118 protein-coding genes (1 of these 118 cut by a window edge) are annotated in these 110767 nt (G+C 58.7%); 66 read left to right on the top strand and 52 right to left on the bottom strand.

What is annotated here, in order from left to right:
* The 10 genes from ACR0EL_RS12810 to smpB all read left to right on the top strand — a co-directional run.
* On the top strand, positions 1-1242 hold the 3' portion of the coding sequence (locus tag ACR0EL_RS12810) for an MFS transporter (protein ID WP_480500280.1). 126 nt of this gene lie to the left of the window's left edge; only the last 1242 of its 1368 coding nucleotides appear in the window; the start codon falls outside the window, past its left edge; it ends in the stop codon at positions 1240-1242.
* The gene (gene mepA / locus ACR0EL_RS12805; protein ID WP_480500278.1) at positions 1239-2102 is read left to right on the top strand and encodes a penicillin-insensitive murein endopeptidase; all 864 of its coding nucleotides are present in this window, start codon (positions 1239-1241) and stop codon (positions 2100-2102) included. Before ACR0EL_RS12810 ends, mepA begins: the two co-directional genes overlap by 4 nt.
* Complete coding sequence (locus ACR0EL_RS12800) at positions 2075-2959, top strand: esterase-like activity of phytase family protein (RefSeq protein WP_480500277.1); 885 nt, start codon at positions 2075-2077, stop codon at positions 2957-2959. Before mepA ends, ACR0EL_RS12800 begins: the two co-directional genes overlap by 28 nt.
* A gap of 91 nt (positions 2960-3050) precedes the next feature.
* Positions 3051-3698 carry a queuosine precursor transporter gene (locus tag ACR0EL_RS12795; RefSeq protein ID WP_480500276.1) on the top strand — a complete coding sequence of 216 codons (648 nt, stop codon included), beginning with the start codon at positions 3051-3053 and terminating at the stop codon, positions 3696-3698.
* Between the two features lie 263 nt (positions 3699-3961).
* Complete coding sequence (arfB, locus tag ACR0EL_RS12790) at positions 3962-4381, top strand: alternative ribosome rescue aminoacyl-tRNA hydrolase ArfB (RefSeq protein WP_480500274.1); 420 nt, start codon at positions 3962-3964, stop codon at positions 4379-4381.
* 60 nt (positions 4382-4441) lie between these two features.
* Entirely contained in the window at positions 4442-5188 is a 747-nt protein-coding gene (locus ACR0EL_RS12785) for an SDR family oxidoreductase (protein ID WP_480500273.1), read from the top strand.
* A gap of 81 nt (positions 5189-5269) precedes the next feature.
* Positions 5270-6283, top strand: a complete 1014-nt coding sequence (locus tag ACR0EL_RS12780) for a P1 family peptidase (protein WP_480500271.1) — start codon at positions 5270-5272, stop codon at positions 6281-6283.
* Positions 6284-6394: 111 nt separating this feature from the next.
* Positions 6395-6808 (top strand): c-type cytochrome, encoded by a 414-nt coding sequence (locus tag ACR0EL_RS12775; RefSeq protein WP_480500269.1) that lies wholly within the window; start codon positions 6395-6397, stop codon positions 6806-6808.
* Between the two features lie 198 nt (positions 6809-7006).
* Positions 7007-7549, top strand: coding sequence for an isopentenyl-diphosphate Delta-isomerase (gene idi / locus ACR0EL_RS12770; RefSeq protein WP_353008698.1), 543 nt, complete (start codon positions 7007-7009; stop codon positions 7547-7549).
* Positions 7550-7606: 57 nt separating this feature from the next.
* Positions 7607-8083, top strand: coding sequence for an SsrA-binding protein SmpB (gene smpB / locus ACR0EL_RS12765; RefSeq protein WP_170379480.1), 477 nt, complete (start codon positions 7607-7609; stop codon positions 8081-8083).
* Between the two features lie 9 nt (positions 8084-8092).
* Here smpB and ACR0EL_RS12760 read toward each other — a convergent pair whose 3' ends face one another.
* The 4 genes from ACR0EL_RS12760 to panB form a co-directional block, all read right to left on the bottom strand.
* Positions 8093-8509, bottom strand: coding sequence for a VOC family protein (locus ACR0EL_RS12760; RefSeq protein WP_480500267.1), 417 nt, complete (start codon positions 8507-8509; stop codon positions 8093-8095).
* A gap of 39 nt (positions 8510-8548) precedes the next feature.
* The gene (gene glpK, locus ACR0EL_RS12755) at positions 8549-10027 is read right to left on the bottom strand and encodes a glycerol kinase GlpK (protein WP_480500266.1); all 1479 of its coding nucleotides are present in this window, start codon (positions 10025-10027) and stop codon (positions 8549-8551) included.
* A 72-nt stretch (positions 10028-10099) separates the two neighbouring features.
* Positions 10100-10951, bottom strand: a complete 852-nt coding sequence (panC, locus tag ACR0EL_RS12750; protein ID WP_480500265.1) for a pantoate--beta-alanine ligase — start codon at positions 10949-10951, stop codon at positions 10100-10102.
* Complete coding sequence (gene panB / locus ACR0EL_RS12745) at positions 10948-11787, bottom strand: 3-methyl-2-oxobutanoate hydroxymethyltransferase (RefSeq protein ID WP_480500264.1); 840 nt, start codon at positions 11785-11787, stop codon at positions 10948-10950. Before panB ends, panC begins: the two co-directional genes overlap by 4 nt.
* A 170-nt stretch (positions 11788-11957) precedes the next feature.
* On the opposite strand from panB, the gene ACR0EL_RS12740 reads away from it, so the two are divergent.
* Genes ACR0EL_RS12740 through ACR0EL_RS12715 form a run of 6 tightly spaced genes read left to right on the top strand, consistent with a single transcriptional unit; the run spans position 11958 to position 19369 of the window.
* The gene (locus tag ACR0EL_RS12740; RefSeq protein ID WP_480500263.1) at positions 11958-13445 is read left to right on the top strand and encodes an ABC transporter substrate-binding protein; all 1488 of its coding nucleotides are present in this window, start codon (positions 11958-11960) and stop codon (positions 13443-13445) included.
* Between the two features lie 22 nt (positions 13446-13467).
* Positions 13468-14487, top strand: a complete 1020-nt coding sequence (locus ACR0EL_RS12735; protein ID WP_480500262.1) for a hypothetical protein — start codon at positions 13468-13470, stop codon at positions 14485-14487.
* Between the two features lie 40 nt (positions 14488-14527).
* Positions 14528-15475, top strand: a complete 948-nt coding sequence (locus ACR0EL_RS12730) for an ABC transporter permease (protein ID WP_480500261.1) — start codon at positions 14528-14530, stop codon at positions 15473-15475.
* Entirely contained in the window at positions 15472-16287 is an 816-nt protein-coding gene (locus tag ACR0EL_RS12725; RefSeq protein ID WP_480500260.1) for an ABC transporter permease, read from the top strand. Before ACR0EL_RS12730 ends, ACR0EL_RS12725 begins: the two co-directional genes overlap by 4 nt.
* Positions 16284-17882 (top strand): ABC transporter ATP-binding protein, encoded by a 1599-nt coding sequence (locus tag ACR0EL_RS12720; protein ID WP_480500259.1) that lies wholly within the window; start codon positions 16284-16286, stop codon positions 17880-17882. Before ACR0EL_RS12725 ends, ACR0EL_RS12720 begins: the two co-directional genes overlap by 4 nt.
* 35 nt (positions 17883-17917) lie before the next feature.
* Complete coding sequence (locus ACR0EL_RS12715; protein ID WP_480500258.1) at positions 17918-19369, top strand: aldehyde dehydrogenase family protein; 1452 nt, start codon at positions 17918-17920, stop codon at positions 19367-19369.
* On the opposite strand, the gene pncB is transcribed toward ACR0EL_RS12715, so the two are convergent.
* Positions 19366-20658 (bottom strand): nicotinate phosphoribosyltransferase, encoded by a 1293-nt coding sequence (gene pncB, locus ACR0EL_RS12710; protein ID WP_480500257.1) that lies wholly within the window; start codon positions 20656-20658, stop codon positions 19366-19368. The genes ACR0EL_RS12715 and pncB overlap by 4 nt on opposite strands.
* Before the next feature lie 192 nt (positions 20659-20850).
* Between pncB and ACR0EL_RS12705 the strand changes: the two genes are divergently transcribed.
* Positions 20851-21354 (top strand): hypothetical protein, encoded by a 504-nt coding sequence (locus ACR0EL_RS12705; RefSeq protein WP_480500256.1) that lies wholly within the window; start codon positions 20851-20853, stop codon positions 21352-21354.
* Here ACR0EL_RS12705 and pncA read toward each other — a convergent pair.
* Positions 21351-21944: a bifunctional nicotinamidase/pyrazinamidase gene (gene pncA / locus ACR0EL_RS12700; RefSeq protein WP_480500255.1), complete on the bottom strand. Its 594-nt coding sequence runs from the start codon at positions 21942-21944 to the stop codon at positions 21351-21353. The two genes, ACR0EL_RS12705 and pncA, sit on opposite strands and share 4 nt — an antisense overlap.
* Before the next feature lie 96 nt (positions 21945-22040).
* Between pncA and trhO the strand changes: the two genes are divergently transcribed.
* Both trhO and ACR0EL_RS12690 read left to right on the top strand, forming a co-directional pair.
* Positions 22041-22946 carry an oxygen-dependent tRNA uridine(34) hydroxylase TrhO gene (gene trhO / locus ACR0EL_RS12695; protein WP_480500254.1) on the top strand — a complete coding sequence of 302 codons (906 nt, stop codon included), beginning with the start codon at positions 22041-22043 and terminating at the stop codon, positions 22944-22946.
* Positions 22947-23011: 65 nt separating this feature from the next.
* Entirely contained in the window at positions 23012-23524 is a 513-nt protein-coding gene (locus tag ACR0EL_RS12690) for a potassium channel family protein (protein ID WP_480500253.1), read from the top strand.
* Between the two features lie 3 nt (positions 23525-23527).
* Here the strand turns inward: ACR0EL_RS12690 and ACR0EL_RS12685 are convergent, their stop codons facing one another.
* Complete coding sequence (locus tag ACR0EL_RS12685; protein ID WP_480500252.1) at positions 23528-23857, bottom strand: hypothetical protein; 330 nt, start codon at positions 23855-23857, stop codon at positions 23528-23530.
* A gap of 332 nt (positions 23858-24189) precedes the next feature.
* On the opposite strand from ACR0EL_RS12685, the gene ACR0EL_RS12680 reads away from it, so the two are divergent.
* Together ACR0EL_RS12680 and ACR0EL_RS12675 are read left to right on the top strand one after the other, a co-directional pair.
* Entirely contained in the window at positions 24190-26631 is a 2442-nt protein-coding gene (locus ACR0EL_RS12680; RefSeq protein WP_480500251.1) for a GcvT family protein, read from the top strand.
* Complete coding sequence (locus ACR0EL_RS12675) at positions 26628-27980, top strand: MmgE/PrpD family protein (protein ID WP_480500250.1); 1353 nt, start codon at positions 26628-26630, stop codon at positions 27978-27980. Before ACR0EL_RS12680 ends, ACR0EL_RS12675 begins: the two co-directional genes overlap by 4 nt.
* A gap of 53 nt (positions 27981-28033) precedes the next feature.
* Here ACR0EL_RS12675 and ACR0EL_RS12670 read toward each other — a convergent pair whose 3' ends face one another.
* From ACR0EL_RS12670 to ACR0EL_RS12650, 5 genes are read right to left on the bottom strand one after another with little or no spacing between them, the layout of a single operon-like run.
* Positions 28034-30169 carry a hypothetical protein gene (locus ACR0EL_RS12670; RefSeq protein ID WP_480500249.1) on the bottom strand — a complete coding sequence of 712 codons (2136 nt, stop codon included), beginning with the start codon at positions 30167-30169 and terminating at the stop codon, positions 28034-28036.
* On the bottom strand, positions 30166-31035 hold the full coding sequence (gene motA / locus ACR0EL_RS12665; RefSeq protein WP_480500248.1) for a flagellar motor stator protein MotA: 870 nt from the start codon (positions 31033-31035) through the stop codon (positions 30166-30168). The genes ACR0EL_RS12670 and motA overlap by 4 nt, the downstream gene beginning before the upstream one ends.
* Positions 31036-31081: 46 nt before the next feature.
* Entirely contained in the window at positions 31082-31666 is a 585-nt protein-coding gene (locus ACR0EL_RS12660; RefSeq protein ID WP_480500247.1) for a MotE family protein, read from the bottom strand.
* On the bottom strand, positions 31666-32154 hold the full coding sequence (locus ACR0EL_RS12655; protein ID WP_480500246.1) for a hypothetical protein: 489 nt from the start codon (positions 32152-32154) through the stop codon (positions 31666-31668). Before ACR0EL_RS12655 ends, ACR0EL_RS12660 begins: the two co-directional genes overlap by 1 nt.
* Before the next feature lie 9 nt (positions 32155-32163).
* Positions 32164-32661 carry a flagellar basal body-associated FliL family protein gene (locus ACR0EL_RS12650; RefSeq protein ID WP_480500245.1) on the bottom strand — a complete coding sequence of 166 codons (498 nt, stop codon included), beginning with the start codon at positions 32659-32661 and terminating at the stop codon, positions 32164-32166.
* Positions 32662-32780: 119 nt separating this feature from the next.
* Here ACR0EL_RS12650 and fliF point away from each other — a divergent pair, with 119 nt between their 5' ends.
* Genes fliF through fliP form a run of 4 tightly spaced genes read left to right on the top strand, consistent with a single transcriptional unit; the run spans position 32781 to position 35974 of the window.
* Positions 32781-34367, top strand: a complete 1587-nt coding sequence (fliF, locus tag ACR0EL_RS12645) for a flagellar basal-body MS-ring/collar protein FliF (RefSeq protein WP_480500244.1) — start codon at positions 32781-32783, stop codon at positions 34365-34367.
* Positions 34367-34963 carry a FliH/SctL family protein gene (locus tag ACR0EL_RS12640; RefSeq protein WP_480500243.1) on the top strand — a complete coding sequence of 199 codons (597 nt, stop codon included), beginning with the start codon at positions 34367-34369 and terminating at the stop codon, positions 34961-34963. Before fliF ends, ACR0EL_RS12640 begins: the two co-directional genes overlap by 1 nt.
* Complete coding sequence (locus tag ACR0EL_RS12635; RefSeq protein ID WP_353008733.1) at positions 34956-35243, top strand: FliM/FliN family flagellar motor C-terminal domain-containing protein; 288 nt, start codon at positions 34956-34958, stop codon at positions 35241-35243. The genes ACR0EL_RS12640 and ACR0EL_RS12635 overlap by 8 nt, the downstream gene beginning before the upstream one ends.
* On the top strand, positions 35243-35974 hold the full coding sequence (fliP, locus tag ACR0EL_RS12630) for a flagellar type III secretion system pore protein FliP (RefSeq protein WP_480500242.1): 732 nt from the start codon (positions 35243-35245) through the stop codon (positions 35972-35974). The genes ACR0EL_RS12635 and fliP overlap by 1 nt, the downstream gene beginning before the upstream one ends.
* A 93-nt stretch (positions 35975-36067) precedes the next feature.
* Here fliP and ACR0EL_RS12625 read toward each other — a convergent pair whose 3' ends face one another.
* Both ACR0EL_RS12625 and ACR0EL_RS12620 read right to left on the bottom strand, forming a co-directional pair.
* Positions 36068-36676, bottom strand: coding sequence for an MlaC/ttg2D family ABC transporter substrate-binding protein (locus ACR0EL_RS12625; protein WP_480500241.1), 609 nt, complete (start codon positions 36674-36676; stop codon positions 36068-36070).
* A complete protein-coding gene (locus tag ACR0EL_RS12620; protein ID WP_480500240.1) occupies positions 36666-37481 on the bottom strand; it encodes an MlaA family lipoprotein in 816 nt (271 codons plus the stop codon). Before ACR0EL_RS12620 ends, ACR0EL_RS12625 begins: the two co-directional genes overlap by 11 nt.
* A 290-nt stretch (positions 37482-37771) precedes the next feature.
* On the opposite strand from ACR0EL_RS12620, the gene ACR0EL_RS12615 reads away from it, so the two are divergent.
* The 4 genes from ACR0EL_RS12615 to ACR0EL_RS12600 are packed head-to-tail and all read left to right on the top strand — an operon-like array spanning position 37772 to position 40514.
* On the top strand, positions 37772-38227 hold the full coding sequence (locus ACR0EL_RS12615; protein ID WP_170533863.1) for a RidA family protein: 456 nt from the start codon (positions 37772-37774) through the stop codon (positions 38225-38227).
* Positions 38224-38991 (top strand): glycerophosphodiester phosphodiesterase family protein, encoded by a 768-nt coding sequence (locus ACR0EL_RS12610; RefSeq protein WP_353008739.1) that lies wholly within the window; start codon positions 38224-38226, stop codon positions 38989-38991. The genes ACR0EL_RS12615 and ACR0EL_RS12610 overlap by 4 nt, the downstream gene beginning before the upstream one ends.
* A 45-nt stretch (positions 38992-39036) precedes the next feature.
* Positions 39037-40224, top strand: coding sequence for a GNAT family N-acetyltransferase (locus tag ACR0EL_RS12605; RefSeq protein ID WP_480500238.1), 1188 nt, complete (start codon positions 39037-39039; stop codon positions 40222-40224).
* Positions 40221-40514, top strand: a complete 294-nt coding sequence (locus tag ACR0EL_RS12600) for a 4a-hydroxytetrahydrobiopterin dehydratase (RefSeq protein ID WP_480500237.1) — start codon at positions 40221-40223, stop codon at positions 40512-40514. The genes ACR0EL_RS12605 and ACR0EL_RS12600 overlap by 4 nt, the downstream gene beginning before the upstream one ends.
* On the opposite strand, the gene ACR0EL_RS12595 is transcribed toward ACR0EL_RS12600, so the two are convergent.
* The 4 genes from ACR0EL_RS12595 to ACR0EL_RS12580 form a co-directional block, all read right to left on the bottom strand.
* Complete coding sequence (locus ACR0EL_RS12595) at positions 40511-40822, bottom strand: hypothetical protein (RefSeq protein ID WP_480500235.1); 312 nt, start codon at positions 40820-40822, stop codon at positions 40511-40513. The two genes, ACR0EL_RS12600 and ACR0EL_RS12595, sit on opposite strands and share 4 nt — an antisense overlap.
* A gap of 24 nt (positions 40823-40846) precedes the next feature.
* A complete protein-coding gene (locus tag ACR0EL_RS12590; protein WP_480500234.1) occupies positions 40847-41209 on the bottom strand; it encodes an EF-hand domain-containing protein in 363 nt (120 codons plus the stop codon).
* A complete protein-coding gene (locus tag ACR0EL_RS12585) occupies positions 41203-41448 on the bottom strand; it encodes a glycine zipper 2TM domain-containing protein (RefSeq protein ID WP_480500233.1) in 246 nt (81 codons plus the stop codon). Before ACR0EL_RS12585 ends, ACR0EL_RS12590 begins: the two co-directional genes overlap by 7 nt.
* A 103-nt stretch (positions 41449-41551) precedes the next feature.
* Positions 41552-42037 carry a redoxin family protein gene (locus ACR0EL_RS12580; RefSeq protein WP_480500232.1) on the bottom strand — a complete coding sequence of 162 codons (486 nt, stop codon included), beginning with the start codon at positions 42035-42037 and terminating at the stop codon, positions 41552-41554.
* 99 nt (positions 42038-42136) lie between these two features.
* Between ACR0EL_RS12580 and ACR0EL_RS12575 the strand changes: the two genes are divergently transcribed.
* From ACR0EL_RS12575 to ACR0EL_RS12560, 4 genes are all read left to right on the top strand, one after another.
* Positions 42137-43348, top strand: coding sequence for an NAD(P)/FAD-dependent oxidoreductase (locus ACR0EL_RS12575; protein ID WP_480500231.1), 1212 nt, complete (start codon positions 42137-42139; stop codon positions 43346-43348).
* Complete coding sequence (gene rsmD, locus ACR0EL_RS12570; RefSeq protein ID WP_480500230.1) at positions 43345-43905, top strand: 16S rRNA (guanine(966)-N(2))-methyltransferase RsmD; 561 nt, start codon at positions 43345-43347, stop codon at positions 43903-43905. The genes ACR0EL_RS12575 and rsmD overlap by 4 nt, the downstream gene beginning before the upstream one ends.
* Before the next feature lie 87 nt (positions 43906-43992).
* Positions 43993-44628, top strand: coding sequence for an HAD family hydrolase (locus ACR0EL_RS12565; RefSeq protein ID WP_480500229.1), 636 nt, complete (start codon positions 43993-43995; stop codon positions 44626-44628).
* Between the two features lie 24 nt (positions 44629-44652).
* Positions 44653-44832, top strand: coding sequence for a hypothetical protein (locus ACR0EL_RS12560; RefSeq protein WP_480500228.1), 180 nt, complete (start codon positions 44653-44655; stop codon positions 44830-44832).
* On the opposite strand, the gene map is transcribed toward ACR0EL_RS12560, so the two are convergent.
* From map to sfsA, 3 genes are all read right to left on the bottom strand, one after another.
* Positions 44820-45632 (bottom strand): type I methionyl aminopeptidase, encoded by an 813-nt coding sequence (map, locus tag ACR0EL_RS12555; protein WP_480500227.1) that lies wholly within the window; start codon positions 45630-45632, stop codon positions 44820-44822. The two genes, ACR0EL_RS12560 and map, sit on opposite strands and share 13 nt — an antisense overlap.
* A gap of 139 nt (positions 45633-45771) precedes the next feature.
* On the bottom strand, positions 45772-46299 hold the full coding sequence (locus tag ACR0EL_RS12550) for a GNAT family N-acetyltransferase (RefSeq protein WP_480500225.1): 528 nt from the start codon (positions 46297-46299) through the stop codon (positions 45772-45774).
* Between the two features lie 63 nt (positions 46300-46362).
* Positions 46363-47079, bottom strand: coding sequence for a DNA/RNA nuclease SfsA (sfsA, locus tag ACR0EL_RS12545; RefSeq protein ID WP_480500224.1), 717 nt, complete (start codon positions 47077-47079; stop codon positions 46363-46365).
* Positions 47080-47128: 49 nt separating this feature from the next.
* Between sfsA and ACR0EL_RS12540 the strand changes: the two genes are divergently transcribed.
* Genes ACR0EL_RS12540 through ACR0EL_RS12525 form a run of 4 tightly spaced genes read left to right on the top strand, consistent with a single transcriptional unit; the run spans position 47129 to position 50046 of the window.
* Positions 47129-47851, top strand: a complete 723-nt coding sequence (locus ACR0EL_RS12540) for a competence/damage-inducible protein A (protein ID WP_480500222.1) — start codon at positions 47129-47131, stop codon at positions 47849-47851.
* Complete coding sequence (locus tag ACR0EL_RS12535; protein ID WP_480500221.1) at positions 47848-48558, top strand: GNAT family N-acetyltransferase; 711 nt, start codon at positions 47848-47850, stop codon at positions 48556-48558. Before ACR0EL_RS12540 ends, ACR0EL_RS12535 begins: the two co-directional genes overlap by 4 nt.
* Positions 48559-48589: 31 nt before the next feature.
* A complete protein-coding gene (locus ACR0EL_RS12530) occupies positions 48590-49147 on the top strand; it encodes a peroxidase-related enzyme (protein ID WP_480500330.1) in 558 nt (185 codons plus the stop codon).
* Positions 49144-50046: an OmpA family protein gene (locus ACR0EL_RS12525; protein ID WP_480500220.1), complete on the top strand. Its 903-nt coding sequence runs from the start codon at positions 49144-49146 to the stop codon at positions 50044-50046. The genes ACR0EL_RS12530 and ACR0EL_RS12525 overlap by 4 nt, the downstream gene beginning before the upstream one ends.
* Here ACR0EL_RS12525 and ACR0EL_RS12520 read toward each other — a convergent pair.
* Positions 50039-51001, bottom strand: a complete 963-nt coding sequence (locus tag ACR0EL_RS12520; RefSeq protein WP_353008764.1) for a sodium-dependent bicarbonate transport family permease — start codon at positions 50999-51001, stop codon at positions 50039-50041. The genes ACR0EL_RS12525 and ACR0EL_RS12520 overlap by 8 nt on opposite strands.
* A gap of 99 nt (positions 51002-51100) precedes the next feature.
* Between ACR0EL_RS12520 and ACR0EL_RS12515 the strand changes: the two genes are divergently transcribed.
* Positions 51101-52018, top strand: coding sequence for a LysR substrate-binding domain-containing protein (locus ACR0EL_RS12515; protein ID WP_353008765.1), 918 nt, complete (start codon positions 51101-51103; stop codon positions 52016-52018).
* Positions 52019-52070: 52 nt separating this feature from the next.
* Here the strand turns inward: ACR0EL_RS12515 and ACR0EL_RS12510 are convergent, their stop codons facing one another.
* A complete protein-coding gene (locus tag ACR0EL_RS12510; protein WP_170533810.1) occupies positions 52071-52976 on the bottom strand; it encodes a LysR family transcriptional regulator in 906 nt (301 codons plus the stop codon).
* Positions 52977-53202: 226 nt separating this feature from the next.
* Between ACR0EL_RS12510 and ACR0EL_RS12505 the strand changes: the two genes are divergently transcribed.
* The gene (locus ACR0EL_RS12505) at positions 53203-53643 is read left to right on the top strand and encodes a DUF4399 domain-containing protein (protein WP_480500219.1); all 441 of its coding nucleotides are present in this window, start codon (positions 53203-53205) and stop codon (positions 53641-53643) included.
* A gap of 22 nt (positions 53644-53665) precedes the next feature.
* Here ACR0EL_RS12505 and ACR0EL_RS12500 read toward each other — a convergent pair whose 3' ends face one another.
* Entirely contained in the window at positions 53666-54382 is a 717-nt protein-coding gene (locus ACR0EL_RS12500) for a phosphotransferase (RefSeq protein ID WP_480500217.1), read from the bottom strand.
* 80 nt (positions 54383-54462) lie between these two features.
* Positions 54463-56490 carry a 2,4-dienoyl-CoA reductase FMN-binding domain-containing protein gene (locus ACR0EL_RS12495; RefSeq protein ID WP_480500216.1) on the bottom strand — a complete coding sequence of 676 codons (2028 nt, stop codon included), beginning with the start codon at positions 56488-56490 and terminating at the stop codon, positions 54463-54465.
* Positions 56491-56626: 136 nt separating this feature from the next.
* Here ACR0EL_RS12495 and ACR0EL_RS12490 point away from each other — a divergent pair, with 136 nt between their 5' ends.
* Both ACR0EL_RS12490 and trhA read left to right on the top strand, forming a co-directional pair.
* Complete coding sequence (locus ACR0EL_RS12490; protein ID WP_480500215.1) at positions 56627-57112, top strand: RNA pyrophosphohydrolase; 486 nt, start codon at positions 56627-56629, stop codon at positions 57110-57112.
* Positions 57113-57202: 90 nt separating this feature from the next.
* Entirely contained in the window at positions 57203-57850 is a 648-nt protein-coding gene (gene trhA, locus ACR0EL_RS12485; RefSeq protein ID WP_480500214.1) for a PAQR family membrane homeostasis protein TrhA, read from the top strand.
* 51 nt (positions 57851-57901) lie between these two features.
* Here the strand turns inward: trhA and ACR0EL_RS12480 are convergent, their stop codons facing one another.
* Together ACR0EL_RS12480 and nth are read right to left on the bottom strand one after the other, a co-directional pair.
* The gene (locus tag ACR0EL_RS12480) at positions 57902-58891 is read right to left on the bottom strand and encodes an adenosine kinase (protein WP_480500212.1); all 990 of its coding nucleotides are present in this window, start codon (positions 58889-58891) and stop codon (positions 57902-57904) included.
* Complete coding sequence (nth, locus tag ACR0EL_RS12475; RefSeq protein ID WP_353008773.1) at positions 58888-59532, bottom strand: endonuclease III; 645 nt, start codon at positions 59530-59532, stop codon at positions 58888-58890. The genes ACR0EL_RS12480 and nth overlap by 4 nt, the downstream gene beginning before the upstream one ends.
* Before the next feature lie 118 nt (positions 59533-59650).
* On the opposite strand from nth, the gene ACR0EL_RS12470 reads away from it, so the two are divergent.
* Together ACR0EL_RS12470 and ACR0EL_RS12465 are read left to right on the top strand one after the other, a co-directional pair.
* Positions 59651-60502, top strand: a complete 852-nt coding sequence (locus ACR0EL_RS12470) for a methylated-DNA--[protein]-cysteine S-methyltransferase (protein WP_480500211.1) — start codon at positions 59651-59653, stop codon at positions 60500-60502.
* 177 nt (positions 60503-60679) lie between these two features.
* Positions 60680-61114, top strand: coding sequence for a glyoxalase superfamily protein (locus ACR0EL_RS12465; RefSeq protein ID WP_353008776.1), 435 nt, complete (start codon positions 60680-60682; stop codon positions 61112-61114).
* Positions 61115-61170: 56 nt separating this feature from the next.
* On the opposite strand, the gene ACR0EL_RS12460 is transcribed toward ACR0EL_RS12465, so the two are convergent.
* A complete protein-coding gene (locus ACR0EL_RS12460) occupies positions 61171-62610 on the bottom strand; it encodes an aldehyde dehydrogenase family protein (protein ID WP_480500210.1) in 1440 nt (479 codons plus the stop codon).
* Between the two features lie 213 nt (positions 62611-62823).
* Here ACR0EL_RS12460 and ACR0EL_RS12455 point away from each other — a divergent pair, with 213 nt between their 5' ends.
* Positions 62824-63474: a peroxiredoxin gene (locus tag ACR0EL_RS12455; RefSeq protein ID WP_170533776.1), complete on the top strand. Its 651-nt coding sequence runs from the start codon at positions 62824-62826 to the stop codon at positions 63472-63474.
* A 137-nt stretch (positions 63475-63611) separates the two neighbouring features.
* Here ACR0EL_RS12455 and ACR0EL_RS12450 read toward each other — a convergent pair whose 3' ends face one another.
* The 4 genes from ACR0EL_RS12450 to pnp all read right to left on the bottom strand — a co-directional run bounded on the left by ACR0EL_RS12450 (position 63612) and on the right by pnp (position 68413).
* The gene (locus ACR0EL_RS12450; RefSeq protein ID WP_480500209.1) at positions 63612-64301 is read right to left on the bottom strand and encodes an outer membrane protein; all 690 of its coding nucleotides are present in this window, start codon (positions 64299-64301) and stop codon (positions 63612-63614) included.
* A gap of 198 nt (positions 64302-64499) precedes the next feature.
* The gene (locus ACR0EL_RS12445) at positions 64500-65504 is read right to left on the bottom strand and encodes a Hint domain-containing protein (RefSeq protein ID WP_480500208.1); all 1005 of its coding nucleotides are present in this window, start codon (positions 65502-65504) and stop codon (positions 64500-64502) included.
* 238 nt (positions 65505-65742) lie between these two features.
* Entirely contained in the window at positions 65743-66123 is a 381-nt protein-coding gene (locus tag ACR0EL_RS12440; RefSeq protein WP_480500207.1) for a hypothetical protein, read from the bottom strand.
* 142 nt (positions 66124-66265) lie between these two features.
* Complete coding sequence (gene pnp, locus ACR0EL_RS12435) at positions 66266-68413, bottom strand: polyribonucleotide nucleotidyltransferase (protein ID WP_480500206.1); 2148 nt, start codon at positions 68411-68413, stop codon at positions 66266-66268.
* A 282-nt stretch (positions 68414-68695) separates the two neighbouring features.
* Here pnp and ACR0EL_RS12430 point away from each other — a divergent pair, with 282 nt between their 5' ends.
* Positions 68696-69460: a DUF3299 domain-containing protein gene (locus ACR0EL_RS12430; RefSeq protein WP_480500205.1), complete on the top strand. Its 765-nt coding sequence runs from the start codon at positions 68696-68698 to the stop codon at positions 69458-69460.
* 190 nt (positions 69461-69650) lie between these two features.
* Positions 69651-71252: a BCCT family transporter gene (locus ACR0EL_RS12425; RefSeq protein ID WP_480500203.1), complete on the top strand. Its 1602-nt coding sequence runs from the start codon at positions 69651-69653 to the stop codon at positions 71250-71252.
* 188 nt (positions 71253-71440) lie between these two features.
* Here ACR0EL_RS12425 and ACR0EL_RS12420 read toward each other — a convergent pair whose 3' ends face one another.
* On the bottom strand, positions 71441-71986 hold the full coding sequence (locus tag ACR0EL_RS12420; RefSeq protein WP_480500202.1) for a hypothetical protein: 546 nt from the start codon (positions 71984-71986) through the stop codon (positions 71441-71443).
* Between the two features lie 213 nt (positions 71987-72199).
* Between ACR0EL_RS12420 and ACR0EL_RS12415 the strand changes: the two genes are divergently transcribed.
* Positions 72200-72385: a hypothetical protein gene (locus ACR0EL_RS12415; RefSeq protein WP_480500201.1), complete on the top strand. Its 186-nt coding sequence runs from the start codon at positions 72200-72202 to the stop codon at positions 72383-72385.
* Here the strand turns inward: ACR0EL_RS12415 and rpsO are convergent.
* The 6 genes from rpsO to rbfA form a co-directional block, all read right to left on the bottom strand.
* Complete coding sequence (gene rpsO / locus ACR0EL_RS12410) at positions 72382-72651, bottom strand: 30S ribosomal protein S15 (RefSeq protein ID WP_170613058.1); 270 nt, start codon at positions 72649-72651, stop codon at positions 72382-72384. The genes ACR0EL_RS12415 and rpsO overlap by 4 nt on opposite strands.
* Positions 72652-72794: 143 nt before the next feature.
* Complete coding sequence (locus tag ACR0EL_RS12405; protein WP_480500200.1) at positions 72795-73814, bottom strand: calcium-binding protein; 1020 nt, start codon at positions 73812-73814, stop codon at positions 72795-72797.
* Between the two features lie 95 nt (positions 73815-73909).
* Entirely contained in the window at positions 73910-74413 is a 504-nt protein-coding gene (locus tag ACR0EL_RS12400) for a DUF1643 domain-containing protein (RefSeq protein ID WP_480500198.1), read from the bottom strand.
* A gap of 20 nt (positions 74414-74433) precedes the next feature.
* A complete protein-coding gene (gene truB / locus ACR0EL_RS12395) occupies positions 74434-75339 on the bottom strand; it encodes a tRNA pseudouridine(55) synthase TruB (protein WP_480500197.1) in 906 nt (301 codons plus the stop codon).
* Between the two features lie 54 nt (positions 75340-75393).
* A complete protein-coding gene (locus ACR0EL_RS12390; RefSeq protein ID WP_480500195.1) occupies positions 75394-76134 on the bottom strand; it encodes a phosphodiester glycosidase family protein in 741 nt (246 codons plus the stop codon).
* Positions 76131-76526 (bottom strand): 30S ribosome-binding factor RbfA, encoded by a 396-nt coding sequence (gene rbfA / locus ACR0EL_RS12385; RefSeq protein ID WP_170453633.1) that lies wholly within the window; start codon positions 76524-76526, stop codon positions 76131-76133. The genes ACR0EL_RS12390 and rbfA overlap by 4 nt, the downstream gene beginning before the upstream one ends.
* Before the next feature lie 91 nt (positions 76527-76617).
* On the opposite strand from rbfA, the gene dapB reads away from it, so the two are divergent.
* Positions 76618-77427: a 4-hydroxy-tetrahydrodipicolinate reductase gene (gene dapB / locus ACR0EL_RS12380; RefSeq protein ID WP_480500194.1), complete on the top strand. Its 810-nt coding sequence runs from the start codon at positions 76618-76620 to the stop codon at positions 77425-77427.
* A 60-nt stretch (positions 77428-77487) separates the two neighbouring features.
* On the opposite strand, the gene tmpB is transcribed toward dapB, so the two are convergent.
* Positions 77488-78078 carry a (R)-1-hydroxy-2-trimethylaminoethylphosphonate oxygenase gene (tmpB, locus tag ACR0EL_RS12375; RefSeq protein ID WP_480500193.1) on the bottom strand — a complete coding sequence of 197 codons (591 nt, stop codon included), beginning with the start codon at positions 78076-78078 and terminating at the stop codon, positions 77488-77490.
* Positions 78075-79211 carry a 2-trimethylaminoethylphosphonate dioxygenase gene (tmpA, locus tag ACR0EL_RS12370; RefSeq protein WP_480500191.1) on the bottom strand — a complete coding sequence of 379 codons (1137 nt, stop codon included), beginning with the start codon at positions 79209-79211 and terminating at the stop codon, positions 78075-78077. The genes tmpB and tmpA overlap by 4 nt, the downstream gene beginning before the upstream one ends.
* Before the next feature lie 98 nt (positions 79212-79309).
* On the opposite strand from tmpA, the gene ACR0EL_RS12365 reads away from it, so the two are divergent.
* The gene (locus tag ACR0EL_RS12365; protein WP_480500189.1) at positions 79310-80164 is read left to right on the top strand and encodes a LysR family transcriptional regulator; all 855 of its coding nucleotides are present in this window, start codon (positions 79310-79312) and stop codon (positions 80162-80164) included.
* A gap of 4 nt (positions 80165-80168) precedes the next feature.
* On the opposite strand, the gene ACR0EL_RS12360 is transcribed toward ACR0EL_RS12365, so the two are convergent.
* The gene (locus tag ACR0EL_RS12360) at positions 80169-80351 is read right to left on the bottom strand and encodes a DUF1674 domain-containing protein (protein ID WP_353008810.1); all 183 of its coding nucleotides are present in this window, start codon (positions 80349-80351) and stop codon (positions 80169-80171) included.
* An 88-nt stretch (positions 80352-80439) separates the two neighbouring features.
* Here ACR0EL_RS12360 and ACR0EL_RS12355 point away from each other — a divergent pair, with 88 nt between their 5' ends.
* The 7 genes from ACR0EL_RS12355 to ACR0EL_RS12325 all read left to right on the top strand — a co-directional run bounded on the left by ACR0EL_RS12355 (position 80440) and on the right by ACR0EL_RS12325 (position 88903).
* Positions 80440-81699 carry an RsmB/NOP family class I SAM-dependent RNA methyltransferase gene (locus tag ACR0EL_RS12355; protein ID WP_480500188.1) on the top strand — a complete coding sequence of 420 codons (1260 nt, stop codon included), beginning with the start codon at positions 80440-80442 and terminating at the stop codon, positions 81697-81699.
* A gap of 90 nt (positions 81700-81789) precedes the next feature.
* Complete coding sequence (locus tag ACR0EL_RS12350; RefSeq protein ID WP_480500187.1) at positions 81790-83529, top strand: heparinase II/III family protein; 1740 nt, start codon at positions 81790-81792, stop codon at positions 83527-83529.
* A gap of 22 nt (positions 83530-83551) precedes the next feature.
* Positions 83552-85141: a bifunctional phosphoribosylaminoimidazolecarboxamide formyltransferase/IMP cyclohydrolase gene (gene purH, locus ACR0EL_RS12345; protein WP_480500185.1), complete on the top strand. Its 1590-nt coding sequence runs from the start codon at positions 83552-83554 to the stop codon at positions 85139-85141.
* Positions 85141-85617 carry a signal peptidase II gene (lspA, locus tag ACR0EL_RS12340; RefSeq protein ID WP_480500184.1) on the top strand — a complete coding sequence of 159 codons (477 nt, stop codon included), beginning with the start codon at positions 85141-85143 and terminating at the stop codon, positions 85615-85617. Before purH ends, lspA begins: the two co-directional genes overlap by 1 nt.
* Positions 85618-85666: 49 nt before the next feature.
* Positions 85667-86182, top strand: a complete 516-nt coding sequence (locus ACR0EL_RS12335; RefSeq protein WP_170533713.1) for a DUF3035 domain-containing protein — start codon at positions 85667-85669, stop codon at positions 86180-86182.
* 79 nt (positions 86183-86261) lie between these two features.
* Complete coding sequence (locus ACR0EL_RS12330; RefSeq protein WP_353008824.1) at positions 86262-87602, top strand: M16 family metallopeptidase; 1341 nt, start codon at positions 86262-86264, stop codon at positions 87600-87602.
* On the top strand, positions 87599-88903 hold the full coding sequence (locus tag ACR0EL_RS12325; RefSeq protein ID WP_480500182.1) for a M16 family metallopeptidase: 1305 nt from the start codon (positions 87599-87601) through the stop codon (positions 88901-88903). Before ACR0EL_RS12330 ends, ACR0EL_RS12325 begins: the two co-directional genes overlap by 4 nt.
* Positions 88904-88906: 3 nt before the next feature.
* Here ACR0EL_RS12325 and ACR0EL_RS12320 read toward each other — a convergent pair whose 3' ends face one another.
* From ACR0EL_RS12320 to deoC, 4 genes are all read right to left on the bottom strand, one after another.
* A complete protein-coding gene (locus ACR0EL_RS12320) occupies positions 88907-89641 on the bottom strand; it encodes a Crp/Fnr family transcriptional regulator (protein ID WP_480500181.1) in 735 nt (244 codons plus the stop codon).
* A gap of 88 nt (positions 89642-89729) precedes the next feature.
* Positions 89730-90545 (bottom strand): SDR family oxidoreductase, encoded by an 816-nt coding sequence (locus ACR0EL_RS12315; RefSeq protein ID WP_480500179.1) that lies wholly within the window; start codon positions 90543-90545, stop codon positions 89730-89732.
* A 24-nt stretch (positions 90546-90569) separates the two neighbouring features.
* A complete protein-coding gene (locus ACR0EL_RS12310; RefSeq protein WP_480500178.1) occupies positions 90570-92903 on the bottom strand; it encodes an aldehyde dehydrogenase family protein in 2334 nt (777 codons plus the stop codon).
* A 10-nt stretch (positions 92904-92913) separates the two neighbouring features.
* Positions 92914-93912 (bottom strand): deoxyribose-phosphate aldolase, encoded by a 999-nt coding sequence (deoC, locus tag ACR0EL_RS12305; protein WP_480500177.1) that lies wholly within the window; start codon positions 93910-93912, stop codon positions 92914-92916.
* Positions 93913-94114: 202 nt separating this feature from the next.
* Between deoC and ACR0EL_RS12300 the strand changes: the two genes are divergently transcribed.
* The 7 genes from ACR0EL_RS12300 (at position 94115) to ACR0EL_RS12270 (ending at position 102800) form a co-directional block, all read left to right on the top strand.
* A complete protein-coding gene (locus tag ACR0EL_RS12300) occupies positions 94115-95068 on the top strand; it encodes a metal ABC transporter solute-binding protein, Zn/Mn family (RefSeq protein WP_480500175.1) in 954 nt (317 codons plus the stop codon).
* Between the two features lie 3 nt (positions 95069-95071).
* Positions 95072-95875: a metal ABC transporter ATP-binding protein gene (locus tag ACR0EL_RS12295; RefSeq protein WP_480500173.1), complete on the top strand. Its 804-nt coding sequence runs from the start codon at positions 95072-95074 to the stop codon at positions 95873-95875.
* A 3-nt stretch (positions 95876-95878) separates the two neighbouring features.
* Complete coding sequence (locus ACR0EL_RS12290; protein ID WP_480500171.1) at positions 95879-97084, top strand: metal ABC transporter permease; 1206 nt, start codon at positions 95879-95881, stop codon at positions 97082-97084.
* Positions 97081-98010 carry a metal ABC transporter permease gene (locus ACR0EL_RS12285; protein ID WP_480500169.1) on the top strand — a complete coding sequence of 310 codons (930 nt, stop codon included), beginning with the start codon at positions 97081-97083 and terminating at the stop codon, positions 98008-98010. Before ACR0EL_RS12290 ends, ACR0EL_RS12285 begins: the two co-directional genes overlap by 4 nt.
* 291 nt (positions 98011-98301) lie before the next feature.
* A complete protein-coding gene (gene mutL / locus ACR0EL_RS12280; protein WP_480500168.1) occupies positions 98302-100158 on the top strand; it encodes a DNA mismatch repair endonuclease MutL in 1857 nt (618 codons plus the stop codon).
* Positions 100159-100215: 57 nt separating this feature from the next.
* A complete protein-coding gene (locus ACR0EL_RS12275) occupies positions 100216-101445 on the top strand; it encodes a DNA recombination protein RmuC (RefSeq protein ID WP_480500167.1) in 1230 nt (409 codons plus the stop codon).
* Between the two features lie 50 nt (positions 101446-101495).
* Positions 101496-102800: an adenylate/guanylate cyclase domain-containing protein gene (locus ACR0EL_RS12270; protein ID WP_480500166.1), complete on the top strand. Its 1305-nt coding sequence runs from the start codon at positions 101496-101498 to the stop codon at positions 102798-102800.
* A 7-nt stretch (positions 102801-102807) separates the two neighbouring features.
* On the opposite strand, the gene ACR0EL_RS12265 is transcribed toward ACR0EL_RS12270, so the two are convergent.
* Together ACR0EL_RS12265 and ACR0EL_RS12260 are read right to left on the bottom strand one after the other, a co-directional pair.
* Positions 102808-103458: a ChrR family anti-sigma-E factor gene (locus ACR0EL_RS12265; RefSeq protein ID WP_480500329.1), complete on the bottom strand. Its 651-nt coding sequence runs from the start codon at positions 103456-103458 to the stop codon at positions 102808-102810.
* Positions 103459-103468: 10 nt separating this feature from the next.
* Positions 103469-104125 carry a sigma-70 family RNA polymerase sigma factor gene (locus ACR0EL_RS12260; protein ID WP_353009261.1) on the bottom strand — a complete coding sequence of 219 codons (657 nt, stop codon included), beginning with the start codon at positions 104123-104125 and terminating at the stop codon, positions 103469-103471.
* 149 nt (positions 104126-104274) lie between these two features.
* On the opposite strand from ACR0EL_RS12260, the gene ACR0EL_RS12255 reads away from it, so the two are divergent.
* Together ACR0EL_RS12255 and ACR0EL_RS12250 are read left to right on the top strand one after the other, a co-directional pair.
* A complete protein-coding gene (locus ACR0EL_RS12255) occupies positions 104275-105045 on the top strand; it encodes a DUF1365 domain-containing protein (protein ID WP_480500164.1) in 771 nt (256 codons plus the stop codon).
* Between the two features lie 87 nt (positions 105046-105132).
* Complete coding sequence (locus ACR0EL_RS12250) at positions 105133-105450, top strand: DUF3775 domain-containing protein (RefSeq protein ID WP_480500163.1); 318 nt, start codon at positions 105133-105135, stop codon at positions 105448-105450.
* Between the two features lie 98 nt (positions 105451-105548).
* Here the strand turns inward: ACR0EL_RS12250 and ACR0EL_RS12245 are convergent, their stop codons facing one another.
* From ACR0EL_RS12245 to ACR0EL_RS12230, 4 genes are read right to left on the bottom strand one after another with little or no spacing between them, the layout of a single operon-like run.
* Positions 105549-106691, bottom strand: coding sequence for a saccharopine dehydrogenase family protein (locus ACR0EL_RS12245; protein ID WP_480500162.1), 1143 nt, complete (start codon positions 106689-106691; stop codon positions 105549-105551).
* Between the two features lie 3 nt (positions 106692-106694).
* A complete protein-coding gene (locus ACR0EL_RS12240; RefSeq protein WP_480500160.1) occupies positions 106695-107750 on the bottom strand; it encodes a saccharopine dehydrogenase in 1056 nt (351 codons plus the stop codon).
* Positions 107751-107764: 14 nt separating this feature from the next.
* Positions 107765-108379 (bottom strand): glutathione S-transferase family protein, encoded by a 615-nt coding sequence (locus ACR0EL_RS12235; protein ID WP_480500159.1) that lies wholly within the window; start codon positions 108377-108379, stop codon positions 107765-107767.
* Between the two features lie 10 nt (positions 108380-108389).
* A complete protein-coding gene (locus ACR0EL_RS12230; RefSeq protein WP_480500158.1) occupies positions 108390-109040 on the bottom strand; it encodes a histidine phosphatase family protein in 651 nt (216 codons plus the stop codon).
* Positions 109041-109175: 135 nt separating this feature from the next.
* Here ACR0EL_RS12230 and ACR0EL_RS12225 point away from each other — a divergent pair, with 135 nt between their 5' ends.
* Positions 109176-110372, top strand: a complete 1197-nt coding sequence (locus ACR0EL_RS12225; protein WP_480500156.1) for a Zn-dependent hydrolase — start codon at positions 109176-109178, stop codon at positions 110370-110372.
* Positions 110373-110767: the final 395 nt, after the last annotated feature.

Raw genomic sequence — 110767 nt, 5'->3', positions numbered from 1 at the left:
TATTATTCGGGCACGGGCTTGGATGCCGAGGCCGCCGCTGCGCAGGCACAAACCGTCTGGGCGAATTGCCTGACCATTACCGGATTGATCATCGCCTTTGGTGCCCCGTTGCTGGGGGCTATGGCCGATGTGTCGGGGCGGCGTATCCCGTGGATTTTCGGCTTTTCGGTGATGTACGCGGTGGGCTCGGCAGCGCTGTGGTACACGATGCCGGACGGATCGAACATGTGGCTGATGTTGTCGGCTTTTGGGTTGGGATTTGTCGGCGCGGAATATGCTTTGATCTTCATCAACTCTCAGTTGCCTGACTTGGGCGACGACAGTGAAGTGGGTGAGATTTCGGGCTCGGGTTTTGCCTTTGGCTATTTCGGCGGTCTGATCTCGCTGGCGATCATGCTGGCGCTGTTCGTGGAACAGCCCAACGGCAAGACGCTGATCGGGATGGACCCGTTGTTTGGGCTGGATGCGGCGCAACAGCAGGGCACCCGCTTTGTTGGGCCTTTCACGGCTGGTTGGTTCGTCCTGTTCATGGTGCCGTATTTCCTCTGGGTCCGCGATGATGCGCCTGCGGATAAAAAGGGCAGTATGGGTGAGGCGCTGAGCCTGCTTGCCAAATCCATTTCGAACCTGCGCCATCGCCTGAGCCTGGCCAGCTATCTGGGCTCGTCCATGTTTTATCGTGACGCGTTGAACGGGCTTTACAGCTTTGGCGGTGTCTATGCCCGGTTGGTGCTGGAATGGGACCTGATCAAGATCGGCGTGTTTGGGATTGTCAGCGTCCTGGCCTCGGCGATCTTTGCGTGGATCGGCGGCAAGATGGATAAAAAGTATGGCCCAAAGCCGGTTATCCTTGTGGCGATCTGGGTTCTGATCTTTGTGTGTGTGACCGTTGTGTCGATGGACCGAACGCAGGTTTACGGCATTTCGTTGCCCGAAGGGTCGGGCCTGCCCGATATGGTCTTCTTTGGTTGTGGAATCCTGATTGGCGGCATGGGTGGTATCCTGCAGTCGGCCAGCCGGTCGATGATGGTACGCCATACCGATCCTAAAACCCCGGTCGAAAGCTTTGGGCTGTATGGTCTGTCGGGCCGCGCCACGGCCTTTGCCGCACCCCTTCTGATCGGGATTGCAACAACTATGACCGGCAGTGCACGTCTGGGGGTGTCACCCATCATTCTGTTGTTTATTCTGGGTCTCATACTGATGCGCTGGGTGAAACCGGAAGGGGATCAGAGCAGATGATTTTAAGACGTTTTTTAGTCGCTTTGGCCGCACTTGTACTGGCAAGCACTGCGACGGCTGAACCTTTGGCGAAACAGCTGTTTGGGGCGAAACGGGTCAGCTCACAGCAAAAACCAGCCGCCTTCGGCAGTTATTCGCGCGGATGCGCCGCCGGATCGGTGCAATTGCCCGAAACCGGGCCGACATGGCAGGCCATGCGCCTGTCGCGCAACCGCAACTGGGGGCATCCTGTTGCGATTGACTATGTGCAGGACCTCAGCCGGTTTGCCGCAAAGCAACCGGGGTGGAACGGCCTTTATGTCGGGGATATCAGCCAGCCAAGGGGCGGGCCGATGACATCGGGTCATCGATCTCATCAACTGGGTCTGGATATCGATATCTGGATGCTGCCAGGCGGCGATATGCGCCTGAGCCGCAAAGCACGCGAGAACCTTTCGTCGATTTCCCTGCGTCGCTCGAACGGGGCCTTTGTGAACAACAACTGGACGAAACAGCACCACGAGATCTTGCGCGCGGCAGCGAAAGACAAGCGCGTGGCGCGGATTTTTGTCTTTCCAGGGGCCAAGGTTCAGATGTGCAAGGACGAGAAAGGCAATCGCGCCTACTTGCGCAAGATCAGGCCCTGGTGGGGGCATCACTATCATTTCCACGTGCGCCTGAACTGTCCCAGGGGTTCAAAAGGCTGCGTTAATCAGGATCCGATCCCCAAGGGTGATGGCTGCGCCCAGGCGCAGGAATGGGTGAACAACATTCTCAACCCTCCGCCGCCCAACCCGAATGCGCCTGCCCCCAAGAAACGCCGGGAATATGTTCTGGCCGATTTGCCCAAACAATGCGCCGCCGTTTTATCGTCAAACTGATTGCTGCATGTCTGTGTGCCGGGTCGGTTGGGGCGGTTGAGGTCAAAACCGCCGCCCAGCTTGGCAGTTATGTCTGGAGGGACAACGCCGAGTGGTTCGGCGGTTTCTCGGCGATTCATGTTTCGGATAAGGGGCGTCATCTTACTGTTTTAAGCGACCGCGCGACTCTGATGACGGCGCGTGTGGATCGTGATAGGGATCAGGTATCCGACATTCGCATTTTGGGCCATTGGCCGGTCTTATCCAGTACCGGCCGCATCATGCTGGGCTATGCTGGTGATTCCGAAGGGATCGCCATGGCCCCGGATGGTGGTTTTTACATCTCTTTCGAAGGTGTTCACCGCGTCGCCTATTATCCGGCGCCGGGTACAAACGCCCGCGTCCTGCCGCGGCCCAACGCTTTTGATGATTTGGAGCGGAATGGATCGTTCGAGGGTCTGGCGATCGACGACACGGGCCGCCTGTATACGCTCACTGAAAAAAGCCGCACAATAGCCGGTGATATCCCGGTCTATCGCTGGGATGGTCAGGCCTGGTCGACGCCTTTCGTGCTGCCGCAACGTGGTCAGTTCCAACCTGTTGCAGCCGATTTCGGCCCCGATGGCCGGTTCTATGTGCTGGAACGGACGGCATCCATTACCGGGTTTCGGTCGCGTCTGCGGCGGTGGGATGTCTCTGACGATACCCCAGAAGCAGAGGAAATCCTGATCGAGACCAGCAAAGGCACGCATGACAATCTGGAAGGCCTATCCGTCTGGCGCGACGATCAGGGGCGACTGCGCGCCACGATGATCTCGGACGATAACTTTCTGGCGCTGCAGCAGACCGAATTGGTCGAATATCTACTGCCCGATTGACAGGTGCAGGGCAAAGGTCTAAACGCACGGCTTGCCTTGGGATGAACCCTTGGCCAAGTCGCCGCTACCTTGTCAAAACGGGCATCTGAAAATGCAACGCTCTTATATTCCCGGCATCCTTGCCATGGCCGCCATTGTCGTGGCCTCGAACATTCTGGTCCAGTTCCTGATCCTTGATGGATTGCTGACCTGGGGTGCTTTCACCTATCCGCTGGCCTTCCTGGTCACCGACATCATGAACCGCGTCTATGGCGTGGGTCCGGCCCGCAAGGTCGTTTTCGCCGGGTTTGTCACCGGTATCATCTGCTCACTGATCGGTAGCCAGATCATGCTGCAGGGCGATGGTTTCACCTATGCTGCAGTGCCGTTGCGGATTGCGGTCGCGTCCGGCACCGCCTTCCTGATCGCGCAGCTGACCGATGTGACTATCTTCAATTCGCTGCGCGGTGGCCGCTGGTGGCGTGCTCCGCTGGTCTCGACCCTTGTCGGATCGGCGCTGGACACGGCGATCTTCTTTACGCTGGCCTTCTCGGCCTCGGTCACCTTCTTCGGCGCAAACGCCGATGCCGCGATCAACTGGGCATGGGAGCCTGTGCCGTTCATGCTGTCCGGACCGGTGGCTCCGCTCTGGGTTACGCTGGCTTTCGCGGATTGGTTGGTAAAGCTGTCACTGGCCCTGATTGCCTTGATCCCGTTCAAGGTGATCGTCGGCCGTCTGACCGCCGCACAGCCTGCCTAAAAAAGTGCTTTGAGAATGGCGCATCTTGTGTCAGGCTCAAAGTTAACCGCAACAGATAGAAAAGGAGGTGATCCAGTGTCAAGAAAGAGATTGGAGAGAGGTGTCGGAACAACCGGGGGGATCGCCTGCTAGGGCAGCCCTTGGCGGAGCGCTCGCTCCGGCTGGTCGATTGATCTAACCGACCCAACCTCCTGAACTTTCGAAGGGCCGTCCCACCGGGGCGGCCCTTTCTGTTTCTGTGCGGCCCTTGTAAGGTCCGCCTCATGTTGCGCATCACCGACGATATTATCCTGCAAGACTGGGAAATGACTGAAAGCTTTGTACGCTCCTCCGGTCCCGGTGGGCAGAACGTCAACAAGGTCTCGACCGCTGTCGAACTGCGGTTCGAAGCCGCGCGTTCACCATCGCTGCCCGAGCCGGTGAAGAACCGCCTGAAACGGCTGGCCGGGCGACGCTGGACCAAAGATGGGGCGATCATCATTCAATGTGAGGAAACCCGCAGTCAGGCCCGCAACCGCGAGATCGCGCGCACCCGATTGGCTGAGCTGATCGCCCGAGCACTGGTCAAACCCAAGCGGCGGATTGCCACCAAGCCTACCTACGGTTCGGTCAAACGCCGTCTGTCCGCGAAAAAGGCCCGTGGCGACGTCAAGGCGCTGCGGGGGAAAGTATCTGAAGATTGATCTGGTATCTCGCCGACCCGTTGATACTCTGACCCGCAAAAGCGGCAGGAGGGTAACGCCATGAGGCTGGAGGGGAAAACGGCAATCGTAACCGGCGGCGCGTCCGGGTTTGGGGCCGGGATCGTACAGACGTTTCTGGCTGAGGGCGCGCGCGTGATGATCGCTGACATCAACGGCGACGCGGCGCAAGATCTGGCCGCGCAACTGGGTTCTGACGCCATGGCGCAGCAAGTGGATGTTAGCGACGGCGCGTCGGTTCAGGCGATGGCCGGCGCGGTCGAGGCCGCATATGGGCAGCTCGATATTCTGGTTAACAACGCTGGCGTCACCCATCTGCCCACCCCGCTGGAAGACATCAGCGAAGAAGACTTCGACCGTGTCTTCAACGTGAACATGAAGTCCGTTTACCTGACTGCCCGCACCTTTGTCCCGGCGATGAAGGCGCAGGGCGCGGGGGCGATCCTAAACGTCGCCTCAACCGCCGGGCTGTCGCCGCGCCCCAATCTGAACTGGTACAATGCCTCCAAGGGCTGGATGATCACCGCGACGAAAACCATGGCTGTCGAACTGGCCCCTTCGGGTGTGCGCGTCAACGCCATCTGCCCGGTTGCGGGGGAAACGCCACTGCTGAAATCCTTCATGGGTGAAGACACGCCCGAGATTCGCGCCAAGTTCCTCTCAACCATTCCGCTCGGTCGTTTTTCAACCCCTCAGGACATGGCCAATGCCGCCCTGTTCCTCTGCTCGGACGAGGCCAGCATGATCACCGGCACAGCGCTAGAGGTCGACGGTGGCCGCTGCATCTGATCCGCTCTTCTTCTGTTCAAAAATACCTCCGCCGGAGGCAGCGCGCGCGAGCGTGCTTTCGGCCCAATACCAAAGGCAAAAATGACCCCAGGACCCCGAAACCTGATCACCGATGTCCCTGGCCTGAAGGTCGGTAACGCACAGGATGCCGATCTTAAATCTGGGACAACCATCCTCACGGCGGACGCGCCATTCACCGCCTCGGTTCATGTGATGGGCGGCGCGCCCGGAACACGCGAGACCGATCTGCTGGCCCCCGATAAATCGGTCGCCCATGTCGACGCGATCGCCCTGTCTGGCGGATCAGCCTTTGGGCTGGACGCCTGCTCCGGCGCGTCAGATGCGCTAAGGGCCCAAGGCCGGGGATATCCGGTCGGCAACGCTGCGGTCCCTATCGTCCCCGGCGCGATCCTGTTCGATCTATTGAATGGCGGCAACAAAGACTGGCCCGAAAACCCCTACCGCGCATTGGGGCAGCGCGCTTTTGAGACGGCCAGCGAAGACTTTGTACTAGGCACAGCTGGCGCAGGAACCGGTGCCTTGGCTGCGATGCAGAAGGGCGGGTTGGGCTCGGCTTCAGCAGTGCTGGACACGGGCATCACGGTGGGTGCACTTGTTGCGGCCAATCCGATGGGGAGCGTTACCACCCCCGGCGACCGGCATTTCTGGGCGACACCATTCGAACAAGGTGAGGAATTTGGCGGTTTAGGTCCTGATCCGCGCGCCGGATTGGGCCAGCCGGATGCGAGCCGCAAGGCCAGCGCAATGCGGGCCGATCCCGAGAGATCGAATACCACAATCGCCATTGTTGCCACCGATGCGGCCTTGTCAAAATCTCAATGCTACAGGCTGGCCGTCGCCGCGCATGATGGCATCGCGCGCGCGGTTTTGCCTGCCCACACACCGGGGGATGGTGATTTGGTTTTTGGCGTCAGCACAGGCAAGGCGCAGTTAGCCAATGATACCGAACTTGGAATGATCGGCCATGCGACTTCGCTCTGTCTGGCGCGGGCCATCGCGCGCGCGGTCTACCTCGCCTCACCCGCGCCTGGCGACCTGCTACCGTGCTGGTCACAGCTCAACCAAACCGGCTAGGTCCGGCGTTTTGCCACAGCGACACAGACCCGCGCGCGGCAATCTGCGCGTTGACTCACTGGCGCTCCAAAGCTCCTTCTAGGCCAGCCACGTAAATCTGGAGCAAAGACAATGAATCGTTTCCTCGCCACCACAATCGTCGGCCTGCTTGCCTTACCTGTTTATGCAGAAGGGGATGCAGAGGCGGGCAAGAAAGCCTTCAACAGATGCAAATCCTGCCACATGATCGCCGACCCTGCGGGTGATGTGATTGTAAAAGGCGGCAAAACCGGACCAAACCTTTACGGGGTCGCAGGCCGTACCGCAGGGACCTTGGAAGGGTTCAAATACGGTGACAGCATCGTCGAAGCCGGTGAAAACGGGCTTGTCTGGGACGAAGAAACCTTTGTCGCCTATTCTCAAGATCCCAGAGCCTTCCTCAAAGAATACTTGGATGACACTGCGGCCAAGTCAAAGATGAGTTTCAAACTGAAATCCGGTGGCGAGGATGTCTATGCCTATATCCTCAGCGTATCAGGCGAATAAGATTTCAGATGACCCGATGACATATCGAAAAGCCGCCGCACCTGCGGCTTTTCGTAAGGTTGATAATTCGACCGATCATTGCCATTTTGTCCCAACGCGGCCCGATCCGGGGCCGACGGGCCCCGATGCCAAGCCGATCCGGCCATAGCACCACATCAAAGTTCGCCAGTCCGATGGATCGGCATCAGGAGACGACATATGGGAATCATGATCCCGGCTTGGGTTGATGGCGAGTTGACCCCCGTGGACAAACTAGAGGCGCATGAAAAAGGCCTCAGGCACAAGGCTGTCTCTGTCTTTGTGGTGCGCGGTACTGAGATCCTGATGCAGCGCCGGGCGTTGGGCAAGTATCACACCCCGGGCTTGTGGGCGAACACCTGTTGCACCCATCCTGACTGGGACGAAGGGGCCTCAGCCTGCGCAGTGCGCCGTTTGCGCGAAGAACTCGGGATCACCGGACTGTATCCCGAGTACCGCCATCGTCTGGAGTATCATGCCGATGTGGGCAACAACCTGATCGAGCATGAGGTGGTGGACGTTTTTCTGGCGCACGTACGCGGCCCGCTGAAGATCGAGCCGAACCCGGACGAAGTGATGGATATTCGCTGGATCGATTATCACGATCTTCTGGCTGAGGTGCAGCGCCACCCGGAACGCTTTACACCCTGGCTCAAGATCTATCTGCACAACCATTCAGATACAATTTTCGGCCCGGACCTGATCATTTCCGCACAATCCTGATACCAAAGCCTGCGCTGGCCTTGCATGGCGGGTTCAAGCCGCCTAAATCAACGCGTCATGGCTAAGCAGAAGACCGATCCAAACTACAAAGTGATCGCCGAAAACAGGCGTGCCCGCTTCGACTACGCGATCGAAGAGGATATAGAGTGTGGCATTATGCTAGAAGGGTCCGAGGTCAAATCCCTGCGGGCCGGTGGATCGAATATCGCCGAAAGCTATGCCTCGGTCGATGATGGCGAGTTGTGGCTGATCAACAGCTACATCGCGCCGTATGAGCAGGCCAAGGTGTTCAAGCACGAAGAGCGCCGCCGCCGTAAGCTGCTGGTCTCGCGCAAGGAATTGTCGAACCTGTGGAATGCAACGCAACGCAAGGGCATGACACTGGTGCCGTTGGTTCTGTATTTCAATCACAAGGGTCGGGCGAAGCTGAAGATCGGGATCGCCAAGGGTAAAAAGCTGCACGACAAGCGCGAAACGCAGGCCAAGCGCGACTGGTCACGCCAGAAGCAGCGCTTGATGAAGGATCACAGCTAGCTCGCGACGTTAGTCATCCCGCCCGGGTTCATTTGGATTGCTGGAGAACAGAGCAATCTTGTTGCCCTGCGGATCACGCAGGTATCCGACATAGAATCTGGGTCCATAAGCGGCACGAAAGCCTGGCGCGCCTTCGTCGGATCCGCCAGCAGCCAGCGCGGCGGTATGCAGATCACGTACCTGCTGCTGATTTTGCGCCTCGAATGCGGTCATTGACCCGTTGCCTGCCGAGGCGGGTGCTCCGTCAAAGGTGGGTTTGACATAGAACTCGGGCAACACCGGTGATTGGTCCGGTTCCACTGGCAGGGCATAGCTTAGACCTTCCGGCCCTTCCTCAAGCTCATAGCCCAGCGCAGGCATGAAGGCTGAATAGAACCGCTTGGCCCGTGCGACGTCATCGGTGCCGACAGTGACATAGCTGATCATTGTATCCCTCCTCGTCGTGGAAGCCCAAGACAATAGACTTTAGAATGACATGGCCGCCTGTACAGCACGTTGCCAGCGGGCATAGGCGGCATCGCGGGCATCCTGCGCCATCTGGGGCTCAAAGCGTTTATCAAGCTGCCAGGTCTGGGCGAACCCGGCCTGATCAGGATAGACGCCCGCTTTCATTCCGGCCAGCCATGCAGCGCCCAATGCGGTTGTTTCCTGCATCACCGGGCGATCCACCGGAGCCCCCAGACAGTTCGACAGGCCCTGCATGGTCCAGTCTGACGCGCTCATCCCGCCATCGACACGCAGTATCACATTGGCCTCGGCGCCCCAATCGCCTTGCATCGCGTGCCACAGGTCACGGGTCTGGTAGGCGATGCTGTCCAGCGTGGCGCGGGCAATCTCGGCCCGGCCTGAATTGCGGGTCAGCCCGAACATCGCGCCCCGGCAATCAGGCTTCCAATAGGGCGCACCAAGGCCGGTGAAGGCGGGGACCAGAACCACATGCTGAGTCGGGTCGGCCTGCGCCGCTAGATCGCCGCTTTGCGGGGCGGCATCGATTATTTTCAGCGCATCCCGCAGCCATTGCACCGCAGCCCCCGCGATAAAGATCGAACCTTCCAGCGCATAGGTCTTTTGCCCGTCTAACTGATAGCCAATGGTGGTCAGTAGACGGTTTTTTGAGGCGACGGGCTGCGCGCCCGTGTTCAGCAGCGCAAAACACCCAGTGCCATAGGTTGATTTCATCATGCCGGGTTGGAAGCAGGCCTGACCGATCGTGGCGGCCTGCTGATCCCCTGCGACACCCAGAATTGGGATGTTGCCACCCAGCAGAGACGTGCTGCCAAAATCAGCCGCGCAATCCAGCACCTCTGGCAGCATCGTCAAGGGCACGTCCAGTAGATCACAAATCTCAGTGCTCCATTCACCCTTGTGAATGTCGAACAGAAGGGTGCGTGCGGCGTTGGTTGCATCGGTGACGTGGCTACGCCCTTCGGTTAGACGCCAGATCAGAAAGCTGTCGATGGTGCCAAACAGCAGCTCTTGGGCTGCGGCCCGGTCGCGGGCTCCGTCGACGGTATCCAGAAGCCATTTGACCTTGGTGCCCGAGAAATAGGGGTCCAGCAGCAACCCGGTTTGGGCCGTCACGTCATCCTCGCACCCGGCCTGTTTGTAGCGGGCACAAATCTCGGCGGTGCGACGGTCCTGCCAGACGATGGCGTTGTGGATGGCTTTGCCAGTGGTCTTGTCCCAGACCACGGTGGTTTCGCGCTGATTGGTGATGCCGATCCCGGCGATCTGGTCGGCCGAGACGCCGCTGGTCTCCATCACCTCACGGCAGACGGTCAGAACGCTGTCCCAGATATCCTCAACATCATGTTCAACCCAGCCTTCCTGCGGAAAATGCTGGGGAAATTCGCGCTGGGCGGTGCCGACGGCCTGCATTTGTGCGTCGAACAAGATCGCGCGCGAGGACGTGGTGCCCTGATCGATTGCCAGAATATAGGTCATTGCCTGCGCTCCTCCCCCGCATGGTTTTGCGGGACTTTAGCGCAAACACTCGCGCAGGGGCCAGAGCAGAAATCAGGCCACCGGAACAGCGATATTGTCGATCAGGCGCACGCCATCGGCCCATGCGGTGATGAACAGCCGGGCCGGGCGTGATGCGTTGGGCAGGGGCTCAAGCGTTTCGGCACAACGCAGGTCGATATATTCCACCTCGGTGAACCCAGCGGCCAGCAGGTCATCGCTAGCTTGCTCTGCAAGTGGTTCGAAGGGTGCGCCGGCGGCGAGTTCTTTGGCCATCGCTTGCATAAGCGTGTTCTTTCGCGCTGCGATCTCAAGCCCTTTGGCCGACAGCCGCAGGTTGCGCGATGACATGGCCAAACCCGAGGGCTCGCGGACCGTGGGGCAGCCCACAACTTCAACGGGGATGTCCAGATCACGGGCCATACGCCGGACCACCAGCAGTTGCTGATAGTCCTTTTCCCCGAAATAGGCCTTATCCGCCTGCGTTTGCAGGAAAAGTTTGGCAACCACAGTGGCAACGCCATCGAAATGGCCGGGGCGGAAGGACCCTTCCATCACATCAGTGAGGCCGCCGACGGTCACAGTGGTTGAAAAGCCTGCCGGGTAGATTTCATCAGGATCGGGCACATAAATCGCATCAACACCGTACGGGACCAGCTTTTGCGCATCCTCGCTCTCGGTACGCGGATAATTGGCCAGATCTTCGGGGTTGTTGAACTGTTTGGGGTTCACAAAGATCGTGACGATCACGCGGTCGGTGCCTGCCTTGGCGGCCTGAACCAGTGACAGATGCCCCTGATGCAGCGCGCCCATTGTGGGCACAACGCCGATGGATTCGCCCTTGCGGTGCCATTCGGTCGTCAGCGCGCGCAGATCGGCCAGCCGACGCAGGATCGGTGCGGTCATACCTTTGGCCCTTTGGCAGGGGCCTGATCGGCAAAGACATGTTCATCCGCCGGGAAACTGCGCGCGCGCACCTCGGCGGCGTATTCGGCTATCGCGGCTTCGGCCAACGGGCCCAGTTCGGCATAGCGTTTGACGAATTTCGGTTTGAACGCCGTGAAAAAGCCCACCATATCGTCAACCACAAGGATTTGCCCATCGCACCCGGCAGAGGCTCCGATACCGATGGTCGGGATTGCGACATCAGCAGTGATCTGATCGGCCAGATTTTGCGGAACTTTCTCTAGCACGACGGAAAACGCGCCCGCCTCGGCCACCGCATGGGCATCGGCCAGCACGGCATGCGCTTGGTCATCCCGGCCCTGAACTTTGTACCCGCCCAGCGTGTTGATCGACTGTGGAGTCAATCCGATATGGGCCATCACCGGAATGCCGCGCTTAACCAGAAAGCGGATGGTCTCGGCCATCTCGACCCCACCTTCCAGCTTAATAGCCCCCGCACCGGTTTCAGCCATCAGGCGGGCGGCATTGCGGAATGCATCGGCAGGGGAATGTTCATAACTGCCAAATGGCATGTCGATGACCATCATTGCACTGTCCAACCCACGGGCAACGGCCTGCCCGTGCAGGATCATCATCTCCATCGTCACGCCAAGGGTCGATTCCAGCCCGTGCAGCACCATGCCAACGCTGTCACCCACCAGCACAAAATCGCAATGGGTGTCCATCAAACGTGCCATCGGGGTGGTATAGGCGGTCAGACTGACCAGCGGTTCGCCCCCTTTTCGGGCGCGAATATCTTCGGCGTTTGGGGCTTTTTTCCGGGCGGTGACGCTCATGGTCGCTCCTCGCGGGGTTCATGTTGCAGTGCGGCATAACAGATCGAACAGGGCCCACGAAACCCCGGTTGCGCGAACATTTCCTTGAATGACCTTAGGTTTAAAGGAACACTGGGTCCAGAAAAGCCCGCAAACACGCGGCTGCGTTGACTTCAACGGGGAGAGTTTCCATGACTAAGCAGGTGTTTCGAACCTTTGGCTCGGTGCTGGCGTTAAGCGCCGGATTGCTGGCAACACAAGCGATGGCCCAATCGGACATTACAATCGCCATGCAGCTGGAGCCGCCTCATCTGGACCCGACCAGCGCGGCTGCTCAGGCCATCGATTCGGTGGTCTACACCAATATCTTCGAAGGTCTGACCCGGTTCATGGGCGATGGTTCGGTCGTGCCGGGGCTGGCGGAAAGCTGGGAAATCTCGGATGACGGCACCGTCTATACCTTTAAGCTGCGCGAGGGTGTGAGTTTTCACGACGGCAGTGCGATGGATGCTGAGGATGTCAAATTCAGCCTTGATCGCGCAATGGCAGAAGACAGCGCCAACGCGCAGAAGGCTCTGTTTGCCGGGATTCAAAGCGTCGAGGCGGTGGATCCGCTGACCGTCAAGGTGACCCTGTCCGAGCCTAACGGCAATTTCCTGTTCAACATGGCCTGGGGTGACGCGGTGATCGTGGCCTCTGAGAGCATCGATGATATCAAGACAAACCCAGTAGGGACCGGAGCCTTTGCCTTTGGCGAATGGGTGCAGGGCGACGCCATCACATTGAACCGCAATCCTGACTATTGGGGTGATCAGCCTGCACTAGAGAGTGCGACGTTCAAATTCATCTCGGACCCGACCGCTGCTTTTGCCGCCATGATGGCCGAAGATGTGGATGTTTTCGACAATTTCCCCGCGCCCGAGAACCTGCCTCAGTTCGAGGCTGACCCACGGTTCCAGGTTCTTGTTGGCTCGACCGAGGGTGAAACGATCCTGTCGACCAACAACAAGCAAGCGCCGTTTGATGATATTCGCGTCCGGCAGGCTCTGGCTCATGCAATTGACCGTCAGGCGATCATCGACGGGGCGATGTTTGGCTATGGCACGCCCATCGGCACCCATTTCGCACCGCATAACCCGGCCTATGTCGATTTGACCGGGCAGTCTGCCTATGATCCGGAAAAGGCCAAGGCTATGCTGGCTGAGGCCGGGTTTGCCGAAGGCTTTGAGACTACGCTGCACCTGCCGCCGCCCTCCTATGCGCGCCGGGGTGGAGAGATCATCGCAGCTCAATTGGCCGAGGTTGGGATCACCGCCGAGATCATTAATGTAGAATGGGCGCAATGGCTGGAATCGGTTTTCAAGGGCAAGGATTTCGGCCTGACCATCGTCAGCCATACTGAGCCGATGGATATCGGTATCTATGCGCGGCCCGACTATTACTTCCAATATGAAAGCACGGATTTTCAGGCCCTGATGGAGTTGCTGAACACCACCACTGACCCCGAGGAACGGGCACGGTTGATGGGCGAAGCGCAGCGCCTGATTTCCAACGACTACGTCAACGGGTACCTGTTCCAGTTGGCTAAACTGGGTGTGGCCAAGGCAGGCGTACAAGGGCTGTGGCAAAACGCGCCGACGGCGGCCATTGATCTGACAGCGATCAGCTGGGCGGAGTAGCGTTCAGCCTAAGGGAAGGCCTATGATCAAACGCTCTTTCCTCGCCTTGATGGTCCTGGCGCAGCTTTGTGTTGCGCCATCCGCATCTGCAGAGACTTCTTTGGATGCGGCAATAGCCTTGTGGCTGGGCGGTGATGACGCCAAGGCGTTGCCGATGCTGGCGGCGCTGGCGGCGTCTGGCAATTCGGATGCGCGTTTGTTGCTGGGCCGGATCGAAACCACGGATCTTGGGCCATCCCCGTTTCGACAAAGCCTTGAGCCCGCCCAATCTCGCGCCCTGTTCCGGCGCAACGACAATAGCAATTTCGGCACATCTTGGCTGATCATCGAGGCCGCCGAGGGGAATGCACTGGCGCAGGCCTTGCTGCGATCCAGGCAGCCTCAGCCTGATCCCGATCAGGTGAAGCGCCTCAACGATCTTGGTGAACATCAAGCCACAGATTACCCAACGCGGATCGTTGCCTTGTATGGCAGTCAGGCGATGCGGGATGAGTTGCGCGCCTATGACGGGACCATGGACGATCTGCAGCCCTATCTGGCCTATCTTTCGGACAGTCCCGAGCCGCGCGGGGACGGCTTGGCTGCGCTGCGTCATATTCAGCCCGACCCGGTTTCGGCAAACTCGGAACAGGCGCTTGGTATGGCTGGTGTTTTGGCTTTGGGACTGGGTTATGGCGATCTGTCACCGGGCAACCCGTGGCGGCCCGCCGTGGAAAACTGGCTGATGACAGCCGAGGCGACGCGACCCATCGCGCAACTGTGCAACACGCATTGTTCGGCAGAGGCTGCGGCTTGTTCCTTTGCCTTCCTTACGCTGCTGGGTGGGTACTTCGAGGTGATCCGCATGGACAGCCCCCTTGAGACGGTGATCTCACAATTGCAGTTTCTGGACAGCCCGCGCGCCCGGTTGATGGTGTTACGTCGGGCGGCTTTGGCACGTACCGAAACCAATCTGGAAACGCTGGCCGAATCGGCCCCTGCGCAAGAGCTTTCGGCCTGCGCCGTCGATCTGGTTCGGCAAGAGCAGCGTAAGTATAACTAGCCGCTGGACCCGGGCAGGGCGCGCACTTAACCTGCCCCCAATGCTACGTTATGCGCTCAAACGATTGCTCTCACTTGTGATCAGCGTCGCCATTGCCTCGGTCGTCATCTTTGCGGTGATCGAGGTCGCGCCGGGTGATCCGGCCTCGTTCATGTTGGGGGTCAACGCGCAGCCCGACACATTGGCCGCATTGCGGGCCGAGTTGGGCTTGGACGTGTCCAAGACCCAGCGGTATTTCAACTGGGTTGGCGGGATGTTGGTGGGGGATTTCGGAACCTCGTACACGTATCGCACACCTGTTTCGCAGATGATCGCGGATCGGCTGTGGGTGTCTTTGCCACTGGCGCTTTATGCACTGACCTTGTCGACCCTGATCGCCTTTCCCGCAGGCATCTATGCCGCTGCGCGCCGTGGTAAACCGGGTGATCTGACGGTGATGGGAGCAACACAGCTAGGCATCGCGGTGCCGAATTTCTGGTTTGCTATGATGCTGGTCCTGATCTTTGCCATTGACCTGCGCTGGTTCAATGCCGGAGGGTTTGCTGGCTGGGACAACGGATTCTGGACCGGGCTGCATTCCCTGACCCTGCCCGCGATTGCCCTGGCCTTGCCACAAGCGGCCATTCTGGCGCGGGTGATGCGATCCTCGCTTTTGGACATACTGGGCGAAGATTTCATGCGCACCGCCCGTGCCAAAGGGCTGTCCCGTCGTCAGGCGCTGTGGCGACACGGGGTGCGAAACGCGCTGATCCCGGTGCTGACGATCATCGGGCTGCAGTTTTCGTTCCTTTTGGCCGGATCAATCATTATCGAGCAGGTGTTCTACCTGCCCGGCCTCGGGCGGCTGGTATTTCAGGCGATCTCGGCCCGCGATCTGATCGTGGTGGAATCGGTGGTCATGCTGCTGGTCTTCGCCGTCATCACCGTGAATTTTCTGGTCGATCTGGCTTATGCCGCCGTTGATCCAAGGTTAAGGAGCCGGACATGAGCCGCAACCTGATCCTAGGCGCGGTTCTGTCGTCTCTGGTTCTGCTGGCGGCGTTGGTATCTTTTGTCTGGACGCCGTATGATTTTGCGGCGCTCAACATCCCTGAAAAACTACAATCGCCCAGCGCTCAGCATTGGTTCGGTACCGACCACTTCGGGCGCGACATGTTTTCGATGATCATGGTCGGTGCGCGGACATCCATTGCCGTGGCGCTGGTCGCCGTGGGGATTGGCATGGCGCTGGGCGTGCCGCTGGGTCTGACAGCGGCCGCACGCAAGGGATCGTGGCTGGACGAAGTCATCATGCGCGGCAATGACCTGGTCTTTGCCTTCCCCTCTCTGGTCATCGCCATCCTGATCACAGCCGTGTTCGGTGCCGGCGCGATCAACGCGATCATCGCCATCGGTATCTTCAACATTCCCGTCTTCGCCCGCATCACCCGCGGCGCGGCCCTGTCCCTGTGGGAGCGAGAGTTCATCCTAGCCGCCCGCGTGTCGGGCAAGGGAGCTGCGCGGATCTCAGCTGAACATATCCTGCCCAATGTCGCCAACCTGCTGATCGTGCAGGGCACCATTCAGTTCAGCCTGGGCATTCTGGCCGAGGCTGGGCTGTCCTATGTGGGTCTGGGGGCTCAACCGCCCACGCCCAGTTGGGGTCGGATGCTGGCCGACGCGCAGACAATGGTCAGTTTCGCCCCGCATTTGGCTCTGATTCCAGGGCTGGCGATCATCGTGACGGTATTGGGGTTGAACCTGCTGGGCGATGGCCTGCGCGACTGGCTGGACCCGCGTATCAGGGTGGCGCGGGCATGAGTTTGTTGCGGATCGAAAACCTATCGCTTGGTATTCACGGGGTCGAGATTCTGAAACAGGTCAGTTTGTCGATTGCACCGGGGCAGATCGTTTCTGTGACCGGGGAAAGCGGCTCGGGCAAATCGATGACTGCGCTGGCCGTGATGCAGTTGTTGCCAAATGGGGCGGAAAGTGATGGCTCGATCCTGCTGGACGGGCAAGAGATTCTGAACCGGCCCGAGGCAGAGATGTGCACATTGCGCGGTGCTTCGATCGGGATGGTGTTTCAAGAGCCGATGACGGCGCTTAACCCGGTCAAAACCATCGGCGATCAGGTGATGGAGACCATCTTGATCCACAAGGCGATGCCTCCTGGGCAGGCGCGGGAGCGGGCGGAAGAGGTATTGGCCCGAGTTGGGCTGCCATCGGATCGCTTCCCTCTGTCCCGCTATCCGCATGAGTTGTCCGGTGGTCAGCGCCAGCGTGTGGTCATTGCAATGGCGATTGCCTTGCGCCCTAAACTGCTGATCGCGGATGAGCCGACAACGGCGCTGGATGTGACCACACAGGCGCAGATTCTGGACCTTCTCAAAGGGTTGGTGACCGAATATGGCATGGGCCTTTTGATGATTACTCATGATCTGGCTGTTGTCGCCGATATGGCGGATCAGATCGTCGTGATGCGCCATGGCGAAGTCGTCGAAAGTGGCGCGACAGACCACCTGCTACGCAACATGCAGCACCCCTATACGCGGATGCTGTTCGAGGCATCGAACCATCAGGTGACACTGCCCGACGCCCCGCAGCCGGACCCGTTGCTGGAGGTCGCGCAGGTGATCCGCGACTATCGCCTGCCCCGCAAAGGCCTGTTCGACGCGCCGGGCCATACCCGCGCTGTGGATGACGTCAGCTTCACCCTCAACCGGGGGGAGCGTCTGGGTCTGGTCGGGGAGTCAGGATGCGGAAAATCGACCCTAACACGGGCTATTTTGGGGTTGGAAGAGGTTCAATCCGGTGACATCCGGTTGGAAGGTCAGCCGGTGTTCTCGGGCCATAAACCCAACCCCGCCGTGCGGCGCAAGATGCAGGTGGTGTTTCAGGATCCCTATGGCAGTTTCAATCCGCGTCACCGGGTTGCGCGCCTGATTACCGAACCATTTCATTTACTCGAAACACCTCCGACTGGAGGTGAGCGGCAGGACCGCATTGCTGAAATGTTGATCGCCGTGGGGCTGCGCCCAGAGGATGCGGACAAGTACATCCATGAATTCTCGGGCGGTCAAAGGCAGCGCATTGCAATTGCCCGAGCGCTGATCAACCGCCCGGAACTGATCCTGTTTGACGAGGCGGTCTCGGCCCTCGACGTCTCGGTCCGGGCGCAGATTCTGGATCTGCTGGCTGAACTATGTGACGCCTATGATCTGACTTATCTGTTCATCAGCCACGATCTGAGCGTCGTGCGCACGATCACAGACAAGGTGATGGTCATGCAGGCCGGGAAGATCGTTGAACAGGGCGAGACCGAGCAGGTCTTCACAAATCCGCGCCACCCATACACGCAAAAGCTGATTTCAGCTGCGCCGCAGTTGCCGGAGATCGGGGTGGGTGCTGCGTGATTTTCCCTGTGTTAGAGCCGAAATAGGAGTTACATATGACCAATGCGATATGGTTTGATCCCAGCCTCTGTTTGATCGGGGGGGCGTGGCAATCGCCGGTCACCGGTCAATTGTTGCCCTTGGTCAACCCGTCCGATGGATCGGAAATCTGCCAGATCGCGCGCGGTGAAGCATCGGATATCGACGCTGCTGTCACGGCAGCCCGCGTTGCACTAGATGGCGAATGGGGCCGAATGCCTGCATTCGAGCGTGGGCGCATTCTAAGCCGTTTAGGTCGGTTGGTTCTGGACCGTGTCGAGGATCTGGCCGTTTTGGAGGCGAAGGACGTTGGCAAACCGTTGACGCAGGCGCGGGCGGATGCCGTGGCCCTGGCGCGGTATTGTGAGTTCTACGGTGGCGCGGCGGACAAGGTGATGGGTGAGACGATCCCGTATCTCGACGGCTACACTGTCTATACATTGCGCGAGCCACATGGCGTGACGGGCCATATCGTGCCGTGGAACTACCCGATGCAGATCATTGGCCGCTCAGTCGGTGCAGCGCTGGCCATGGGCAATGCCTGCGTGCTGAAACCGGCGGAAGAGGCGTGCCTGACCGCGCTGGCCTTTGCCCATCTGGCGACCGAGGCCGGGTTACCGGCTGGCGCCTTGAATGTTGTGCCCGGTTTGGGTGCCGAGGCCGGGGCCGCGCTATCCGGGCATCCGGAGGTCGATCACATCTCGTTCACCGGGTCCGTCGCGACTGGGGCTTTGGTGCAGCAAGCAGCGGGGCGCAATGTAGTACCTGTGACGTTGGAACTGGGCGGAAAATCACCGCAATTGGTGTTTGATGACGCTGATTTGGATGCGGCTCTGCCGTTTCTGATAAATGCGGGCATTCAGAATGCCGGGCAAACCTGCTCGGCCTCATCCCGCATTCTGGTGCAGCGCGGGGTTTATGATCAGGTCAAGGCGCGGATGGCTGAGGCTTATGGCCAGTTGACTGTTGGGCCAGCAATGGACGACCTGCGGGTGGGTCCGTTGATCTCGGATCGGCAGAAATCCATCGTCTCGGGATTTCTAGCGAAGGGAGAGGATCTGACGATGGCCGCGCGGGGGCAGATCACTCCCGATGCACCTGAGACCGGAGCCTATGTCCAACCGACTCTATTCGCTGACGTGCCCGCTGATCACGTTCTGGCGCAGGATGAGATTTTCGGCCCGGTTCAGGTTTTGATCCCGTTTGAGACCGAAGAACAGGCTCTAACTATAGCAAATAGTACCGATTATGGCCTTGTCGCCAGCATCTGGACCCGCGATGGCGGGCGGCAGATGCGGTTGGCGAAACGCCTGCGCTCGGGCCAGGTGTTCATCAACAACTACGGTGCGGGCGGCGGCGTGGAGCTTCCGTTTGGAGGGGTTGGAAAATCCGGACACGGCCGCGAAAAAGGGTTCGAAGCGCTGTACGGCTTTTCACAACTCAAGACGGTGGCGGCGTTTCACGGCTAGACGATCACTTCGATGGCCTTCTGGGCACCGACGCCGAATACCCGTTTGTATCGGTCGATCTGATCGTCGGGACCCATCGCCTTCTCCGGGTTGTCCGACAGTTTGACTGTTGGCCGCCCATTGGCCGACACCGCCTTGCAGACCAGCGAGAACGGCGCCAGCGCCTCGTCCGGCACGAGCCCGCGGAAATCATTGGTCAACAAGGTGCCCCACCCAAATGAGATGTTGGTGCGCCCGACAAACTGCGCGTGCAGTTCCTTGATTCTGTCGACGTCCAGCCCGTCGGAAAAGATGATCCGTTTCTGCGTCGGGTCTTCTCCACGGGATTTCCACCACTCAATGGCCACTTCGGCCCCTTCAGCAGGGTCGCCACTGTCGATACGAATCCCAGTCCAGCCTGCCAGCCAATCGGGCGCGCGGTCCAGAAAGCCCTTGGTGCCATAGGTGTCGGGCAGAATGATGCGCAGATTGCCGTCATGTTCTTCATGCCAGTCGCTGAGAACATCGTAGGGGGCCTGAGCCAGCGCCTCATCCGTATCGGCCAGAGCGGAATAGACCATGGGCAGTTCGTGGGCGTTGGTGCCGATGGCCTCAACCTCGCGCCGCATGGCGATCAGGCAGTTCGAGGTGCCGGTAAAAGCCGGGCCCAACCCTTCGATCATCGCCTGAACACACCAGTCTTGCCAGAGGAACGAGTGCCGCCGACGGGTTCCGAAATCCGCGATTCCAAGGCCTTGAATGGCGCTGAGCTGTTCAATCTTCTCCCACACCCGGGTCATGGCGCGGGCATAAAGAACCTGCAATTCGAACCGTCGCATGTGGTTCAGGACGGCGCGGGATCGCAGTTCCATCAACACGGCCAGCGCGGGGATTTCCCACAACATGACCTCATGCCATTTACCCTCAAAAGTCAGCTCGTACTGATCGCCTTTGCGCTCCAGATGGTAGGGCGGCAGGCGCATATTCTCGAACCACTCCATGAAGTCCGAACGGAACATCTGCCGTTTGCCGTAGAACATGTTGCCCCGCAGCCAGGTGCTTTCGCCCCGGCTGAGGCTGAGCGAGCGGATGTGATCCAGCTGTTCGCGCAGCTCGCCTTCGTCGATCAGGCGCGCCAATGGCACGTGATTCGAGCGGTTTATCAGCGAAAACTCGACAGTGGTTTGAGGCTTGTTTCGAAACACTGACTGGCACATCAGCAGTTTGTAGAAATCCGTGTCGATCAAAGACCGCACAATCGGATCGATCTTCCATTTGTGATTGTAAACACGGGTCGCAATATCGACCATGGGGAACTCCTGCGATTTCCGTTGTTAGATCAATCGGCACGGCGAATGGCAAGAGTCGCTGATTTGGTGACAATGCCCGCTTGACGCCACAAAGCGGGCTTATTGTGTGATCTGATCACCGATTAGTGAGGGTGCGGGATGGAACGCTAAGGCTGTTTAAGGTGTATGAGTCTTCGATACGATTTTGATATTTTGAGAGAAGCAACAGACGATCAAACACTCGAAACACCGGGCGAGGCCAAGCATGTGGTCCGAACGGTGGCGCTGTTTCGGGATGTCAAAACGTCGGATGCCTTGCGCGGGGCGTCGCCCAAGATTCGCAAGATATTTCAGGATGCGGGCTTTGAGTTGGCCGCGCATGACAGCGGTATTGCGCCCGATGTTTATCCTCCTGCAGATCAGGTCGACCGTGACCAGATATTGCAAGTGTTGTTTGCCAATATCAAAAGCCAGGGCGTTCAGGGTGAATACAGCGGCGAATTTGACCTTTTGGCGTTCATGGCACATGTGAAACGCGCACGGCCGGTACAGGGCATCGTTCAACCTATCCTAACTGCCCCCATGCCCGAGCCGATGCCGGTAGGCCGAACCAAACGGCGAGCGTTGCCGGGCCGTATCGGCTTTGCCCTGGGGCTGGCCGTCATTCTGTTCGTGTTGTTCAAGTTCCTCGAGGCGACCGGGGCAGCAACGCCTTAGGCCAAAACCACGCCTGCGGTCCGCATCGCCTGCTCAGCCGCTGCCATCGACCCGTCCATATCGATCCCGCGACAGGCATCCAGCCGAACGATCACATCCAGGCCCAGCTGCGCGGCATCTACGGCAGAGTAATGAACGCAGAAATCCGTAGCCAATCCGACGAGGGTGACCTTCGACAATCCACGTGTGTCAAGATAGCCTTTCAGCCCGGTTGGCGTCTCACGGTCGTTTTCGAAAAAGGCAGAATAGCTGTCGATTGCGCTGCGAAATCCTTTGCGGATGATCAGATCGGCATCGGTGCGCAAACCGGGGTGAAACGCGGCGCCCTCCGTGCCCTGAACGCAGTGATCAGGCCACAGGACCTGCGGGCCATAGGGCATATCGATCATCTCAAACGGGGCTTTTCCCGGGTGCGAGCTGGCAAAGCTGGAATGACCTGCAGGATGCCAATCTTGCGTCAGGATCACCGCGTCGAAATCATCCATCATGGCATTGATCGGGGCCACGACCTCGTGCCCGCCCGCAACGGCCAGCGCACCCCCGGGGCAGAAATCATTCTGGACGTCGATTACGATCAGGGCATGGGTCATCTGGGGGCTCCTTTGATGCGTTATCGGTAGGCGGGCGGGGGCTGGCCGTCAATGCGGTCTCTTGCGACTCCGCGCCTGCGGGTTTAGACCGCGCGCATGTATACGATCGCTGCTCTCTATCACTTCACCCGCTTTCTGGATCACGCCGCCCTGCGGGATCCGTTGCTGGACCTGTGCCGCGCCCAATCGGTCAAGGGCACACTGCTGCTGGCGCAGGAAGGGATCAACGGCACTATCGCGGGTCCTCGTGCTGGGATTGATGCGGTGCTGGCGCATATCAAGTCGCTGCCCGGATGTGCTGATCTTGAGTGGAAAGAGGCAACCGCAGACCATCCACCATTCGGCAAGATGAAGGTGCGGCTGAAGAAAGAGATTGTTACCATGGGCCAGCCGGATGTGGACCCTCGCGCCCGGGTCGGCAACTATGTTGAGCCGGAGGAATGGAACGATCTCATCCGCTCGGACGATGTGGTGGTGATCGACACGCGCAACGACTATGAGGTGGCGATCGGTACGTTTGAGGGCGCAATAGACCCTGAAACCGCCAGTTTCCGCGATTTCCCGGCCTGGTGGGAGGAAAACAAGGACCGCTTCCACAACAAGCGCGTGGCCATGTTTTGCACCGGCGGCATTCGCTGCGAGAAATCCACTAACTATCTGCTGGGGCAGGGGGTTGAAGATGTCTATCATCTGAAAGGTGGCATCTTGCGCTATCTCGAAGAGATGCCTGCCGAGGACAGCACCTGGCAGGGCGAGTGCTTTGTGTTCGACAACCGTGTTTCTGTCGGTCACGGGCTGGTCGAGGGGCCGCACCGTCTGTGCCATGCCTGCCGCCGCCCGATTCTGCCCGAAGATATGAAACGCCCAGAATACGAGCATGGCGTGGCCTGTCACCGCTGTGTCGGTGAGACCTCCGAGGCGGACAAGGCCCGTTTTCGTGAGAGGCAAAAGCAAATCCTGCTGGCGCGCAAACGCGGGTTCGAGCACCTGGGTTCGAACTAAATTCAGCTTGCGGGTCCGCCCCTTACGACAGATGATCTGGGGCACACCAGCGGGACGGAGCCCTAATGCATCGTGAACCCAAAACTCTGGAAGAGTGGAAATCGACCCTGTTGGCCGCATTGGGTTTGGTGATTGCCAGTTTTTTGGCGTGGTATGGCCTGTCGCGTCTGAGTGATGCGACGGCTGGCGATACAATCGGCTCTTTCGCCTCAGTGGGTCTGTTGATCTGGATCGCCTCGCAATCGTGGTACTATGTGACCCAAGTGAAATCCCCCCGTCGGCTGTTGCTGCTTATGGGCGTGTCCTTCATTCAGGTCGTGCCGTTCCTGTTTGCCGCCGTCTATGGTGCCTTTGGCTACAACGACAACTGCGTGATCGGCGCGCAGGGGCCTGCGGACATCCTGTATTTCTCGTATGTCACCTTCACCACTGTCGGTTATGGCGATATGTCCCCAGTCGGACTGTGCCGCGCACTTGCTGCGGCCGAGGCGGTCACGGGCTACATCCTGCTGAGCATGTTTGTGGCGGCTGCGGTTGCGATCTATGCGCGCAATCATAGCCCAAATAGCCAAGATTAGAGCCTACTTGTTCTGATCGATCCAGCGCGACATCATCCGTTTGTCACGGAAACACTCGGATGGGATCGGACGGCGTTTGCTGCGCGAGATACGCTCGGCAAAGGCGACCTGCTTGCCAGTTGGGTAATTGTCGAATTGCGAGGTCACGCGGGGCTTGTGCGCTGAAATCCAATCCGACAGCATCTTGCGGTCTCGCTGCACATCCACGGGGATTTCCAGCGCAGATTGTTCTGCAATCGCACGGGCATACCGCATCTGACGGTCTGTCACCGGAAGTAGGTGATAATCGTTGCTTGGCTCACCCAGAGCCGAATTTCGGATGTGCTGGGCCATCGGTTTGTCCTCTGACTATGTAGAACATAAATAGAACATTAACCAAATATTTCAAGTATTCTGTGGGGTTTGGTGTGTTGTTCGGCGCTTTTCCTCCAACTCAACCCTGTATGACAGGCCCGCATCCTAGTGGCTCACAGGGTTACTCCACTTAATCTTGAAGCTTTGAAAATATCATAAAGGATTCAATTGGGTTGAGTTAAACTCATGTTAAGAAAGCCCTGTTCCCGACATTTCGCGTCGGGAACAGAACATATGCCTATTCCAACCTATGGCTGACTCTTGTTGAAACCTGCCGTGCAGGCAGCGCCCGATTTTTTAGGAGAGATCTCATGAAAACCCACGCACAGGCCGTCGTTATCGGAGGTGGCCTAGTCGGTTGTTCAATCCTTTATCACCTGGCCAAGCTTGGCTGGACAGATGTTGTTCTGCTGGAGCGGGATGAGCTGACATCCGGCTCGACCTGGCATGCGGCGGCCAATATCCACGGGCTGCATGACAATAACAACGTCACGCGCATCCAGCATTATACGATGAACCTGTATAAAGAGCTGGAGAAGGAAACCGGCCAGGGTTGCGGCGTATTTCAACCCGGTTCGCTGTACCTGGCTCAAACCGAAGACCGGGAACATCAGTTGCGCTTGCAAGAGGCTAAGGCGCGGTTCTACGGTCTGAACTTCTACGAGATCAGCAGGGAACAGGCGAAAGAACTGCATCCGTTGGCGCAGTTCGATGATATCCGCTGCATCATGTACGAACCCGATGGCGGCAACGTCGATCCGTCCGGTGTGACCATGGCTTATGCCGCTGGGGCGCGTGCCATGGGAGCCACGATTGAGCGGTTTTGCCCTGTAATAGGGACGGAACAGCAGCCAGATGGTTCCTGGATCGTGCGGACCGGAAAGGGTGACATCCACGCGCAATGGGTGGTCAATGCCGGGGGTCTCTGGGGGCGTGAGGTTGCGGCGCTGGCCGGGATCGAATTGCCGCTGCAACCGACCGAGCATCAGTATTTCGTGACCGAGGCCATCGACGAAGTGGCCAATATGGGCCGCCGTCTGCCCTCAATCGCCGACCGGGATGGGGAATACTACTTCCGTCAGGAGGGCAATGGCCTGCTGATCGGTGCCTATGAAAAAGACATGCGGTTCTGGGCCGAAAACGGCACGCCGTTGGATTTCGCCCATGATCTGTTCCCCGACGATCTGGACCGGATCATGGAGAACGTGATCCGCGCCACCGAACGCGTGCCGGTCGCCGCCACCGCGGGCGTCAAACGTGTCATCAACGGCCCAATGATCTGGTCGCCGGATTCCAACGCGATCTGGGGGCCGGTCCCCGAGCTACAGAACTACTTCTGCTGCACAGGCATCATCCCCGGTTTCTCGCAGTCCGGTGGGCTGGGCCTGTTGGCGGCGCAGTGGATGATCGAGGGCGAGCCGCAATACGACATGTTCGCCTGGGATCTGGCCCGCTTTGGCGATTGGGCCGACAAGAAATTCACCAAGTCGCGGGTCGAGGATCAGTATTCACACCGTTTCGCCATACACTTCCCAAACGAGGAACGCAGCGCTGGCCGTCCCGTCCGCGTGCGCCCGGCTTATGAGATGCAAAAGGCGATGGGGTGTGTTTTTGGCCTGAACTGCGGCTGGGAACACCCGCTTTGGTTTGCCGATCAGCCTGGAACGGTTGAAACCAACGGATTTTCCCGCCAGAACTGGTGGGAACCGGTCGGGCGCGAGGTACAGATGCTGCGGGACGCGGTCGGCGTGATCGATATCTCGAACTTCGCCAACTACGTGGTCAAGGGCCCCGGTGCCTATGACTGGCTTGATCGGCTGGTCGCAAACCGCATCCCGACCGAGATTGGGCGATCTTGCTTGACGCCTCTGATCTCGGTCCGCGGCGGCGTGGCTGGGGATTTCACGATCACCAAGGTTGCCGACGACGAATACATGATGATCGGCTCGGGCATGGCCGAGCGCTATCACCAGCGTTTCTTCAACATGGTCGATCTGCCCGAAGGGACCAAGCTGGAAGTCGCGACCGACCGGATCGCCGGATTCAACGTGGCTGGTCCGAAATCTCGCGATGTCCTGCAACGCCTGACCAACGCGGACCTGTCGAACGAGGCGTTCCGCTTCATGCGCTCGCAGACCATCGAAGTTGCAGGCGTTACCTGTTTGGCCATTCGCGTCAGCTTTACCGGCGATCTGGGTTGGGAGCTGCATTGCGCCGAATCTGACCAGATCAGGCTCTATACAGCGCTTTTAGAGGCCGCCAAGGACCATGGCGGTGGTCCGGTCGGCGGACGCGCGCTGGGGTCGCTGCGGATCGAAAAGGGTTATGGTTCCTGGGGGCGCGAGTATTCTCAGGAATACTGGCCGCAAGAGGTTGGTCTTGCGGGTCTGATCAAGCTGGACAAAGACTTCCTGCACAAAGACGCCTATCTGTCCATCAAGGACAATGCCGCGCGCGAGGTTCTGTCGATCTTCGAGGTTGACGCTGCAGATGCCGATGCCAGCGGGGGTGAGCCGATCTTTGCCCCGGATGGTACGCCGGTGGGCCGTGTGACCTCGGGCGCGTATGGTTATTCGGTCGGGAAATCGTTGGCCATCGGCTATGCGGACCCGAAAGTGGCCAAGCCCGGCGATACGGTTGAGGTTTTCATCCTCGGCAAACCGCACAAAGCGAAGATCCTATCAGAGCCCCCGTTTGACCCGGCAGGCCACCGACTGCGCGATGTACAACCGGTGATGGAGGGCGCGGCGTGACCAATAGCTTCGCCTTTGTTGCCGATTTTGCGCTGACCCGGGCGGCTGCAGACATGCCGACCAGCGCGCAGGAGGCTGCGGCGCTGATGATGCTGGACACGATGGGCATTCTGATCGCGGCGGGACCGATGGAGGCGGGCGTGATCGCGCGCGACACTGCAGCACTGCTGTATGCCAGCTCTGATCCAGCGTTCAGCGCCCGCATGATGTTTGATGGCCGCGCGGTCAGTCTGGCAGGTGCGGCTTATGCGGCCGCGACGCAGACCGATAATCTGGACGGCCATGACGGCTATAACCCGACCAAGGGCCATATTGGCGTGGTCGTTTTGCCCACACTGGCGGCTTTGGCCGAACATCGACCCGATCTGTCAGGGCCCGAGGCTTTGGCAGCGGTGATCACCGGCTATGAAATTGCCGGTCGGGCCGGGATATCGCTGCATGACAGCGTCACGGACTATCACACGTCGGGCGCGTGGAATGCATTGGGCGTTGCGGCCATGGCTGCGCGCCTGCGGGGGCAAAGTGCCGAACAACTGCGGCAGGCCATGGGCATCGCCGAATACCACGGGCCCCGCAGTCAGATGATGCGCGAGATCGCAAACCCAACCATGCTGCATGACGGGTCAGGCTGGGGGGCATTGGTTGGTCTGTCCGCCGCCGTGCTGGCCGAGCGTGGGTTTACCGGAGCCCCGGCCATCACGATTGAATCCGACGAAGCAGCATCACATTGGTCGGATCTGGGGACCTTCTGGCAGGTCGAGCATCAATATGTGAAACCCTATCCCATCTGCCGATGGGCCCATGCGGCCATCGATGCAACGCGGGCGGTGATGATCGAACACGATTTGGGCGCCAACCAAATTGCGACCCTAAAGGTGAACAGCTTTCATCAGGCGGCCTGTCTGTATTCGGGTATCCCTCAGACGACATCTCAAGCGCAGTATTCTTTGCCCTTTGCGGTGGCCGTTTATGCACTTCATGGTCGGATCGGGGTTGAGCATATCTCGGGGCCCGGCCTTTGTGATCCAGAGGTAGCAGCGTTCATGTCCCGTATTCAGGTTGCAGAAGTTGAGCGGCACACCGCGCGTTTCCCTAAGGGGCGTTGGGCCGATGTTGAGATTGCCACGATGGATGGGCGCCTTCTTCATTCGGGTGATATCCATGCCCGAGGCGGCCCCGAAGCGCCGTTTTCGCGATCAGACGTAATTGCGAAATACATGGAATTCGCTAAGCCTGTGGTAGGCGCGGATCGCGCCGAGGCCATCCGCAACGCGATATTGGGCTGGACCGATCCGCATTCGCGCTATTTGGATTTGGCTGCGCTTCTGTATAAACCACCGGCGCCATAGTCTATTTCCAAAGCTCATAGAATTAAGACCGCAAATGACGTCGCTGGGTTGGTCTATTCCGTTTCAACGATCTCAAGCAAAGCAGCGATTCTTGCGCGTGCCTGAGCACTTTCATCCAGCAGGTTCACAGCATCTGCCAAGGGTTTGTCCTCGATGCGGTCAGGTGGGTCCGCCAATGCCTGGGTCGTCGCATTTAACTCAGCGAACTTTCCGTTCGAATCCACATCGGCCCGGTCCGACAAATTTGCCAACCAGTAGTATCTGTTTGCGGCCTGCACATCTCCGGCCTCCTGCAACAAAGCTGCGGCGTTGGCAAAATCGCGGCTCGCGATCATCGCTTTGATCCGCAGAGCATTGGCGGCATCTGATGGATCATCGGCCAACTCCAGCACCGCCTGATAGGGGCGACCAACCTGCAACGCTGCCTGCGCCCGTAGCAGCGCCCGTTGCGCGCGCCTCGCGCGATCTTGGCCGCGGTTGGCCAGTGCCGCCGCCTGAGTGCCGAACCCCAGCTTTGTCAATCGCGTGGACAGGGCGATGGCTGTGTCGGTCGACACCGCATCCTTCTGTGGCTGTGACAGAGTCAGGCTCTGCCGCAAAAATGTTAAGTCATCGGCGCGTTCTGCAAGCAATTGCAGATGTCGGTCCAGCACGGCGGGTTCCTCTGCGCTATCCGGCAATGTTTCGATCAGCTCAAAGGCCTGTTCGAATTCCTGCATAAGACCTAGTGCAACCACATGTGTTCGGGCCATCATTGGCGCCATTTCGGTTTGGCGATATTCGATCGCATAGGCGGCGGCGAGATCCAGTTCCTGTAGAGAAACAGCCCCTCGATCGTTCCATCGTTTTTCAACCAACCGCGCCAAGGCCAGCGGCGCCTCGGTCGAGGCTTCGGGTGCCTTGATCACTTCGGACAAGTGGCTTTCTTCTGATGGGCCATCCCCTTCGGCATAAGCCACCTCGGCCTTGGCGTTGGAGAGTGAAGGAGTTGTCTCCGGTTCAACACGCTCTACCGACCGCAAAACCCGCCGCGCGGCTTCAAGCTGTTCTGCTTCAACCAGAATAGAGGATAGCCGGGGCCCCAGGCTGCGGCGCAGATGGCCGGGCAAGCGGACAAAGCTTTGCTCGATTGCCTCAACGCGCGCATCGGTTGTCAGTTCCCGTTCGGCAAGCGTAGCCCAAAGCGCGGCATCGCTGTCGCATCGCTGCAGGCCGTGAAATGGGCTGCGCTGGGGAAACAGTTGATCGTCAACGATGTTTGCAATTGCAGCAACCCGTTGAGCCTCATCACTTTGCAAGCCTGAAAGGTCGAGTATTTGAAGGGATTCCGCGCCAAAACCGTAATAGGCATAAAGCTTGGACAAAGCCAAAGCGCGATCTGCGTCCAGCCTGTCGAACTCCTGAAACAGCCCTACGCGCAGCTGTGCGACCTGATCCTGGAAAGGCCGATCATCTGCCCAGGTTTCAAATCCAAGCTCAACGCTTGTGTAACAGGCCGGTTTGGCCTCGATCTGCGGGAATTCGGAACCCAGCAGGGCGTTGAGTTCATCCAATGCGGTCGAAAGCTCTACATTCGAGTTCAAACCTCCCGTCAAAGGCAGTGCCTGCAGCTCGGGCCGTCGCCTTGCTCCGATGGTAGCAAGATTCAGATCCAGTACATCCCGATCCGTCCCTTGCAACAGACGCGTCGATAGCTGGTCTTTGAAACTCTGCCCGCCAAGAGGCAGCGAAGGCAACTCTATGGCTTCTGGCGAGTTAGGGTGGGACGAAGGGTCCGGCTCCGGCACCGATCGGGGTGGTGGGATATTGGCCAGCAGAGGCGGCAGTATCGCGCCGGGCGCAATATCCAGAACGATCATCGAGTCGCGATAGAGGAATGCAGAAGCAACGCAGTCGCAGCCAAAATCCAGTTCCAGACCATCGCCCGGCTGTTTCTGCGACAAAGAGGCGAGACGGTTTGTTGTCAGCCGACTGAACACACCTCCGGTCTTATAGGTCACATTGTCCAAATCGACCATCAACCGCGCGCCACCTTTGCGGTGTTTCACAACCCAATCCGTGTTTGGCGGAACAGTGAACACGAGGCGCGTGTATCCGTCATGCTCGCCCGAACGGATCGGCACCTCTTGCGATGACGCAAGGGTCGCCAAAGCAATCAGCGCAAATATCGAGGCGGCGAGCCGGGTCATGCAGCCGCCTGCTTGAGCTCTTTCAAAGCATCTTCCAACTCGGTGAAATCGGGGCGATTATGTGTCGGCGTGTTCTGCCGCCCTACCTCGATACACATGGCTGCGTTGTGGTTGTGAAGATTGGCGACAAGCACCTCTTTTATCAGTTGGTAGAAATGGTTGTCCTCTTCGACCACGTTTTTCAACTTGCCTGCAAACGGCCCCACCAGACCATAAGCTAGGAAGACGCCCAGAAATGTCCCAACCAGCGCGCCGCCGATCAGCTTACCCAGCACTTCGGGAGGTTGATCAATCGAGCCCATGGTCTTGATAACCCCCAAAACAGCAGCAACGATGCCCAAGGCCGGAAGGCCATCTGCCACGGTTTGCAACGCGTGGCTCGAATGCATGGCGTGATGAAAATTCGCCTCCATCCGTTTTTCCAGCACCTCTTCCACCTGATGCGGGTCGTCATAGTTCATGGCGGCAGAGCGCATTGTGTCGCAGATCAGGTCCACCGCCTCCTTGTCGGCTTGAATCTTGGGGTATGTAGAAAACAGGCTCGAGCTTTCGGGGTCTTCGATGTGCTGTTCCACCTCAACCGGGTTGGCACGCGCGATACGGATGAGCGAGAACAAAAGGCAAAGCAGATCGCGGTAATCCTCGGGCTTCCATTTCGGCCCTTTAAAGACTTTGCCCATGTCTTTGATCGTGTGTTTGATACCACCGGCATCGTTGCTGATCAGAAAGGCCCCGACGGCGGCACCGCCGATCATCATCATTTCGTAGGGCAGCGATTTCAGGATGATCGTCATCTTGCCCCCTGCTGCAAGATAGCCGCCGAACACCATCACGAAAATGACGACAATTCCAACAATTCCAATCATTTGCGATCTCCAGACATGTTCAAGGCAGAGGTGCTGTCCATGGGGTCTATTCCTGCGGTGCGGTCGCATTGCGACCCGCCATCACGACGCTGATGGTATAGGCTGCTTCCGGGCTGAGACCGGCCAGTATGCTAGCCGCAGCCTCTGGCGGCATGCGCGACAGAAAGCCGGACGCAAAGGTTGGGTCCATCGTCTCAAACAACGCGGCTGCGTCTTTCGGTTTCATGTTCTGATAAACATCTGTCAGCTGGGTAAGGTCCGTTTCGGCGGCTTTGTCTGCCACAGCCAGTGTCGCACGCAGTGACTCTTCGGCCTCTTGCAAAGTGGCGAGGCGCGTGTCGATAGCCTCATTGGCAATTTCCAGCGCCTTTTTCTGCTCCATAATCTTGTCTTCGCGCCGTTTTACGCGTTCTTCACGGCGCAGTAGTTCGGCCAGAAGAATTTCAATATCACGCGTCTCAGTCGTTTCGGATTTCTTTCCGGCCTGTTCGGCGTTGGTGGACTTTGCCAGCGCTGGCCCGGCTTCCAACCCGACACGAATAATCGCTGATCCGATCATCAACAGCGAGATGACCGTCAACACCCCCGCGCGCGGGCGATTTTGCCCTTTATCCGCATTGTTGGCGCGCATCAGGTGGCCTCATTCATATTTCGGCCATGTCGGAAAAACATTAGCCCCTCGGGCGCCTTGGCTGGGGCCTCGTCCGGTTTGTCTTCGGGCTGCTCGTCAGACGGTTCTGCGACGGCTTCAGCGGTATCGTCCTCCGCTTCAGACTGCTGCTCGGACCCAACCGGCGGTTCCGCAATGTCGGCCTCGGGCTTGGTATCCTCCGCAGGAATCACATCGTGCATTGATGCCATCATCAGCTCTAGACGTTGCGCCACGCTTTCGGCACGCACGGTCAACCCCTTCAGCGACTCGCCTGACTGATCCGAAGCTGCGCGGGCATTATCGAGGGATCTCTTCAACTCATCTGCCTGCGAGGACAGCACCGCAACAGCGCCACCTACGCCCTTTTCAAGATCGGTAAACCGTCTGAGCCTGCGCGACAGAACAAAACAATAAAGCCCTGCGCCCAGCGCACCCGCGACCAGCAAAATATCCGCAATAAGCTCCAATTTCGCCTCCTAATTCAGTACAAATTCCATGACCAGAACATCGCGTACCCGACCTTCTCCGGTGACAATTTCGATGCGCCGCAGCAGATGCCCTCTGATCCGGGTCAAAGCCATCGGATCCTCCAGATCGGAAACTTCGACTGCACGTAGATAGCCGTTCAGCACATCCATGATTCGTGGCTGCATTTTTTCCACATCAGCGATGTACGGAGCGTTAACTTCGAGCTGTGCGTGAAATTTCAAATGACGCGCCTGACTTTCGGTCAAAGAGATGACCACGGGCGGAAGATTTACGAAGCCGACATCCGCAAGCGGTTCGACCTTGGTGTCGCCCTTGTCACCTTCGGCATATGTCTCCTCGGATTTTACACCGAAAGGTAAAAGGCCTGATGTGGTCAGGAAATATCCACCCCCCGCGCCAGCGACGGCTAGAATCAACCCGATCATCAGACCCTTTTTCCCCTTTTTCTCAGGCGCTTCTGCCTCTTCTGCCGTTGCGTCTGTCATGACGTCCTCATCCATCCGTTGTGAATCCGTCATAACCCGCCAGGGACTAACCGATTGTTAAGGGCAATGGTCCAAACAGGGAACGCGCCGGGCAGAATGTCGGCGAGTCGGAGGTGAGCGTGCAGCAGATCGGAACTGTCTGGGCAAGTTTGGACAGGCGAAAGCAAATCATCGTTGCCGGTGCAGTTGCGCTGGTGTTTCTGGGAATATTGGGCATGTCGCGGCTGGCATCCGCGCCGTCGATGACCTTGCTTTATGCAGGGCTGGAAAGCGGGGCAGCGGGTGATATCGTCCGCTCGCTGGATCAGCGTGGCGTTCCGTATGAGATTCGCGGCGGGTCCATCTATGTACCGGGCGGGCAGCGGGATGAGCTGCGGATGACCCTGGCCAGCGAAGGCCTGCCTGCAAATGGCAATCGCGGGTACGAATTGCTTGATTCGCTGAGCGGATTTGGCACCACCTCTCAGATGTTTGATGCCGCCTATTGGCGCGCCAAAGAGGGTGAGCTTGCGCGCACGATTGTCGGCAGCCCCCATGTCAGCCAAGCGCGCGTGCATATTGCGAACGGGTCGGCAAACCCGTTTCAACGCAGCGTGGCCCCAACGGCATCAGTCTATCTGGTGTCGACCGGGGCTGAGATCACTGGTGATCAGGCCAAGGCCATCCGGTTTCTTGTTTCTTCGGCCGTCAGCGGGCTCGCGCCGGAAAACGTGGCGGTGATCGATTCGAAGGGCGCGGTGATCGGAGGGCAGGAGACTGCTGTGGCTGGCGAAACAGCCGATGACAAATCGCGCCAGCTGCGTGAGCGTGTTTTGCGCCTGGTTGAGGCGCGCGTCGGCGCGGGCAACGCGGTTGTCGAGGTCAGCGTGGATACGGTGACCAAAACCGAATCGATCCGCGAACGGCGTTTTGATCCCAAAGGCCGCGTTGCCATCAGCACCGATGTTGAGGAGCGTTCGGACAGCGCCCGCAACCAATCTTCGGATGTAACGGTGGCCTCGAACTTGCCGGATGGTGATGGCGCTGGTGGGGACGAATCGAACTCGAACGCAACCCAGACACGTGAGCGGGTGAATTACGAGGTCTCAGAAACCGAGCTTGAAGTGCATACCGCGCCCGGGGCGGTTAAGCGCCTGACGGTCGCGGTGCTGGTCAATGGTACCCGGGTGGTCGATGCTGCGGGGACTGAAAGCTTTGCACCCTTGCCGCAGGCCGAGTTGGACGCGCTGCAAGAATTGGTCGCCTCAGCTGTTGGGTTCGATGATGAGCGGGGGGATGTGATCACCCTGAAATCACTGGATCTGCCGGTGGTTGAGCCGCAGGGCACACTGGTCTCGGCGTCGATGTGGCAGAACGTTCATCTGGACGCGATGTCTCTGGTTCAAATGGCGGTTCTGGCGGCGGTCTCACTGGTTTTGGCCTTGTTTGTCATTCGCCCGATCCTGATGAAACCCGCGGTCATGCCCGCCTTGCTGCCGGCGAGCGGTGACGTTGAGGCCGAGAATGCTCAGGTGCTGACGGGTGAGATTGCCCCTGATGGTGTGTCAGAGTTTGCGCCTTTGGCCGCACAAACCGACGTGCCTGCAATTGGCGTAGATCAGTCGCAGGATCCGGTGGATCGTCTGCGCGCGATGATCGGCGACAAGCAGGAGGAAACCGTCGAGATACTGCGCAGTTGGCTGGAAGAAGGTGAGGAGCGTGTCTGATGTCGATCGCCCATCTTCTTGAGGATTTCACCACGCTTGCCGGTGGCGGTCAGGTTCATTTGCTGGACGAAGACGCCTTGGAAGAACAGCGCCTTGCGGCCTTTGAACAAGGCTACGGCGCGGGGTGGGAGGACGCGACGCAGGCGCAGGAACAAAGCCGTGGGCAGATTTCGTCTGGATTGGGGAAATCACTTGAAGACATGTCGTTCACTTACACCGAAGCGGTCACTAGAATGTCCTTGTCTCTGGAACCGATGTTCGACAGCCTGACCCGGCTGGTTTTGCCCGAGATGATCGATCGTGGACTTGCTGCGCAAGTTGTCGAGCAGTTGACCGAAATGGCCCGCGCGCAGGTTGGTCAGCCCATGCACATCATGGTTCCCGAGGGCCGCGCAGCCGAGGTCGAAGCGATGTTGCCCGCAGCTATTAGCTCGCCCCCAAAAGTCATCGAAGATCCCGCGTTAGAGCCGGGACAGGCCCGCCTGCAGGTGGGTATCTCGCGTAGTGAGGTGGATTGCGGCGCCGTTCTGGCCTCGGTCGCGCGAGCCTTTGACGCATATCTATTTGAAGCCAGAGAGGCATTGGAAAATGAGTGATCCCCAGATTCAGAAACCCGAAAAAGCCAGCCCGTTCGACGCGGTCCCGATTGAGGTCACGGTCTCAGTGGGTCGTGCCCGTCCGTTAATCCGTGATTTGCTGAACATGGGCGAAAACGCTGTTTTGACCTTGGACAAACGGATCGAGGACCCGGTGGATTTGTATGTTGGCGATCAACTGGTTGCGCGCGGCCTGCTGGAAGAGATGGAAGGTGATCAGGCCGGACAACTGGCCGTGCGCCTGACCGAAATCGCAGATTTGCAGAACGGGATCGGCTGATGCGCCTTTTGATTGGACTGGCGCTTGCTGCAGCGGTGCTGACGCCGTCGCTGGCCGTCGCGCAGGACCTGAGCCTGTCGCTGGGCGAGGGAGAATCAATCTCGGCGCGAACCATCCAATTGATCCTTTTGATCACAGTCCTCAGCCTTGCACCGGGGCTGGCGATCATGATCACCTGTTTTCCCTTCTTGATCACGGTGTTATCGATCCTGCGCCAAGGGATCGGATTGCAGCAATCACCACCGAATATGCTGATTGTCAGCCTGGCCCTGTTTCTCACCTACTTCATCATGGACCCGGTCTTTACCGAAGCCTGGAGCGCCGGAATACGCCCCATGATCGACGAAACGATGGAAGTGGAACCGGCCCTGGAACGCGCCTTGCAACCGTTTCGGGCCTTCATGGCTGCGCGTCTGGATGTAGATACATTTCAAGCCATGGCGGCGCTGAGACCAGGGGGTGAAGCGATGGAGTTATCGCCCGAGGCTCCGCTGTCTGTCCTGATGCCGTCTTTCATGCTGTCCGAAATTGCGCGGGCGTTTCAGATCGGCTTTCTGATTTTCCTGCCGTTTCTGATCATTGATCTGGTAGTTGCGGCGGTACTGATGTCGATGGGTATGATGATGGTGCCCCCGGCCATCGTGTCCTTGCCTTTCAAACTGGCGTTCTTTGTAATTGCCGATGGTTGGGCCCTGATCGCCAGTGCGCTTGTGCGCAGCTACATGCCCTAGGCGGGGCTTGAAAAATGAAGGGCCAGACATCAACCAAAGCAAAAGGGCCGTGCTGCCCGTGGCAATCCGGCCCCTTGCATACGAAACTGAAACTTACGCGGTCCGGTTCAGATCTTTGATCAGTTGGTTGAGATTACCGCCACGCGCGTCCAGCATAGCCCCGATCTCGGTCCGTTCGGTCAACAACAGGTTCACGCCTTCGATGAACATGTTGTAGAACTTGTCGCGCCCGGATTTGTTCGACACCAGAAAGGTAACCTCGAAAGGGGAGGAGCCCTGCAGTTTTACCCGTGTTCTGACCTCGTAACCGGCGCGGATTTTGCGGGCGTTTCGCACATCGACTTGGCCGCCGATGAACTCTCGGAACCGACGCCCGTATTTGCGCGAGATATAGCCTTGAAAGGCGTTGGTGAACTGTTTCAGCTGTGCTGGGCTGGCCGTGCGTGCATCGGCCCCAAGGGCATAGCGTGCCATGATCGGAACATCGGCATATTGCGCGAAAATTTTCTCGAAATCGCGCAGCATGGCGTTTTCAGATTTGCCTGACGCGATCACGCGGTTGATCTCGGCCACAACACTGTTCACCAGCGCTTTGGCGCTTGCTTCGGTCTGGGCAGAGGCGGATGCAGGTAGCGCAGTCAGCGCCAATCCGGTCAGGCCGGTGAAAACAAAATGACGTCGGTTCAAAGATTTACTCGGCATAGGGGTCCTCGTAAGGGTCTAGATAGGGGTCCCTGACAGGGTCGGTTCCGATTTCAGCATAGGGATCGGAGTACAGATCCAGATAGGCATCCTCATCATCGCGCGCCAGTTCAAAGCGGCGATTTTGCAAATAGATCAGGCGGGCCTGTGCATAGCTGTCGGCGCTTTCGTACAGGATCGAGTCAACCGTATCCGAGAACCGGCCCCGGTCGCCCATGCGGCGCACGATCTCGGCATAAACGCCAAGGTTGTCGACGGGGCGCGTGGGGGTAAAGTTAATCGGGTTCGAAAATAGATTGACCACAACGCCCACCGCATCGCGGGTTGTTGAGGGGCCGTAGAACGGCAGCTCGACATAGGCGCCCTCACCAAATCCCCAGACATGCAGCGTTTCGCCGAAGTCCGTATCCACAGGCGGTAGGTTCAGCTCATCTGCGGGTGCGGACAGGCCAAACCCGCCCACTGTCATGTTCACAACAAAGCGCAACAGGGCATTGCCCATCTGTTTTGGATTGCCTTGCAGCAGATAGTCTACGGCCTGACCAGGAAGCGAGATGTTTTCAGCAAAGGTGCTGAAGCTGGTCACCATCGGATCGGGCACGATTTTGACATAGCCTTTTGAGGCCGGGCGGAACAGGAACCGGTCAACACCCAGATTGAACTTGTGGATGCCCCGGTTGGTCTTTTCGTAAGGGTCGAACACCTCACCCCGGGCGGCCTGTTCCGGGGGCTGCGTGGCGCAGGCGGACAGGATCGGCAACAGGGACAGCACAACAAGGTGTTTCAGGCGCAATCTGCTCAACACGGTCTTTGCTACTCCAAAGTAATCCGGCCCATGATTGCCAGATATTAAATCGATAATAGTGCCGCGTTGGCACAAGTCTTGGTCACATAAATGTTTCAGGTTCAAATTGAAACATCCAGCGTTTAACGCGTCTGCCTGGGCGCGGTAAAGTGACATCGCTTCAACACTGCGGAATAAGAGGAGTTATGCCCAGATAAGCGCCGCGTTCAAAAATGCCAGTTTCCTGCTTTCCCTGTCGCGCCCAAGGGGGTAGCGTCCGCCCGAGTCAAATGAGGGATGAGGATCATCGCATGAGTATCACCGCAAAACTGGAAAGCCTGGGCGTCAGCCTGCCCGACGCCCCTGCACCTGCCGCGAACTATGTGCCTTTCGTGCGCGTGGGCAATATTGTCTATATTTCAGGCCAGATTTCCAAGGCGGATGATCTGATTACCGGCAAGCTGGGCGACGACATGGATGTCGAGGCGGGCGCTGCTGCGGCGAAAGTCTGTGCCATCAACCTTCTGGCACAGGTCAAAGCGGCCTGTGGTGGCGATATCGAAAAACTGGTGCGGGTGATCAAGCTGACCGGCTTTGTGAACTCGACAGCTGATTTCACCGCGCAGCCGCAGGTGATCAATGGCGCGTCCGATTTCCTGGTTGAGGCGCTGGGTGATGCAGGGCGTCATTCCCGCTCGGCTGTCAGTGCGGCCTCATTGCCGTTGGGCGTAGCGGTTGAAATCGAAGGCATATTCGAGGTCCAATGACCCCGAAACTGCCAGCCGAATTTCTGCAGGCCCCGATCGCGCATCGGGCCTTGCATGACATCTCGGACCGCCGTCCGGAAAACAGCCGGGCGGCCATTCGTGCAGCGGTGGAAGCCGGGTACGGGATTGAGATCGATCTGCAGCTGACGTCAGACAACCGCGCCATGGTTTTTCATGACTATGATATGGCGCGTCTGACCGGACAGGCGGGTCCGATCCGACGGATCACTTCCGAGCAAGCGGTGGAAATCCCCTTGCTGCATGGCGATGATGGTATCCCAGCGCTGGATGAGGTGCTTGCGATGGTCGCCGGCAAGGTGCCTTTGCTGATCGAGCTCAAGGATCAGGATGGCGCAATGGGCACCGATATTGGCCCGCTTGAGGCTGACACCGTGCGGGCCCTGCAAAGCTACAAAGGCCCGGTGGCGTTGATGTCCTTCAACCCCAACAGCGTGGCCGAACTGGCGCGTTTGGCCCCGCATTTACCACGCGGGATCGTGACCAGCTCATATGATCCGCAGGATTGGCCTCTGACTGACAGCATCTGTGATCATCTGCGCGGTATCCCGGATTTTGACCGCGTGGGGGCCAGCTTCATCAGTCATGAGGTTCACGACCTGAACCGCCCCCGTGTTGCCGAGCTAAAGGCGCAGGGCATTCCGATTCTGTGCTGGACCGTGCGTTCGCCTGAACAAGAGGCACAGGCCCGCGCCGTTGCCGACAATGTGACCTTCGAGGGGTATTTGGCGGCCCATCCGGGTTGAACCTGACCCGCACTGTCACAGATAAAGAACAGACGCGGAGGGTACATGGATCAGGCGCAGATCGAAGTTCAGGTACTGAGCTCACTGTCGCAGATTTCTGCGGCAGAATGGGATGCCTGCGCTTGCCCCGAGGCCGCAGATGGCGGGCGCCCTCTGGATCCGTTCACCACTCATCGGTTTCTGTTGGCACTTGAAAACAGCGGGTCGGTCGGGTCGGGAACTGGCTGGCATCCGCAATACCTGACCAGCTATCTGGACGGAATGCTGATCGCTGCCGCGCCGATGTATGCCAAGTCGCACAGTCAGGGCGAATACATCTTCGACCATAGCTGGGCCCACGCCTACGAAAATGCGGGCGGGCGCTACTATCCCAAACTGCAGATAGCCGTTCCCTTTACGCCAGCAACTGGGCGGCGGTTTCTGGTTCGGCCGGGGTATGAGACAATTGGCATGTCCGCACTGGTGCAGGGTGCGGTGCAACTGGCGGCCGACAATCAGATTTCATCTCTGCACGCAACCTTCTGCACCGAGGATGAGGCGCTGGCGGGCGAACAGATGGGCCTGATGCTGCGCAGCTCGCAGCAATTTCACTGGTTGAACGACGAATATGCAGATTTCGATGGGTTTCTCGCTGCTCTGTCGTCGCGCAAACGCAAGAATATCCGCAAAGAACGGGCGCAAGCGAACGGGTTTGGTGGTGACATCATCACTTTGACCGGGTCAGAGCTGCGGCCCGAGCATTGGGATGCGTTCTGGCGGTTCTATCAGGACACCGGTGCGCGGAAATGGGGCTCACCCTATCTGACGCGGCAGTTCTTTGACATCGCACAGGACACGATGGCGGATGATATGGCGCTGGTTCTTGCCATGCGCGATGGCTATCCGATTGCAGGGGCGCTGAATTTTATCGGGCGCGAAACGCTTTTTGGTCGGTATTGGGGCTGTGTCGAACACCATGCCTGCCTGCATTTCGAACTGTGTTACTACCGGGCCATTGATTTTGCGATTGCCCACGGTTTGTTGCGGGTCGAGGCAGGTGCGCAGGGCGAGCACAAATTGGCGCGCGGCTATTTGCCGACGCGCACGCACAGCTTGCATTGGGTTGGTGATCCGGGTTTTGCTGACGCTGTAAAAAGATATCTGGACGCCGAAGGCCGTGCCGTAGGAGAAGAGATTGAGATTCTGACGGACTACGGACCGTTCAGAAAGTCGAACCCGGAGGAACAGCAATGACTGAGCTTTTGTCGACCGAGACCCGAGGCCCCCTTTTGGATCCGCTGTTTAGCAACGGTTGGACCATGGTTGAAGGTCGGGATGCAATCACCAAGACCTTTGATTTTGACAATTTTGTTGCGGCTTTTGGTTGGATGACCCAGGTGGCGATCTGGGCTGAGAAGTGGAACCATCACCCGGAATGGTTCAACGTCTACCGGACGGTCGAAGTTGTGCTGTCCACCCACGATGTGGGCGGTTTGTCATCTCTGGATGCCAAACTGGCGCGCAAGATGGACAGCCTGATTTAGCCGCGATCCCCGCGCGATCCCATTCCACCAGCCAATGAGGCGACAACGCCCATCTGTTCGAACTCGCCCGGTGTCACGGTTCCGTCGCTGACATTTATGTTGCCCGGAATTCCGGTTGTGCGGTTGCCAACCTGCCGCACGCTGCGCGCGGCGGGATCAATATCCAGACACTTCGTGTTGTAGCAGGTCAAACCGCTGGTATTGATCTGAATACGGGACTGCCCATCCGGCCCGGTGATAACGGGGGCCTGCGGCACATCACATGCGGCGAGCACAGACAGCGCCCCAAAGGCGATCCATTTGTTCATACCACGCTCCTGTTCAGAGTTGGCCTAGTCCAACTGGCCGTTTCCGTCCTGATCCGCAGTGGTGAAATCGTTGTCCATCTGCGCGTCGTATTCTGCCCTTGAGATAAAGCTATCGTCGTTCCGGTCAACGTTTTGAAACTGTTTGATGTCCAGAAACGGCTTGGCCTCATCCAATCCCAGCGTGCCGTTCTTGTCCTCATCCATCGTCTGAAACGCGTAGTCGGAAAAGGCGTTGAATTCGTCCTTGGACAGGAACCCGTCATTGTTGGCGTCAATGGCCCGCAATTCGTTTTCGTGTAGCTCGGCCACGGTTTCGGCATTGGCCGCAGCGGCAAACGCAACGGACGCGATCAAAACAAGCGGTTTCATTTTCAATGCTTTCAACATGCGAACCTCTGCCCTTCGATGCCACCCGCGGCAGCGCCTGCCGCGGTCAGAATGGTTTTGCCGGAGCCGCCCCCGAACTGATTGCCAATTGCACCGCCGATCAACGCGCCACCCAATGTGCCACCAAGGCAGGCGATCTCATGTTGGCGCGCGGCTTGTTGTTGTGGGGTGGGGGCGGGGCCGCAGGCTGCCAAAGCACCAGTACAGACCGCGCAGAGGGTCAAAAATCTGAATTTCATCAATCAACTCCCGTGTTTATGCGTCAAGTATTCGCGTAACGGGGTGTTGTCGCAAGTTAAATAAGGTTCATCTGGCCCCGACACGGGCCGGGGCCAGATCGGTTCAGATTGCGTCCAGCAGGGCCTCGCCAGCCGAAACTTCGCACACCCCGGGGTTTTCTTCCAGGTTCAGCGCGACGACCTTGCCGTCCTCGACCAGCATCGCATAGCGTTTGGACCGCGCGATCAGGCCCACGGGCGGTGCATCGAAATCCATGCCGAGGGCTTTGGTGAATTCCGATGTCGCATCGCCCAGCATGGTCAGCCCCGCCGCCGTGGCGCCGGTGGATTCGCCCCAGGCATGCATGACAAACGGATCGTTGACAGAAATGCAGATCACTTCGTCTACACCTTTTGCGTCGAACTGGTCCTTGGTCCGGATAAAGCTGGGGACATGGGCGGTGGTGCAGGTGCCGGTATAGGCACCGGGCACCGCGAAGATCACCACTTTCCGGCTTTTGGTTTTGTCGGAAATCCGCACCTCTTCCGGGCCGTCCGCGCCCATTTGGGTCAACGTGGCATCGGGCAGCGTGTCACCTGTTGAAATCATTTCTTACCTCCTGTCGTTTGGATTTGCAGAGTCGGGCTTTGCCGCAATATAGGTGGTCGCGTGGATGAGACCACGGTAATTCGACAGGGTGGGAGGAACATGAGCCATATTGTCGTGATCGGTGCCGGACAAGCGGGCGCATCGCTTGTCGCGCGGCTGCGCAAGGATGGGTTTGATGGTGACATCACCCTGATCGGGGCTGAACCGCATCTGCCCTATCAGCGCCCGCCCCTCTCCAAGGCTTATCTACTTGGTGAAATGGAATTGGAGCGTCTTTTCCTGCGGCCCGAGAGCTTCTATGCCGAGAACAACATCACCCTGCGCCTGGGACAGCGTGTCACCGCAATTGATCCGCAGGCCAAGACCGTGACGGTTGGCGATGATGTCATTTCCTACGACGAACTGGCACTGACTACCGGATCTGATCCGCGCTATCTTCCCGCCGCGATTGGCGGTGACCTGCAAGGCGTTCACGTGGTGCGCGATCTGGCGCATATCGATGAGATGGAGCCTCGTGTCACCGATGGCGCACGCGCGTTGATCGTGGGTGGCGGCTATATCGGGCTCGAGGCTGCAGCCGTCTGCGCCAAGCGCGGGGTCAAGGTGACTTTGGTCGAGATGGCCGAGCGTATCTTGCAACGCGTTGCTGCGAAGGAAACCAGCGACTATTTCCGCGCATTGCACAGCGAATACGGTGCGGATATCCGTGAAGGCGTTGGGTTGGATCGGCTGGTCGGTGACAACGGCAGAGTGGTCGGAGCGGTTTTGACGGACGGGTCCGAGATTGTGGTAGATTTCGTTGTTGTCGGTGTTGGCATCGCACCATCGACGCAACTGGCCGAGATGGCGGGGCTGGAACTGGACAACGGGATTAAAACCGACGCCCACGGCCGCACCTCTGACCCGTCGATCTGGGCGGCAGGCGATTGTGCATCCTTCCCGCATGGCGAAGGGCGTATTCGTCTAGAGAGCGTCCCAAACGCTATCGATCAGGCCGAGATCGTCGCTCAGAACATGTTGGGTGCCGCCAAGGACTACACCGCAACGCCGTGGTTTTGGTCGGATCAGTATGACGTCAAGCTGCAGATTGCCGGGCTGAACACAGGGTATGACCGTGTCGTGACCCGCAAAGGTGAGGGCGCGACCGTGTCCTTCTGGTACTACAAGGGCGACCAGCTGATCGCGGTCGACGCCATGAACGACCCGCGCGCCTACATGGTTGGCAAACGCCTGATCGATGCGGGCAAGACGGCTGATCCATCCGTGGTCGCGGACCCGGAAGCGGACCTGAAGCCGCTGCTTAAAGCGTGAGGATCATCGCCGGAGACTTCCGAGGCCGCACCTTGGCCTCGGTTGGCAAGGGCGATGCGGGCGCGCATCTGCGCCCGACCACAGACCGGGTGCGCGAAAGCCTGTTCAACGTTCTGACGCATCAGATCGACTTCGATGGTCTGCGCGTGTTGGATCTGTTTGCAGGCACCGGCGCATTGGGGCTTGAGGCGCTGTCGCGTGGGGCAGCGCATGTCACGTTTGTGGATGACGGGCGGGTTGCGCAGGGTTTGATCCGCAAGAACATCGAGCTGACCGGCAGCGCCAACCGCACTGATCTGATCCGTCGCGACGCCACGCGATTGGGCATCAACCCGGATGCGTCTTACGATCTGGTTTTTCTGGACCCACCTTATGGCAAGGCGCTTGGGCAAAAGGCGGTGGCGGCCACCGTTGCCGGTGATTGGCTCACGGATGACGCCCTGCTGGTCTGGGAAGAGAACACCCCCATGGTCGCACCTGATGGCTTCAGCCTACACAGCACTCGAAAGTATGGTGATACCCATATCTCATTGATGTGGCGTAATGTTTCAGACTGAAACGCACTGCGCGGATTGACGCCACATTCCGATTTGCGCGGCGACCCACACTCGGCTAGGTCGGTTGCAAAACAGGCGGAGAGTTCCATGCACGATCTTGTCATCTTTGATTGCGATGGCGTTCTGGTCGACAGTGAGCCGCTGTCCAATCAGGTTTTGGTAGACAACCTTGCCCGCTATGGACTGGACCTTACTCTGGAAGACAGCGTTGGTTTTTTCTTGGGCGGTACAATGGCTGGCGTGCGCGACAAAGCACGTGCGCTGGGGGCTGATTTACCCGACGACTGGATCGATGAAGTCTATTCGGAAACCTACGAGCGTCTGCGTCAGGGCGTGGCATTGATGCCGGGTATTCGGGACTTGCTTGATCGGCTCGACCACCACGGTATCCCATTCTGCGTGGCCTCAAATGGCAGTCCGGACAAGATGGCGATCACGCTGGGGCAGAACGGGCTTTGGGACCGGTTTCAGGGTGCCATGTTTTCGGCCCACGAACTTGGGACTGCAAAACCGGACCCAGAGATGTTTCTGCTGGCCGCGAAGCAGTTCGACGCGTCCACACCCGTCGTGATTGAAGACAGCCAGAATGGTGTGACTGCCGCGGTACGCGCAGGCATGCGGTGCCTTGCCTTAGTACCAGAGGGTCACGGCGCCAAATTGGCGGAGATCGGGGCAGAGGTTTTTCACGACATGAACGTGGTGCCGGATCTTTTGGGAATTTGACGCAACCGTGCTAGTGTCGGGGTTATGGACCGCGTACTTAACCCACCGATTTGGTCATTTTCGCAGGATGCCGATGTCACTCCGGCCCCCGAGCGTAAGCCGATGCGCGCACCTGTTTTCATTCACGACGCAGTAATCCCTTGGCGAGATGAAACGCTGTTGCTCAAGCTGCTACGCGAACAGGCCGTCGATCAGGACGAATAGGTCGGATGGTACTTCCCGCCGGGTGAGAGTGTGAAGATCTCCACCCCATCGGCTGTCACACCCACGGAATGCTCAAACTGCGCGGACAAGGATTTGTCGCGGGTTACGGCAGTCCAGTCATCGGCCAGCGTTTTGGTTTCCGGGCGGCCCAGATTGACCATCGGTTCGATGGTGAAGAACATACCTTCTTCCAGAACCGCTCCGGTTCCCGGACGCCCATAATGCAGGACGTTTGGCGGTGCATGGAACACCCGGCCCAACCCGTGGCCGCAAAAATCGCGGACAACGCTCATCCGGTGCGCCTCAACATAAGCCTGAATGGCGTGGCCGATATCACCGAACGTGTTGCCGGGCTTGACCATCTCGATGCCCTTGAACAGCGCGTCATGGGTGACCTGAATCAGACGCTCGGCCTTGCGGGGCAGTTTTCCTGCAACATACATGCGCGAGGTGTCACCGAACCAACCATCGACAACGACGGTCACGTCGATATTCAGGATATCGCCATCTTTCAGCTTCTTATCGCCGGGAATGCCGTGGCAAACCACGTGGTTTACACTGATGCAGCTGGCGTGCTGATAGCCTTTGTAGCCGATGGTCGCCGAGGTCGCGCCTGCATCCTCGACCATCTGCGTAATCAACCCATCAATCGCACCGGTTGTCTGACCGGGAAACACATGATCGGCAATATCGTCGAGTATCCGCGCAGCCAAGGCCCCTGCCGCATGCATGCCGGCAAAATCCCCTTGTTCATAGATGCGGATGCCGTCTTTCGTCATACGGCCGCGATGCTCTTTCATCGACGCTAAGCTCCAAATGTGTCGCGCAGCACTCTATTTACGCTGCTTGTGCAGAAAGTTCCAGAGGGCGCGGGGCTGTGGCTCCGAAATTGGCGGGTGTGTCGCAGAGTTCAAGTATCGCCAGCAAGGGCGTGTTGCCTTAAATTTCTTTCACGAAGTAGTGCATATGCGGGCGCAGCACAGGTTGGTCTTTGTAGGTTGTCGTCTCAATTACTTCATCCACTTCGACAAAGCCCAGTTTTGGATAAAGGCTGCGCATTTCGACATTGGGTGTAAGCGTATCGGCAACCAATCGTGTCAGACCCATCGTGCGCGCGGCCTTTTCTCGGGCTTCGATCAGTGCTTTTTCGGTGCCTGTTCCTCTTGCGCTCTCAACAACAAAGACTCTCTTGAGTTCACCAGTCTGGTCATCAAGCCGTTTCAGCATACCACATCCGATGATTTCACCGGCGGCATCTCGCGCCACAACGATGCAGCCGTTCGGAGGCAGATAGTCGTTCGAATTGGCCCAGAATTCGGCCATTGCGCTTTCGGGTGCGGACGGGTCTATGTCGAAACCCATATCCTGCATTCGTTGGACGATGAGGCCATAATACTGCGATAAAATGCTACTGAATGCGTCCTTTTCCGGTAATTCGGTACAGGTTTCAATTGATACTTCTACCATCAGGGGGCTCCTAGCTGGCCGCACTGGCTTTTGCCTCGAACAGGTTTCGCCGACATCCTGCGATCATATCTGGGTTTCGGATCCGATGCAGGCATTTGTCTCAACCCAAACGCCCTCGGGCGTTATCCGAGTGCCATAGGCCAACCGTTCCACTCCTTTCACCTGTGCAGCCTTAAACGCCGCCGCATAGGCTGGATCGATGTCTGCGGCCAGCGCGAAGCGTTCGCAATCGGTGCGCTGCACCAGATACAGCATGATCGCCCGGTGCCCCTGTTCAACCATCTCGGCCAGCTCGCCCAGATGTTTGGTGCCGCGCGCGGTCACGCTGTCGGGGAACTCGGCCAGTCCGGGTTCACGAGACAGGGTGACGCTTTTGACCTCGACATAGGCATCGGGCAGGCCAGGCCCGCTGAGTAGGAAGTCGATGCGGCTGTTCTGGCCGTATTTCACCTCGGCCCGTACGGTATCATAGGCGGCCAGTTCAGGAATCTCACCCGACTGCAACGCCAGACGCAGGGCCTTGTTCGGAACGGATGTATCGACCCCGGTGAAATGTCCGTTCTCATGATCGACCAGCCGCCAGCCGTATTTCAACTTTTTCTTCGGATTGTCATTGGGCTCTAGCCAGATTTTCTGCCCGGGTTCCGCCAGCCCCATCATCGAACCGGGATTGGCGCAATGGGCGGTGACCTCGCGGCCGTCCTCCAGTGTGCAATCGGCCAGAAAGCGTTTGTAGCGGCGGATCAGGCGGGCGGGGACAAGAGGGGTTTCAAATCGCATAGCCTAGGGCCTATACCTGCCCCAAAGGTCGATCAAGAGGAGACGTTCCATGGCCAATCCAAGCGCTGCGATGCTGGTGATCGGGGATGAGATTCTGTCCGGTCGAACGCGCGATGCGAATATGCACTACCTCGCTGGCGAACTGACCAAGCACGGCATCGACTTGAACGAGGTGCGTATTGTCAGCGATGATGCCCCGGCGATTGAAACTGCTGTGAAGGCTCTGTCCGACAGCTATGACAATGTGTTCACCAGCGGCGGTATCGGCCCGACCCATGATGACATCACCGCCGATTGCATCGCGCGCGCTTTTGGGGCGCATATTGGTGTGCGGGATGATGCAAGGGCCCTGTTGCAGGCACATTATGACAAATCGGGGTTAGAACTGAACGAAGCGCGCCTGCGCATGGCCCGCATCCCAGACGGGGCGGTTTTGATCGACAACCCGGTCTCAACCGCGCCGGGCTTTACCATTGGAAACGTCCATGTCATGGCCGGGGTGCCGTCGGTGTTTCAGGCCATGGTGGCCAGCGTTTTGCCCAAGCTGACCGGAGGCAGCCCGCTCTTGTCTCAGACCCTGCGTGTGGACCGGGGGGAGGGTGATATCGCGGCGACTTTGGCCTCTTTGGCGGATGCTTATGGTGACCTGTCGATCGGTTGCTACCCGTTCCAGATCAACGGGGCTTTCGGTGCAAATGTCGTGATCAGAGGCACCGAGGGCACGCGCATCGACGCCGCCATGACCCAACTGGCAAAAGAGCTTGAACTGTGAGCGTCAATTGGGCTGAGGTTGTCGATGGCACATGGCCCGCTGCCAGCTATCAGCGGTTAGGTCCATTTCAACTGCGCCAAGGGCAGGGCGGTGGGTCGCGGGTTTCGGCAGCCAGCGCCATCGGTCCGGTCAGCGAAGCGGATATTGATGCAGCAGAACAGGCGATGCTGGCCATGGGGCAAAAGCGCATCTTTTGCCTGCGCCCGGGTGACGAGGCGCTAGATGCGCAGCTTGCAGCGCGCGGTTATCAGGTGCTGGACCCGGTTAACATTTATGCCTGCCCCGTCTCACATCTGACGGACAGGCCGATCCCTCTGGTCACGGTTTTCCAGATTTGGGAGCCCCTAGCGATCATGCGGGAAATTTGGGCGACCGGCGGCATCGGTCCCGAACGGGTGGCGATCATGGAACGCGCCAAAGGGCCCAAGACCAGCCTGCTCTTGCGCCATTCGGATCAACCTTGCGGGGCCGCTTTTGTCGCGATGCACAAAGATATCGCCATGTTGCATGCGCTTGAGATCTTGCCGGATCACCGGCGGCAGGGCATGGGCGAATGGACGATGCGGGCGGCCGCGATCTGGGCGCGCGACAATAGTGCGCAAACGCTCAGCGTGATCTGCACTAAGGCGAACCAAGGGGCAAATGGTCTCTACCGCGCGCTTGGGATGGAGATCGTCGGCGAATACCATTACCGTCAGCTTATCTGACGAAGAGAGGCACCCCGTGACACAACAAGATATGCCCACAGCGCTGGACCTGCCTATGGTCGATCCACTGCCGCCTGAGACGCAGAAATACTTTGATATCTGTGTCGAGAAACTGGGCATGGTGCCAAATGTGCTGAAGGCCTATGCGTTCGATATCGATAAGCTCAACGCCTTCACCACCATGTATAACGATCTGATGTTGGCCGATAGCGGGTTGACCAAGCTGGAACGTGAGATGATTGCGGTTGTCGTGTCATCGATCAACAAATGCTTCTATTGCCTCGTTGCCCATGGTGCCGCGGTGCGGCAGTTGTCGGGAAATCCGCAATTGGGAGAGATGTTGGCCATGAACTATCGCGTCTCGCCTCTCGATACGCGTCAGCGTGCTATGCTGGATTTTGCGGCCAAGATGACCAAGGCCAGCGCCGAGATTGAAGAGCCTGACCGCCAGCATCTGCGCGATGTGGGGTTTAGCGACCGAGATATCTGGGACATCGCCAATGTGGCCGGCTTCTTCAACATGTCCAACCGGGTCGCCAGCGCCACCGCCATGGCGCCAAACCCCGAGTATCACGCACAATTTCGATGATCCGAACGCTTATATCTGTCTTCTTGGTTGTTGCCGGACCTGTGGTGGCGCAAGAACTGACCTTGCCGCAGACGGCACAGCAGATCAGCGACCGCAGTTCGGCCTTGGACAGCTATGATCTACCGACCGGGCCGTTTGCAGATGGAGCTGTGCCATCACGGACCGTTGAAGGGCAGGTTGAGCGATACACATGGCGCGTGCAGGCCGGGTCCAGCACGACCCTGCAGTTGCTGGCCCCGTTGCGGGATCAGATCGAAGCGCAAGGATATGACATCCTTTTCGAATGCGAGGCGCGCGTCTGTGGCGGCTTTGACTTTCGGTTTGGAACCGAGGTCGTCCCCACACCCGACATGTATGTTGCCATTCAGGATTACCGGTTTCTGGCGGCACAGAAAGGGCAAACCGTGCTGAGCCTGCTGGTCAGCCGGGACCCGCCCGACGGCTATGTGCAAATGATCCGCGTCACCCCTGCTGACGCGCCCGCACCCGCGCCAATCGTTGTCGAACAATCCGTCGATGGGGCCCAAGGCCTCTTGGCCGAGCTACAGCAAAACGGGCACGTCATTCTGGACGACCTGCATTTCCGCACCGGTGAGGTGGCGCTGGGCGACGGTCCGTTTGCCTCGCTTGCCTTGATGGCCGGATTTCTGGCAGATAATCCAGGCCTGCGTTTGGCGCTGGTTGGCAACACCGATGACACTGGCGATTTAGATGCCAACATTCGGGTCAGCAAACGCCGGGCCGAGGCGGTTCGTAGTCGGTTGATCGAAGCTTATGGCGTCGCGGCTGACCGGATTGAAGCGCAGGGCGTGGGTTATCTTGCCCCGATCACCTCGAACGCGACGCCCGAAGGGCGAGACCTGAACCGCCGGGTCGAGGCCGTTTTGCTGGTCAACTGACCCACCACAGGTAAAGCGGCAAGCCGACGGTGATATTGAACGGGAACGAGACACCCAACGAAAGCGTCAGGTAAATCCCGGATTCGGCCTTCGGTAGCGCGATTTTCATGGCAGCCGGAACCGCGATGTATGAGGCTGAAGCCGACAGCACCATGAACAGGAACAAGCTGCCCTGTGGCAAACCGATCATGGCTCCGACCGCCCAAGCCATCATTGCGCCGATCAGAGGCATCAGAACACCAAAGGCGAACAGACCGACCGACAGTTTGTCCCGATTGTTGACTAGGCTGCGTCCAGCCGACAGACCCATATCCAGCAGAAACAGGCACAGGATGCCGGTAAAAGGTGTGACAATGAAGGGTGCGATCATCTGCATTCCTTCACCACCCGTAATAGCGCCGATCAGAAACGCACCGGTGAGCAGCACAATCGAGCCATTGGCCAGCAGGTCCCGCCAAAGTTTGTCATTCTTGACACCATTGTTGCCGGCCTTATGAGCGAGCCACAGCGCCGACAGAATAGCCGGGACTTCCATCGCTGCTGCAACGGCCACCATGAACCCGTCATGAGCCAGGCCCACCAAATCCAGCAAGCTGGTTGCGGTGACAAATGTCACAATCGAGATGGAACCATAGTGCCCCGCCACCGCAGCAGCGTTAAGCGGGTCTAGCCGTGTCATGACCCTGAGCATGCCAAATGCGACGAAAGGGATCACGAATGACAAGGCAACCCCGCCAAGCAAGGTCAGGAACAGTTGCAGGTGAATACCGTGTGCCGCCAAGCTGGCACCGCCTTTGAAACCGATTGCCAGCAATAGATAAAGCGACATGAATTTGGCCGCGCCCGCCGGTATCGATAGATCGCTGCGCACGAAGGCCGCCAAAAGCCCGAGGGCGAAGAATAATATGGTGGGCACCAGCAGGTTGCTGGATAGCGTTTCGATCACTCCGGGCATTTTATAGCTCCTGTTCCCTCTGTTTGGGGCTAGGTGCCTTGCAAATTCTTTTTCGCCAAATACTATCTTACTAAATTATAGATAGTTTTAGGCTATATAATGCGCCCAACCTTGCGTCAACTGGAGTACATCGTAACGGTCAGCCGCCTTGGGCGGTTCAGCCTGGCGGCTGAGGTGCTGAATGTCAGTCAACCCAGCATGTCAACGCAAATTGCGACGGTAGAACAAGAGCTTGGCATTCGCATCTTCGACCGCAACCGTGGTGGAATTCAGGTCACAACAAAAGGGGAAGAGTTTATCTCGCGCGCGCAGAAGATCCTTGCAGACGTAAAAGACCTGCGCCACGCGATGACCAATGATATGCCCGTTGGGGGAAGGTTGAGACTGGGCGTCCTGCCTTCGATTGGGCCATATTTGTTGCCACAAGCGATCAAAGAGGTGCATCGGCAGCGCCCCGGGCTGCGCATTGTCGTACGTGAGGAAAACACGTTGGATCTGGAGCAGGGCCTGAAATCCGGTCGATTTGATCTGATCCTGTCAACGCCCGAAGACCATGCCAACACCCTGCAACACCGTTTGTTCAACGAAACGCTTTGGATCGCCGTGGCAGTTGATGACGTGTTGGCACAAGATATCCATGGTGTCAGCGCCGCAGATTTGCAGAACCGATTGTTCCTGACCCTTGATCAGAGTCATCGCTTATCGCGCATCGTCTACGGATTGGCAGCAGAATGTGGAGGAGTCGTTTCGGATGAATATGAGGGCACGACCCTCGATTCCATTGTCCTTATGGCGGCGTCGGGTGTAGGCGTTGCTATCCTGCCTGACCTTTTCGCCCGCAGACAGGGGATTTACCGTGACGAAGTGCGGTTGCGTCCGTTGTCCATTCCCAATGCCAATCGCGATATCGCCCTGCTGGCGCGCAACTCTGAAAACCCACCGCTGGGTCAAAATGTGCTGACAGAGGCGTTGCGCTCTTCCGCTCGGTCCATGGGGTTGTCGATCATCGAACCATAAAAAAAAGACCCGCACATTTCTGCACGGGCCGTTCCAGTTCACAGGGAGAAACTTACCAATCCATCGGACCCTTCTCGTTGAAGGATTCGACCAGAAAATCAATGAATGCGCGCACTTTCGGCTGGGTAAAGCGGCCGGGAGGATAGACCGCATATACCCCCTGCACCTCATCCGGTAGCGATGGCATGGCATCCAGCACAAGGCCAGATTTCAACGCATCCGCATACAGGTAGCTGGGCAGGTGGGCGATGCCCAAGCCCGAAATTGCGGCATTCAAAAGGGACTGCCCGTCATTCACACTCAGCCAGCCGGCGGTGCGGACCTGCCGTTTTTCACCCGAAGGTGCGGTCAGTTTCCACACACTGCCCGAGGATTGGCTGGAGTAGTGCAGCAGTTTGTGTTCGTTCAGATCGTCGATCTTTTGCGGGCGTCCGAACTTTTCGATGTAGCTGGGCGCCGCGACCATGCGTTTGACGGTTTCTGTCAACTTGCGGGCGCGCAGGGTGCTGTCTTCCAGCTCTCCAATGCGGACGGCCACGTCAAAGCCTTCGGATATCAACTCAACATATCGGTTATTCAAAACCATGTTCACGGTGATGTCGGGATAGGCTGACAGAAATTCGGACAGCACGGGCGACAGGTGATTGACGCCAAAATCGGTCGCAACGCTGATGCGCAGCAGGCCCGATGGTGCCGATTGCATCGAAGTGACCAGCGCATCCGCCTCGCCCGCATCATTAAGTACGCGGCGCGCGCGGTCATAATAGGCCAGTCCGATCTCGGTTGGTGAAACCCGGCGCGTCGTGCGGTTCAACAGCCGCGCACCCAGCCGCGCCTCAAGGCTCGACACGTGTTTGGACACTGCCGATTTGGAGATACCCATCTTCTTGGCCGCATCGGTGAAGCCACCTTGGTCCACCACGTTGGCGAAGGCTTCCATTTCGGTCAGTCGATCCATACTCGTTCCCCAGGTCTTGCTCTCGAAGGTGATATTGGTTCCGAATCTGGGCGGAAACGGGGCAGACATGGGATAATATCAGGGTTTTGAATCGGATCGTTTGCAGTTCAGAAACGCGGAAACAGTGGTTTCCGATCCGTCAGCAGCGGCGATAAGCACCGAATTCTACATAATTTCGCGTTTATGCTATGGTCAGAATGGCAATTTTGTGACCTGGGAGGAGTTAATGAAATCGTTTCTATTCACCGCCGCGTTCTGTCTGAGCGCAAGTTTTGTCTGGGCCGGGGGCGAGACCGCGTCGAATCCCGATGCCAAGGTCTATTTTGTGAATCTTGCGGATGGCGATAGTGTTCAATCTCCGGTCACGGTGGTCTTTGGCCTCAGCGGAATGGGTGTCGCGCCTGCGGGAACTGAGGCCGAGAACACAGGCCATCACCACCTGCTGATCAACCGCCCACCGATTGGTGAGGGCGAAGACGGCGCGGATGAGTTGGCCTATGGCCTGCCCGCCGATGACAACCACATGCATTTTGGCGGAGGTCAGACCGAGGTGACACTGGACCTGCCTGCCGGACAGCATACGCTGCAACTGGTGCTGGGAGATGCAGGCCACGTGCCGCACAATCCGCCTGTGGTGTCCGAGGTGATCACGATTGTCGTGGAGTAGCTTAAAAGAGCTTTGCCGAAGCTCATGACATGCGTTGAAGACGTTCTGCACAAGTGAGCGCATACTCGGGTTCGCGCAGCCAAGAGCATGCTGTTTCCCAAGCTGCTATCGCACGTGATATCGAAGCAGTCGCTTTGGTAAGGACACCTGTGTCGAAAATACGCGTATCACGTCTACATTCATCCCAGTCGAGCAGTGCGACGGCGCCTGTTTCTGTATACAGTAGATTGTCGGCGTTTAAGTCACCATGGACAATAGATTGAGGCAGTTCTGAGATATCTTTCCAAGCCGCGCGGCAGTTCTCGGCAACATTCGTTGGCATCTCACCCAAGTCGATATCGCCACCGCAATCCGAATAAATGTAGTCTTTAGAGGCAAGAAATCCGGGCCTCTGTGATACATTTTGGCATCTATTGTGGAACTCGTCTATCAAAGGTGAAACACGGTTTAACTCTTGGGTTTTAAAGGGCCTGCCAAGGATTAAAGTTTCGCAAGTCCAATTCGCCTCGGTCAGGCGGCCTTGTAGGCTGAGACGAAAGTGGGGGACGATAAATCCACTTCTGCGGGCCAGCTCTTGTACATGGATCAGCCATGAAATCGCCTCAACTGAGCGACATGTCGATTTGAAGACGAGGTTCGTTTCCAGGCCAACAGTTCGAAACACAGTATTCCTGTGCCCCCCTTGCATGAGAACCAATTCGGCGTTTACGCCCCAAGCTTCGAGCGGTGGTGTTTTCATCCTGCAGGAAGGTTACCCAAATCGTCAGACAGAGGGGTATCTAAAACTGGATGTTTTACTGCTTGATATAGAAATCCAAACTAAAATGTGGCCGCCAACCGTGTCCCCTGGTTGATTGCCCGTTTGGCATCCAGTTCGGCCGCCACATCAGCGCCGCCGATTACATGTGGGGTGATCCCGCGATCAATCAGCGCATCGGCGAGGCTGCGGTCCGAGATCTGACCGGCGCACAGCACAATCGTGTCCGCTGAAATCACCGTGGGGTCGGCGCGCTCTTCGCCAAAGCTGACATGCAGGCCATCTTCGTCGATCCGCTCATAGTTCACGCCGCCAACAAAGTTGACATCTTTCATCTTCAGCGTCGCGCGGTGAATCCAGCCGGTTGTTTTGCCCAACCCTTTGCCATGCGCCTGTTTCTTGCGCTGCAGCAGGGTGATCTGACGGGCTGGCGCTTCGGGCTGCGGTCCTTCGGGCGCAAGGCCCGAGCGGTGTTCAGCTGGGTCCGTCACGCCCCATTCCTTCATCCAAAGCGGTAGGTCGGTGGTGGCGCTGTGCCCGTCCTCCAGCAGGAATTCAGAAACATCAAACCCGATGCCGCCTGCGCCAATCACAGCCGCTGATTTCCCGACATCGGCCTTGTCGCGCAACACGTCGATATAGCTGAGCACATTGTCCCGATCCTGACCGGGGATTTCCGGATCGCGAGGGGTAACGCCGGTGGCGATGACCACTTCATCAAAGCCGGTCAGGTCATCCACGCCGACTTCGCGGTTTAGTTCCACGTTTACACCCAGATCATCCATCATGGTGCGGTACCAGTCGACAAGGCCCCAGAACTCCTCTTTCCCCGGAACCTGCTTGGCCATGTTCAGCTGCCCGCCGACCTCAGGCGCGCGGTCGAACAGGGTAACGCTGTGTCCGCGTTGGGCCGCGGTCATCGCAGTGGAAAGGCCTGCGGGGCCAGCGCCTACGACGGCTACGGATTTCGGTGCTTCGGCTTTCTCGATCACCAATTCGGTCTCGTGGCAGGCGCGCGGGTTGACCAGGCACGAGGTCAGCTTGCCGCTGAACGTGTGATCCAGACAGGCCTGATTGCAGGCAATGCAGGGCGCGATCTGCGCCGACTGCCCCGCGATGGCCTTGTTCACAAAATCCGCATCCGCCAGCATGGGCCGCGCCAGTGACACCATGTCGGCGCAGCCGGTGGCCAGAACCTCTTCGGCGACTTCAGGTGTATTGATCCGGTTCGAGGTGATGATCGGGATCGATACCTTACCCATCAGCTTCTTGGTCACCCAGGCGAAGGCCGCGCGTGGAACGCTGGTTGCAATGGTTGGAATGCGCGCCTCATGCCAGCCGATTCCGGTGTTGATGATCGTGGCCCCGGCCTTTTCAATCTCTTGCGCCAGTTGCACAACCTCGTCATGGGTCGAGCCATTGGGAACTAGATCGATCATCGACAGGCGGTAGATGATGATGAAATCCGTGCCCACAGCATCGCGCGTGCGGCGCACCACCTCAATCGGCAGGCGCATGCGGTTTTCATAAGAACCGCCCCAGCGATCCTCGCGCTTATTGGTGTGCGTTACCAGGAACTGGTTCAGAAAGTACCCTTCGGACCCCATGATCTCGACGCCATCATAGCCAGCCTTTTGCGCCAGAACCGCAGCATTCACGATATCGCTGATCTGCTTCTCGATGCCGTCTTCGTCCAACTCATTCGGCGGGAACGGAGAGATCGGGGACTTCACCGGGCTGGGGGCAACGCATTTCGGACCATAGGCATAGCGCCCGGCGTGCAGAATCTGCATTGCGATCTTGCCGCCTGCTTCGTGCACACGCTGTGTCACGATGGAATGGTTCGCTACTTCCTTATCATTGGTCATCATCGATGCGCCGGGCAGAACCGAGCCTTCGAGGTTCGGACCGATGCCGCCTGTCACCATCAACGCCACGCCGCCACGCGCCCGGTCTGCGTAGAACTCGGCCACCCGGTTCCAGTCGCCGGTTTCTTCCAGCCCGGTATGCATCGAGCCCATAAGCACGCGGTTCTTAAGCGTGGTAAAGCCCAGATCCAGCGGGGCCAGCATGTTTGGGTACGCAGTCATAGCGAAACTCTCCCTCCCGAAGTTGCGATCTAAATTGACCTGCACGTCACCTTTGTCACGCGAAACCTAACGTCACCCCCTTTGCGGGGGCTTTCACCCTTGTTAGAGGTTGGCCGGACAAGTGACGAGGCCACATATGACCCCTGATGAGATCGCCAAACTGCCCTATCGCCCCTGCGTCGGGCTGATGCTGATGAATGCCGACGGCAGGATTTTTGTGGGCCAGCGCAATGACCGCCACAAGGATGCCTGGCAAATGCCGCAGGGTGGGGTGGACAAGGGTGAAGACCCGCGCGATGCGGCCCTGCGCGAGCTTTGGGAAGAAACCGGGGTGACCGCTGACCTGGTCGAGATCATCGCCGAAACCGACGGCTGGCTGCCCTATGATCTGCCGCACGAGATTGTGCCGAAGATCTGGAAAGGCCGTTATCGGGGGCAAGAGCAGAAGTGGTTCCTGCTGCGTTTCAAGGGGACCGATGATCAGATCAATATCGCCATGGATCATCCCGAATTCACCCAGTGGAAATGGCAAGAACCCAGCCAGCTGGTGAATGAGATCGTGCCATTCAAACGTGATGTCTATGAACAGGTTCTGAGCGCGTTCAAAGCGCATCTGTCCTGAACGCACCCTTTGCGCGAGGTCTAACGTTAGGGAAGGTTGGACATTTCCCGGGCTGGTAGTTAGCGCGGAGATGGCATTTTCGGGCTTCTCATGACATATACGACCTATCCGAGCACCGCTCAGGCACACCGTAGTGCAGACATGGCCGTTCATGCGGTCGGGCTATTGCTGATCCTGTCAGCGGGCGGCGTACTTGTGATCAATGCCTATGCCCAACTTGAGACGGCTTTGTTTCTTGCGGTGGTGGTCTATGTTCTGTGCGCGTTGGTCTCGAACCTGGCGTCCTGGGCCTATCACTTCGCCCCCTGGCATGATCGTCGCATGGTGCTGCGCCGGATCGATCATGCAGCAATCTACCCCAGTATCTGTGGAACGTTTACGCCGTTCTTCGTTCAGGCGGGTACGACGTGGACCATGACCTTGCTTTGGCTGTGCTGGGGTCTGACCATTGTGGCGGTCTGGAACAAGATCGCAAACGAAACCATCAAATCCAAATGGTCGACCGCCTCTTATCTTGGGCTTGGGGCCATTGGATTAAGCGCGATGCCCGATATGACGACCGTTCCGGTGGCGACACTGTGGTGCATCGTCGCCGGGGCTGCCAGCTATGTGATCGGAACGGTTTTCTATGCGCGAAAAACCATGCCGTTTCGTTATGCGATTTGGCATACCTTTGTGAATATCGGCGGCATCTTCATGTTCGTGGGTATTTGGCTCGCGCTGTTTTCGGACAAATGAAAAGGCCGGAGCGTGCGTCCCGGCCTTTCAGAATTCAACCAGAAGACCCGGTTAAAGCAGCCCTTCGCTTTTCAGAAGTTCAACCATATTCGCCTCGGGGCGCGGACCGATATGGCTGATCACTTCGCGGGCACAGACATTACCAATCTTGGCGCATGTCTCAAAATCCCGACCCGTCGCCATGCCAAACAGGAACCCTGCGGCGAACTGATCGCCTGCGCCGGTTGCATCCACCGGAACCACCTTTTCGACCGCCACATCCACGCGCTGACCCTCGTGCAGCACGGTCACGCCGTCGCCTGAACGGGTACACACGATCAGCGGGCAAATCCCGGCCGTTTTGGCCAGTGCTTCTTCCAGATCGTCGGTCTCGAACAGAGATTTGATCTCGGCCTCATTGCCAATCACGAAGTCTAGCTCATTCTCGATAAGCAGCAGGAAATCGACCCGGTGACGCTCGACGCAGAACGGATCGGAAATGGCGATCCCGGCTTTGCCGCCACCTTTGTGACAGGCGCGCGCAGCCTCAAGAAACGCGGCTTTGCCCTTTTCCTTATCGAACAGATACCCTTCGAGGAACATGATCTGGCTGTTTCCGGCAACCTCGTCCGAGACGTCCTGAGACGAAAGTTCCGAGGAAATCCCCAGATAGGTGTTCATCGACCGCTCACCATCAGGCGAGACAAAGATCATCGAGCGCGAGGTCGGCAGCTCGCCACCCGGCACAGGCGGGTTCACGAAATCCACGCCGTCTTCGTTCATCGCATCGGCGTAGAAGCGACCTAGCGCGTCATCATGCACGCGGCCAATAAAGGCAGCATCCAGACCCAGCGCACCCGCGCCCGCAATGGTGTTCGCGACCGAACCGCCCGGTGTCTGCACCCGACCCTCCATCGAGGCATAGAGCACTTCGCCGCGCTCCTGCTCGATCAGTTGCATGATGCCTTTTTCGATGCCCATCAGTTCCAGGAAACTGTCATCGGCCTGGGAAATGACATCTACAACGGCATTTCCGATGCCGGTCAGTTGGTAGGTTTTCATAGGGTCTTGTCCTCGAATTGACAGAGATCACGGATTATACAGGTTGGGCATTGCGGTTTGCGCGCTTTGCAGTGATAGCGCCCGTGCAGGATCAGCCAGTGATGTGCATGGAGTTGAAAGTCGGCTGGAATATTGTCCTCGATGGCGCGTTCGACGGCGTCTACGTCCTTGCCGGGGCAAATACCAGTGCGGTTGCCGACACGGAAGATATGCGTGTCCACCGCTTGCGCCGGTTGCCGCCACCACATGTTCAGAACCACATTGGCCGTCTTGCGCCCCACCCCGGGCAGCGATTGCAACGCGGCGCGGGAATTGGGAACCTCACCATCATAGTCCTCAACCAGAATGCGGCTGAGCTTGATGACGTTCTTCGCCTTCTGGCGGAACAGTCCGATGGTTTTGATATGCTCGATCAGGCCTTCCTCGCCCAGATCCAGCATCTTTTGCGGAGTATCTGCGATCTTGAACAGCTCACGCGTGGCCTTGTTGACGCCCGCATCGGTCGCCTGTGCCGAAAGCGCGACCGCGACGACCAGCGTATAGACGTTCACATGTTCCAGCTCGCCCTTGGGCTCGGGGTCGGCCTCTTGAAAGCGCGTAAAGATCTCGCGGATCGTGTGGTAATCGAGTTGCTTTGCCATCCGAGCCTTAATGCCGCCCAAGGGCCAATGACACAAGCCCAAAGCCAATGCGCAAGTTCCGGGTCGCTTGGACGTGTCCCGCGCGCTATGGTTTAAGCCACAGAATGAGGTGAGACCCATGAACATCCAGACCCAGGAAAGCGGCTATCACTACAACGTCATGCGGCGCGCGATCGAGCTGATTGATCAGGGCGGAGAAACCCTCAGCCTCGACGAACTGGCGCAGCAGATGGATATGAGCCCGGCCCATTTCCAACGTCTGTTCTCGCGTTGGACTGGCGTATCACCGAAACGCTACCAGCAATACCTGACACTCGGCCACGCCAAGGCGCTGCTGCGGGAACGCTTCACCACTTTGGAAACCGCCCATAATGTGGGCCTGTCCGGTAGCGGTCGCCTGCACGACCTGTTCCTGAAATGGGAGTCCATGAGCCCCGGCGAATACGCCCGCAAAGGCGCGGATCTGACGATCTATTGGGGCTGGTTCGAAAGTCCCTTTGGCCCTGCGCTGGTCATGGGCACCGACAAGGGCATCTGCGGCATGGCTTTCGGGGCCGAGACCGGCGAGGAAGAGGCAATGGAGGATATGCTGTCGCGCTGGCCCTTGGCCGAGTTTGTCGAAGACCCGATGCACCTGCGCCCGTGGGTGCTGACTGCCTTCGGATCGGTCAGCGACCGTTTGCAGCCGACGCCTCTGTACCTGATTGGCTCACCCCTGCAGATCAAAGTGTGGGAGGCGCTGATGCACATCCCGTCGGGTCAGGTTACCACCTATTCCGAGATCGCGCAGCGGGTGGGGTCGCCGCAGGCGGTTCGCGCAGTGGGCACGGCCGTTGGGCGAAACCCGGTCAGTTGGCTGATCCCCTGCCACCGGGCGCTACGCAAATCAGGCGGCCTTGGTGGGTATCACTGGGGCTTGCCCGTCAAGCGCGCGATGCTAGCCTATGAAGCGGCGCAAGCTGACGCCTGATTGACAAGCCATCCAAACATCGCCAAAAGGCGCGGCAGGTTCGGGTCTCCTGCCGTTCGCGGCCCTTGGCTTTGGTGAAACCCGTTTGAATGAACATCTGTTGCCCTTTTCTGGCGCGTGGATGGAAATGCGAACCCCGTTCTGACTTCGCGCCCGTTCCAGAAAACGAGGCATATGATGACACGATCTGACTCAATCGCTCCGGTGACGGAGCTAAAATCACAAGCGAAACGCCTGCGGGAGGCTTTGAAAACCACCGGGGTTTTCGTATCGCACAGTGCGGCGCTGGAGCTTCTGGCCCGGCAGCACGGCGTGCGGGACTGGAACACGCTGACGGCAATCGCCGGAAGCCGAATGCATCTGAGCGTGGGTGACCGGGTAAAGGGCCGATATCTGGGTCAGCCATTCACTGCGCAGATACGCGGATTGACCGTTCTGGGTGATGGTGCGCAACGTAGGTTGACCCTGCAATTCGACGCGCCGGTGGATGTGGTCCGGTTCGACAGTTTTTCGGCGATCCGGCAGCGCGTTACAGGTGTGATCGGTTGGGATGGCCGATCCACCCGGTGCACCTCGGACGGCGAGCCTCAGCTTGTTGTTCAACCGGCATAAAAAAGGCGCGAGGCACTGGATGCGCCTCGCCCTTTCATGACTAACTACGCTTTGAGCTACTCAGCAGCCCAGCCGCCCACGGCTTTGACTTCTAGGAAGTCTTCCAATCCCCAGACGCCGCCCTCGCGCCCGTTTCCGGATTGCTTCATGCCTCCGAACGGCGACCCGGCGCTGCGCGATTTGCCGTTCATTTCAACCATGCCCGACCGCAATACCCGCGCCATGCGGTTGGCGCGCGCGCCGTCTTGTGTCTGGACATAGTTGGTCAGACCATAGGGTGTGTCATTGGCGATCTCGACTGCTTCTTCTTCGGTGTCGAAGGGGATCATGGTCAGAACCGGGCCAAAGATTTCCTCGCGGGCGATGGTCATCTGGTTGTTGGCGTCGGCAAAGACCGTGGGGCGGACATAGTAGCCCTTGTTCAGCCCGTCCGGCCGCCCGGTGCCACCGGCGACAAGGCGGGCACCTTCGTCGATACCTTTTTGGATCAGGTCCTGAATCTTGGTCCACTGAAGTTCGTTCACCACAGGTCCGATATGACGGCCTTCCTCCGCCGCGCTAGCGACAGATACGGAATTAGCCACCTCGGCTGCAGCTTCAACGGCTTGATCGTAGATCGGGCGCTGCACCAGCATTCGGCTGGGGGCATTACAGCTTTGGCCCGTGTTGTTCATCATATGCAGCACGCCGCGCTTGATGGCTTTCTCATCCGCATCAGCAAAAACCAGGTTCGCGCCTTTGCCGCCCAATTCCAGATGGACCTTCTTCAGGGTATCTGCCGCATTTTTGGAGATGGCAGTCCCGGCACGGGTCGAGCCGGTGAAGCTGACCATATCTACGTCTGGATGTGCCGACAGCTGTGAACCAACCCCGACCCCGTCACCGTTCACAAGGTTGAACACGCCGGGTGGGAAACCTGCCTCATCCATCATTTCGGCAAAGATCATCGCGTTCAGCGGACTTTGTTCCGAGGGTTTAAGCACCATGGTGCATCCCGCAATTGCCGCCGCACCCACCTTGAGCGTGATCTGATTCATCGGCCAGTTCCAGGGGGTGATCAGGGCCGCGACGCCTACTGCCTCGTAAATGATGCGGTCATTTGGTGCATGATCACCCAAGGGCCGTTCAAACGAAAACGCCTTGGCGGCTTTGATGAAGTTTTGCAGATGCCATGTTCCTGCACCGGCCTGTTGCGAGCGGGCCATATCGATGGGCGCGCCCATCTCAAGCGACATGGCTTGGGCCAGATCTTCGCTGCGCGTCTGGTAAATCTCGATCAGTTTCTCGACCAGCGCGATCCGCTGTTCGACCGGAGTGGCCATCCATCCCGGCAGCGCGGATTTGGCTGCTGCCACGGCGGCGTTTGTATCCGCCTCGGACCCCAGAGAAATCACTGCACAGGGATCTTCGGTCGATGGGTTGATCACCTCAAAATCATGGGCTTGGGACGGGGCAACCCATTCACCGTTGATATAGAAATTGCGCTTTTCGATCATGGCGAATCCTCCTGGATCGTGATGTCCTAAACTGGGGTTGCGCATACACTGTCACCGACCCCGGTGCGCGACAAGAGGAGAATTTGATCAAATTTCTTACGGGTGCTTACCCAGAAAAAAGCAAAGCTGGATTTGCGGAAGGTTTAACTCTGGCGCAAAGTGGTTAGGTTCACAGCATTCGACTCGGTCAGTAACCAAAGAAGGAGATGCCCCATGGGTTTGCGCATCAACGACACGGTCCCGAATTTTACTGCAGAAACAGATCAGGGTACCATTCAATTTCACGATTGGATTGGTGACAGCTGGGCGATCCTGTTTTCGCACCCCAAGGACTTTACCCCGGTTTGCACGACCGAGTTCTCGGCCGTGGCTCAGCTGAACGACGAATGGGCTGCACGCAACACCAAGGTGATTGGTGTCTCGGTCGATGGGGTCGAAGACCACAAGAAGTGGAAAAAGGACATTGAGGAATACGGCAAGGCCAATCCCGGCTTTCCGATTATTGCCGACGATGGTCTGGCCGTCTCAAAAGCCTTTGACATGCTGCCTGCCGAAGCCTACCTGCCCGATGGTCGCACGCCGGCCGACAGTGCCACAGTACGGTCTGTCTTTATCATCGGGCCCGATAAGCAGCTGAAACTGTCGATGACCTATCCAATGACCGTGGGTCGGAATTTTGCCGAAATCCTGCGGGCGCTGGATGGGTTGCAGATGTCGGCCAAAGGTGTGGCGACGCCCGCGAACTGGATCCCGGGCGAGGATGTGATTATCCCGCCGAGCGTTTCAAACGAAGATGCCAAGGCGAAATTTGGTGAGTTTGAAACGATCTTTCCCTATCTGCGTAAGACCAAAGCCCCGTCGTAAGGCGGGACCGGGTCAGGGGGGGCTGTCTGCCCCCCGTCGCGCCTAGTGGCGCGACTCCCCCCGAGGATATTTGTGGCCAGATGAAGCAAGTGGCTTCGGGCCCTCAAGGGTACACGCTGCCGCAGAACTTTCGCGGATCAGAAACTGTAGCGCAGTCCGAAATTCACACTGAACGTATCCAGATCATCTTCGACCGTGCCGGTCAGCGCGCCGTTCGGGGCTAAGCGGGCCGACGACACATCGAAAGCGCGTGAATAACGGGCATCAACCGTGAAGGCGGTGGCAGCGTTGATTTCATAGGCCACACCCGCGATCAACTGAGCAGCGAAGTTGGTATCGCTGTCATCAAGAGCGACGCCCGGGCCGTAGGCAAAGTCGATGTCAGAATAGGTAGCGCCCAGACCAAAGCCAGCAAACGGGGTAACCTTACCGGACTGTTTGAAATCAAACAGAACATTGGCAAACAAAGAGGTTTGCGCGATATCGCCCGAGATATTGCCTTCTGGCGCTGGCCCGTTGCCCGAGAAGTTTACGCCATCGACATCATTGTCGCGATAGGACAGTTCCAGTTCCAGGCGAGTGCCGATCCGGTCATTTGACCATTGCGGAATTTCTTTACCGATCGCGATACCAATACCATATCCTGCATCGAAATCGGTATCGACAGATTGTGTTGCGCCTCCGATCGTGCCCGAGAAGTCGCTGTCCTGAAGCTGATTATAGCCTAGAAACCCCTGTATATATGCACCATCAGTCAGGCTTTGAGCTGAGGCATGCGTTGCGGCAAGGGTCAGGGTTGCCGATGCCAAAATACCGCGAATGACCATGATCGTTGTCCTTTGTTCCGATTGGTTTCTAGGGGCAATATGAGCGGGCAAGATCAGAAGAAAAGGCAGCAGGCCTTCACGTTGGATCACTCTAAATTGGGAGCTGGTGAGGGAATAAATCCCTGTTCCCAGTTGTTCCTGCATCCCTCGATTGGAAGTGTGTCGATTGCGCGGTGCAGGGCTATGGTGTCGTCTGCGTTACGCTGCTTTCTCTTGGGCGGGGTATTGCGCCTCCCACTGCGGCGCGGCGAGAACGGATTGCAGCGCTCGCGCCTCGTAGTTTCTCAGCACAGGTAGCACTGTTGACCCGTAGCCTACTGCCCCTTTCGACAGATCCGGAAACAGTTCGAACAAATCTCGGCGGGTTGCAGCAGCCATTGCATTGACGGTTGTATCGCCGGGGAAAAAGGATTCTGACCATAGCCCTTCAACATTCACCAGTTCATGCTGGTCGAACAGGATGTGGATGTATTCAACACCGTTCTCGGGTGTTTCCTGCGTTATGGTGTCCTGATTGATCAGCGCTTTGGCTGTGGCCAGCATGAGCGGTTCGCAATGTGTCAGCTCCATTACGGGGGACGTGACGGCGATCCGGTGTTGTGGAGAGACCAGCAAATCGCGGCGCGGGCAACCGTGGCCAAAACTGTCTGCCTTGATCCGAACCGGGCATAAATGGGGGTTGGCCTGCAAATCGCGGCGGCTTAGGCGACGTCGGCCGATCCAGCGGATGATGCGGGTTTGACATTGGGCAACGCAGGCCGGATCGCCGGGTTGCAACGTCTCGACCTTGCGGAGGCCATTGGGTGTCAGGATTAGAGACCCCGACGTGAAACACACGAAGGAGGGCAGGGATTGATACGCCGCCGACTGAGCGGTTCCAGCAAAGCCCGTATCCGAGATTGTGTCACCCAGCGCAGCCTGCCCTGAGGTGACGATGATGTATCGCGGGTTACTGAACTGGATCAGGGTAAAGCGCACCGGCGCCCCGTTGACCGTGCCCGTATAGCTTTCGAACGTGCTGAAATTCTGGGACGAGCCCGAAAATCCGGGTAGGGATGTCAGATCAAGTTGGGCACTGTCTGGGTCAGGGTCTTGGAGGAAGGCATCATTGTCGATGACCTCAACCGAATACGCCTGCGTGATGTCGACGCTGCGATTGCTGAACGGGTCCGCATTGATTTCGAATACGGTAACTGAGGCCACGATCGAAAGGCATCCCTGGAAACGACAAAACAAACCTTAAGGTTGAGCAAATACACGCGATAAGAGTTAACAATTGATTTACCAAGCTGAGGTGGGGATGTTTCATAGGCGGGACTGCGAGGGAAAATCCGTATCGTCTGGTGTTGCGTTCGATGCAGAGGTGCGGACAAAACGCCAATTCGCTGCGGCTGCGCCAATGTCCGCTGTGCAGACATAGCCGCCGTTCGAGGCGTTGAACTTATTGCGATGAGCAACATAAGTCTGTCCGAATAACCACTCGGTCGCCCCAGTAAGTAATTTTGGGGGTGGGACAAATGTGCAACTCGAACCAACAGTCCTCTAAACCTATCTCAGGCGTCGCCCATGCGAATCCGGAGAGTTTAAACTCGGGACCGTTCTGTTCTTTCACTTCAACAGGCCAAGCCTCTGTTTTTTCTCCATAAACCACATCAACGGAGTTTTGTCTTAATTGCTTCACTGTTAGTATGTAGTTGCCATTAGGGAAATCAAACTTCAAAGTATGATTTCCAATCTCAGCGATGTCATCATCGTCAAAACGGTGCCATTTCTTCATGTCGTGATGTTGTTGAAGTGCGGTGAAATTAGCAAGTCCAATCAAGTACAAACTGGTTGAGCAAATTGGGCTCGAAGCCGACATTGGGAATGAACGGAGCACATTTAGAGAAGTGCCCAACTATTACCCACCATGTAAAAAGGCCCCGGTCGAAACCGGGGCCTTTTATATCGAAAGAAAGGGCAGTTTACTCTGCGTCTTCTTTCTTTTCTTTCTTCTCGGGAACGATCTCTTCGCCGGTTTCCTGATCGACCACTTTCATCGACAGACGGACCTTGCCGCGATCGTCAAAGCCCAGCAGCTTGACCTTTACGTCCTGGCCTTCCTTCAGAACGTCCGAAGGATGGTTCAGGCGGCGGTTTTCGATCTGGGACACGTGGACCAGACCGTCGCGCTTGCCAAAGAAGTTCACAAAGGCGCCGAAGTCGACGATCTTGACCACTTTACCGGTGTAGACCTGACCCTCTTCCGGCTCGGCGACGATCGAGTGGATCATGTCATAGGCCTTCTGGATCGATTCACCATCGGGCGAGGCGATCTTGATGACGCCGTCGTCGTTGATGTCGACCTTGGCACCCGAAACTTCGACGATCTCGCGGATGACCTTACCGCCCGAGCCGATCACTTCACGGATCTTGTCGGTCGGGATGTTCATGGTTTCGATGCGCGGGGCGTGTACCGAGAACTCGTTGGTCTCGGACAGCGCTTTGCCCATCTCACCCAGGATGTGCATCCGGCCGTCCTTGGCTTGCGCCAGGGCTTTTTCCATGATCTCGGGCGTGATGCCTGCAACCTTGATGTCCATCTGCAGCGAGGTGATGCCGTTTTCGGTACCTGCCACCTTGAAGTCCATGTCGCCCAGGTGATCTTCGTCACCCAGAATATCCGACAGGATGGCGTATTCGCCGTTATCTTCCAGGATCAAGCCCATGGCCACACCGGCAACAGGGGCTTTCAGCGGAACGCCCGCATCCATCATCGACAGCGAGCCGCCGCAGACCGACGCCATCGAGCTTGATCCGTTGGATTCCGTGATCTCCGACACGATACGGATCGTGTAGGGGAAGTCGGTTGCCGCAGGCAGCACCGCCTGCAGGGCGCGCCATGCTAGCTTGCCGTGGCCGATCTCACGACGGCCCGGGCCACCCACGCGGCCAACTTCACCAACCGAATAGGGGGGGAAGTTGTAGTGCAGCAGGAAGTTCGATTTGAAGTTGCCATGCAGCGCGTCGATGAACTGCTCATCGTCACCGGTGCCCAGCGTGGTCACGGCCAGCGCCTGAGTTTCACCACGGGTGAACAGGGCCGAGCCATGTGTACGCGGCAGCATCGAGGTCTCTGCAACGATCGAACGGATATCGGTGGTAGACCGACCGTCGATCCGCTTGCCGCCTTTGACGACGTCGCCGCGCAGAATGCCAGCTTCCAGCTTTTTCATCGCGGAACCGAGGTTGCCGTCTTCCAACTGCTCTTCGGTCAGCGCTTCCTTGATCGCTTCACGGGCAGCGGCAACAGCGGCAGTGCGCTCTTGCTTGTCGGTGATCGCGAAAGCGGCGCGCATCTGCTCTTCACCGGCAGCGGCAACAGCGGCGTAGAGTTCCGAGTAATCGGGCGCTTCGAATTCGAACGGCTCTTTCGCCGCTTCTTCAGCCAGCGAGATGATCAGGTCGATGACCGGCTGGATCTGCTCATGCGCGAAGTTCACCGCGCCCAGCATTTCCGCCTCGGACAGTTCGTACGCTTCCGATTCCACCATCATCACGGCGTCTTTGGTACCGGCGACAACCAGGTCCAGACGCTGTTCAGGGTTCAGGCGCAGGTCCTGCATGTCGTCGACGGTCGGGTTCAGAACGTATTCGCCATCCTCGAAACCAACGCGGGCACCGGCGATCGGACCCATGAACGGCGCGCCGGAAATGGTCAGTGCGGCAGAGGCTGCGATCATCGCAACGATGTCGGGGTCGTTGACCAGATCGTGGGACAGCACGGTGCACATCACCAGAACTTCGTTTTTAAAGCCGTCAACAAACAGCGGGCGGATCGGACGGTCGATCAGACGCGCGGTCAGGGTCTCTTTCTCGGTCGGGCGCGCCTCGCGCTTGAAGAAGCCACCCGGAACCTTACCGGCGGCATAGTATTTTTCCTGATAGTGCACGGTCAGCGGGAAAAAGTCCTGACCGGGTTTTTGAGCCCGCGCAAAGGTCACGTTTGCCATGACGCTGGTTTCGCCCAGCGTGGCAATCACACTGCCGTCAGCCTGACGGGCAACCTTGCCGGTTTCCAGTGTCAGCGTCTCTTCGCCCCACTGCATTGATTTCTTCGTTACATCAAACATATGCGTATCCTAGAACGGAGCACTCCCGCCCCTGCGGGTCTCCGGTTTGCATGGCGGCCCCATTGCCGCCGACCCCACTTTATCTTCCATTCGAGTGCCGGGGTCAGGGCACAACGTCTCAGATAGCGCGCGCATACAGGAGATTGGGGCCGAAGGGAAGCGAAACCGAACAAAGCGGTGGTGGGTCGCCATCCCGCATCTATTGGCCCACCCAAATGAACGCCATGGCAAATGGCGCAGGATTGCATACATGGTCATACACATCTGATAACTGAGGGTGCGATGAACTTTTGCCCGCGGTTTCTGACCGTCATCATATTGGCCCTTTCAGGCGTTCCACTACTAGCAGCGCCCGCCCAACCTATTGAGTGGTCCGCCTTGCCTGACCCCGCAGCGCAGGTCTTCGAAGATCCTTTTCGTGATCTGAATGATGAGCAGGCCGATGACATCAGGTTTGCGCTGCGGTTGCGTGGGCGGTTGCAACAGGATGTCGGCAGCGCGGAAGAACGGCAGAAATGGCAAGAGATGTTAGGTGAAACCGAAGCCGCCCTGGCCGCTGATCAAATCGATATCGACTGGCTCATGTCTCAGCGCGAGGCGGTGATCCAGCGGCGTGAGACTGCCAATACCACAGGCAACCCTGTGATCGACGATCAGATCGTTTCGATCGTGGGCTACGTGATCCCCGTAGCGCCTGATGAACAGGGTCGCGCGGTTGCCTATCTGGTGCCTCAGCCCGGTATGTGCAGCCATCTGCCGCCTCCGCCGCCCAACCAGATGATCCGCCTTCTGCTTTCAGATCACTGGGCCCCGGACAGCTATTATGATCATGTGAGTCTGACGGGTCGTCTGGCGATTGAACCAACTGAGTACGAGACGTTTGTCATCGATGGGCAGGCCCCGATGCGTGCAACCTTCAGCATGGAGGTTCAGCAGGTCGAGCTTCTGGGCAGCGGGGAGGACCAATTCAATGAGTTTCTAACGTTGCATGATCGTCTGCGCGCAGCGCTTCGATCCAAATCCAGTGATCCCGCCGATAGCCCTTAGCCCGACACTATGAGGAAAAAGATATATTCGAAAAGCAGAATAGTTTTGTGTAAATCTAGTGACAGTGTAGGCTTGGGCCACAAGACCTGTGGTCGTGAGGACGGTAACGCGCCAAGGTAACACAAAAAACAGATGCCGCCTCTGACCGAAGACCTTGGCGTTTGCACCTAGCAAACTGAGGGTAAGTCGAATGGCACAAACCAAGAAAATGCTGGATCCGGATCCACGGATCTATGATTTTGAGACCGAATACGAGCTGGGGCAGGATAATGTCCGGCCCTTCGGTCTGGACATCCACAATCCTGTCTTTTTGATCTCAAGTATCCTGATCTTTGCGTTCGTTCTGATCGCTTTGGCCAATCAGGAATCCGCTGCTACGTTTTTTGGCTGGCTGCGTCCCTGGCTGACCAGTACGTTTGACTGGTTCCTGGTGCTTTCAGTCGATGCAATCACTCTGTTCTGCCTTGTTCTGATCGTCCTGCCGGTTGGCAAGGTGCGGATCGGGGGCAAGGATGCCAAACCTGACTATTCCTATGCCGGATGGATTGCGATGATGTTCGCGGCCGGTATTGGCATCGGTCTGTTGTTCTTTGGCGTGATGGAACCGGTTTATTACAACTTTGCCGAAGGCGGTAACGCTGTGCCATTGGGTATCGACATCGCGGTTCCAGGCAATGAATACGCCGGTATTGTGGGCACGATCCACCATTGGGGCCTGGAGGGTTGGGCGGTTTACGCCGCCGTTGGTCTGAGCCTTGCGATCTTTGCCTATAACCTGGACCTGCCGCTGACTCTGCGGTCGGCTTTCTACCCGATCCTGGGCGAGCGCGTTTGGGGCTGGTGGGGCCACCTTATCGACACGCTGGCGGTATTTGCCACATTGTTTGGCCTGACCACATCTCTGGGTCTGGGCGCGCAACAGGTCGCGGCTGGCTTGAACGAGGTGTTTGGCATTGAACCCAGCCCAACCGTGACGGTACTGTTGATCATCGGAATTACACTGATCGCCTTGGGGTCGGTTCTGATGGGCATGGATGCAGGTGTTAAACGGCTGAGCGAGATCAACATGATCATGGCAGTTGGCTTGTTCATCTTTGTGATTGTCGTGACCGGCGTCGGCACTGCCATCGCTCGGTACTTCAACGTCATGGTCGACTATGTCTACCACCTTCCGGCCTTATCCAACCCGTTTGGGCGTGAAGACACCAGCTATTTCCACGGCTGGACAACCTTCTACTGGGCCTGGTGGATCGCGTGGTCACCCTTTGTGGGCATGTTCATCGCCCGCATCTCAAAGGGTCGCACGGTGCGTGAGTTCATCCTGTGCGCGCTACTGGCTCCGACAGCGGTCTGCGCGCTGTGGATGTCGACCTTTGGCGGCGCCGCCATCGACATGCTGAACGCGGGCGGAGCCGAAGGCGTCCGTGCCACTGTGATCGACAGCTATGCGCCCGAAGGTGCCTTGTTCGGCTTCCTGAAAGAGCTGCCGCTTTACGGGATCGTCGCGCCCATCGCGTTGGTCCTGATCGTGGTGTTCTTTGTCACCTCGTCGGATTCCGGCTCGCTGGTGATCGACACGATCACCGCAGGAGGCAAGATGGACGCGCCGGTTGTTCAGCGGGTCTTCTGGTGCACGCTCGAAGGCCTGGTGGCCATCGCGCTGTTGCTGGGCGGCGGATTGTCCGCCTTGCAGGGCGCGGCGGTGTCTACGGGCATACCGTTCACGCTGGTGGTTCTGATCATGTGCTACTGCCTGTGGCTGGCGCTGAAATCAGAGAAGGCGAAGATGTAACGCAACCAAGCTTACATCCATTTCATGAATGGACTGCCCCGGTAATGAATGCATTGCCGGGGCAGTTCGATTTTCGGCCACTTGGGATCATTTGGATCTAAGTTGACCCGATTGGATTGCCATCGGCACCTTGTAGGGAAAAGCGCTACGCGACGCACTCTGCCTTGGAACAGGGCGCCGCCGTATGATTACTTTGTCGTGTTCCAGTTCAGACTGGTTGACCCTGCCGGGATACCCACAAACTGATCCACCGTAGCAAAGGTAGACGCGATGTTTTGATCCAGATAGCTCAGATCAATCACGACATAAGGGTTGTGGATCGCATCCCGAGTGTCGCCTTCAATGACAAGGTATTGGTAGCTGATCGACCCCTCGCTCAGCACCGGGTCGCTGATCTCGACAATCATTGAAACCGGATCTCCGCCTTCGGTTTCACCAACCAACGCAGCATTTGGTGGATCCGAGGCGAAACTGTCTGCCCCTTCCCCCCAATATTTTGCAAGCTCCGCTATTGGAATAAGGGCTGCGCTCCGGTTCGGTCGGTCAGTGAACACGATAACATTTTGATCGGCACCCTCTAATGTGAGCGTCTTGTCCGCGAGTGTTGCCTTGTCTGCGTGTTGTACGAACAAGACGCTTTCAGGCGCAGTTTTATCCTCTGCCGTTTCTGCCATCGCCATCGGGGCAAGGGCAGTCATGGCTGCGGCGGCTAAAAGTCTGGATGGCGTGTTCATCTGTGTCTCCCTGATGGTCAATCAATTCTATTGCATCGAAACAGATCAAATCTGCAGCGCACTGGTATATTGTTGGCGCTGATACCGTTGCGCCCCTTATGTATGGGTGCCCCAAGGTAAGCTTCAAGCGCAGATGAGCAAGTCTTAACAGAACATCCAGACTCTTTGATCTGTCCCGAAACGGCGTCGGCGATTGCAACCTGCGTGGGCGGCATGGCACTGGCTTCGGCCTGCGGATTGTTCTGGCTGTCGATGGTCGCTGCGGTTGCGATGTTCGTAATCGATACTGTGCTGGCGGTTGACACCTATAAAACGTGGCAGGCGATTAAGCCGGAAACCAAGAACGCCCGCCAAAGTGGCGGGCGTTTGAAATCTGCAAGCGGTGAGATCCAACCTTAGCGGCGGATGCCCAGCTTTTTGATCAGGTCCTGATAGCGCGCTTCTTCCTTACCCTTCAGGTAGTCCAGCAGCTTACGGCGCTGGGCGACCATTTTCAGCAGACCGCGACGACCGTGGTTGTCTTTTTTGTGGGTCTTGAAGTGCTCGGTCAGGGTGTTGATGCGCGAGGTCAGGATTGCAACCTGGACTTCCGGCGAACCGGTGTCGCCCTCTTTGGTTGCGAATTCTTTCATGACGCGTGTTTTTTCAGCGGCAGTAATCGACATCGGGGTCTCCTTCAAAGGTTAGAGTTAATGGCGCAGGCCGGGATGTCGTCCAGCACAGGCCCATGGAGAAAACCGCACCGATTCCGATGCGGATGGGCGCGTATAGGCGCTTTTGAAAGGAATGGCAAAGGGTTTCTGGGGCTCTAGCCCATCGATCCATATTGGGCCAGTTCGGCCTCGGTGATCAGCTGAATATCATCAAGGCTGATGCCGTCAGCGCCAAAGATCTGGGCAACCTCTTCTCCGTCGACCACGATACGGGTCAGGTGAGGAGTGTCCTCATCCTGTTCGATCTGAATGTCGGGATTGGTCTGGTCTTCCCAGGTGATAAACAATTTGTCCTCACCCGGTTCAAAGCCCATGATGGTGATATCCTCGGCCTCCGAGCTCAAGACAATGTCATCGGCCCCGTTGCCCCCATTGGCCACATCTGATGTATGGGCCACGATGGTATCTTCGCCATCACCCCCGTTCAGAAAGTCGGTCTGGTCGAACCCTCCGTCCTCACCGCCAAGCAGCAGATCATCGCCATCGCCCCCGAACAGCGTGTCGGTGCCCGCACCCCCAGTCAGCCTGTCATCGCCATATCCGCCATGCAGCGCGTCATCGCCTTTGTCGCCCGCTAGAGAGTCATCGCCGTGACCACCGTAGAGCGTATCGTCGCCTGCGCCCCCGTCCAGGTCATCGTCACCGAAATGACCCGCAAGTAGGTCGTCGCCCTGATTGCCGAACAGTAGGTCGTCACCGTCTTCGCCGTGCAGCGTGTCCTCTCCATGACCGCCCGAGATCACGTCCTGCCCATCGCCGCCATGTAGAACGTCATCGCCACATCCGCCATTGATCAGGTCATCATCGCCATAGCCATTGATCTGGTCGTTCCCGTCCTGCCCGTTGATCTCATCCACACCGTCCGTTCCGGCGATCACCAGATCGCCCAGATGTTCGGAAATCACGGTACCTATTGAAATGTCGGGGATGTCTTCTGTCGCAGGCGGATCGACATTTTCGCCGACCTCCAGAAACTCACCTTCCGAGATGTCATCGGCAATATTGTCCTGCAGTTCGTCTTCGTCGCGCTCGTCTTCGTCCGAGGTCAGAATATCGCCCATCGCATATGCTGCGCCACCAATGGCTGCCAATCCAATCAACCCGGCCAGAAACATGGGAACCCTCCGAAGGCAAGCTGCTCCGAGGGTGGATTATCCCATCCGGCCTGTCGGTTGGTCAAAGCCAAGCTGGAGGCGTGGTTAACCCTTTGTCACCAGGCTTCGGGCTGTTGGGTGTATGCGATATACAGCGGATGTTTCGGGTGGCCGTCTTTCGTCAGCCCTAAATGGAACAGAGGGTGCCCGGTGTTCCGCAGCAGAGTTTCCACTGTTGGTCCGCGCTCCAGATGGGAGCCATGGGTGCCCCAGGCGGCGATGACCTGATCGGCCCACTGCACCCCCTCCAGAATGGCCGCATCGTTCTCGGGCCCTACCGGATCGACAGCAGCACGCATCTTGCGCGGATCGGTGTCGCGCCAGGCAAAGATGTTGGTCACTTGAAACGCCCCAAAGCCCAACGCGCGCGCGCGGCGTTCACAGCGTTCAACGGTGGGGTCATTCTGCACCTCGGTCGCGGTCGACGGATTCAGCATCACAAACAGCGCCTTGCGCCCCGCCGGGTCCCAGATACGGGTCAGGCTATAGCGATACTTCTCGCAATCGGAATAGATGGCGGTCGAGGGCGCGTCGCCCTTGGTATGCGTTCGGGTGATCATGCCCCGGCCTAACACGGCGTTCAGGCAACGAACACCCGGCTTGGGTGAAGCTCGCCGGATTTGTAGATGCCCACCGCCACGGCCTTGCCGTCGAGCGAGGCCCAGGCCTCATCGCCATATTCCACGTCCGAGGCCAGAACCATGCCCGGATTGCCGTTGCGCAGGCGGGTGGCTCCTTCGGGGGTGCATTTCAACTCGGGCAGATCCGAGAGGCCAGTTTCCAGCGGGTGCAGATAGTCGTCCAGCGCGATGGTCTTGGCCATGTCGTCGATCTGCTCAATGGACAGGCCATCCTCGGCTTCAAACGGACCGGACCAGATGCGGCGCAGCTCGCGGACATGGCCGTGGCAGCCCAGAGCCTCACCTAGATCACGCGCGATGGAGCGGACATAGCCGCCTTTGCCGCAAGTCATCTCCAGCACGACATGGTCATCGTCGGGGCGATCAACCAGTATGAGTTCTTCGACCCAAAGGGGGCGAGCGCTAAGTTCGACATCCTCACCATCGCGGGCCAGCTTATAGGCGCGCTGGCCATCGATCTTCACGGCCGAAAACTTGGGCGGGACCTGCATGATATCGCCCAGAAACGGGCTGAGCGCCTGTTTGATATCCTCATCCGAGGGACGCGCATTGCTTTGTGCAATCACCTCACCCTCGGCATCGTCGGTATTGGTGGCCAGTCCCAGACGCACGGTGAAAGTGTAGGCTTTCAAAGCATCAGTAATATAAGGAACGGTCTTGGTCGCCTCACCCAATGCAACCGCCAGAACGCCAGTTGCATCGGGGTCCAGCGTGCCCGCATGGCCCGCTTTCTTGGCGTCCATCGCCCAACGCACCTTGTTGACCACGGCAGTCGAGGTCATGCCCGCGGGCTTATCCACCACCAGCCAGCCTGAAATGTCGCGGCCCTTGCGTTTGCGTCCCATCTTACATCCTGAATCTTATCGAGGCGCGCGAGTTAGCGGATCGCCCAGCTGCTGTCAATTTGCCGGTACGTCCTCAACAACGCCCACGATGGGACCCAGAGAAAACCCGATATCCGACCGATTGCTGGCGCGTTCGTACATGCGCGAGATATTGCCATCGAGAAACAGCGCATTTGGCATCTCAAGCGCATCGCGGAACAACCTGCCGAATTCGTGGAATGTTACAGAGTCTTCGGAGATGACAAATACCGCTCGCGCGCCATCAGCGCTGGTACCCACCCCGTTCCGGATATAGCGCGAGGTTGAATCGGGCAGAAAGCGCGGATGTAACTCGCCGTTTATTACCAACATGGGGCCGGATTGCGTGGCAAAGCGGCACTGGGGTGCCTGCTCGACGAATTCCAAAGTCTCAAACACATCTGCACGGGTTTCACGAATACAGAACACGCCATTGGGCAGCAGGCCGAAATTGCCCGGCCCAGCATTCGGAATCACGCGCATCTGTTCCTGCCCGTCTTCGACATAATGGCCAACGGGCGCGCGGTCGTCATGGTACATCCCCGCGTTCATCGCAAAAGCAAGCCGCTTGCCCTGCGGCTCCAGCGCCTCGTTCACTGACGAAAAATGGCCCAGCAGATCGCCATTTTCGTCGTTCAGAAACAGGCGCAAATCTTCCGAGGCATCCACCTCACAAATGGTATAGCGCTTATCCTCATGGGTCAGCTTCTCGCAGGTAACTGCGAAGGCTTGCGCGGCCCAGAGAACCGCGCCCAAAGTGATAAATGCGCGGATCACTCGTCCAGATCGCGGCGCACCGCGTCCTGTTCGAACATGCGGCGGGTGTCGTCCAGGCGGTCAAACGTATCATCCAGACGGAATCGCAGATCGGGCGAAAATTTCAGGTTCAGCTTCTTACCGATCACGCGCCGCAGCTCACCCTTGTTACGGGCCAGCAGTTCGATCACGTCCTCCTGCCCCTTGCCACCCAGTGGAAGCACATAGGCGGTCGCGATCTTCAGATCCGGCGAAGTGCGCACCTCACCCACGGTGATCGACATGCGGTTCAGGTCGGGATCGTGGACATCTCCGCGCGCCAGAACCTCGGACAGGGTGCGGCGGATCAGTTCGCCGACGCGCAGCTGTCGTTGGGACGGGCCGGGGCCATCGTGGAATTTGTTCTTTGCCATAAACCCCGATCTAAGCGCAAAGCAGGGCTTTGCCAAGCGGGCGCGAACCGGGTAGGAGGCTTTGAGCCGACTGCAACAAGGGAATACCGCCATGACCCATATTCCGGGGATCGTCATCACAGGGGCTTCGGGCCGTATGGGGCAGATGCTGATCAAGACCGTCACCGACAGCGATCAGGCGCGTCTGGTCGGTGTGGTCGAGCGTACGGGCCATGACTGGATCGGTCAGGACGTGGGCGAAGCGATGGGCGGCCCCGCGCTGGGTGTCACGGTCACTGATGACCCGTTGGAAGCCTTTGCGCAGGCGCAGGCCGTGATCGATTTCACCGCACCCGAGGCGACGTTGGAATTCGCAGCATTGGCTGCACAGGCGCGCTGTGTCCACGTGATCGGTACCACCGGCATGAGCGACGAACAGATCGCCGCGCTGGAACCCGCCTCGCGCCATGCGGTCATCGTGCGGGCCGGCAACATGAGCCTTGGCGTCAACCTGCTGGTGCAACTGACCAAAAAAGTTGCCGCCGCGCTGGATGAAGATTTCGATATCGAGGTGATCGAAGGCCACCACCACCACAAGGTCGATGCGCCCTCGGGCACCGCACTGATGCTGGGTGAAGCCGCCGCCGCAGGGCGCGGAGTCACGCTGGCTGATGTCTCGGATCGGGGCCGCGACGGTATCACCGGCGCGCGCAAACGCGGTGATATCGGGTTCCACGCCATTCGTGGTGGTGACATCGTTGGCGAACATGACGTGCTGTTTGCCGCGCCGGGCGAGCGCATTGTTCTGCGCCATCTGGCCACCGACCGCGCTATCTTTGCCAGAGGCGCATTGAAAGCGGCGCTGTGGGGGCAGGGCAAATCGCCGGGTCAGTATGACATGATGGATGTTCTGGGCCTATAGCCCTGCGCAGCGACACCGAGGACATGTGTTTGTTGCCCTCGGTAGTCACTTATGACTGCGTCAATCGGTCTTCAGATGTCGGTCGACCATCCGCTGCACCATCGGTGCGAAATGGGCGAAATTCGGTGTTTCCATATCGGCGCGCTTTCCGGCCTCATCCAGATAGCGCACCTGAATGATCTCTTTCAGGTTCGGATTGGCCTCGAACGCGGCGACCTCCTCAGCGCTCATCGGGCCGCCCTGTAATTCCAGCGTATGGACCGAGGCGGCTGACAGCCGGTTGAAATATTCCGGCTTGGTGGCGCAGAGATAGCGCTTGGCCGCGACGTGATAGCGGCAGCAATCGGTGATGACCGAGGGGAAGAACTGTTCCAGCACTTCGGCCCCGGCATCCTCGTGATGACGGTCCTCGGTGTCGTCGGGATGATATGTGCCGAACTCGGAGGTGAAATGGCCGATGTCATGCAGCAACGCGCCCACGATGATCTCTTCGGGCATCCCGTTCTGTTCTGCGATGGTGGCGCCCTGCAACATATGTTCGGCCATTGTGACAGGTTCGCCCAGATACTCCTCTCCGCCGCGTCGATCAAAGATGTCGCCAATGAAAGCCACGATATTGTCGCGGCTTAGCGTCGTGAAATCAGGTTTCATTCGGCCGCCTCCGGCTGGGCCATTTCCTTTGCGGCCAAGGTCGACAGCAAGCCATCTTTGTCTGCGTAACACCCCTGCAGCCAACGCGATCCCGCGCCGGAATAGCCGAGGCGCGCATGCAGCACGCGAGTGTTGTCGACGATGAAGCTCTCGCCCGGCTCCAGTTTGAACGACACGCCCATCGCCGGGTCATCGATGATTTCGGCCAATTGGCGGTACGCAGCGTAGTAGGCTTCCATCTTTTCAAAGGGCACGTCAACAAACGGGGCCGAGGAGCGGTTGTTGAAGCGGATGCCAATCAACTCTCCATCCGGGGACAGTTCGATCATCGGGCGGCGTGACCGCAGGCAGACCCCGTCAGAGCCTTTGTATTCGAACCGGGCCGGGTAACCTGCCAGCAGGGCAAAGCCTTCGGGGTTCTGATCACGCAACTTTTCGGCCGCGCGGAATCCGTCAACCACGATGGAATCGCCGCCTTCAGCCGAGTTTTCCAGACAATAGAGGATTTGTAGTGTGGGCACCGGGTCGCGGTAAGGGTTGTCGGTATGGGCTTGCAACCCTAGCCCGGTATAGGCCAGGTTGGTCGGGTTCACTTCGGTTCGGACCTCAAAATAGGGGCCATAGTTGGTTTCGCGCACATAGCCGAACAGATCGGCCACTTTCAGCAGCGATTCCGCCTCGGTCGGGCCTCCGGTCAGCTTGGCAAAGCCATATTCAGCCACCGCTGCCAGCCAGTTGCGCTTGGCGGAAGGATCGGCATGAACCTCAGACCAGTCACCGCTGGGCGCATCGATGCCACGTTCCCAGGTAGTGATGCCGGGCGCGACGCGGCCCGGCACCGCATCATGATCGCGGTCATAGCAATGCTCAGCCAGCCAGTCGGCGGGGAAGGTAACTGTCTTGTCTTCGGGCTGGAACGTGACCTGCAGATCGCCCGCAACGACCTGTGCGGCGCTGACCGACACATCGGCGGGAATGTCGCCGATGGTGATCAGGCGTTGGCCATTGCCGGGGGCGCGGGTGTCAGGGTCCAGCGCGTTGTCGCGCAGCCATATGGCGTGAAAGCGGGCCTCGGCTCCGCTGTCGAACACAACAGTAACGACAGAGGCGGTGTGAGTGGCGGTGCGCAGCATGGGGGCCTCCTGTTCGGCGCGAGCTTTGGTTGAGCAGATACGATGTTCATGGCATTACGACAATTAATCCTTCTTTCGGCTGAGGCTTGGAAAAACTTATGGCTAAGAAAAAGATCGGATTGCCGCCCCTGGACTGGCTGCGGGTGTTCGAAGCTGCGGGCCGGCTGGGCGGGTTTTCAGCGGCGGCAAAAGAGTTCGGGCTGACCCAGGCGGCGGTCAGTCAGCGGATTGCCAACCTCGAATCCTGGCTGGGCCGGTCCCTGTTCGTGCGTGAAGCGCGGGGCGTTTCACTGACGGTCGAGGGCGAAAGCTATCTGCCTTTGGTACAGGACAGTTTGCAGGCGCTGGAACGCAATACCGAGGATTTGTTTGGTAAATCCCCGCGCGAGCTGCGCGTTGCAGGATTATCGTCAAGCATTCATGCGCTGGTATTGCCCAGTCTGGATCGGTTTCAGGACATACGCCCTAAGGTGCGGGTGATGACGGATTCTGTTGCGCGCCGCTCGTCCTTGGATGAGGAGCGCACGTGGCTGCAAATCCGCTATGGGCGTGGGGCGTGGCCAGGGCGCGATGCTGCGCTGATCGCGCCTGAGGTTCTGATGCCAATGGCTGCACCCGGTGTGGACTGGGGCGCGCCGCTGATTGATCTGCGCGGTGAACGCCCGGGCTGGTGGGATTGGGCGAATAAAACGGGGGTGGTGGATTTGCCTCCAGCAAAGGTGAGCTTTGATTCGATGGAACATGCCATTTCCGCAGCCCGCCAGGGGTTGGGCGTTGCTCTGGGCTCGGTGCCTTTGGCGCAAGCGGATTTACAGTCGGGGCGATTGCGCAGGCTCGATTTTCCGGAATTGCGGACCAAGGATTGCTATTGGCTGACATGGCCCGAGGAGCGTGCGAAATCCAAGCAACAGCGCGCGTTGATCGAGGATTTTCTGCAGGCGCTGCGGGGCTGATTGCCTAGAAATCGATGGCAATTCCCTTTTTCTCCCAATCGCCATATCGGGCGGGGTCCGGCCCGTCACGACCGCCCAGTTCTTTGGGCAATGCCTGTGCTTTCGCTTCGGCCTTACGGCGGCGTTCTTCCGCTTCGGCCAGCGCGCGCTGGGCAGCGGGGGGCAGGTCTTTGCGGTCGTCACTCATGACATCGGGTTCCTTTCCGGGCACAGCCTTGATATACGCCCGCGTCCGCCAATGGCAATGCGGGCGCAGATCATATGAAGGTGGGATCATGTCAAACAGCGCAACAGCAGCACGGCGCAGCGCAATCTATCTGTTGGATCAGGTGCTGGGTGAGGGCAGGTTGCTGTCCGAGTGCCTGGCCGCAGGTGCGCTGGACCGGCTGGGCCCCGAGGATCGCGCGCGTGCGCAGCGCCTGGCCGTTGAAACGCTGCGTGGGCTGGAGCGCGCCGACCGGCTGCTCGACAACCATCTGAACCGAACACCTACGCTGACGGTTCATAACGCTTTGCGTCTTGGAGCGGTCGAGCTGTGCAATGGCGAAGCTGCACATGGGGTGGTGAATTCCATGGTCGAGATCGTCAGCCGGTCACGCAAGCACGGCCGCCTGAAGGGTTTGGTGAACGCGGTTCTACGCAAGGTCGCTGCCGAAGGGCCCGAGGCCTGGCCCAAGATGCGTGTCCCGCGTCTGCCCGAGTGGTTGCGCGATCCCCTGATTGCCGCATGGGGCGCGGATGCTGTTATTGGCATGGAACAGGCCCATTTTGCCGGGGCTCCGCTGGATTTGACCGTGAAGCCGGGGGCATCTGCCCCGTCGGATGAAACGCTGCCAACCGGGTCGGTGCGTATCAAAGATGCAGGTCAGGTTTCGACCTTGCCTGGATATAAGGCCGGGGATTGGTGGGTGCAGGATGCGGCGGCTGCTCTGCCGGTGCGCGTTCTGTCCCCGAAGCCGGGTGAACAGGTGCTGGACCTCTGCGCCGCGCCGGGCGGGAAGACGATGCAACTGGCCGCTGCCGGTGTGGATGTTACGGCGCTGGATATCTCAGAGGCGCGTATGGAGCGGGTACGAGAGAACCTCGCACGGACCGGCTTGACTGCAACGGTTGTTGTCGGCGACGCGCTGGAGCATGCGGGACAGTATGATGCCATCCTTCTGGATGCGCCCTGTTCGGCCACGGGCACAATCCGCAGGCACCCCGATCTGCCTTTTGCCAAAGATGGCTCCGAATTCGGCGGTCTGATCGATCTTCAGGCGCAGATGCTGGCCCATGCCTGGGGTCTGCTGAAACCGGGCGGGCGGTTGGTTTATTGCACCTGTTCTTTGTTGCCAGACGAAGGCGAGGTGCAGATTGAAGAGGCGCTGGAAACCCACCCGGACATGGTTGTGGACCGCGCGGCGCTGAGCCTGCCGGGCGTGGACAATAACTGGATCACCGAAGAAGGCGGCTTGCGCCTGCGGCCGGATTATTGGGCGGAATACGGCGGCATGGATGGGTTCTACATCGCCTGCCTGAGTAAATCTGCCTGAGGTCACGCTTTTCGATGACTTGACGATCAGCCCGGTCTATCGTTGGGTCGCAAGCGCCAGCAGAGCGCAAGGGGCAGAGTAAAACGCGTCATGTCAGAAACGGACACCATGACCAGCCGGTGGATGCGGTTTCAGAACCGGTTTTATGCGCGTCTAAGTCAAAGACAGCGGGCGGTAACCGGGTTTGTTTCGCAGCCTGAACCGCGCACCGTTGGGTCTTATGCGCGGGGGCGTCAGCTGGTCGCCGGAAACCTGCTGTTCTCCGGCTATCTGGTCGAGGCGCAAGATACGGGTTTGTGGGAGGTCGCGGCCCCAAGCGTTGGATTTGACGATGAACGCCACGGCTTTGCCTGGCTGGATGATCTGGCTGCTGTTGGAGACAGTCGCGCGCGGGAAAAGGCGCAGCGCTGGGTCTGGGGCTGGATCGCGGCCCATGGGCGCGGTTGCGGGCCCGGATGGGTGCCTGATCTGACGGGCCGACGGGTCATGCGCTGGATCAACCACGCGCTGTTCTTGCTGCGCGGGGTCGATGATGTCCAAAGCAAGCTTTTCTTTCGGTCTCTGGCCCAGCAAACTTGGTTCCTGTCTAAGCGTTGGCATGCGGCGACGCCGGGCCTGCCGCGGTTCGAAGCATTGGCCGGACTGGTGCAATCGGGCCTTGCCCTTGAGGGGCTGGAGGCGATGGCCGACCCCGCGGTCCGTGCCTTGGCGCGGGAATGCGAACGACAGGTGGATGCACAAGGTGGTATCCCAACCCGCAACCCCGAGGAGTTGCTGGAGGTTTTCACCTTGCTCAGCTGGACTGCTGCCGCCCTGAACGATGTAGGCCGCGGCACGCCAGTGGCGCAGGCCAACGCGATCAAGCGGATTGCACCTACCTTGCGCAGCTTGCGCCACGCGGATGGGGCTTTGGCCCGGTTCCATGGTGGTGGTCGCGGGGTCGAGGGACGATTGGAACAGGCGCTCGCTCAAAGCGGTGTCAAACACAAGGCGGCGACCGAGCTGCCGATGGGGTATTCTTGCCTCTCTGCCGGTCGGACCACGGTTGTTGTCGATGCCAGCCCGCCGCCATCCGGTGCGGCCTCGTTCAACGCGCATGCCTCGACCTTGGCATTTGAACTAACGTCGGGCCGTCGTCCTCTGATCGTGAATTGCGGGTCCGGGGCTAGTTTCGGGCTGGATTGGCGGCGGGCAGGCCGGGCAACGCCGTCTCATTCCACTTTGTGCCTTGATGGCTATTCCAGCGCCCGGCTGGCCCAGCCGGTTCAAGGTAGTGAGCAGCAGGCGCTTGTCGATGCGCCGCGCGGTGTTCCATTTGATTTTGAGGACGCGATCGAAGGCATTCGCTTTATGTCCGGGCATGACGGTTACGCCAAAGTGTTTGGCCTGACCCATGCACGCACATTCGAGTTGCGTTTTGACGGACGCAAATTGACTGTCGAGGATATCCTTCTGACCGCAACCGACAAAGCCAAGCGGCAGTTTGACAAGGCGATGGATGCCTCGGGCCTGTCGGGCATCCCTTTTGACATTCGTTTTCACCTGCATCCGGATGTGGATACAGCCGTTGATCTGGGCGGGGCGGCGGTGTCGATGGCGCTTAAAAGCGGTGAGATCTGGGTTTTCCGCCACGATGGCGTGGGAAAATTAGACGTCCAGCCAAGTGTTTACCTTGAAAAAGGGCGCCTGAAGCCACGCGCGACAAAACAGATCGTTCTATCTGGCCGCGCAATGGAGTATGCGACGCGCATCCAGTGGACGTTGAGCAAGGCGCAGGATACTGCCTATGCCGTGCGTGACCTGCACCGGGACGAGCCAGAATTCGACTGACGCCAAAAGGACCTTTGGACCCATGACTGATCTTCACCCCGTGCGCCGCGCGTTGCTTTCCGTTTCCGACAAGACCGGGCTGATCGAGCTGGGAAAGGCGCTGGCCGAGCGCGGGGTTGAGCTGTTATCGACCGGCGGCACTGCCAAAGCGCTGCGTGACGCGGGGCTTGTGGTTCGGGATGTCAGCGATGTCACCGGTTTCCCTGAGATGATGGATGGCCGCGTCAAGACCTTGCACCCGATGGTGCACGGCGGGCTGCTGGCGCTGCGTGACAATGACACCCATGTCGCCGCGATGGATGAACACGGAATCGGCGCAATCGATCTGCTGGTTGTGAACCTCTACCCGTTCGAGGCCACGGTTGCCAAAGGTGCAGGTTATGATCAATGTATCGAGAACATCGACATTGGCGGGCCTGCGATGATTCGCGCGGCCTCAAAAAACCATGCCTTTGTGAATGTTGTTGTGGATGTCGAAGATTACTCGTCCCTGCTGGATCAGTTGGAAGAGAACTATGGCAAGACCTCATACGGGTTCCGCCAGTGGCTGGCGCAAAAGGCCTACGCCCGCACGGCGGCCTATGACACCGCCGTGTCGAACTGGATGGCAGATGCCCTGCAGCTTGAAGCGCCGAAGCGCCGGGCCTTTGCTGGCGAACTGAAACAGACCCTCCGTTATGGCGAGAACAGCCATCAGCAGGCAGCGTTCTATACCGACGGCACGAACCGCCCCGGCGTGGCGACCGCCCTGCAACATCAGGGCAAGGAACTGAGCTATAACAACATCAACGACACTGACGCGGCCTTTGAGTTGGTGGCGGAGTTTGATCCGGCACAGGGCGCCGCCTGCGCCATCATCAAACACGCCAACCCCTGTGGTGTAGCGACAGGTGAAACCTTGCTTGACGCTTATAAATCGGCCTTCGATTGTGATCGGACCTCAGCCTTTGGCGGCATCGTGGCCTTGAACCAGCCGCTGGATGCGGAAACTGCGCAAGAAATCACCGGGATTTTCACCGAGGTCGTCATTGCCCCTGGAGCGTCAGATGAGGCCAAAGCGATCTTTGCGGCCAAGAAGAACCTGCGCCTGCTGACAACCGAGGCTCTGCCGGACGTGACCGCCGGTGGTAAAACTGTGCGTCAGGTGGCTGGCGGTCTGCTGGTTCAGGACAAGGATAATGGCTTTGTTGGCATGGATGACCTGAAGGTGGTGACCAAGAAAGCGCCGACCGAGGATCAGATGCGCGACCTGCTGTTCGCGTGGAAGGTGGCCAAGCATGTCAAATCCAACGCCATCGTCTATGTCAAAGACGGCGCAACCGTTGGTGTAGGTGCGGGCCAGATGAGCCGCGTCGACTCCGCTCTGATCGCAGCCAAAAAGGCCGAGCGCATGGCCGATGTTCTGGGCTTGCCCCAGCCATTGACAATCGGCTCCGCCGTCGCGTCGGATGCGTTCTTCCCCTTCCCCGATGGATTGATGGAGGCCGCCGAGGCGGGAGCGACCTGCGTAATCCAGCCCGGTGGCTCAATGCGCGATGATGAGGTGATCGCAGCGGCGGATGAGGCCGGTCTCGCGATGGTCTTCACCGGCATGCGGCACTTTCGGCACTGATGTCGTATCGGCTGCTCTACTGGGCTGCGCTGGTGGCCATTCTGATCGACCAGATCAGCAAATATCTGGTCGTTCGGGTCATGCGCGTTGCGGATCAGCCCGGCGGTATCGACGTTTTGCCACCTTTGGTCGTGTTCAAATACGGCGAAAACCGCGGTATCAACTTCGGCCTGTTTCAGGGCAATTCTGATGCCGCACGCTGGGTTCTGGTCGCGATTTCCGTTGCGATTTGTGTCGCCGTCTTTATCTGGCTGCGCCGTTCAACACCGTCCAAGCTGATGCTGATTTGCGGTGGGTTCTTGATCGGTGGCGCGATGGGCAATGTGGTCGACCGGGTGCTTTATGGTTTTGTTCTGGATTTCCTCAACATGTCATGCTGCGGTATCAACAACCCGTATGTGTTTAATCTGGCGGATGTTTTTGTCTTTGCAGGGGCCATTGGGCTTGTTCTGTTTGATGGGAAAAAGCCCTCGTGACGCGCCGAAGGATATGCGATAAAACGTCCGAAACTGGTTGGAGACTCTGATGCGGTTGTCGCGCGCACCCTATGTTTTGATCTTTGCCGCTGCGGTTGCTGCGTGCTCGAACCCCGGTTTGCGCGAACTGACGCCTCCTGGGGATGGCCCGGATGAGTTCTCGGTGCTGCCGGTCAAACCTCTGACAGAACCCAAGGATTATGCATTTCTGCCCGCGCCAACCCCGGGTGGTAGTAATCTGACAGATCCGAATCCCAAGGCAGATGCGGTTCTTGCACTGGGCGGTAACCCGGCAGCGACAAACCCGAACGGGGCGATCCCGGCCTCGGATTCCGCGCTGGTGACCGCGTCCAGCCGCTATGGTGTGCCGGCGAACACGCGCCAGATCGTTCAGGCCGAAGACGATGAGTTCCGCCAGCGCCGTGGCCGGTGGACCGGCCTGCGCCTGTTCCCGGTGGATCGCTATCAGCAGGTCTATGAACGTCAGGCGTTGGACCCCTTTGCGCAGACGGAAGCTGCCCGCCGTGCCGGGCTCGAAACGCCCTCGTCACCGCCAGATGAATAAATTTTAACTTTTTGTCATCTGACTTGAACCTGCCGCGCACCACCGTAGTTTATGCTCATAACGAAACGGAGGATGCCCCATGGTTCGGGCCTTGGCACTTTCTGCCGCCCTGATTGCCGCGACCCCGGTTTTTGCCGAGGATGGTCAAGAAGCGGTCACGACATTTACGCTTGATAACGGAATGGAAGTGGTCGTGGTCGAAGACCACCGCGCGCCTGTCGTGCAGCATATGGTCTGGTATCGGGCGGGGTCGGCGGATGAGCCTGCGGGTGTATCAGGTATCGCGCATTTCCTGGAACATCTGATGTTCAAAGGAACGGACACCCTGAAACAGGGGGAGTTTTCAGCGACCGTTGCAGCCAATGGCGGCGATGACAACGCCTTCACCTCCTACGACTACACCGCCTATTTCCAGCGCGTCGCTGCGGATCGGCTGGAGCTGATGATGCAGATGGAATCCGACCGGATGCGCAATCTGCGCCTGACCGAAAATGACATCACCGCTGAACGCGGCGTGATTTTGGAAGAGCGGAACCAGCGCACGGAGAACAACCCACGTGCCTTATTTGGCGAACAGCTGAGCGCAGCACAGTATCTCAACCATGGCTACGGCGTGCCGATCATCGGCTGGATGCATGAGATGGAGGCGCTGGACATGGACGACGCCCTGTCCTTCTACGCGGACCACTACGCACCTAACAACGCTATCCTTGTTGTCACCGGGGATGTGGATCCTGAAGAGGTGCGCGCGCTGGCCGATCAGTATTATGGCGTCATCCCGTCAAATCCCGAGATTGCCGAGCGCGTGCGCCCACAGGAACCTCCGCAGACAGCGGAGCGTCGCCTGACCTACAAGGACCCGCGCGTGGCGCAACCCTATGTGCATCGCACCTATCTGGCGCCCGAACGTGACCCGGGCGAACAGGAGAAGGCCGCCGCATTGTTCCTACTGGCCGAGTTGTTGGGGGGCAGCACCACATCTTATTTGAACGAAGAACTGCAATTCGATCAGCAGATCGCCGTCTATACCGGTGCGTTCTATCGCGGCGTATCGCTGGATGACACGACTTTTGATCTTCTGGTTGTCCCAGCGCAAGGTGTAACGTTGCAAGAGGCCGAAGATGCCATGGATCAAGCCGTAGCAGACTTCATCGCTGAAGGCGTGAACCAAGAGGATCTGGACCGGATCAAGATGCAGCTGCGCGCCTCACAGATATATGCCCGTGATAATGTCGACGGGATCGGCAACCGCTACGGTCGTGCCTTGGCCAGCGGTCTGACGGTCGAAGACGTACAGGCCTGGCCCGATATTCTGCAGGAGGTCACAGGTGACCAGATCATCGCCGCCGCGCGCGATGTCCTGCAACGCGAGACCTCGGTGACCGGCTGGCTGATGCGCGACGATGAGGTGACGCAATGAAACGGCTTTTTACAACTCTGATCGCCCTTCTGGTCGCACTGCCAGCATGGGCAGAGATTGAGATCAAAGAGGTGACATCGCCCGGGGGCATCACCGCCTGGCTGGTCGAGGATCACGCGATCCCGTTCACTGCGCTGGAATTGCGGTTCCGTGGCGGGACATCACTGGATGACCCCGAAAAACGCGGTGCGGTCTATCTGATGAGCGGCTTGATCGAAGAAGGTGCGGGCGACATGGATGCTCGCAGCTATGCTCGTGAACTCGAAGCGCTGGCTGCGTCATTCAGTTACAACGCGAGCGATGACACTGTCTCGATCTCGGCCCGCTTTCTGACCGAGAATCGCGATGAGGTGACGGACCTTCTGCGTACCACGATCCACGAACCTAGGTTTGATGAGGACGCGGTCGAGCGGGTCAAGGCGCAGATCCTGTCCGGGCTCAAATCAGATGCCAACGACCCCAATGATATCGCGGGTCTCAGTTTCTCGTCGATGGCCTATGGCGATCATCCCTATGGGTCTGAAGGCAAAGGTACCATTGATAGCGTATCGGCCCTGACTCGCGATGACGTGGTCGAGGCGTATGACAATGTCTTCGCCAAAGACCGGCTTTATGTCGGTGCGGTGGGCGACATCACGGCCGAAGAACTGGGCGTGCTTCTGGACAAATTGCTGGCTGATCTGCCTGACAGCACAAAGCCAATTCCGGGCAAGGCCGAAGTGTCGATCGAAGGCGGGGTCACCGTTGTCGACTTTGACACGCCGCAATCGGTTGCCTTGTTTGCCCAGAAAGGGATCGACCGGGACGATCCGGATTTCTTCGCGGCCTATATCCTGAACCACATCCTTGGCGGCGGCGGGTTTGAAAGCCGCCTGATGCAGGAGGTGCGCGAAAAGCGCGGCCTGACCTACGGTGTCGGCACCTATCTTGTGCCCAAGGATTTGGCCTCGGTCTATATTGGGTCGGTCTCATCCTCCAATGATCGCATCGCCGAAGCGGTTGAGGTTATTCGCAGCGAATGGGCGCGTGCGGCGGATGAGGGCGTAACCCAGAAAGAACTGGACGATGCCAAGACCTATCTGACGGGGGCTTATCCTCTGCGCTTTGACGGCAATGGTCAGATCGCCGGGATCATGGTTGGAATGCAGATGGAAGGTCTGCCCATCGACTATATCGCAACCCGCAATGATCAGGTGAATGCCGTGACACTGGAGGATGTAAACCGAGTTGCGAGCGAGTTGCTGGACCCAGAAGGCTTGCATTTCACCGTCGTGGGTCAGCCGGTAGGTCTGGACGGATAACGTTCAGGCCGCCGCCGCCAACATCGTGCGCGCCTTGACCGTGTGATTGTTGCTGCTCAGCAGTTTCTGGCGCGCATGCCGAAAATGTGCGGCCTTGAGCGCATCGTCGATCTGGCGGTTGCGCCGCAACACCCGGGCCAGACGCTGACTGTCAAAGACCAAGCACGTGGTCGGCTCATCGGTGCGCACCGTGGCTGTTGCGGGCAGACCGATGCCGAAGGTCAACTCTCCCAATATCTGGTCCGGGCCGCATTGATTAATCACCTGACTGTTCTTCAGGATCGTTGTTCGGCCTGACAGGACATAAGCAAGAAAGTCACTGGTCATGCCTTCCTCGATCAAGGTGACGCCGGGTTCGTATGTGATCAGCTTTGCGGTATTCAGCAGCTTGCGCGCGTGATGGGGTTTGAGCGTTTCAAGGTAGTTGTCAACAAACTGCTGCTCGGGTTCGGAAAACCGCACCAGATGATGTGAGAGATATCCGCGCAACAGACCCAGAACCGAGATCAGGATGTAAGCCAGCTGGATAATTGATCCGGCCAGATTGAACTCTTCCGCCATGCTGATCAGCACGCAACTTGCCGCAACGATGACCAGAACGGGATACAAAACGCCCGACCCGCGCACGATACCCATCTGCAACAGAAAGTAGTTGAGAATGTATAGCCCGGCACCGAATACGCCGATCATAACGATCAGCTGTGCAATGTCTGTGACGTCCGTCGGCAGTGTTAGCATCTTCAGGCCCACCCTTGCGATGTGATAGGCCAAAGGCTGTCTTCAAAACTGGATGCTGTATATGAACAGCTTCACAAGCTATTAACGATTATGTCCGTGCTTTTGTCTGCGCGCGCAACATACTCCCCATCATCTGCCCGAACTTACCCGAGCCGCGCTGATAGAGTGCGCCGTCCACGGCCATAACCGTTCCACTAATGTAACTGGCGAGGTCCGAGCTGAGGAACAGGCAGGCATTGGCCACATCCTGCGGCTGCCCCCAGCGGCCCAATGGGATGTCCTTGCGTATTTCTTCATGGGCGTCTTCCGAAGGCGTGAGACGTTTCGCGCCCTCGGTTCCTTCAATGAAGCCGGGCACGACCGAGTTCACCCGGATCCCTTCGATCCCCCACTCCATCGACAGCGTGCGCGTGATTTGGTCGACGCCGGCTTTGGCGGCGCAGACATGGGATTGGCCTTCGTAAGGCAGATAGGATTGCGGGGCCGAGATGTTGATGATGCTTGCACCGGGACGTTTGAGGTATGGGTAGGCCCCTTTCATCACGTGGATTGTGCCCATCAGGTCGATATCGATCACGGTTTTGAAAGCGTTGACTGACATCTCAGCCGCCAGCGCCGGAAAGTTGCCTGCCGCACCGGAAACCAGAACGTCGAATGTGCCGAGCGCATCGTGGAACTGTTTCAAGCCTCCTGCAACGGCCTCGGGATCGCGCACATCAAAGGCTACTCCGATGGCCTGCTCAGCGCCCGCTTCTTTCAGAGCTGCAACGGTATCATCCACTTTTTCCTGCGACCGGCTGGCCACCGCAAGTTTCGCGCCCGAGGCTGCAAAGGCCTCGGCAATACCACGATTGATACCGCTGGTTCCGCCAATGACGATGACGGCTTTTCCTGAAAAATCCATATGGGCCTCCCATGGTCGGGAGCCCTACTCGCCGTAGGGCACCCAGATGTTTTTGACTTCGGTCGCAGCTTGCAGGAAGCGGCGGGATTGGTCCACGCTCCAATCGATTGCCGTCGCGTTATTGACCCAGGTCCGTTTCAGGTTCCCGGCTGAGACAGCCTCGATCTCTTTTGACAGGTCGGTGGATGAGAACGACCAGACCGCGTCCACGTTCAGATGCGAGGCGAGCGGTTTCGCCAATTCCGCATGGCTGCCGGTCAGTATATTGACCACGCCAGCGGGGACGTCCGACGTCTCGAGAATCTGGTAGAAATCAGTTGCCGCCAGCGGGTAGGGCTCCGAAGCCACCAGAACCACCCGGTTGCCCATCGCAATCGCTGGTGCCATCGCAGACACAAGACCCAGCAGAGGTGCCTCATCCGCACAAAGCGCACCGATGACGCCGACGGACTCTTTCATGGCAATCGCCACGCCCCGGATCGGTACGCCATGGACCTGACCGTCATATTTGTCGGCCCAGGCCGCCGCAGTGAACAGACGCTGGATTGAGGCTTCGACCTCTTTCGCGCCGTCTTTTTTGCCGGTCATGGCGTCGATACGGGCGGCAAATTCACCGGCGCGGGCCGACAAGTTCTCGCCGATATAGTACAGGATCTGTGCCCGCAGATGACCCGTGGTCTTGGACCAGCCTTTCGCGCCTGCTGCGGCCTCAACCGCGTTGCGCACGTCCTTCCGGTTGGCAAGACCCACATGGCCTAGCAGGCCGGATTTGCCCCAGACAGGTTTCGAATAGCCGCCATCGGGTCGCGCCTGCTTGCCGCCGATATACATCTTGGCGGTGCGGTCGATGGGATCGACCGGAGCCCCTTCGCCCATGGTCGCTTCAACCTTGGCCAGCGGCTTGGCCTTGCCTTTGGATTTGGTATAGGCCGTCAGCCCCTCCCAGCCACCTTCCCGTCCAAAACCGCTTTCGCGTACGCCGCCAAAGCCTGCGGCAGCGTCGAACAGGTTGGTGGCGTTCACCCAGACCACGCCCGCAACCAGCTTGGGCGCGATATCCAGCGCGAGGTTCACATTCTCGGTCCAGACCGTTGCGGCCAGACCGTAACGCGTGTTGTTGGCCAGTTCGACCGCCTCTTCCGGCGTGCGGAAGGTGGACGAGACCAGTACCGGGCCGAAGATTTCCTCTTGCATCAGCGGGTCCGAAGTTTCGAGGCCCGAGATCAATGTCGGAGGGTAGTAGCAGCCGTTTTCCGGCAGCTCACAGGCGGCCTGATGCACATGCCCAACCGTGTTGCTATCGACCATGCCCTTGATGGTCTGCAACTGAACCGGGTCCACGACCGCGCCGACGTCGATGCATTTGTCCAGCGGATCGCCGATGCGCAAGCCATCCATCCGGGCGCGCAGCTTGTCGTGAAAGCGGTCGGCAATGCCTTCCTGCACCAACAGGCGCGAACCCGCACAGCAGACCTGCCCCTGATTGAACCAGATCGCGTCAACCAGACCTTCGATGGCGCTGTCCACATCGGCGTCATCGAATACGACATAGGCGGACTTGCCGCCCAATTCCAACGTAAGCTCTTTACCCGTGCCTGCCGTCGCCTCACGGATGCGGCGACCCACGACGGTCGAGCCGGTAAAAGCGATCTTGTCCACCTCGGCGTTCACGATCATCTCGCCCACTGCGCCATCACCAGTCACGATGTTGACCACACCTTTGGGCAGCCCAGCCTGTGAGCAGATATCAGCAAACAACAGCGCGGTCAGCGAGGTGTATTCGGCCGGTTTCAGAACCACCGTATTCCCCATCGCCAGCGCAGGCGCGATCTTCCACGCCAGCATCAGCAAAGGGAAGTTCCAGGGGATGATCTGCCCGCACACACCCAATGCCTCAGCATCGGGCAGTTCGCTTTCCATCAGTTGCGCCATACCGGCGTGGTAGTAGAAGTGTCGCTGCGCCAGGGGGATGTCGATATCGCGGGACTCGCGGATCGGCTTGCCGTTATCCATGCTCTCCAGCACGGCAAAGAGGCGGGAATGCTTCTGCAACAGACGTGCAATGGCATAGAGATACCGCGCACGACCCGCGCCACCCAGTTTCTCCCACCTGGGTTGCGCCTTGCGGGCAGCGGCGACGGCAGCGTCCACATCAGCTTGCTTGGCCTGAGTCAGCTTGGCCAGAGCCTCTCCGGTCGCAGGGTTGCGGCTGTCGAACCCCTTGCCGGGTTTGGTAAAGGCCCCGTCGATGTAGTGGCCGAACTTGTCGCCCTGATCGACCAGCCAGGCCAGTGCCTCGGCAGCGCTTTCGGGGGCAGGGCCGTAATCCATGGTTTCGAAAATCTCTTTGACTGTCATTGTTTTGTCCTCAGCCCATGGAGTGACGATAGCCGGCGGAATACGCGCCCGTGACATAATGTTCCAACTGCCGCTCGATATCGCCCAGCAGAGAAGATGCGCCAAAGCGGAACAGGTCCGGCTCCAGCCAGCGGTCGCCCAGTTCATCCTTGATCAGTGACAGATAGACCAAGGCATCCTTGGCCTTGGAAATCCCACCCGCAGGCTTGTAGCCGACCCTATACCCCGTGCGGTCATGATAGTCGCGGATCGCGCGGATCATCACCAGAGAAACGGGCAGGGTGGCGTTGACGCTTTCCTTCCCGGTCGAGGTTTTGATGAAATCCGCCCCCGCCATCATGCACACCAGTGAAGCGCGCGCGACGTTGCGCAGGCTGCCCAGTTCTCCGGTCGCCAGGATCGCCTTCACATGGGCGTCGCCGCAGGCCACGCGGAAGGCCTTCATCTCATCATACAACGCCCGCCAGTCGCCCGACAGCACGTGGCGGCGCGAGATCACGATGTCGATCTCTTCGGCGCCGGCCTTCACGCTTTCCTCGATCTCGGCCACACGCAAGTGAAACGGGGACAAGCCGGCGGGGAAGCCGGTGGATACGGCGGCCACAGGAATGCCGGTGCCCTTGAGTGCATCAACGGCAGTTTCGATCATATCGTGATACACACAAACCGCGCCTGTGGTGATCGCAGGCATATCCAGCGCCTGTAAGGTGGCGGATGCAACAGGCTGACGCGCCTTGGCGCACAGTCGCCGCACCCGTCCCACAGTATCGTCACCCGACAGGGTGGTCAGATCGATCATCGTGATCGCCTTCAGCAGCCAGGCAGCCTGATAGTCTTTCTTCACCGACCGCCGACCCGGCAGGGTGGCGGCGCGGCGTTCAACAGCTGAGGTGTTGACCTGCACGGCGCGCACCCAGTCCAAGTCAAGGTCCATACCGGGGTTGCGGGGTTCGGTCACTTGCGGCAGATGCGCGGTGCGCACGGGGCTGTCTGAGCTCTGCGTTTCCATCGTCACGTCCTTTGGGAGGTTTGCGCCAAAATCGCACGGGCTGAGGCTAAATGGAAGGCATCAGAACCGCGTGACACGGAATAATTTGACCATTTGGACAAATAATGCGGAATTTGTTGCGAATAATTATCAATAGCATTGACTTAGTTGCGAATGGTTCTCATATTCAATCTCAACTGAGCCTGAGTTCTGAGGTCTGAATATGATTCGCCGTCGTCTCCTTGCCGCATTGGCTGTTGCTGCAACGCTACCGCTTGCCGCTTGGGCGGAAGCCCCTCTCAAAATCGTCGCAACAACCGGCATGATCGCAGATGCGGTGCGTCAGGTTGGTGGGGATCAAGTTGAGGTGAAGGGCCTGATGGGGCCAGGCGTTGACCCGCATGCGTATCGCCAGACCCGCAGTGACATCGTCGCGATGACCCGTGCGGATCTGGTTCTGTGGCATGGCCTATATCTGGAAGCACAGATGGAGGACTTCTTTGAAGACCTTTCGCGCAAACAAACCGTGGTTGCAGTGGCAGAAAGCGTCGATAAGTCTAAGCTGCGCGCCCATGACGACTATGCCGACAAATATGACCCGCATATCTGGATGAGCCCAGCCTTGTGGGGCGAGGTTGTCACCGAGATTCAGGCCACGCTGACCGAAGCTCGCCCTGAATCAGCGGACTTATTCGCGGCAAATGCAAAGGCTCATCTGGCTGAGTTGGACGCTCTGGCGGCTTATGCAGAACAGTCTTTGACAGCGGTACCGGAAGAAAGCCGTGTGTTGCTGACCGCCCATGATGCTTTTGGATATTTCGGGGCGGCCTATGGCTATGAGGTCATGGGCGTTCAGGGAATTTCCACCCAATCTGAGGCCGGGCTGAACCGGATCGGAGAGTTGGTTGATACGTTGGTCGACCGTCAATTGACAGCCGTCTTCGTGGAAAGCTCGGTCTCTGACCGTTCGATGCGCGCACTGATCGAAGGGGCTGCGGCCAAGGGGCACGAGGTTTCGGTTGGGGGCGAGCTGTTTTCGGACGCGATGGGTGTCGATGGCACCTATGAAGGTACGTATGTCGGAATGCTGGACCACAATATCACCGTGATCGCAGGTGCTTTGGGCGCAGACGTGCCCGAGCGCGGTTTGAATGGCAAACTGTCGGCGGGGTTCTAAACGATGCTGGAACTGGCCGCTTCACAGGGTGTTTCGATCGAAGATCAGAGTGTTGAATCCAGCCCGTTGGCGGTGCGGGGTCTGACCGTTTCTTATGGTCAGAAACCGGCTGTGTTCTCGGTCGATATGACCGTTCAACCCGGTGCCATGACAGCGATCATTGGTCCGAACGGCGCGGGGAAATCGACCCTGTTGAAAGCAGCACTTGGGATCGTGAACCCTCTGTCCGGTCGGGTAACCGTATTTGGGAAATCGCTGGAGGATCAGCGCGCCCGGATCGCCTATGTGCCGCAGCGTGCCAGTGTGGATTGGGATTTCCCCACCCGCGTGATTGACGTGGTCTTGATGGGTCTATCGCGGCAGCTGGGCCTGTTGGGCCGGGTCCGTGCGCGCCACATGGCCTGCGCGATGGATTGCCTGAACCGTGTTGGCATGCGCGATTTTGCGGATCGCCAGATCGGGCAATTGTCAGGCGGACAGCAGCAAAGGGTCTTTCTGGCTCGCGCTCTGGCGCAGGACGCTGATCTCTATCTGCTGGACGAGCCCTTTGCCGGGGTCGATGCGGCCACGGAAAAAGCCATCATCGCTGTTCTGAAATCACTGAAAGAGGCGGGCAAGACCGTCGTGGTAGTGCATCATGATCTGGCGACGGTTGCGGACTATTTCGACCATGTCTTCCTGATTAACACCCGCAAGGTCGTCGAGGGTTCGGTGTCCGAGGCGTTCACCGCAGAGACTCTGCAATCCGCTTACGGGGGACGTCTGGCTACCGCGCAGATCGATCAAATTTCGCGCGCAGTCGGGTAACACATGCTTTGGGAGGCGCTTAGCCTGCAGCTTGGCTATAACGCCACGCTGGTTGCCATAGGTGCGACGTTGCTGGGGGTGTCGGCGGGTGTCACCGGCACCTTTCTGTTTCTGCGCAAACGCGCGCTGGTCAGTGACGCAATCAGCCATGCAACCTTGCCCGGTGTGTGCCTTGCCTTCATGGTACTCGTCGCGTTCGGTGGGGATGGGCGCAATTTGTTGGGCCTGCTGGCGGGATCGGCGGTTTCGGCCTGGATTGGGCTGCTGTGCATGAACTGGCTGACGCGTCACACGCGTCTGGCTGAAGACGCTGCGATTGGCGCAGTCTTATCGGTGTTTTTCGGTTTCGGCATCGTCCTGCTGACGGTCATTCAGACCATGGGTGTTGGTCGTCAGGCGGGGCTCGAAGGTTTCCTGCTGGGCTCCACCGCCGGTATGCTTTGGGCGGATGCGATGATCATCGCGATTGGTGGCGCGGCAACGCTGGTGCTGGTCATGATCCTGCGCCGTCCGATGACACTGGTGGCGTTTGATCCGGATTATGCGACGGCCCAGGGGCTGCCGGTGCATCGGATCGATCTTGCAATGATGGGGCTAGTGATGGCCGTCACCGTGGTCGGGCTGAAGATCGTTGGCCTGATCCTTATTGTAGCCCTGCTGATCATCCCGCCCGTCACGGCGCGGTTCTGGTCCGACCGCTCTGATCGTGTGGTGATCCTCGCCGGTCTGGCTGGTGGATTGGCAGGCTATATCGGGGCCGCTCTGTCCGCCACCGCACCGAACCTGCCCACCGGACCAATCATCGTTCTGGTCAGCTTTGGTTTCTTTGTCCTGTCGCTGTTCTTCGCCCCGATCCGAGGTGTTCTGGCCGCTGTTCTGCGCCACCTGCGGTTTCAGCGCCGTGTGCATATCCGGCAAGGGCTGCTGGCCTTGGCGCAAGATCAAAAGATATATGAGCCGCTGACCCTGCGCCTGCTGCGCCGCGCCGATCTGGTCCGCGCCGATGGGGTGGCAACCGAGGCCGGAAAGGCGCGCGCCGCCAAGGCGCTGCGTGATGAGAAGCGATGGGAAGTTTTGCGCGCGGATCAGGCGCATGAAGCGACGGCGGCCTTGTATGACGGGCTGCGGGACATCGAAACCGTGCTGACCCGCGACCAGATTGCCGAGATCGACCGTCAGATCGGTGGCCCTCAGGAGGTTCCGGTATGAGTGGTGAAGAATTCGTTCCCCTGTCCCTGACGCCCTTGCTGATTGGCACCTTTGCCGCCATTGCCTGCGCGCTGCCCGGCAACTTTCTGTTATTGCGCAAACAGGCGCTGATCGGGGATGCGATCAGCCATGTCGTTTTGCCCGGTATCGTTGTGGCGTTTTTGGTCACCGGTGCAATCTCAACCTGGCCGATGATGCTGGGCGCGGCGGGTGCGGCGATTGTCGCGGTGATCCTGATCGAGGCCATCCGGCGGTTGGGTCAAATCGAACCCGGTGCGGCGATGGGCGTTGTCTTCACCACCATGTTCGCAGGCGGTGTGCTGCTTCTGGAACAGACCGATACCTCGACCGTGCATCTGGACGTGGAACACGCGCTCTACGGTAATCTGGAAAGCCTGATCTGGCTGGATGCCACAGGCTGGTCCTCGCTTTGGGATATCGAAGCGCTGGCTGGTTTGCCGCCTGAATTGCCCCGGATCGCTGTCACGTTGCTTGGCGTTTTGCTGTTTACCTGGCTGTTATGGCGCCCGCTGAAAATCTCAACCTTCGATGAAGGCTTTGCCCGCACCTTGGGGATCCGAACCAATGCATTGGGTCTGGCGCTGGTGATTGTAGCTGCGATTGCTGCTGTGGCGGCGTTTGATGCGGTCGGCTCGATCATAGTGATCGCCATGTTCATTTGCCCGCCCGCTGCGGCGCGTATGATGACCAACCGGCTTGAGGCTCAGGTCGTCTGGAGCGTTGTGTTCGCCGTGATCTCGGCTGTGCCAGGATATGTGCTGGCCGGTTACGGACCGCTTTGGCTGGGCGCGGCGGATGCGGTCAGCGCGGCCGGTATGATTGCCACAATGTCGGGTGTGATTCTGGCTCTGAGTGCGATGTTCGGCCCGTGCCGAGCCAGAGCTGGTGCGCACACGACTGCGTGAATTGGCGCTTTCCTGCCAGTGCTTTCCGCAGGTCATCGGCTGGACTCTGCCCAGTTTGTTCGAATGTGACTCTTAATGAGCCTTCTGAAAATGCGCGTGGTACGCGTGACGGTAAGATCTTGTTACCTACCACTCACTTCAGAACGTCCGGGTGGTTGGGGGACAAGCGGCCCCTTGTTTGGAACCCGCCCGCAACTGCCCGGACACCCCCTCTCCCAAGTATAAAATCAAATCGAAACCGATGCCAAAATCGGTGGCGGAATCGTAGTGCTATGTGCTAGGTGTGGTGGTATGGCGCAAGCAAACCCCAATATCAGCGAAATTCGCCCGGTTATTCGGCAACTCGACGATGCAGCGATCAATCGAATCGCAGCAGGCGAGGTGGTGGAACGTCCGGCGTCGGCTGTGAAGGAACTGGTCGAGAATGCCATTGATGCTGGCGCCAGCCGGATCGCCATCGATATCGCCGATGGTGGCAAGACCCTGATCCGGGTCACGGATGATGGCTGTGGTATCTCGGCCCAGGATTTGCCACTTGCTTTGTCGCGGCATGCGACCTCGAAAATCGACGGGTCGGACCTGCTGAACATCCATACATTCGGGTTCCGAGGCGAGGCGCTGCCCTCACTCGGCGCTGTAGGTCGTTTGACGATCACCAGCCGAGTGCCCGGTGCCGAGGCCGCGCAAATCCACGTGGCCGGCGGCAAGATGGAGGCGGTGAAACCTGCCGCCCTGCGCATGGGCACGGTGGTTGAGCTGCGCGATCTGTTCTACGCCACGCCCGCCCGGTTGAAGTTCATGCGCACAGATCGGGCCGAAGGGCAGGCAATCACCGATACGGTGAAACGACTTGCGATGGCGGAACCTTCGGTGACGTTTACCCTGCGCGATGTTTCAGGCGGCGGCGAGGGGCGTGTGACCTTCCGGGCTGACCGCGAGAATGGCGATCTGTTTGACGCGCTGCACGCCCGTCTGGCCCGGGTGATTGGCCGTGAGTTTGCCGAAAACGCCCTGCGCATCGATGCTACGCGCGAGGGTATCCGGCTTTATGGCTACGCCGCTTTACCGACTTATTCCCGTGGCGCGGCGGTGGCGCAGTACCTGTTCGTCAATGGTCGCCCGGTCCGGGACAAGATGCTGACTGGCGCCCTGCGCGCGGCCTATTTCGATTTTCTCAGCCGGGATCGCCATCCGGCGGCGGCGTTGTTCATTGATTGTGATCCTATGCTGGTAGATGTGAACGTCCATCCGGCCAAGTCCGAAGTGAGGTTCCGGGATCCGGGCGTTGCGCGCGGGCTGATCGTGTCCAGCCTGCGCCATGCGCTGGCCGAGGCTGGGCATCGTGCATCCTCGACCGTGGCTAATGCAACGCTTGGGGCGATGCGTCCAGAACTGGCACAGGCGACCCCGGCGCGGGTCTATCAGATGGATCGGCCTTCCCCTGCGGCGCGCCAAGCCGCGTATCGGGCGCAGTCACCGGGTTTTGCCGAACTGGCCAATGATTACAGCGGCAGCATTGTCGAGCCGGCCCCGATCGAACCAGTCGACGAAGAACCACCGGCGCAGGACCTGCCTCTGGGTGCGGCTCGCGGACAGGTTCATGAGAATTACATCATTGCTCAGACCGCCGATGGCATGGTGATTGTCGACCAGCACGCTGCGCATGAACGGCTGGTCTACGAGAAACTCAAGGCTCAGATGGCCGAGAACGGTGTCGCCGCGCAGGCGCTGTTGATCCCCGAGATTGTGGAACTGTCCGAGGGCGACTGCGCCCGCCTAATGGCCGTTGCCGATGACCTGTCGCGCTTTGGGTTGACGCTTGAACCGTTCGGCGGCGGGGCCATCGCCGTGCGCGAGACCCCGGCCATTTTGGGTGAGGTCAATGCCCGCGCGATGATCCTGGATATCCTTGACGAACTGGCAGATCAGGGCGAAAGCCAAATGGTACAGGCCAAGATCGAGGCGATCCTGAGCCGGGTGGCCTGTCACGGCTCGATCCGCTCGGGTCGCCGGATGCGCGCCGAAGAGATGAATGCCCTGCTGCGCGAGATGGAGGCGACACCCCATTCCGGCCAATGCAACCACGGGCGGCCCACTTACGTGGAATTGAAACTGAGCGATATCGAGCGGCTGTTCGGGCGCAGTTGATCCGATGCTTCAGACCCGTTAAAAAGACCGAAACAAAACGAGAACATATTGAATCACATGATCCAGATCGCAGGCGTACAGATCCCAATAAATGACCCGGTTCTTCTGACCGTTGGTGGGGTTATCCTGCTGATCGTGCTGATGTTGTTCCTGTCGCTGCGCGCGGCCAATCGCTCGGCCCGGATGACAGAACCGCTGGCGCGGCAGATGGCGCATCTGGACCAGCATGTGCAGCAATTGGGGCAGGGGCAGGAACAGTTGCGCGGCGGGTTGCAGCATGTTTCGGACACGCAGGCCAATGCGCAGGTGCAGGTGATCCAGACAGTCGAGGCGCGATTGTCCTCGGTCCAGCAGCAGATGAACGACCGGCTGGCCGATAATGCGATGAAATCGGCGCGCGCGTTGGCCGAGATGCAGGAACGCATGAAGGAAACGCTGCATGGCTCGTCGAAACAGACCGCAACCTCGCTGACCCAATTGCAGGAACGTCTATCGGCGATCGACAAGGCGCAGGACAATATCACCAAACTGTCGGGTGATGTACTTTCGCTGCAGGATATCCTGTCGAACAAACAGACACGCGGCGCGTTTGGTGAGATTCAGTTGAATGATATTGTCTCTAAGGCGCTGCCGTCAGACAGCTTTCAGTTGCAGGCAACGCTGTCGAACGGGCGGCGCGCCGACTGCCTGATCCATCTGCCGAACCCGCCGGGCCCCATCGTGATCGATAGCAAATTCCCGTTGGAGGCCTATGAGGCACTTATAGGTTCGACCAATGATATGGAGCTAAAAGCGGCGCTGCAGATGTTCCGCAGCACCGTACGCAAGCATATCAACGACATTGCCGAGAAGTACATTCTGGATGGCGAAACCGCCGATGGCGCGCTGATGTTCCTGCCGTCCGAGGCCGTCTATGCCGAGCTGCATGCCAAGTTCCCCGAACTGGTGCAGGAAAGCTTTAACAAGCGCGTCTGGATCGTTTCGCCCACCACCTGCATGGCGACGCTGAACACCATGCGCGCGATCCTGAAAGATGCCCGCATGCGCGAACAGGCCGGGGCAATCCGCAAGGAACTGGGTGCGCTGCACAAGGATGTGGAACGTCTGGGCGATCGGGTGACAAACCTGGATCGTCATTTCGGCCAGGCGGCCAAAGATATTTCTGAGATCAAGATCAGTGCTGACAAGGCCGGGCGCAGGGCACGCCGACTGGACAATTTCGACTTTGAAGAGTTAGCTCCGGACGACTCGCATGACGTTGTTCCGCTGGCGCGCCAAGAAGGCTAAGCCTGCGCCTGTATCGGCGTCGCAAGATCAAGGGGCGCACTGGCAGAGATATGGCACAAGACACCCCGCCGTCAGAGATTGCCGAACTTCTGGGCAAGGCCGAGCAGGATGCCGAACAGATCGTTGGTCTGTTGCGTATGCTGGTGGCCTTTGGCCTGGGAGTGTTCTTTCTGGTCACCGTTCAACCGGTTCAGAACACAGGTCATGCTGTGTTGGAACGGCAATGGGTATCCGCCCTTGGCACCATGTTCGCCTATTTCGCGCTGGGCCTGATGACATGGACGGTTGCGCGACAAAAGCGCTTTGCCGGTTGGATGGCTTGGCCGGTTTCCGCAGCAGATTCGCTTTTTCTGGTTTTCAATGTCTGGCTGGGGATGCGCAATGTCGGCCTGTCCGGCGACGTGATGTTTGTGCTGCCAGCGGTGTGGCTGGTACCCGTGGTGCTGGCATTTGGCGTTTTGCGTGGCAACCCCAAGGTCATGGCGCTGCAAGTTGCGCTGCTTGTTCTGGGACTATTGTATCTGATCGGTCAGGATGCGGGGCTTTCGAGGGGGCAAGATACAAATCCGATCTGGCTGTTCCTGTCGCCGCCACCCAACCTGATCCGTCTGTTCATGATCACGCTTGCGGGTGTGGTCCTGATCGTTGCCGCCTATCGCGTAAATGCCCTGCTGTTTCAGTCGGTGACCGAAGCGCAGCGCCGCGCGAACCTGACCCGATATCTGCCTGCGCAAGTGGTCGGAGATCTGGGCGAAAGCGGTTTGTCAGCGCTGAAACAGGGGCGGCGGCAGCTGGCCGGAGTGATTTTCATAGACCTGCGAGGCTTCACCACCTTATCGCAAAACCTGCAGCCCGAGCAGGTGTCTGAGCTGATCACCTCGTATCGCAGCCGTGTCTCAAAGGTGGTTCGGCAAGAGAATGGCATCATCGACAAGTTCATCGGGGATGCGGTCATGATCGTTTTTGAGGGCGATCGCGCGGCTGAACGGTGTTTGCGATGTGGGATGGGGTTGTCGCACGAGATGCGCGATTGGAGCGCGGAGCGCAAGCAGGCTGACCTGCCCACGCTGGACACAGGCATCGGCCTACATTGGGGTGAGGTTTTTGTTGGTGTGATCGGTGATCAGGAGCGGCTGGAGTATTCGGTGTTTGGTGACACGGTCAACATTGCGGCCCGGTTGGAAAGCCTGACGCGTTCAACAGATATGACCCTGATTATGTCCGCCGCTTTGATCGACGCCGCTGGTGCCTCGGTGTCTGATACCGAACTGATATCGCTGCCCCCGGTAGAGGTACGCGGGCGCAGCGGTGCGTTGGATGTACACGGAATACCCCGGCGGGATTGCAGCGCCTGACTGCGTGTCAGATACGCAGGAAAGGCTGGAACAGCCGGGGCATTAGCTTGTTGAACTTCAATGGCGCGTCTGTGACGGCCAGACAGATGCAATCCTCGGCCATGTCGGCCACTGGAGTATGTTCCAGATCCTCATCCGCAATCTCAACATCGCCACGGGCAAAGCGATCGACCTCATCCGAGAAGGCGCCTTGCAGCACCATGGTCAACTCGGTCCCGTGATGTCCGTGATCTGGCACGGCAACGCCTGCCGGTATGAACAGCAGCCGCGCAGTGGCATCCTTGGACGTGGGCAGGATCGCCTGTTTCACGCCCATACCAATGGATTTCCACTGGATGTCATCCACGGTTCCGCCAACATAGTCCTGCAGTGGAGTCGGCAGCACGGCGCAGCCCGGTTTCGCGGGCTTGGGGGTCGGTGCGCCTTGGGCGATCAAAGCCATGGTGGCCGCAAGTGACGCATCGCTCATGCTAATGCTGTCTGACTGATCCTCAAGCACATGCCCACCCACAGCGTCAAAGCTTTCAGCACGCGCGCGACAGTGGTCGCACAAGGACAGATGGGTGGCGACGATCAGGTCGAACGCCTCGGGCAGCGTGCCAGCTGCGTAGGCCATCAGCAGATCATCCGTCAGGTGATGTTTGATCGGGTTGCTCATCTTACTCATCTCAATTCATCGCGTGGCGCAAGCGGTCCAGCGCCAGCCGTATCCGTGATTTGATCGTGCCCAGTGGCAATCCGGTCTGAGATGCAATCTCTCGATGGCTCAGATCTCCGAAGTACGCCTTCTCGATCAGCTGTCTCTGCGCGTCTGGCAACGCCGACAGGGCGGTGCGCAGCTGCGCGGTTTCTTGTTGTAACGCAAGGACGTCGTCCTGATCAGGCTCGGCCTCGGGCCCCCATCCCAGTTCCTCGGGTTCGGGGCGGCGCTGCTTGCGCAGGACGTCAATGCGTTTGTTCCGAGCAATCGTGAACACCCAGGTGGCCACTGTGGCCCGCGATGGATCGAACAGATGGGCCTTGTGCCACAAGGTTGCCATCACCTCCTGCGCGCATTCTTCGGCCATCGTGGCGTCAGACCCTGATTTCATCAGGAACGCCTTGATACGCGGCGCGAAATGCTGGAACAGCTCGGCAAAAGCCGCCTGGTCCTGCGCATCCCGGATACGCCTGACTTGGTCCACCCACTCGGTCCTGGTGTCGCAACTGCCGTTCGTTCCGTTCACCTGTCTACCCTTGATGCGTTTCTTCGCGCGCCAAGGCTGAGGGGCGGCCTGTTCAGCCGCAGGTTCGTCCAAGGTCACGGTATTGATCTCGGTAAACATAACCACATTACGCGGGGCGGCCCAAGGCGGATCACTTTCCTGAGACAAAATAATCCAATCCGCGCTAGGATTCGTATTGGGTATGTCAGCTCTCTGCGGAAAAGAGCGCCATTTTAACAGTTTACGGGTCAAACAGGATACGCGGCGACATGAAGAAAATCGACCATATCGCAGGCCATACCTATCATGGTCGCAAAGGTGCGATTGAAAATGCGTTCCGGTATTCGGTTGACTACATCCTGTTCGACCCCGAGGCGCAGTTGACAACACCCCTTCTGTTTTCGATGGATCGTGCGAATGTCTTCAACTGGCGGCGTACCGATCACGGAGGCGTGCCAAAGCAAGGTGCCGGTGCAAGCTGGTTGCGTGCCCGCTTTGATGAATTGGAGGTGCCGCAGCCTGCGCAGATCATGTTGCTGACGCAGCCTCGCGTGTTGGGCCATGTGTTCAACCCTGTCAGCTTTTGGCTTTGCTTTGACACTGACGCGCAGCTGTACGTGGTGGTTGCCGAGGTCACCAATACCTTTGGAACCCGTCACAGCTATGTCTGCCATAAGCAGGATTTTTCGCCTATTGGCCCGTCTGACCGTGTGGTGGCGGACAAGCTGATGCATGTGTCTCCGTTCCAGCAGATCGAAGGAAGCTATACGTTCCGGTTTGACTATCGCCCTGATCGCGTGGGCGTCTGGATTGACTACGAACGTGCGGATGGAGGGCTAGTTGCCACTTTGACCGGGCCACGACAGCCACTGACCAATCGTACGATCCTGTGGTCGTTGCTGCGCCGGCCCTTTGGGGCACGGCGGACATTTGCCCTGATCGTTTGGCAAGCGCTGAAGCTTTGGCTCAAGAAAGCCCGGTTTCGCCCGTTCCGCACCACCCCGGTGCCGGATCACCCGGTATCGCGCAGTCGGCACTAGGCGGGCTTTTGTTTGCGTAAGATCAAAGACTCGGGCCTTTAGAACGGGTCTGATGCTCTGAGACCGCGAACAGAAGGAGCTGGAAACATGCTGGAAATCTCGGCAAGAAAAGTCGCCCAGGTCGCCATGATGGGCCGTGAATTGGACCGTGCCGAAGGAGAGCTGCGCGCCTTTGTCGACCGGATGAGCGAGGATGAGCAGGCCGAGCTGGTCGCCGTCATGTGGATCGGGCGCGAAAGCTTTTTTGCCGAGGATTTGGCTGAGGCTGTCGCAACCGCAAGATCCGAGGCCTCAACCCCCTGTGCTGACTACCTGATCGGAACGCCGCATCTGTCGGATCATCTAGAGAACGGACTGGATGCGTTGGGGATTTCGGCCGAGGATGTGGAAAACGATCTGATGTAGCACTTTGTTTGTGTTGGGAGCGAGGGGCCAGCCCCTCGAGCTCCCCGAGGTATTTTTGAACAGAAGAAGGATTGGTCGGCCTGCTCTGGCAGGTGGTGTCAGGCCAAGTGATCCACAATCTGCAGGTGCTGGGCCAGGGTGTCGATTTCGCCCATCCAGTCTTGGACAAGTTTCGGATCGCTTGGGGCTGCGTGAACGCCAGCCGGTATCGCGCGGTTCAGGACGGCCTCGATGGCCAATGACACCGGGATCGACACCAAGCGGGCCATGGCGGTGCCGCGTTCATCGCCCCAGGCATCCATGACGTAGGTTTTGTTCCAAACCTCAATGCCGTCTTTCTCAGCTTTCAGGCCAACGCACAGCACCACGCGGTCGGGCTCGCCTTCGTCATAGGCGTTTTCGGCCCAGAACTGGTCCGACATCTCTTTCAGACGCGCGTCACCTTCGGGGCCTGAGAGGGTTTCGATCTCCGTGAATACGTCGGCCCAGGCGTCGGTCCAGCCGTTCAGGCGCAGGGTGCCGCGGACGAACTCTTTAACCGGCCAGTGATCCTCAAACTGGTATTCGGCCATGAAGGGCAGCGAGTCGCGATTTGGGTAGACCTCAAAGCTCTCGGGGGTTGGCAGCGGCGCGATATAGCTGCTGATCGCGTCCCATGGGCGGGCAACGTCCAGCGGGGCATAGTCGCGGATCGATTTAGACGGTGAGCGAAGCGCCTTGAGGACGCCCAAAGGCGACCAACTGAACTTGTAGCGGAAAGGGTTCGGGTTCTTGGGGATGCCGCCGCAATAAGAGATAAAGCTGAGGTGGTTCTGCGCATCAAAAGCGTCCGAGGCGCGGTAGTCGGCCACCAATGCATGCGCCATTAGATGGTCGATGCCCGGGTCCAGACCGACCTCATTGACCAAAGCCACACCAGCTTTACGCGCTTTGTCGTCCAACGCGCGCATTTCGGGCGCGATGTAGGAGGATGAGACGAAGTTCGCCTCTTTCGAGATCGCCAGCTCCGCCAGCGGCACGTGCCAGTCGCCCGGCAGCATCGAGACGATCACGTCGCCTTTCTCCAGCACCGCGCCCAAAGCGTCGATGTCGAAGGCGCGGATGTCGTCGGTCAGGTCTCCGACTTCGGCGCGGGCTTTGTCGACGGTCCGGTTCCAGACAGTGACCTTGTGACCGCCTTCGATCAGGCGGCGCAGGCCGGGGATGGCCGACAGGCCGGTGCCACACCAGTGAATCGTCATCGCTCAGAGTCCTTCGATATGAGTTTTGTAGGTTGCTTCTGCCCGACCCCAGACGCCGCTGTCCCGATCGGTGAGCGTCAGCAGAGAGGGCAGCAGTTGCGCGGCGTAGTCTTGCGAGCTTTCGACGGGCAGCATTGACGGCAGGTTGTCGATGGCCATCACATCCATCACCGGGTCGGTCGCAACGCGCAGAGCGGGGGCCTCCCACGTGGTGGCGCGGTTATAGACCGGGACCGGATTGTAGTCGCTATCTGGGTCGCAGGCCATGTCGCCGATAGCGGTCAGCTTGCGCGACGCGGTCAATGCCTCGCGCGGGACAAACACTGGCGTGCCAGGGCGTGCAAAGATGCAGTTCAGGAACAATTCATGGTCGAGGATTTCAGGGAACGGCCCACCGCTGGCAGTTTCGGCTATGTCCCATTTGGTGACGCTGACGCCCATCGCTTCGCACAGGTCCGCTGCCCCGGTGCCCACGCGGCCCAAGGCCCCAATGACGATGGCGCGGGGGCGGGTGGTCTCCGTAGCGTCGAGTTCCGCCAGCAGTTCGGCGTTCAGCGCATCTTTGTTCGAATAGACGCCGACTGGCGGACATTCTTCGCCGCGTTGTTGCGCGGCCCAAGTTTTCAGGGTGACACCTGCCCCGGCGTATCCAGCCCAGTATCCAAAGGCGGCAACCCGGCGACCATCTTCATCGATCAGATATTCCAGGTCGTATAGCACACCGCCCCCGGCCTTGAACCGCTGCAACAACGCGCGCCCCGAATGCTGACCCTTATAGGCATGGCCGAACATGATGTGGCGATGGGGCAGGGGCGAGCCATCTTCGGGCAACTCCTTGAGGCCAAAGATGATTGCATCCAATGGGGCTTCGGGCCAGGAATTTTCGGTCGCGATCTCGCAGCCTACGTCTTTGTACCCATCAATCGGAATAGCGCGGACCGAGCTTTCTTCGACTGTCACGCGGATACCCGCTGCGATCAGCGTGGCCGCGCCTTCGGGGGTCAGACCGACCCGTTCCTCGTTCGGGCGCTGTTCTGCCCGGACCCACAGATGTGTCATGCAGTTTCCTTTGCTCAGAGCATTCCGGCGGCGCGCACGGCCTGAACCGACCCCCGCGCCTCCATCGCTTCACGGAAAGCGACGATTTTGGGAAAGGTCGAAACATCTACCCCGTCGCCCTCAAGCCAGCTGCACACCACATAAAGGTATGCATCCGCTAGCGAGACCGCTTCACCCAGCACAAAAGGCCCGCGCAGCCCGTTGGCCGAGATGTAGTCACAAGACTCGGTCATCGTTTGCGCGACCTTGGCTGTCATGTCTTTCCAGCTGGATTCCTTGTCCGCCCAACGATGGCCGCGCTGCTTGTGCGCGTGGTTCACATGCATGGTTGAGGCGAGGTAGAACATCACCTCGCGCATTCGGGCGGCCATCACCGGATCGGCAGGCACCAAACCTGCCTCGGGCGCTTTGGCCGCGATGAACTCCAGCAGCGCGCCGGTCTCGGTCAGGATGCCTCCGTCGATCGCCAGCGCAGGAACCCGACCCTTAGGATTGATCTGTTTGTAAGCCGGTTTGGTCTGCTCGCCCCCGGCGAAATCCAGCTTGATGGCCTCATAGTCCAGTCCCGCCTCTTCCAGAGCGATGGCAACGGCAACCGAGATGGTGCGAGGGGCGTAGTAAAGCTGCATAGGGGTCTCCTTACAGATGCGTCTGTGCGAATTGCCGATCGGGCGTTTCCAGATGCGGAACGGCGTTGAACAGAACCGGGCTGAGATGCGCGCCAATCGGATGCAGACGATGCATCGACGTGTTCATGATGGCAAGTGCGACGCGGGCCATGGATGGGATATCCAGCCCCATCGCCTGCCGCACCACCATCGAGATCAACCCGCCTGAGGTGACAACGATGGCGGGCCCACCTTCGGTTCCGATGTCCCGCAGCGCATCGCTGACGCGGGTTTCGAATTGTTCAAAGGTCTCGGGTGCGTTTTCGATCTCGCCGTTGGCCCAGGCGGCAAAGGTTTTGGGCAGGTGTTCTACGAAGCCTTCGCGATCTGTAGGGATGGCAACGCCGTGTTGATCCTCGAACAACTGCGCGAGGGTGAAGTATTCGATCTCATTCAACCGCGGGTCACGGATCGGGTCGGTTAGTTCCATGCTCGCCGCTGTTTCGGCGTGCCGGGTCAGCGTTCCGCAATAGACGCGGGGATAATGGCTGCGCGTGTCGCGCAGATGCGCGCCCAACCAACGGGCCTGCTGATGCCCCAGATCGCTCAGCTTGTCATAGTTCGCCTCGTCCCGCGCCGCCGTGTTGGCCTGCCCGTGCCGCACCAATGTAATATGTGACATGTCGGTCCCTCTTATGCGGATGTCTTAGGGCAGGTTCCGGGCCGGGGCCAGAGGGGTTTCCTTCTGGTGGCAAAAAATCCTTACAGCTTCATGCGTTCTGGCTATGGTTGCCGCAACTGCGCTTTTGGAGGACCTATGAACATCGATCCAAATCGTTTTCTCGCCGATCTGCACAAGCTGCGCGAATTCGGGGCGTCGGGTATTGGCAAGGGTGTCGTGCGTCCTGCCTATTCCCCAGCGGATATTGCCGCACGAAAATGGCTGGCGGGTCGTATGGGCGAAGCAGGGCTTGAGCCGCATTTTGATCCAGTTGGGAACCTGTTTGGACTTGCCACGGGCACGTCGTTGCTGATGGGATCACATTCCGATAGCCAGCCCGAGGGCGGCTGGCTGGACGGGGCGCTGGGTGTGATTGCCGCGCTTGAAATCGCGCGGTCCAGCGATCAGCCGATCTCGGTTGTCAGTTTTCAAGATGAAGAGGGTCGCTTTGGCGTGACCACCGGATCAGCTGTCTGGTCAGGTGGGCTGCCGCTGGAACAGGCCGATCAGCTGACCGACGGCTCTGGCATCACCTTTGGCGCGGCTCGATCTGCGATAGTAGAGCTGTCAAAGGGTTTTGTCGAACCATCCCGGTTCCGCGGTTTCATCGAGATGCATATCGAACAAGGCCCCGCGCTGGACGCGGCGGGTCAACAAATCGGTGTTGTCTCCGATATTGTCGGAATCCGGGATATGTCGATCACCTTTGAAGGGCAACAGAACCATGCGGGTACCACGCCGATGCATCTCCGGCGTGATGCGTTTCAGGCTTTGTCTCTGTTTAACGCACGGCTCAATGACCGGTTCCGCAATGTGGTGACCCCTCAGACCGTCTGGACCATCGGGCGGGTCGATTTGCACCCCAATGCATCCTCCATTGTCCCGGGGCGCGTCCGGTTTTCGATGCAATGGCGTGATGGCGATGGGGACCGGCTGATCCGCATGGAGGAGATCATTCGAGCCACGGCGCAGCAGGTGGCGGACGAGCTTGGCATGACCCTCAGCTACGGCCCGATGCTGGGGCTTGAGCCGGTGGCCATGGACCCGACCCTGCGCGCGGCGCTGGAGCTTGGTGCGGAACAGGTCTCACCCGAGAACTGGCGCGGAATGCCATCGGGTGCGCTGCATGACGCCACCAATGTCGCCCGCCTGATGCCAGTTGCGATGCTGTTTGTGCCTTCGATCGATGGAATCAGCCATGATTTCGCCGAGGATACGACCGAGGATGACCTGATCGCTGGTCTTTGCGTGTTGGAACATTCTGTAAGAGCCTTGGCTGGGCGATCCGAATAAGAGATATGGAATATCTAGACTTCCCAGCGTATTGACCCCGGGGTAAGTATCCTTGGCGGGGTCGCGCCTTTGACTAATTTCGGTGAAGCGCAGGGCCAATTGCAACGAGTGTTGCCTAACGGAAAAAAGTTTCCTATAGGAACATTGTTAATGCATACGCCCGTATACCGGTTTGCCGCAGCAAAGCCCCACTGTCAGAATCCGGGGCTGAATCGTTGCAAATTTTGCAGCTTGGGTCAGACTGATGCGCATGCGTTGCGACCATTAGAGACGAAAGGCAGTACTCGCCATGACTTCACCGAAGCGCACGCCTTTGTACGATTTGCACGTTGAGTTGGGAGGTAAGCTGGTTGATTTTGCGGGTTGGGAGATGCCTGTTCAGTATCCGTTGGGGA

It is taken from the genome of Ruegeria sp. AH12 (genome assembly GCF_056541465.1).
Note: the sequence above shows the minus strand (reverse complement) of the source record. Positions and strands in the feature narration are given on the sequence as shown.

Bases quoted from the DNA above. Each gene is read 5' to 3' on its own strand.
- tmpA (WP_480500191.1), bottom strand. From the start codon at position 79,211: ATGCTGCGCACCGCCACTCACACCGCCTCTGTCGTTACTGTTGTGTTC.
- ACR0EL_RS12430 (WP_480500205.1), top strand. From the start codon at position 68,696: ATGAACTTTTGCCCGCGGTTTCTGACCGTCATCATATTGGCCCTTTCA.
- ACR0EL_RS12275 (WP_480500167.1), top strand. From the start codon at position 100,216: ATGATCCAGATCGCAGGCGTACAGATCCCAATAAATGACCCGGTTCTT.
- ACR0EL_RS12230 (WP_480500158.1), bottom strand. From the start codon at position 109,040: ATGTCACATATTACATTGGTGCGGCACGGGCAGGCCAACACGGCGGCG.
- mutL (WP_480500168.1), top strand. From the start codon at position 98,302: ATGGCGCAAGCAAACCCCAATATCAGCGAAATTCGCCCGGTTATTCGG.
- motA (WP_480500248.1), bottom strand. From the start codon at position 31,035: ATGATTGGAATTGTTGGAATTGTCGTCATTTTCGTGATGGTGTTCGGC.
- pnp (WP_480500206.1), bottom strand. From the start codon at position 68,413: ATGTTTGATGTAACGAAGAAATCAATGCAGTGGGGCGAAGAGACGCTG.
- ACR0EL_RS12490 (WP_480500215.1), top strand. From the start codon at position 56,627: ATGACCCCTGATGAGATCGCCAAACTGCCCTATCGCCCCTGCGTCGGG.
- ACR0EL_RS12245 (WP_480500162.1), bottom strand. From the start codon at position 106,691: ATGACGATTCACTGGTGTGGCACCGGCCTGTCGGCCATCCCCGGCCTG.
- ACR0EL_RS12255 (WP_480500164.1), top strand. From the start codon at position 104,275: ATGAAGAAAATCGACCATATCGCAGGCCATACCTATCATGGTCGCAAA.
- ACR0EL_RS12250 (WP_480500163.1), top strand. From the start codon at position 105,133: ATGCTGGAAATCTCGGCAAGAAAAGTCGCCCAGGTCGCCATGATGGGC.
- ACR0EL_RS12615 (WP_170533863.1), top strand. From the start codon at position 37,772: ATGAGTATCACCGCAAAACTGGAAAGCCTGGGCGTCAGCCTGCCCGAC.
- ACR0EL_RS12355 (WP_480500188.1), top strand. From the start codon at position 80,440: ATGTCAAACAGCGCAACAGCAGCACGGCGCAGCGCAATCTATCTGTTG.
- ACR0EL_RS12560 (WP_480500228.1), top strand. From the start codon at position 44,653: ATGGACCGCGTACTTAACCCACCGATTTGGTCATTTTCGCAGGATGCC.
- ACR0EL_RS12295 (WP_480500173.1), top strand. From the start codon at position 95,072: ATGCTGGAACTGGCCGCTTCACAGGGTGTTTCGATCGAAGATCAGAGT.
- tmpB (WP_480500193.1), bottom strand. From the start codon at position 78,078: ATGAAACCTGATTTCACGACGCTAAGCCGCGACAATATCGTGGCTTTC.
- ACR0EL_RS12595 (WP_480500235.1), bottom strand. From the start codon at position 40,822: ATGAACAAATGGATCGCCTTTGGGGCGCTGTCTGTGCTCGCCGCATGT.
- ACR0EL_RS12525 (WP_480500220.1), top strand. From the start codon at position 49,144: ATGATCCGAACGCTTATATCTGTCTTCTTGGTTGTTGCCGGACCTGTG.
- ACR0EL_RS12360 (WP_353008810.1), bottom strand. From the start codon at position 80,351: ATGAGTGACGACCGCAAAGACCTGCCCCCCGCTGCCCAGCGCGCGCTG.
- ACR0EL_RS12260 (WP_353009261.1), bottom strand. From the start codon at position 104,125: ATGTTTACCGAGATCAATACCGTGACCTTGGACGAACCTGCGGCTGAA.
- lspA (WP_480500184.1), top strand. From the start codon at position 85,141: ATGTCGTATCGGCTGCTCTACTGGGCTGCGCTGGTGGCCATTCTGATC.
- ACR0EL_RS12285 (WP_480500169.1), top strand. From the start codon at position 97,081: ATGAGTGGTGAAGAATTCGTTCCCCTGTCCCTGACGCCCTTGCTGATT.
- ACR0EL_RS12420 (WP_480500202.1), bottom strand. From the start codon at position 71,986: ATGAACACGCCATCCAGACTTTTAGCCGCCGCAGCCATGACTGCCCTT.
- ACR0EL_RS12625 (WP_480500241.1), bottom strand. From the start codon at position 36,676: ATGCCGAGTAAATCTTTGAACCGACGTCATTTTGTTTTCACCGGCCTG.
- ACR0EL_RS12405 (WP_480500200.1), bottom strand. From the start codon at position 73,814: ATGTTTCTGGCCGGGTTGATTGGATTGGCAGCCATTGGTGGCGCAGCA.
- ACR0EL_RS12235 (WP_480500159.1), bottom strand. From the start codon at position 108,379: ATGCAGCTTTACTACGCCCCTCGCACCATCTCGGTTGCCGTTGCCATC.
- ACR0EL_RS12685 (WP_480500252.1), bottom strand. From the start codon at position 23,857: ATGGCCCAGCACATCCGAAATTCGGCTCTGGGTGAGCCAAGCAACGAT.
- ACR0EL_RS12670 (WP_480500249.1), bottom strand. From the start codon at position 30,169: ATGACCCGGCTCGCCGCCTCGATATTTGCGCTGATTGCTTTGGCGACC.
- truB (WP_480500197.1), bottom strand. From the start codon at position 75,339: ATGGGACGCAAACGCAAGGGCCGCGACATTTCAGGCTGGCTGGTGGTG.
- ACR0EL_RS12350 (WP_480500187.1), top strand. From the start codon at position 81,790: ATGTCAGAAACGGACACCATGACCAGCCGGTGGATGCGGTTTCAGAAC.
- ACR0EL_RS12500 (WP_480500217.1), bottom strand. From the start codon at position 54,382: ATGAAAACACCACCGCTCGAAGCTTGGGGCGTAAACGCCGAATTGGTT.
- ACR0EL_RS12470 (WP_480500211.1), top strand. From the start codon at position 59,651: ATGAACATCCAGACCCAGGAAAGCGGCTATCACTACAACGTCATGCGG.
- ACR0EL_RS12290 (WP_480500171.1), top strand. From the start codon at position 95,879: ATGCTTTGGGAGGCGCTTAGCCTGCAGCTTGGCTATAACGCCACGCTG.
- sfsA (WP_480500224.1), bottom strand. From the start codon at position 47,079: ATGCGATTTGAAACCCCTCTTGTCCCCGCCCGCCTGATCCGCCGCTAC.
- nth (WP_353008773.1), bottom strand. From the start codon at position 59,532: ATGGCAAAGCAACTCGATTACCACACGATCCGCGAGATCTTTACGCGC.
- ACR0EL_RS12780 (WP_480500271.1), top strand. From the start codon at position 5,270: ATGACCCCAGGACCCCGAAACCTGATCACCGATGTCCCTGGCCTGAAG.
- mepA (WP_480500278.1), top strand. From the start codon at position 1,239: ATGATTTTAAGACGTTTTTTAGTCGCTTTGGCCGCACTTGTACTGGCA.
- ACR0EL_RS12515 (WP_353008765.1), top strand. From the start codon at position 51,101: ATGCGCCCAACCTTGCGTCAACTGGAGTACATCGTAACGGTCAGCCGC.
- ACR0EL_RS12335 (WP_170533713.1), top strand. From the start codon at position 85,667: ATGCGGTTGTCGCGCGCACCCTATGTTTTGATCTTTGCCGCTGCGGTT.
- ACR0EL_RS12740 (WP_480500263.1), top strand. From the start codon at position 11,958: ATGACTAAGCAGGTGTTTCGAACCTTTGGCTCGGTGCTGGCGTTAAGC.
- panB (WP_480500264.1), bottom strand. From the start codon at position 11,787: ATGAGCGTCACCGCCCGGAAAAAAGCCCCAAACGCCGAAGATATTCGC.
- ACR0EL_RS12270 (WP_480500166.1), top strand. From the start codon at position 101,496: ATGGCACAAGACACCCCGCCGTCAGAGATTGCCGAACTTCTGGGCAAG.
- smpB (WP_170379480.1), top strand. From the start codon at position 7,607: ATGGCTAAGCAGAAGACCGATCCAAACTACAAAGTGATCGCCGAAAAC.
- ACR0EL_RS12585 (WP_480500233.1), bottom strand. From the start codon at position 41,448: ATGAAATTCAGATTTTTGACCCTCTGCGCGGTCTGTACTGGTGCTTTG.
- map (WP_480500227.1), bottom strand. From the start codon at position 45,632: ATGAAAGAGCATCGCGGCCGTATGACGAAAGACGGCATCCGCATCTAT.
- ACR0EL_RS12565 (WP_480500229.1), top strand. From the start codon at position 43,993: ATGCACGATCTTGTCATCTTTGATTGCGATGGCGTTCTGGTCGACAGT.
- ACR0EL_RS12635 (WP_353008733.1), top strand. From the start codon at position 34,956: ATGAGTGATCCCCAGATTCAGAAACCCGAAAAAGCCAGCCCGTTCGAC.
- ACR0EL_RS12660 (WP_480500247.1), bottom strand. From the start codon at position 31,666: ATGCGCGCCAACAATGCGGATAAAGGGCAAAATCGCCCGCGCGCGGGG.
- ACR0EL_RS12450 (WP_480500209.1), bottom strand. From the start codon at position 64,301: ATGGTCATTCGCGGTATTTTGGCATCGGCAACCCTGACCCTTGCCGCA.
- ACR0EL_RS12605 (WP_480500238.1), top strand. From the start codon at position 39,037: ATGGATCAGGCGCAGATCGAAGTTCAGGTACTGAGCTCACTGTCGCAG.
- ACR0EL_RS12735 (WP_480500262.1), top strand. From the start codon at position 13,468: ATGATCAAACGCTCTTTCCTCGCCTTGATGGTCCTGGCGCAGCTTTGT.
- trhA (WP_480500214.1), top strand. From the start codon at position 57,203: ATGACATATACGACCTATCCGAGCACCGCTCAGGCACACCGTAGTGCA.
- ACR0EL_RS12225 (WP_480500156.1), top strand. From the start codon at position 109,176: ATGAACATCGATCCAAATCGTTTTCTCGCCGATCTGCACAAGCTGCGC.
- ACR0EL_RS12505 (WP_480500219.1), top strand. From the start codon at position 53,203: ATGAAATCGTTTCTATTCACCGCCGCGTTCTGTCTGAGCGCAAGTTTT.
- ACR0EL_RS12320 (WP_480500181.1), bottom strand. From the start codon at position 89,641: ATGCTAACACTGCCGACGGACGTCACAGACATTGCACAGCTGATCGTT.
- ACR0EL_RS12760 (WP_480500267.1), bottom strand. From the start codon at position 8,509: ATGATCAGCTATGTCACTGTCGGCACCGATGACGTCGCACGGGCCAAG.
- deoC (WP_480500177.1), bottom strand. From the start codon at position 93,912: ATGGAAACGCAGAGCTCAGACAGCCCCGTGCGCACCGCGCATCTGCCG.
- ACR0EL_RS12690 (WP_480500253.1), top strand. From the start codon at position 23,012: ATGCATCGTGAACCCAAAACTCTGGAAGAGTGGAAATCGACCCTGTTG.
- ACR0EL_RS12775 (WP_480500269.1), top strand. From the start codon at position 6,395: ATGAATCGTTTCCTCGCCACCACAATCGTCGGCCTGCTTGCCTTACCT.
- ACR0EL_RS12240 (WP_480500160.1), bottom strand. From the start codon at position 107,750: ATGACACATCTGTGGGTCCGGGCAGAACAGCGCCCGAACGAGGAACGG.
- ACR0EL_RS12580 (WP_480500232.1), bottom strand. From the start codon at position 42,037: ATGATTTCAACAGGTGACACGCTGCCCGATGCCACGTTGACCCAAATG.
- trhO (WP_480500254.1), top strand. From the start codon at position 22,041: ATGTATACGATCGCTGCTCTCTATCACTTCACCCGCTTTCTGGATCAC.
- ACR0EL_RS12400 (WP_480500198.1), bottom strand. From the start codon at position 74,413: ATGATCACCCGAACGCATACCAAGGGCGACGCGCCCTCGACCGCCATC.
- ACR0EL_RS12600 (WP_480500237.1), top strand. From the start codon at position 40,221: ATGACTGAGCTTTTGTCGACCGAGACCCGAGGCCCCCTTTTGGATCCG.
- ACR0EL_RS12330 (WP_353008824.1), top strand. From the start codon at position 86,262: ATGGTTCGGGCCTTGGCACTTTCTGCCGCCCTGATTGCCGCGACCCCG.
- ACR0EL_RS12795 (WP_480500276.1), top strand. From the start codon at position 3,051: ATGCAACGCTCTTATATTCCCGGCATCCTTGCCATGGCCGCCATTGTC.
- ACR0EL_RS12550 (WP_480500225.1), bottom strand. From the start codon at position 46,299: ATGGTAGAAGTATCAATTGAAACCTGTACCGAATTACCGGAAAAGGAC.
- dapB (WP_480500194.1), top strand. From the start codon at position 76,618: ATGACCCATATTCCGGGGATCGTCATCACAGGGGCTTCGGGCCGTATG.
- ACR0EL_RS12730 (WP_480500261.1), top strand. From the start codon at position 14,528: ATGCTACGTTATGCGCTCAAACGATTGCTCTCACTTGTGATCAGCGTC.
- ACR0EL_RS12715 (WP_480500258.1), top strand. From the start codon at position 17,918: ATGACCAATGCGATATGGTTTGATCCCAGCCTCTGTTTGATCGGGGGG.
- ACR0EL_RS12310 (WP_480500178.1), bottom strand. From the start codon at position 92,903: ATGACAGTCAAAGAGATTTTCGAAACCATGGATTACGGCCCTGCCCCC.
- pncB (WP_480500257.1), bottom strand. From the start codon at position 20,658: ATGGTCGATATTGCGACCCGTGTTTACAATCACAAATGGAAGATCGAT.
- ACR0EL_RS12540 (WP_480500222.1), top strand. From the start codon at position 47,129: ATGGCCAATCCAAGCGCTGCGATGCTGGTGATCGGGGATGAGATTCTG.
- ACR0EL_RS12425 (WP_480500203.1), top strand. From the start codon at position 69,651: ATGGCACAAACCAAGAAAATGCTGGATCCGGATCCACGGATCTATGAT.
- ACR0EL_RS12495 (WP_480500216.1), bottom strand. From the start codon at position 56,490: ATGACTGCGTACCCAAACATGCTGGCCCCGCTGGATCTGGGCTTTACC.
- idi (WP_353008698.1), top strand. From the start codon at position 7,007: ATGGGAATCATGATCCCGGCTTGGGTTGATGGCGAGTTGACCCCCGTG.
- ACR0EL_RS12785 (WP_480500273.1), top strand. From the start codon at position 4,442: ATGAGGCTGGAGGGGAAAACGGCAATCGTAACCGGCGGCGCGTCCGGG.
- ACR0EL_RS12365 (WP_480500189.1), top strand. From the start codon at position 79,310: ATGGCTAAGAAAAAGATCGGATTGCCGCCCCTGGACTGGCTGCGGGTG.
- pncA (WP_480500255.1), bottom strand. From the start codon at position 21,944: ATGACCCATGCCCTGATCGTAATCGACGTCCAGAATGATTTCTGCCCC.
- ACR0EL_RS12575 (WP_480500231.1), top strand. From the start codon at position 42,137: ATGAGCCATATTGTCGTGATCGGTGCCGGACAAGCGGGCGCATCGCTT.
- ACR0EL_RS12680 (WP_480500251.1), top strand. From the start codon at position 24,190: ATGAAAACCCACGCACAGGCCGTCGTTATCGGAGGTGGCCTAGTCGGT.
- ACR0EL_RS12415 (WP_480500201.1), top strand. From the start codon at position 72,200: ATGGCACTGGCTTCGGCCTGCGGATTGTTCTGGCTGTCGATGGTCGCT.
- ACR0EL_RS12530 (WP_480500330.1), top strand. From the start codon at position 48,590: ATGCCCACAGCGCTGGACCTGCCTATGGTCGATCCACTGCCGCCTGAG.
- ACR0EL_RS12725 (WP_480500260.1), top strand. From the start codon at position 15,472: ATGAGCCGCAACCTGATCCTAGGCGCGGTTCTGTCGTCTCTGGTTCTG.
- ACR0EL_RS12720 (WP_480500259.1), top strand. From the start codon at position 16,284: ATGAGTTTGTTGCGGATCGAAAACCTATCGCTTGGTATTCACGGGGTC.
- ACR0EL_RS12265 (WP_480500329.1), bottom strand. From the start codon at position 103,458: ATGAGCAACCCGATCAAACATCACCTGACGGATGATCTGCTGATGGCC.
- purH (WP_480500185.1), top strand. From the start codon at position 83,552: ATGACTGATCTTCACCCCGTGCGCCGCGCGTTGCTTTCCGTTTCCGAC.
- glpK (WP_480500266.1), bottom strand. From the start codon at position 10,027: ATGACCTATATTCTGGCAATCGATCAGGGCACCACGTCCTCGCGCGCG.
- ACR0EL_RS12520 (WP_353008764.1), bottom strand. From the start codon at position 51,001: ATGCCCGGAGTGATCGAAACGCTATCCAGCAACCTGCTGGTGCCCACC.
- arfB (WP_480500274.1), top strand. From the start codon at position 3,962: ATGTTGCGCATCACCGACGATATTATCCTGCAAGACTGGGAAATGACT.
- ACR0EL_RS12510 (WP_170533810.1), bottom strand. From the start codon at position 52,976: ATGGATCGACTGACCGAAATGGAAGCCTTCGCCAACGTGGTGGACCAA.
- ACR0EL_RS12300 (WP_480500175.1), top strand. From the start codon at position 94,115: ATGATTCGCCGTCGTCTCCTTGCCGCATTGGCTGTTGCTGCAACGCTA.
- rpsO (WP_170613058.1), bottom strand. From the start codon at position 72,651: ATGTCGATTACTGCCGCTGAAAAAACACGCGTCATGAAAGAATTCGCA.
- ACR0EL_RS12640 (WP_480500243.1), top strand. From the start codon at position 34,367: ATGTCGATCGCCCATCTTCTTGAGGATTTCACCACGCTTGCCGGTGGC.
- ACR0EL_RS12650 (WP_480500245.1), bottom strand. From the start codon at position 32,661: ATGACAGACGCAACGGCAGAAGAGGCAGAAGCGCCTGAGAAAAAGGGG.
- rbfA (WP_170453633.1), bottom strand. From the start codon at position 76,526: ATGGCAAAGAACAAATTCCACGATGGCCCCGGCCCGTCCCAACGACAG.
- ACR0EL_RS12315 (WP_480500179.1), bottom strand. From the start codon at position 90,545: ATGGATTTTTCAGGAAAAGCCGTCATCGTCATTGGCGGAACCAGCGGT.
- ACR0EL_RS12325 (WP_480500182.1), top strand. From the start codon at position 87,599: ATGAAACGGCTTTTTACAACTCTGATCGCCCTTCTGGTCGCACTGCCA.
- ACR0EL_RS12610 (WP_353008739.1), top strand. From the start codon at position 38,224: ATGACCCCGAAACTGCCAGCCGAATTTCTGCAGGCCCCGATCGCGCAT.
- panC (WP_480500265.1), bottom strand. From the start codon at position 10,951: ATGACCGCACCGATCCTGCGTCGGCTGGCCGATCTGCGCGCGCTGACG.
- fliP (WP_480500242.1), top strand. From the start codon at position 35,243: ATGCGCCTTTTGATTGGACTGGCGCTTGCTGCAGCGGTGCTGACGCCG.
- ACR0EL_RS12460 (WP_480500210.1), bottom strand. From the start codon at position 62,610: ATGATCGAAAAGCGCAATTTCTATATCAACGGTGAATGGGTTGCCCCG.
- ACR0EL_RS12455 (WP_170533776.1), top strand. From the start codon at position 62,824: ATGGGTTTGCGCATCAACGACACGGTCCCGAATTTTACTGCAGAAACA.
- ACR0EL_RS12465 (WP_353008776.1), top strand. From the start codon at position 60,680: ATGACACGATCTGACTCAATCGCTCCGGTGACGGAGCTAAAATCACAA.
- ACR0EL_RS12480 (WP_480500212.1), bottom strand. From the start codon at position 58,891: ATGAAAACCTACCAACTGACCGGCATCGGAAATGCCGTTGTAGATGTC.
- ACR0EL_RS12590 (WP_480500234.1), bottom strand. From the start codon at position 41,209: ATGTTGAAAGCATTGAAAATGAAACCGCTTGTTTTGATCGCGTCCGTT.
- ACR0EL_RS12800 (WP_480500277.1), top strand. From the start codon at position 2,075: ATGCGCCGCCGTTTTATCGTCAAACTGATTGCTGCATGTCTGTGTGCC.